This window comes from Pseudoalteromonas sp. A41-2 (genome assembly GCF_015767615.1).
Lineage (GTDB): Bacteria > Pseudomonadota > Gammaproteobacteria > Enterobacterales > Alteromonadaceae > Pseudoalteromonas > Pseudoalteromonas lipolytica.
The window spans coordinates 2,355,717-2,471,059 of sequence record NZ_CP065231.1 but is presented as its reverse complement, the minus strand read 5'-3'; the positions used below and the strand labels follow the sequence as shown (position 1 = coordinate 2,471,059).

At 42.0% G+C, this 115,343-nt stretch carries 86 protein-coding genes (2 of these 86 cut by a window edge); 31 read left to right on the top strand and 55 right to left on the bottom strand.

Features of this window, described 5'->3' with window-relative positions:
* Together IT970_RS11185 and IT970_RS11180 are read left to right on the top strand one after the other, a co-directional pair.
* Positions 1–2,711, top strand: partial view of an ImpA family metalloprotease gene (locus IT970_RS11185; RefSeq protein WP_162898043.1) — the 3' portion only. The gene continues 850 nt to the left of window position 1, outside the view; only the last 2,711 of its 3,561 coding nucleotides appear in the window; its start codon lies beyond the left edge, outside the window; it ends in the stop codon at positions 2,709–2,711.
* Positions 2,712–2,835: 124 nt separating this feature from the next.
* Entirely contained in the window at positions 2,836–3,309 is a 474-nt protein-coding gene (locus IT970_RS11180) for a VOC family protein (protein ID WP_036966768.1), read from the top strand.
* Here the strand turns inward: IT970_RS11180 and IT970_RS11175 are convergent.
* Positions 3,306–4,943 (bottom strand): hypothetical protein, encoded by a 1,638-nt coding sequence (locus IT970_RS11175; RefSeq protein WP_118844494.1) that lies wholly within the window; start codon positions 4,941–4,943, stop codon positions 3,306–3,308. The genes IT970_RS11180 and IT970_RS11175 overlap by 4 nt on opposite strands.
* Before the next feature lie 244 nt (positions 4,944–5,187).
* On the opposite strand from IT970_RS11175, the gene IT970_RS11170 reads away from it, so the two are divergent.
* Positions 5,188–6,504: a DASH family cryptochrome gene (locus tag IT970_RS11170; RefSeq protein WP_065978603.1), complete on the top strand. Its 1,317-nt coding sequence runs from the start codon at positions 5,188–5,190 to the stop codon at positions 6,502–6,504.
* Between the two features lie 112 nt (positions 6,505–6,616).
* Entirely contained in the window at positions 6,617–8,299 is a 1,683-nt protein-coding gene (locus IT970_RS11165; RefSeq protein WP_065978602.1) for a sensor domain-containing diguanylate cyclase, read from the top strand.
* Here the strand turns inward: IT970_RS11165 and IT970_RS11160 are convergent.
* From IT970_RS11160 to fucP, 5 genes are all read right to left on the bottom strand, one after another.
* Positions 8,285–8,854, bottom strand: a complete 570-nt coding sequence (locus IT970_RS11160; protein WP_083202730.1) for a DUF2799 domain-containing protein — start codon at positions 8,852–8,854, stop codon at positions 8,285–8,287. The two genes, IT970_RS11165 and IT970_RS11160, sit on opposite strands and share 15 nt — an antisense overlap.
* A gap of 182 nt (positions 8,855–9,036) precedes the next feature.
* Entirely contained in the window at positions 9,037–10,941 is a 1,905-nt protein-coding gene (locus IT970_RS11155; RefSeq protein ID WP_269216525.1) for a propionyl-CoA synthetase, read from the bottom strand.
* 257 nt (positions 10,942–11,198) lie between these two features.
* Entirely contained in the window at positions 11,199–11,579 is a 381-nt protein-coding gene (locus tag IT970_RS11150) for a hypothetical protein (protein WP_036966804.1), read from the bottom strand.
* On the bottom strand, positions 11,576–11,977 hold the full coding sequence (locus IT970_RS11145; RefSeq protein WP_051501736.1) for a hypothetical protein: 402 nt from the start codon (positions 11,975–11,977) through the stop codon (positions 11,576–11,578). Before IT970_RS11145 ends, IT970_RS11150 begins: the two co-directional genes overlap by 4 nt.
* A gap of 151 nt (positions 11,978–12,128) precedes the next feature.
* Positions 12,129–13,409, bottom strand: a complete 1,281-nt coding sequence (fucP, locus tag IT970_RS11140; RefSeq protein WP_036969114.1) for an L-fucose:H+ symporter permease — start codon at positions 13,407–13,409, stop codon at positions 12,129–12,131.
* A 153-nt stretch (positions 13,410–13,562) separates the two neighbouring features.
* Between fucP and IT970_RS11135 the strand changes: the two genes are divergently transcribed.
* On the top strand, positions 13,563–14,693 hold the full coding sequence (locus IT970_RS11135) for an ROK family transcriptional regulator (RefSeq protein ID WP_065978599.1): 1,131 nt from the start codon (positions 13,563–13,565) through the stop codon (positions 14,691–14,693).
* Positions 14,694–14,728: 35 nt separating this feature from the next.
* Here IT970_RS11135 and IT970_RS11130 read toward each other — a convergent pair whose 3' ends face one another.
* Entirely contained in the window at positions 14,729–16,768 is a 2,040-nt protein-coding gene (locus IT970_RS11130) for a S9 family peptidase (RefSeq protein ID WP_065978598.1), read from the bottom strand.
* Positions 16,769–16,848: 80 nt separating this feature from the next.
* On the bottom strand, positions 16,849–18,081 hold the full coding sequence (locus IT970_RS11125) for a TMEM143 family protein (protein ID WP_036966811.1): 1,233 nt from the start codon (positions 18,079–18,081) through the stop codon (positions 16,849–16,851).
* A gap of 236 nt (positions 18,082–18,317) precedes the next feature.
* Here IT970_RS11125 and IT970_RS11120 point away from each other — a divergent pair, with 236 nt between their 5' ends.
* The 3 genes from IT970_RS11120 (at position 18,318) to IT970_RS11105 (ending at position 21,531) form a co-directional block, all read left to right on the top strand.
* Positions 18,318–19,148, top strand: a complete 831-nt coding sequence (locus IT970_RS11120; protein WP_196857334.1) for a GGDEF domain-containing protein — start codon at positions 18,318–18,320, stop codon at positions 19,146–19,148.
* 196 nt (positions 19,149–19,344) lie between these two features.
* Positions 19,345–19,872 carry a YqaA family protein gene (locus tag IT970_RS11110; RefSeq protein ID WP_196857333.1) on the top strand — a complete coding sequence of 176 codons (528 nt, stop codon included), beginning with the start codon at positions 19,345–19,347 and terminating at the stop codon, positions 19,870–19,872.
* A gap of 78 nt (positions 19,873–19,950) precedes the next feature.
* Positions 19,951–21,531: an L-lactate permease gene (locus tag IT970_RS11105; RefSeq protein ID WP_230235390.1), complete on the top strand. Its 1,581-nt coding sequence runs from the start codon at positions 19,951–19,953 to the stop codon at positions 21,529–21,531.
* Between the two features lie 78 nt (positions 21,532–21,609).
* On the opposite strand, the gene IT970_RS11100 is transcribed toward IT970_RS11105, so the two are convergent.
* Together IT970_RS11100 and IT970_RS11095 are read right to left on the bottom strand one after the other, a co-directional pair.
* Entirely contained in the window at positions 21,610–23,535 is a 1,926-nt protein-coding gene (locus tag IT970_RS11100) for a phytase (RefSeq protein ID WP_074988991.1), read from the bottom strand.
* 58 nt (positions 23,536–23,593) lie between these two features.
* Entirely contained in the window at positions 23,594–25,894 is a 2,301-nt protein-coding gene (locus tag IT970_RS11095; RefSeq protein WP_196857332.1) for a TonB-dependent receptor plug domain-containing protein, read from the bottom strand.
* A 284-nt stretch (positions 25,895–26,178) separates the two neighbouring features.
* On the opposite strand from IT970_RS11095, the gene IT970_RS11090 reads away from it, so the two are divergent.
* The 4 genes from IT970_RS11090 to IT970_RS11075 all read left to right on the top strand — a co-directional run bounded on the left by IT970_RS11090 (position 26,179) and on the right by IT970_RS11075 (position 30,775).
* A complete protein-coding gene (locus IT970_RS11090) occupies positions 26,179–27,096 on the top strand; it encodes a GGDEF domain-containing protein (protein ID WP_036966826.1) in 918 nt (305 codons plus the stop codon).
* Positions 27,080–28,078 carry a helix-turn-helix transcriptional regulator gene (locus IT970_RS11085; protein ID WP_118844492.1) on the top strand — a complete coding sequence of 333 codons (999 nt, stop codon included), beginning with the start codon at positions 27,080–27,082 and terminating at the stop codon, positions 28,076–28,078. Before IT970_RS11090 ends, IT970_RS11085 begins: the two co-directional genes overlap by 17 nt.
* A 155-nt stretch (positions 28,079–28,233) precedes the next feature.
* Entirely contained in the window at positions 28,234–29,586 is a 1,353-nt protein-coding gene (locus IT970_RS11080) for a magnesium transporter (RefSeq protein WP_036966832.1), read from the top strand.
* 286 nt (positions 29,587–29,872) lie between these two features.
* The gene (locus IT970_RS11075) at positions 29,873–30,775 is read left to right on the top strand and encodes a tetratricopeptide repeat protein (protein ID WP_074988987.1); all 903 of its coding nucleotides are present in this window, start codon (positions 29,873–29,875) and stop codon (positions 30,773–30,775) included.
* Between the two features lie 3 nt (positions 30,776–30,778).
* Here the strand turns inward: IT970_RS11075 and IT970_RS11070 are convergent, their stop codons facing one another.
* The 6 genes from IT970_RS11070 to IT970_RS11045 form a co-directional block, all read right to left on the bottom strand.
* Complete coding sequence (locus IT970_RS11070; RefSeq protein ID WP_036966838.1) at positions 30,779–31,327, bottom strand: hypothetical protein; 549 nt, start codon at positions 31,325–31,327, stop codon at positions 30,779–30,781.
* 139 nt (positions 31,328–31,466) lie between these two features.
* Positions 31,467–33,986: a TonB-dependent receptor plug domain-containing protein gene (locus IT970_RS11065; RefSeq protein WP_196857331.1), complete on the bottom strand. Its 2,520-nt coding sequence runs from the start codon at positions 33,984–33,986 to the stop codon at positions 31,467–31,469.
* A 136-nt stretch (positions 33,987–34,122) separates the two neighbouring features.
* Positions 34,123–35,103 carry a GGDEF domain-containing protein gene (locus tag IT970_RS11060; RefSeq protein WP_075593759.1) on the bottom strand — a complete coding sequence of 327 codons (981 nt, stop codon included), beginning with the start codon at positions 35,101–35,103 and terminating at the stop codon, positions 34,123–34,125.
* Between the two features lie 149 nt (positions 35,104–35,252).
* Positions 35,253–35,630 (bottom strand): DP-EP family protein, encoded by a 378-nt coding sequence (locus IT970_RS11055; protein ID WP_036966844.1) that lies wholly within the window; start codon positions 35,628–35,630, stop codon positions 35,253–35,255.
* Positions 35,631–35,647: 17 nt separating this feature from the next.
* Positions 35,648–38,902 carry an nSTAND1 domain-containing NTPase gene (locus IT970_RS11050; protein WP_196857330.1) on the bottom strand — a complete coding sequence of 1,085 codons (3,255 nt, stop codon included), beginning with the start codon at positions 38,900–38,902 and terminating at the stop codon, positions 35,648–35,650.
* Between the two features lie 315 nt (positions 38,903–39,217).
* A complete protein-coding gene (locus IT970_RS11045; protein WP_196857329.1) occupies positions 39,218–40,408 on the bottom strand; it encodes an MFS transporter in 1,191 nt (396 codons plus the stop codon).
* Positions 40,409–40,658: 250 nt separating this feature from the next.
* On the opposite strand from IT970_RS11045, the gene IT970_RS11040 reads away from it, so the two are divergent.
* Entirely contained in the window at positions 40,659–41,510 is an 852-nt protein-coding gene (locus IT970_RS11040; RefSeq protein WP_196857328.1) for a universal stress protein, read from the top strand.
* Positions 41,511–41,637: 127 nt separating this feature from the next.
* Positions 41,638–43,770: a TonB-dependent receptor plug domain-containing protein gene (locus tag IT970_RS11035; protein WP_196857327.1), complete on the top strand. Its 2,133-nt coding sequence runs from the start codon at positions 41,638–41,640 to the stop codon at positions 43,768–43,770.
* Positions 43,771–43,836: 66 nt separating this feature from the next.
* Here IT970_RS11035 and IT970_RS11030 read toward each other — a convergent pair whose 3' ends face one another.
* Complete coding sequence (locus tag IT970_RS11030; RefSeq protein ID WP_065978586.1) at positions 43,837–44,694, bottom strand: AraC family transcriptional regulator; 858 nt, start codon at positions 44,692–44,694, stop codon at positions 43,837–43,839.
* Positions 44,695–44,925: 231 nt separating this feature from the next.
* Entirely contained in the window at positions 44,926–45,066 is a 141-nt protein-coding gene (locus IT970_RS11025) for a DUF2986 domain-containing protein (RefSeq protein WP_074988980.1), read from the bottom strand.
* A 214-nt stretch (positions 45,067–45,280) separates the two neighbouring features.
* On the opposite strand from IT970_RS11025, the gene IT970_RS11020 reads away from it, so the two are divergent.
* Positions 45,281–46,714 (top strand): dipeptidase, encoded by a 1,434-nt coding sequence (locus tag IT970_RS11020; RefSeq protein ID WP_230235588.1) that lies wholly within the window; start codon positions 45,281–45,283, stop codon positions 46,712–46,714.
* 51 nt (positions 46,715–46,765) lie between these two features.
* On the opposite strand, the gene IT970_RS11015 is transcribed toward IT970_RS11020, so the two are convergent.
* The 5 genes from IT970_RS11015 to IT970_RS10995 form a co-directional block, all read right to left on the bottom strand.
* A complete protein-coding gene (locus tag IT970_RS11015; RefSeq protein ID WP_074988979.1) occupies positions 46,766–47,194 on the bottom strand; it encodes an OsmC family protein in 429 nt (142 codons plus the stop codon).
* 241 nt (positions 47,195–47,435) lie between these two features.
* On the bottom strand, positions 47,436–48,578 hold the full coding sequence (locus tag IT970_RS11010; protein ID WP_196857326.1) for a N(5)-(carboxyethyl)ornithine synthase: 1,143 nt from the start codon (positions 48,576–48,578) through the stop codon (positions 47,436–47,438).
* A 253-nt stretch (positions 48,579–48,831) separates the two neighbouring features.
* Positions 48,832–48,978, bottom strand: coding sequence for a DUF2256 domain-containing protein (locus tag IT970_RS11005; RefSeq protein ID WP_074988977.1), 147 nt, complete (start codon positions 48,976–48,978; stop codon positions 48,832–48,834).
* Positions 48,968–50,464: a cryptochrome/deoxyribodipyrimidine photo-lyase family protein gene (locus IT970_RS11000; protein ID WP_118844486.1), complete on the bottom strand. Its 1,497-nt coding sequence runs from the start codon at positions 50,462–50,464 to the stop codon at positions 48,968–48,970. The genes IT970_RS11005 and IT970_RS11000 overlap by 11 nt, the downstream gene beginning before the upstream one ends.
* A 156-nt stretch (positions 50,465–50,620) precedes the next feature.
* On the bottom strand, positions 50,621–51,220 hold the full coding sequence (locus tag IT970_RS10995; RefSeq protein WP_036966872.1) for an FMN-dependent NADH-azoreductase: 600 nt from the start codon (positions 51,218–51,220) through the stop codon (positions 50,621–50,623).
* A gap of 185 nt (positions 51,221–51,405) precedes the next feature.
* On the opposite strand from IT970_RS10995, the gene IT970_RS10990 reads away from it, so the two are divergent.
* The gene (locus IT970_RS10990; protein ID WP_196857325.1) at positions 51,406–53,331 is read left to right on the top strand and encodes an alpha/beta hydrolase family protein; all 1,926 of its coding nucleotides are present in this window, start codon (positions 51,406–51,408) and stop codon (positions 53,329–53,331) included.
* Between the two features lie 26 nt (positions 53,332–53,357).
* On the opposite strand, the gene IT970_RS10985 is transcribed toward IT970_RS10990, so the two are convergent.
* The 3 genes from IT970_RS10985 to yghU are packed head-to-tail and all read right to left on the bottom strand — an operon-like array spanning position 53,358 to position 55,994.
* Positions 53,358–53,741, bottom strand: coding sequence for a hypothetical protein (locus tag IT970_RS10985; protein WP_036966879.1), 384 nt, complete (start codon positions 53,739–53,741; stop codon positions 53,358–53,360).
* 59 nt (positions 53,742–53,800) lie between these two features.
* Positions 53,801–55,099: an MFS transporter gene (locus IT970_RS10980; protein WP_182395202.1), complete on the bottom strand. Its 1,299-nt coding sequence runs from the start codon at positions 55,097–55,099 to the stop codon at positions 53,801–53,803.
* A gap of 55 nt (positions 55,100–55,154) precedes the next feature.
* Positions 55,155–55,994 (bottom strand): glutathione-dependent disulfide-bond oxidoreductase, encoded by an 840-nt coding sequence (gene yghU, locus IT970_RS10975; protein WP_182395201.1) that lies wholly within the window; start codon positions 55,992–55,994, stop codon positions 55,155–55,157.
* A gap of 178 nt (positions 55,995–56,172) precedes the next feature.
* Between yghU and IT970_RS10970 the strand changes: the two genes are divergently transcribed.
* Together IT970_RS10970 and IT970_RS10965 are read left to right on the top strand one after the other, a co-directional pair.
* A complete protein-coding gene (locus IT970_RS10970) occupies positions 56,173–56,568 on the top strand; it encodes an STAS/SEC14 domain-containing protein (RefSeq protein ID WP_036966888.1) in 396 nt (131 codons plus the stop codon).
* Positions 56,555–57,574: an endonuclease/exonuclease/phosphatase family protein gene (locus IT970_RS10965; protein WP_036966891.1), complete on the top strand. Its 1,020-nt coding sequence runs from the start codon at positions 56,555–56,557 to the stop codon at positions 57,572–57,574. Before IT970_RS10970 ends, IT970_RS10965 begins: the two co-directional genes overlap by 14 nt.
* 18 nt (positions 57,575–57,592) lie before the next feature.
* On the opposite strand, the gene IT970_RS10960 is transcribed toward IT970_RS10965, so the two are convergent.
* Both IT970_RS10960 and IT970_RS10955 read right to left on the bottom strand, forming a co-directional pair.
* On the bottom strand, positions 57,593–58,177 hold the full coding sequence (locus tag IT970_RS10960; protein ID WP_036966894.1) for a rhomboid family intramembrane serine protease: 585 nt from the start codon (positions 58,175–58,177) through the stop codon (positions 57,593–57,595).
* Positions 58,178–58,281: 104 nt separating this feature from the next.
* Positions 58,282–58,968, bottom strand: coding sequence for a type 1 glutamine amidotransferase domain-containing protein (locus tag IT970_RS10955; RefSeq protein WP_036966898.1), 687 nt, complete (start codon positions 58,966–58,968; stop codon positions 58,282–58,284).
* Positions 58,969–59,104: 136 nt separating this feature from the next.
* Between IT970_RS10955 and IT970_RS10950 the strand changes: the two genes are divergently transcribed.
* Complete coding sequence (locus IT970_RS10950; RefSeq protein ID WP_196857324.1) at positions 59,105–60,016, top strand: LysR family transcriptional regulator; 912 nt, start codon at positions 59,105–59,107, stop codon at positions 60,014–60,016.
* Positions 60,017–60,026: 10 nt separating this feature from the next.
* Here IT970_RS10950 and IT970_RS10945 read toward each other — a convergent pair whose 3' ends face one another.
* The 6 genes from IT970_RS10945 to IT970_RS10920 form a co-directional block, all read right to left on the bottom strand.
* Positions 60,027–60,764: a dienelactone hydrolase family protein gene (locus IT970_RS10945; protein WP_196857323.1), complete on the bottom strand. Its 738-nt coding sequence runs from the start codon at positions 60,762–60,764 to the stop codon at positions 60,027–60,029.
* A gap of 87 nt (positions 60,765–60,851) precedes the next feature.
* Positions 60,852–62,081 (bottom strand): glycerophosphodiester phosphodiesterase family protein, encoded by a 1,230-nt coding sequence (locus tag IT970_RS10940; protein WP_196857322.1) that lies wholly within the window; start codon positions 62,079–62,081, stop codon positions 60,852–60,854.
* Between the two features lie 41 nt (positions 62,082–62,122).
* Complete coding sequence (locus IT970_RS10935) at positions 62,123–62,974, bottom strand: carboxylate/amino acid/amine transporter (protein ID WP_196857321.1); 852 nt, start codon at positions 62,972–62,974, stop codon at positions 62,123–62,125.
* Between the two features lie 100 nt (positions 62,975–63,074).
* Positions 63,075–64,502 (bottom strand): amidohydrolase family protein, encoded by a 1,428-nt coding sequence (locus IT970_RS10930; protein ID WP_036966913.1) that lies wholly within the window; start codon positions 64,500–64,502, stop codon positions 63,075–63,077.
* Positions 64,503–64,649: 147 nt separating this feature from the next.
* Positions 64,650–66,782, bottom strand: a complete 2,133-nt coding sequence (locus tag IT970_RS10925) for a M3 family metallopeptidase (protein WP_196857320.1) — start codon at positions 66,780–66,782, stop codon at positions 64,650–64,652.
* Positions 66,783–66,995: 213 nt separating this feature from the next.
* Positions 66,996–67,205, bottom strand: coding sequence for a hypothetical protein (locus tag IT970_RS10920; protein WP_036966917.1), 210 nt, complete (start codon positions 67,203–67,205; stop codon positions 66,996–66,998).
* 183 nt (positions 67,206–67,388) lie between these two features.
* On the opposite strand from IT970_RS10920, the gene IT970_RS10915 reads away from it, so the two are divergent.
* Complete coding sequence (locus IT970_RS10915) at positions 67,389–68,258, top strand: mechanosensitive ion channel family protein (RefSeq protein WP_036966919.1); 870 nt, start codon at positions 67,389–67,391, stop codon at positions 68,256–68,258.
* A 30-nt stretch (positions 68,259–68,288) separates the two neighbouring features.
* Here the strand turns inward: IT970_RS10915 and IT970_RS10910 are convergent, their stop codons facing one another.
* Positions 68,289–68,837 (bottom strand): HdeD family acid-resistance protein, encoded by a 549-nt coding sequence (locus IT970_RS10910; RefSeq protein ID WP_036966921.1) that lies wholly within the window; start codon positions 68,835–68,837, stop codon positions 68,289–68,291.
* A 156-nt stretch (positions 68,838–68,993) separates the two neighbouring features.
* On the opposite strand from IT970_RS10910, the gene IT970_RS10905 reads away from it, so the two are divergent.
* The 6 genes from IT970_RS10905 to yegD all read left to right on the top strand — a co-directional run bounded on the left by IT970_RS10905 (position 68,994) and on the right by yegD (position 76,810).
* Positions 68,994–70,685, top strand: a complete 1,692-nt coding sequence (locus IT970_RS10905; protein WP_231387277.1) for a mechanosensitive ion channel family protein — start codon at positions 68,994–68,996, stop codon at positions 70,683–70,685.
* 368 nt (positions 70,686–71,053) lie between these two features.
* Positions 71,054–73,330 (top strand): TonB-dependent receptor, encoded by a 2,277-nt coding sequence (locus tag IT970_RS10900; RefSeq protein ID WP_196857319.1) that lies wholly within the window; start codon positions 71,054–71,056, stop codon positions 73,328–73,330.
* A gap of 109 nt (positions 73,331–73,439) precedes the next feature.
* Positions 73,440–73,739 carry a hypothetical protein gene (locus IT970_RS10895; protein WP_036966929.1) on the top strand — a complete coding sequence of 100 codons (300 nt, stop codon included), beginning with the start codon at positions 73,440–73,442 and terminating at the stop codon, positions 73,737–73,739.
* A gap of 65 nt (positions 73,740–73,804) precedes the next feature.
* Positions 73,805–74,461, top strand: coding sequence for an HAD family hydrolase (locus IT970_RS10890; protein ID WP_036966931.1), 657 nt, complete (start codon positions 73,805–73,807; stop codon positions 74,459–74,461).
* Positions 74,462–74,524: 63 nt separating this feature from the next.
* Positions 74,525–75,370, top strand: coding sequence for a DNA ligase (locus IT970_RS10885; RefSeq protein WP_036966933.1), 846 nt, complete (start codon positions 74,525–74,527; stop codon positions 75,368–75,370).
* 72 nt (positions 75,371–75,442) lie between these two features.
* Complete coding sequence (gene yegD, locus IT970_RS10880; RefSeq protein WP_065978847.1) at positions 75,443–76,810, top strand: molecular chaperone; 1,368 nt, start codon at positions 75,443–75,445, stop codon at positions 76,808–76,810.
* Positions 76,811–76,829: 19 nt separating this feature from the next.
* On the opposite strand, the gene IT970_RS10875 is transcribed toward yegD, so the two are convergent.
* The 4 genes from IT970_RS10875 to IT970_RS10860 all read right to left on the bottom strand — a co-directional run bounded on the left by IT970_RS10875 (position 76,830) and on the right by IT970_RS10860 (position 81,266).
* Positions 76,830–77,294: a methylglyoxal synthase gene (locus tag IT970_RS10875; protein ID WP_036966937.1), complete on the bottom strand. Its 465-nt coding sequence runs from the start codon at positions 77,292–77,294 to the stop codon at positions 76,830–76,832.
* 8 nt (positions 77,295–77,302) lie between these two features.
* On the bottom strand, positions 77,303–77,935 hold the full coding sequence (locus IT970_RS10870) for a LysE family translocator (RefSeq protein ID WP_036966939.1): 633 nt from the start codon (positions 77,933–77,935) through the stop codon (positions 77,303–77,305).
* A 97-nt stretch (positions 77,936–78,032) separates the two neighbouring features.
* Positions 78,033–79,871 carry a S8 family serine peptidase gene (locus IT970_RS10865; RefSeq protein WP_036966941.1) on the bottom strand — a complete coding sequence of 613 codons (1,839 nt, stop codon included), beginning with the start codon at positions 79,869–79,871 and terminating at the stop codon, positions 78,033–78,035.
* A gap of 222 nt (positions 79,872–80,093) precedes the next feature.
* Positions 80,094–81,266 (bottom strand): multidrug effflux MFS transporter, encoded by a 1,173-nt coding sequence (locus IT970_RS10860; RefSeq protein WP_036966943.1) that lies wholly within the window; start codon positions 81,264–81,266, stop codon positions 80,094–80,096.
* 182 nt (positions 81,267–81,448) lie between these two features.
* Between IT970_RS10860 and IT970_RS10855 the strand changes: the two genes are divergently transcribed.
* The gene (locus IT970_RS10855; RefSeq protein WP_036966946.1) at positions 81,449–81,925 is read left to right on the top strand and encodes a hotdog fold domain-containing protein; all 477 of its coding nucleotides are present in this window, start codon (positions 81,449–81,451) and stop codon (positions 81,923–81,925) included.
* Here IT970_RS10855 and IT970_RS10850 read toward each other — a convergent pair.
* From IT970_RS10850 to bcsR, 12 genes are all read right to left on the bottom strand, one after another.
* On the bottom strand, positions 81,922–82,407 hold the full coding sequence (locus IT970_RS10850) for a bactofilin family protein (RefSeq protein WP_074989562.1): 486 nt from the start codon (positions 82,405–82,407) through the stop codon (positions 81,922–81,924). The two genes, IT970_RS10855 and IT970_RS10850, sit on opposite strands and share 4 nt — an antisense overlap.
* Complete coding sequence (locus tag IT970_RS10845) at positions 82,397–83,548, bottom strand: M23 family metallopeptidase (protein WP_196857318.1); 1,152 nt, start codon at positions 83,546–83,548, stop codon at positions 82,397–82,399. The genes IT970_RS10850 and IT970_RS10845 overlap by 11 nt, the downstream gene beginning before the upstream one ends.
* A 140-nt stretch (positions 83,549–83,688) precedes the next feature.
* Complete coding sequence (gene fahA, locus IT970_RS10840) at positions 83,689–85,002, bottom strand: fumarylacetoacetase (RefSeq protein ID WP_065978848.1); 1,314 nt, start codon at positions 85,000–85,002, stop codon at positions 83,689–83,691.
* 143 nt (positions 85,003–85,145) lie between these two features.
* Positions 85,146–86,192 (bottom strand): 4-hydroxyphenylpyruvate dioxygenase, encoded by a 1,047-nt coding sequence (hppD, locus tag IT970_RS10835; protein WP_036969124.1) that lies wholly within the window; start codon positions 86,190–86,192, stop codon positions 85,146–85,148.
* Between the two features lie 313 nt (positions 86,193–86,505).
* Complete coding sequence (locus IT970_RS10830; RefSeq protein WP_074989561.1) at positions 86,506–89,226, bottom strand: metallophosphoesterase; 2,721 nt, start codon at positions 89,224–89,226, stop codon at positions 86,506–86,508.
* A 113-nt stretch (positions 89,227–89,339) separates the two neighbouring features.
* Entirely contained in the window at positions 89,340–90,770 is a 1,431-nt protein-coding gene (locus IT970_RS10825) for a peptide MFS transporter (RefSeq protein ID WP_036966954.1), read from the bottom strand.
* 225 nt (positions 90,771–90,995) lie between these two features.
* Complete coding sequence (locus IT970_RS10820) at positions 90,996–94,814, bottom strand: cellulose synthase subunit BcsC-related outer membrane protein (protein WP_182395168.1); 3,819 nt, start codon at positions 94,812–94,814, stop codon at positions 90,996–90,998.
* Positions 94,805–95,920, bottom strand: coding sequence for a cellulose synthase complex periplasmic endoglucanase BcsZ (gene bcsZ, locus IT970_RS10815; RefSeq protein ID WP_065978851.1), 1,116 nt, complete (start codon positions 95,918–95,920; stop codon positions 94,805–94,807). Before bcsZ ends, IT970_RS10820 begins: the two co-directional genes overlap by 10 nt.
* Positions 95,920–98,169, bottom strand: coding sequence for a cellulose biosynthesis cyclic di-GMP-binding regulatory protein BcsB (bcsB, locus tag IT970_RS10810; protein ID WP_182395166.1), 2,250 nt, complete (start codon positions 98,167–98,169; stop codon positions 95,920–95,922). Before bcsB ends, bcsZ begins: the two co-directional genes overlap by 1 nt.
* Positions 98,166–100,832 carry a UDP-forming cellulose synthase catalytic subunit gene (gene bcsA / locus IT970_RS10805; RefSeq protein ID WP_081759708.1) on the bottom strand — a complete coding sequence of 889 codons (2,667 nt, stop codon included), beginning with the start codon at positions 100,830–100,832 and terminating at the stop codon, positions 98,166–98,168. The genes bcsB and bcsA overlap by 4 nt, the downstream gene beginning before the upstream one ends.
* Positions 100,822–101,544 carry a cellulose biosynthesis protein BcsQ gene (bcsQ, locus tag IT970_RS10800; protein ID WP_036966968.1) on the bottom strand — a complete coding sequence of 241 codons (723 nt, stop codon included), beginning with the start codon at positions 101,542–101,544 and terminating at the stop codon, positions 100,822–100,824. The genes bcsA and bcsQ overlap by 11 nt, the downstream gene beginning before the upstream one ends.
* A gap of 3 nt (positions 101,545–101,547) precedes the next feature.
* Entirely contained in the window at positions 101,548–101,763 is a 216-nt protein-coding gene (bcsR, locus tag IT970_RS10795) for a BcsR/BcsP family cellulose biosynthesis protein (RefSeq protein ID WP_036966971.1), read from the bottom strand.
* A 122-nt stretch (positions 101,764–101,885) separates the two neighbouring features.
* Between bcsR and bcsE the strand changes: the two genes are divergently transcribed.
* From bcsE to tyrR, 3 genes are all read left to right on the top strand, one after another.
* A complete protein-coding gene (bcsE, locus tag IT970_RS10790; protein ID WP_036966973.1) occupies positions 101,886–103,511 on the top strand; it encodes a cellulose biosynthesis protein BcsE in 1,626 nt (541 codons plus the stop codon).
* Between the two features lie 169 nt (positions 103,512–103,680).
* On the top strand, positions 103,681–105,261 hold the full coding sequence (bcsG, locus tag IT970_RS10785) for a cellulose biosynthesis protein BcsG (RefSeq protein WP_065978854.1): 1,581 nt from the start codon (positions 103,681–103,683) through the stop codon (positions 105,259–105,261).
* Positions 105,262–105,365: 104 nt separating this feature from the next.
* Entirely contained in the window at positions 105,366–106,922 is a 1,557-nt protein-coding gene (gene tyrR, locus IT970_RS10780; protein ID WP_036966980.1) for a transcriptional regulator TyrR, read from the top strand.
* A 14-nt stretch (positions 106,923–106,936) separates the two neighbouring features.
* Here tyrR and IT970_RS10775 read toward each other — a convergent pair whose 3' ends face one another.
* Entirely contained in the window at positions 106,937–107,425 is a 489-nt protein-coding gene (locus tag IT970_RS10775) for a hypothetical protein (RefSeq protein WP_036966984.1), read from the bottom strand.
* A gap of 109 nt (positions 107,426–107,534) precedes the next feature.
* On the opposite strand from IT970_RS10775, the gene IT970_RS10770 reads away from it, so the two are divergent.
* The gene (locus IT970_RS10770) at positions 107,535–108,065 is read left to right on the top strand and encodes a thioesterase family protein (protein ID WP_036966987.1); all 531 of its coding nucleotides are present in this window, start codon (positions 107,535–107,537) and stop codon (positions 108,063–108,065) included.
* Positions 108,066–108,461: 396 nt separating this feature from the next.
* On the opposite strand, the gene IT970_RS16040 is transcribed toward IT970_RS10770, so the two are convergent.
* The 3 genes in view from IT970_RS16040 to IT970_RS10760 are tightly spaced (each overlapping or abutting the next) and all read right to left on the bottom strand, a layout consistent with a single transcriptional unit that may run on beyond the window.
* The gene (locus IT970_RS16040) at positions 108,462–111,014 is read right to left on the bottom strand and encodes a hypothetical protein (RefSeq protein ID WP_231387276.1); all 2,553 of its coding nucleotides are present in this window, start codon (positions 111,012–111,014) and stop codon (positions 108,462–108,464) included.
* On the bottom strand, positions 110,986–112,542 hold the full coding sequence (locus IT970_RS16035) for a hypothetical protein (protein WP_231387275.1): 1,557 nt from the start codon (positions 112,540–112,542) through the stop codon (positions 110,986–110,988). The genes IT970_RS16040 and IT970_RS16035 overlap by 29 nt, the downstream gene beginning before the upstream one ends.
* Positions 112,532–115,343, bottom strand: the 3' portion of a protein-coding gene (locus IT970_RS10760) for a hypothetical protein (RefSeq protein WP_196857317.1). Its footprint extends 1,463 nt past the window's final position; the window shows 2,812 of its 4,275 coding nt (coding positions 1,464–4,275); its start codon lies beyond the right edge, outside the window; the stop codon is at positions 112,532–112,534. The genes IT970_RS16035 and IT970_RS10760 overlap by 11 nt, the downstream gene beginning before the upstream one ends.

Sequence of the window (115,343 nt, the reverse complement as noted above, 5' to 3'; positions counted from 1 at the left end):
ATGAGGATGTAGGTGAACTTCGGTTCACTATCACAGCCAGTGACTCACGTGAACACGCGAACTATGAATTTGTGTTAAACATAGTGCAAAGTTATGTGGCACAAGCTCTTGCATCGGGAAACGCCCTTGATGTGCCAAACAGTGATTTATTACTTGATGCGGCACTGAATGAAATTGACACTCACAAAGCGCGCTTTCAAACGATTAAAAATCGTTTATTTGGTTTAGACACACAGTCACCCTTGGATGCACTAAGCTGGTATCCAACATGGGATGCAACGCTGTTAAGGGCCACTTATCCATTTAATGAGCCCGTACTGTTAACCAATAATAGTTGGCAAGAAGGTTATGAAGCAAAAGTAAGAAACCTCGCCGTGGTGGGTAGCAGTGATGCACAGCGCGGCCGCTACCTCGTATTCGGCAGTAACCCGTATCGCAACACGATTAATGAGCAAATGCTCAGCTTTTTGAAAAACAGCCATAGCTGGCTTGCAGGCAGAGAAGTAACTGAAGAGCAGCCTCTTAACCTTGTAATGGCACAGCTTGATCAGAGCTATTATTTTCAAGACCGCATTCTCACTAGAGAATGGTTCGATACGCATTACAAGGACCGAGTTCGGTATAACGAGAAAGCCAGCTGTGATAACGATGCCTTAGCGGGATGTTTAACTGATGACACCGATATATTAATTATCTCTCAGCATGAACGCGAAGGATTAAATATTGATAATGTGGTTGCAGCAGTAAAGCAGGCGCTAGCGAATGATATTGCCGTGATTTATGTTCAGCGCGATGGTAGTCAAACAGCGTTAGGTAACGCCTTGTTTGAGTTATTCCATGTCAGTGTTGCTGGTGATAACTATTGGCACCGATTAGAACTCGCAGAATGGAACCCAAGTGTAATCAGCAACAGCCTACCGAGTGATGTGCTCGCCATTAAAGCCCTATTGAACCGCTTTAAAACAGGTGAATTCACTGTAGATTTAAGCACCTGTGATAACCGTAGTTGTCCGAGTGATAGTCAGTACCAGCAACAATTCAGCGATGCAGCCACTAAAGTGAACTCATTATTTAGAGGCTTTGACCAAGCAAAAACCGATATTTTTGCAGAGCAAGGCTATCGCTTTTATCAATTATTAGCGCTGCTTGGCGATCATTATCGCCAAGATGTGCGTTTTCCGATGGATAAGCTTAGTACTGATAATAATGCCTTTTTTCGCTCGTTATTTGCTGATCATGCGGTATTAAATGTGCGTAAAGTGAACCCAACCCAAAGTGATATGGGAAATTTTAGCCGCAGTGACTTTAGCCATGTAACGCCAAAAAGCGTGACAGTAAACATGCAAAGTAAAGCGCATTTTCGCTCAACAGGTGTGTATGCGCTGCCCGGGCAAACATTCACGATAAAGCGCACCGACAACCAAGCCGTTAACACCAAGGTGTTTGTAAATACCTTACGTGATGGCGCAACGCACTATATGAGCAGTAATGGTTATAATCGTCCCGCTAAATTGCAGTCGGTGCATGTGCCAGTGACAAGCAATGAAACCGTGTACTTTACCTCACCCTATGGTGGGCCAATTCAAATTGCGTTCGATCAAAATGATTTAGACGTCAGCTTTGAATTTAACAATGTTGGTGAGCATCCGTATTGGCGAAGCAGCAGCGATGATACACGTTTTGCTGAGCTACTTGAAAAAGGCGACTACGATTGGGCCGAAGTAGCAACAGGCGGTTTTGAAGTACACTCAAAGCTTGAGAAAATGCGTATTTCGATCAACGAAGGTTACTGGCCAATTGCCTCTGACTTTGCCTATGCCGTGGAGCGTTATACTCATAACTACCCGCATGTATTAGCGGGTTTTAAAGGCCCTGGTATTGATGTAGTTACCGAAATTCATGACTTTGCCAGCGCACGCAACCTTGAAATACAGACCATTGATATTGTTAAGCACATGAATGCCGACCAACCCACATGCGGCTGGGGCTGCTCGGGTAACCCGTATGACGCGGGGTGGAATTTTAATCCGACTGGGCATGGCGATATTCATGAGTTAGGCCATGGTCTTGAAAAAGACCGATTCCGTATCGAAGGCTTTGGTGGTCACTCCAATACCAATTTTTACTCTTACTACAGTAAGTCTAAATTTGAAGATGAAACGGGATTCTCGGCGTCGTGTCAAAACTTGCCATTTGAAGGTTTATTTAATCACTTACAGGCCAGTCAGCAAACGGCTAATCCCTATGCTTATATGCAAGAGTTGGCGATGTCAGAGTGGTCACAAAGCCATGCAATTTACTTACAAATTATGATGGCGGCACAGGCATACAATACGCTTGAAAACGGCTGGCATCTGTATCCGCGTTTACACATTATTGAACGGGCTTTTAATCTAGCTGATAACAGTGATGCTAATTGGCAGGCACAAAAAGATGGGCTTGGTTTTTCGAACTACAGTCTGTCGGAGGCACAGAGCATAGGTAACAATGATTGGCTATTAATAGCGTTGTCAGAAGTAACAGAGCTCGATTTGAGCGACTACTTCAGTATGTGGGGCATGACAACCTCAGATAAAGCACGGCAGCAAGTGAAATCCAAAGGCTACACGGTGTTGGGTGATGTTTATTTTGCTTCTTCTGCGACAGGCTATTGCACAACGCTTAATCATCCTATACTTGCCGTTGACGGGGAGCAAAGCTGGCCTGAATAACCAATAAACCTTGCTAAAAAACGCCTGCGGTCATGAATGTTCGTGGGCGTTTTTGTACATAAGCTAGTGATTTTGTGAACAACTGCTACCTTTAGAGAAGACACGTTCCAACACGAGGTTCAATATGGCTATATCTGCAATACCTAAAGGTTACCATGCGGTAACGCCTTATTTGATTATTGAAGGTGCCACGAAGGCAATAGAGTTCTATAAGCAAGCGTTTGCTGCTGAACTGGTGATGCAAATGCCTTTACCAGACGGTGGCGTGGCACATGCCGAAATTAAAATTGCCGATTCCCACATCATGCTTTCAGATATGTGCCCCGATGTGCAGTTTAAGTCTCCACATCAGCTTGGTGGTACACCTGTGAGTATTATGCTGTATGTTGAAGACGTTGATGCCGTATTTGCCAACGCGTTGTCGCTGGGTGCAAAAGAGCTGCGCCCAGTTCACGATCAATTTTATGGCGACAGAGCTGGGACCTTAGAAGACCCTTTTGGTCATATTTGGACCATAGGCACACACAAAGAAGACCTCAGTGAGCAAGAGTTGATGCAGCGTATGAGCGAGTTGATGAGTAAAGAGCAGGATGCTTAAAAAGTTGTTTCAACCGACATTCCTATTTGCCATGAATCAACCTCTTGGTAACTGCCAAGTGGCGTACTAAAGTCAATATGTATAACGTTGTCGTTACTTGAGCGCGATGAATATAGGCGAATACCCACACCCGCACTGGTTAACATTGAATCTGATATATTCGCAGTTTCAGTGCTGCCAAATGCTTGGCCTACATCAACAAAGCCAACAAAGCCTACATCTACAAACTGATACAGATTGATATTTGGGTACATTCTTAGCTCAGCGGTTGCTTGTACGCTTGAAGTGCCATGTTGGTAACTTTCAGGGAAGCCACGCATGCCTTCTTCACCGCCTACAGCCAGCGGTTTATCTGCAAACTCATGGTTTTGCCAATGACCATTTAAATGCGCATAAAAGGCAAATGAATCTGACCAGCGATAGTTCATTTGCGCTTTTGAGTAAATAGCTAAGCGGTCATCAAGCTCTGTACCAATATTGCCTTTGACCCCTGTGGCAAACCGATACAAGGCATTATTGTTAAACCACGCTTTGGTGAGGTTAGTATCAAATAAAAAGCCTTGCCCCAAATTAACCGTATCGATGGCAAACTTTGAGTTTAACTCCCAGCCTAGGTTAACGTCTTCATTGTGGTTTATTAGGTCAATATCGTGCAACACAGCGTAATTGTCTTCTAACCAATGCAATCCTAGCCAAGGTGCAGCAATGCTGTAATCGTTGAGACCTGCAAGTAAAGGTTTTGTTTGAAAAGGGCGGTAGCTGACATCTTGGTAGTCAATCCCTGCAAGCCAGTGGAAGGTTTGCTGACTGTCTTGCGATAAAATACCACCATAGGCAAACTGGGCGATTAATTCATCAGTAAAAAACTCTGAACGAGTTATACCATTTTGATAGATATAACTTTTTTGCTTTTGAGATTGTGCAAAGTAGCGCATTAGTGCGTCACTGCTGCGTTGATAAAAAGGCTGATGATAATCCACTAAAAAGACTTGCCCGTCATCGTAATCATCAGCTTGTAAAGTGAGGGTCGCATGAGGCTGCCAAGGTACTGGCATTTGCAGTACTGAATGGAAGCCCGAACGTTCGTGATCAGATTTATACTTTAATGATGCGCGAATACCGTATCCTAAAAAGTTTTCTTCTTTAAAGCCCAAGCTGTATTTATTGTTGCCACTACTTCGCCCAAAATTAACGGTTGGTAATAAACTCCAGGTATCCCAGGTATCTATTTGTACAACTTTAGGCTCATCCACAAGGCAATCTTTTGTATAGCTAACTTTGGCATCTCTTAAGTATTTTTTATTGCGCAGAATACGCTCTGCTTCTTGTAACTGACGCTCACTTACTTGCTCACCTTCTTTAAAGGTAATTTGCTCACTGATAACTTTGTTTTTGGTATCTATGTGTAACCAGTTAATAAAGCGGTGTAGGGCGGTCGTTTCAGGATCGTTTGGATCAAAAATAGTATGTGTATCAATGTTGAGTTTATCAACAGTGATGTCTTTGTCTTCGCTTAACTCAGCAGTGGGTTTGCTTTTTACCTCACAGACGACATCTAAGCTTAAAGGCTCGTTTGCATAAGCTGTCCCTGTAGCAGTGCATGTGAATAATAAAACAGGTGTTATTTTATACATTTGGAACTATGCCTACTTAATACTTAGCGATGAGGTTGTCATGCTACATCAACCTAAGTCGTTAAAAACGCTTCATTTTGAAAGCATAAAAGAACTAACTTAAGAAAAACTTAACTAAAACTGAAACTTAGTTGAAGATTGTAAGAGCTTGATAACTTTTGATTTAGATAATGCGTTAGCGTGAAATTAATCGGTAAAAGGCTGGCTTGCGTATGATTTATTAAGATTTCTAATAGAGTAAACAATGAAAAAGCGTGTTTTATATTGGCTGCAAAATGACTTAAGAATTAGTGATAACGTCATACTATCTGAACTTGAACACTTTAATGGTGAACTTGACCTTGTTTATGTGATTGAGCCTAGGTGGTTTAAACAAAGCAATTATCAACAACGGCCTGTTGGTAAGCATCGATATCGTTTTTTAATACAGAGCCTACAGGCTTTTTCTAACGCTGTGGAGGCGCTTGGGCAAACCTTACATGTGGTCACAGGTGAGCCCGAAGTGGTTATTCACGAGCGTATAAAAAAGCACGGTATTTCAACGCTTGTCTGTACAGAGCAAGTGGGCTATTACGAGCAAAAACAGCTTAAAAAAATAACTGAGTTATGCCCAGAACTTGACATTAAAACCTACCAGCAAGACACTTTATTTACAGCACCTGATTTACCGTTCTCAGTTGCCGATTTACCAAAAAATTTCACGGCTTTTCGTAAAAAAGTTGAAGCAGAACCTGCGGCTATTGCTGCACCGCGTGATGCGGTTTCGCGTTTGCCACACCCAGTGCAGCTTTGCCCAGCTCAACCAATCCCAGATGCAGTGACAGAGCCTGAAAGTGTGTCTGGTGGCTTGTTTGCTGCTCAACAACATTGCCAGCACTATTTTTCATCGCCCGCACCGGCCTGCTACAAAGAAACACGTAATGAATTAGACGGCTTCAGTAACACGACTAAGTTTAGTTTGTGGCTTGCGGGTGGGTCTATTAGTGCAAAACAAGTGTATGCTGAGGTTGAACATTATGAGCATATAAATGGTGCGAATGAGTCAACGTATTGGATTAAATTTGAATTACTCTGGCGTGAGTATTTTAAGTGGCATGCAAAGCATGTTGGCAGACAGCTATTTCGCTTTAAAGGCCAGAAAAAAACGGCGCCGCTAACAACATTTAATAGTCAACGTTTTGCATCTTGGTGCCAAGGAACCACACCTTTTCCACTGGTAAATGCAATAATGCATGAGCTCAATGAGACGGGCTATATTTCGAATCGTTCGCGGCAAATTGCAGCCAGTTGTTTGGTCAATGAGTTTGCGGTTGACTGGCGTTTTGGAGCGGCTTACTTTGAGCAACAGCTCATTGACTATGATGTCGCTGCGAACTGGGGTAACTGGCAATATATTGCAGGAGTTGGCGTGGATCCGCGAGGTGGGCGTCATTTCCACATTAATAAGCAAACGGCATTATATGACCCAACAGGGTGTTATATTCGCAAATGGCAGGGTGATAAAACAGTGAGTCGTGTTGTTGATATATACGATGCTGCAGATTGGCCCTTAAATGAGTAATTTTAATTTAAATCAAAAATCTAAATGTCATTTTTAGTCTTTTTTTATTTTGTTATCTAAAATAGAAATAAAGGCTTACTTTTTCACCGTGATCCAACTCAAAAGGTTAACTATGGCATTTAGTAAAGGATACGAGGGGATCCAGTCGAAGCTCGGAATAGACATCGCCCAGCTTATACTTGATAGTAGCGATGCGGGGATATGGCTATGGAATATAAAAACAGGTGAAACCATTTTTAATGAAAAATGGGCGGCAATTATTGGTTATAGTTTAGCTGACTTACAGCCGGTATCTATTGATACGTGGCTTGCGCATGCACACCCTGATGATCTCGAAAAATCGCATCGACACCTTCAAGCCCATTTTAGTGGCGAAACTGAGCGCTATATATGCGAAGTCAGAATGAAGCACAAAAAAGGGCACTGGATTAAAGTACTCGACAAAGGCCAAGTGCAAACATGGGATGAAGAGGGGGATCCTGAATGGATGTTTGGCGTTCACATAGATATAACCAATCAGTGGCGAAAAGAGTGCGAAATAGAGTCTTTACATAACAAACTGCAAAAATTTACTGATAACTTACCGGGCCTTGTTTTTCAGTACGTAATAGATAAAAAAGGTCACGGTTCATTTCCTTTCACAACGTCAAAAGTAATAGAAATTTATGGCTGTACGTCAGACCAATTGAAAGAGTCTGATGCTTTTGCCATGCAGGTAATACACCCTGATGATCTGCCTCGTGTGCTGACAAGTATTGAGCGTTCGCGAGTTGAATTATGTGACTGGCATCAAATCTATCGGGTAAATCACCCAAAAAAAGGGCTCATATGGGTTGAAGGTAAATCGTCGCCTATTGCGCGCCATGATGGTTGTTTTGAGTGGAATGGTTACTTAGAAGATGTCAGTGAAGAAGTGACGAGTAATGAAAAAATAAAATTGTTAACCGCCGTCTTTTCAACCACCAGTCGAGGAATTTTAATTACAACCCCAGAGCCACGCATTGTCGATGTTAACCCCGCATTTGAACAAATAACCGGATACAGTAAATCTGAAGTGGTAGGCCAAAGTCCAGCAATACTTTCAGCTAAAAAACAAGGAAAAGAAGTGTACCAACAAATGTGGGCAACACTACTGAGTAAAGGTCGCTGGCAGGGGGAGGTGTGGAACAAGCGTAAATCGGGCGAAATTTTCCCAGAGCTGCTTTCTATCGATGCTTTATATGATGAAAAAGGATGTGTAAGTCATTACATAGGTGCCTTTGATGATATTTCGCTGGCAGTTGAAAAACGTCAATTATTAACTGAGCTGGTTAATCAAGACCCGCTTACTAAGTTACTTAATCGGCGAGGGTTAGATATTCAGTTACGTGCAATCACGCAAAGTACAACGGCAAATAACCCTAAGTTTGCGTTAATTTACCTTGATCTTGATAATTTTAAATTGGTTAACGACACCTTTGGGCATGAACAAGGCGATAGTTTATTGCTTACGATTAGCCAGCAGATAGCGTTACAGCTACGTGAGCAAGATATTCTTGCACGCATAGGAGGTGATGAATTTGTGATTGTACTACCTAGTTTAGCAAAGCCTGAAGTATGCGAAGAAATTGCATTGCGTTGTCAAAAAGCGGTGGAAGTAATTGCAAAAAACTATGCCACTGCCCAGCCTGTCAGCGCAAGTTTTGGTATTGCGCTGTATCCGCATCATGGCAAAAATGTGAAAGAGTTGCTTACCATGGCTGATAAGCAAATGTATAAGATGAAATCGATACCAAAATCGTTACCATTCGGTTGATATTTCAACACTGGGCAGTTTATTGAGTAGCGGCAATAGCGCCCGTTCTTTGCGCAAGTCATTACGTTCATCTTCTAAACTTTTACGCTCATGGTAGAGGTTTTTACGCTGTTGATTATCGAGCTGATTACTGTTTAGTTCAGCACGAATAGTATGTAGCCGACGATCAATTTCTTCTATACGATCATCGATATCAATAAGTCGTTGCTGTACTTGGTAACGGTCGTTACCTTCTTGCCATGCTTTACGAAACGCAGTGCTGTTACACACGCCGTTATAAGGCATGCCTTGCATGGCCAACGTAAAGCCGTTTTCGGGTTCACAATACACATTGAGGCCTTGATCATAACCCGATTTATATTCGCTTATGTCTGCACGCACGCCAAACTCACTGCATTGTGCTAACGCATTTACGCCATCTTGGTATTGGGTGCCATTAACACCATGTTGATAGCCAATGCCATACCAATTTGCTTGCAAACATTCATCTTTACTCAGTGATGTACAACCCGTTAAAACAACCAAAGGCAAAAGAGGGTAAAGCCATTTTTTCATGTGTTTAAGGCTCATAAAAATACGAAATAAGTTCAATAAGTTTAGCGTGTTATTCGTTTTTTGGGTACGTTTAGTTTTATTTTAAAGCAGCTTATTGCCGGTAGGGTAAATAATACATAGCGTGGCTTTTAATAGAGTATAAAGGCCTTATTAAAAGGCCTTTGGTAACATTACAAAAGCATTTAGCGATTGTTTAGTTGTTGGTTGATCTCGTCAAAAATAGAGGCGTCATCAATCGTAGATGGAATGTTTAATTCTTCCCCATCGACTAATTGACGAAGGTTTTTTCTAAGAATTTTCCCTGAACGTGTTTTAGGTAATCGTTCAACATGTAGAATATTTTTCAAACAGGCGATTGCGCCAATTTGATGCCTAACAGCGTGGATTAACTCTTTTTCAACCTCTTTGCTATCACCGAGGTAATCATCTTTTAGAACGATCATCGCCATTGGCAATTGCCCTTTTAGTGAATCACTTACACCAAAAACGGCACATTCAGCAACGGCAGGGTGAGCCGCGACAATTTCTTCCATTTCCCCCGTGGATAGGCGATGACCCGCAACATTAATGACATCATCGGTTCGGCCCATAATGAATAAATAGCCATCGTCATCAATATAACCCCCATCACCAGAGAGGTAATAACCAGGGTACTCACTCAAGTAACCCGCTTTAAAGCGCGCGTCATTTTGCCAGATAGTGGGTAAACAACCCGGAGGTAAAGGCAGTTTTATTACAACCGCGCCGTTTTCATTTGGTGCGCAACGCTCACCATTCATATCTAAAATTTGCACATCGAAGCCCGGTGTGGGCACCGTTGAACTGCCAGGTTTTGTGCCTAGCTGCTCAATGCCAATTGGATTACAAGCAATGGCCCAGCCTGTTTCTGTTTGCCACCAATGATCTAGCACCGGTAATCCCGTGTGCTCTTTAAGCCACTCATACGTCGGAGGGTCAAGGCGTTCACCGGCTAAAAATAAGCGTTCTAACGAGGAGGTATCGTATTTTTTAAAGCCTTCGGCTGTCGGATCTTCTTTTTTGATAGCCCTAAATGCGGTAGGTGCACTGAATAACGCGGTTACCTTGTGCTCTTCTACCACACGCCAAAATGCGCTGGCATCGGGCGTTCTAATGGGTTTGCCTTCATATAAAACGGTGGTACAGCGATAAATAAGAGGTGCATAGACGATGTATGAATGACCGACTACCCACCCGATATCGGAAGCCGCCCAAAAGACCTCGCCCGGCTTCATGCCATAAACCGTCTCCATGCTGTAATGCATTGCAACTGCATGCCCCCCGTTTTCTCTCACCACGCCTTTTGGCGTGCCTGTGGTACCTGAGGTATAAAGGATATAAAGCGGGTCATCCCCATTTACTGCGACAGGCTCTATAGGATCGGCTGCATCGCTGGCCGATTGCCAGTCAATATCGCGACCTGCTTGCATATCGGCTTTTGCTTGTTCACGCTGGTAAATAATGCAGTGTTCAACATGATGCTTTGCGGTTTCAAGGGCTTCATCAAGCAGTGGCTTATATTCAATGACATGATTGATTTCGACCCCACATGATGCGCTAAGCACAAGTTTAGGCTTTGCATCATCGATACGCACGGCAAGTTCGTGGGGTGCAAAACCACCAAAAACCACCGAGTGAATAGCCCCTAGTCGTGCACACGCTAACATGCCAATAACCGCTTCGGGGATCATCGGCATATAAATAACCACGCGATCACCCTTACCAACGCCCAATGAATGCATTAGGCCTGCAAATGTTGCAACGCGACTTTGCAATTCTGAGTAGCTGATTTTTTGTTTTGTGTTTGTAACGGGTGAGTCGTAAATTAATGCTGTTTGTTCGCCGAAACCGGCATCTACATGCTGATCAAGTGCTAAATAACAGGTATTAAGCGTGCCATCGGCAAACCAATGATAAAAATTGTTTTCATCGTTTTGATACGGTGCGCTGGGGGCTTTAAACCACGCAATACGTTTACTTTGCTCAAGCCAAAACTGACCGGGATCGCGCTGAAACTGTTGATATTGTTGTTGATATTCGCCCGACATAAAGAGGCTCCTATACTTTATTTGTGAGAGATTTATATCCGCTCCCCTTGAAGATGCAATGTTAAGTGCTATCACGTGGGAGCGTGGATATTTAAAATGTAGGCGCTTTTTTGGTTAAATAATATGCGACCTTGGTCTGCACTTAATCAAGGCCTGAGAGGCGATAATAGGGTTGTTAGCAGTGTTTTAATCTTAATAATTTTTTAATTAATAAGGTTAAAGTGTTGGTGTGAATGCGTGTAAGAATAAGCGTGCTTGTTGCAGCATAAAGTGAAAAACTAATGTGGTTTTTTACTGCGTGGAGCACCCAGCAATATACCAATATGGCACAGACACACGGCGAGAAATGCACTGATCCCCAAAGCCCCACCATAGCCATTTAAAAGTGGCACAAGATACTCAAAAAGAAGAGAAAAAAGTAAGGCTGCAATGGTAATGGTAAAAATACCAAAGCGTTTAGGGGCACTCATGCCAATAAAAGTGCCGCCAAAAAACGCCACACTGTATAAATCAGCGTGAGGGGTGATATAAACCATCACACAGTAAGCAATAATTGTTAACGAGGCCGAGGCGCGGATGCCGTCAAAGCGATTTTGTTGTGCAAGAAGATAGGTGCCAAATGCGGCAAATATTGACAGTAAAGTAATCGAGAGGTTCATAAAAACGCACTTTTCGTAAACATGTAAAGAGCCACACTGGCAAATGCGACACTGCCTAAGCGACCACCAAAACCAGCAAAAAGATTCATTGTCATGACATATAAGCTCGCACCAAAAAATGAAATTAAACCCAGTTCCCAGTAATTATTAATTAAACTTGATGAGCACATACCTGCAAAGCTGCCCGCATAAATAGCTGCATAGGGGTGAGATTTATACACGCGTGAAAAAGGAATAAAGGTGCCAATTAACCCAGTCCCAGCTGCGGCCACTACAATGGGAACAGTGAATTTATCGTGCAAAATGAAGCTTAAAAAGCAGCCACAAAAGAAACAAATATACTTAACTAAAAAAAAGCTGAAGTGATATGAAATGCGCTGAGTGCACAGTTTAGACATGTGGGGTTGTAAAGCGGACTTAAGCGATTTCATACTTACTTTTAGGTAGTTATAAAGGCGCTAATTTTCACATTTTATACTCATAAAGTACAATACGATAAGGCACTGATTTACGCTCAGCGCCTTATTTTTTATATCGTATTGTTACTACTTATTCGTGTTTATGTGTATTTTTGGTGCCCCGAGTATGGTGGCCATAAAGAGAGACAATTAAAAAGCACAGAAGAGGAATAATAAATGAGCTGGCCGTATCCAATGTATCAATTAATGTTGCTTGGAGTAACGGTAAAAATGCGCCCCCTAGAATCGCCATTACTAATCCTGCAGCGCCAATTTTTGCATCATCGCCGAGTCCCTCGAGTGCCGTGCCATAAATAGTCGGAAACATAAGCGATAAGCAGCCAGAAATACTCACAAGTGCCACCACTCCCAGTAAATTAACTTGAGTGATAACCAAAACACACAGTGCAGCTGCGACTAAAGCCATAATCCGCAGTAATTTAGCGCCACTCAAAAAACGCATGAGCCACGTCATAATAAACCTAGAAATTAAAAAGACGAGCATCGAATACTGTAGCACTTGACCCCCAGTGACTTCATTTGTTGTGAGTGCCTCCATGGTGTAACCAATAGTGTAGGTCCAGACACATGTTTGCGCTCCAACGTTAAAAAACTGCGCAACAACACCAAAACGATAATGCTTATTTTGATATAAGGTTTTAAAAGCGCTTGTTAAATTACGTGATGGAGTGTGGGTGTGCGTTATTGTTTTAGGAGATTTACTAAAAAAGATACACAGCCATAATAAGATTAAACAGCCCGCCATCCCCACGTAAGGCACCATCACTGCACTGAGCTCACTGCTCACAATCGCCTTTAATTGGCTTTCACTCATGAGTGCTCGGTGTGCGTTATCGGCCTGATTTAAACTGGGTAAAATTAACGTGGCGGCCAGAAATACACCGATATTGGTGCCCACTGGGTTGAATGCTTGCGCCAAATTTAGGCGGCGAGTGGCCGATTTTTCGCACCCTAGCTGCATTACATAAGGATTTGCAGAGGTTTCTAAAATAGATAATCCGCCAGCCAGAATAAATAAAGCAAGTAAAAAGTGGCTGTATAGCATTGTTTGGCTCGCCGGATAAAACAACAACGCGCCACATGCGGCCATGGCTAAACCAACCAGCAGACCTGTTTTGTAATTAAAACGACGATTAATTAGAGCCGCAGGCAACGCTAAGCAAAAATAAGCGCCATAGTAACTAAATTGCACCAATGCTGATTGCAGCGCACTCATCGAAAACGTTTTACTGAAAACCTTTACTAAAGGATCGGTCATGTTTGCTGCTGTACCCCATGCAGCGAAACAGGTGGCGAGCAAGATAAATGGCCATAGCATTTGGCGCGATACAATAGCTGATTGTGTTGGCATAGATCACCAGATTGTTGTGTTCATATTGTTGTGGCCGATAGTATTCACGACTCCAGATAATAAATCAACATAGTTGATTTATTATTTTAACTAGCGGATAGTATGGCAAAAAGGTCTAATAGGTGGGTCTTTAACCGTATTAAGAAGGATGCTATGAAGCGTAGTTTATTGCCGACAAGGCGAAGTAATAATGAACGAGCTATTTTGAGCTTGATTAGGCAATGTGAAACGCTGCCCAAAGCACAAATAGCGAAAGCGCTCTCGTTATCTGCACAAGCTGCTACGGTGAATATTAATAAGTTGGAAGAAGATAAATTATTGCTTCGTGATGCCCCTGTAAAAGGGCGAGTAGGGCAGCCAAGTGTACCTTTTCGGCTGAATCCCGATGGCGCTTTTAGCTTTGGTTTAAAGATTGGACGCCGACGTTTTGATTTGATTGTAATTGATTTACAAAGCACGCAAAGAGCCAGTGTATCCGTTGAGGTCAATGTGCCTAACATTGACGAACTCAAGGCTTTTTTGAAAACCAATATCCCACAGCTATTGCGAGAGTTAGGCTGTGACTTAAGCACGCGAGTATGTGGTTTAGGAGTGGCAATGCCTTTTGATATTTGGCATTGGCATGCTGAGAATCCTGAGCAACAAGCGCAATTACTTGAATGGCAACATTTCGATTTAAAAACGTATCTAGAAACTGAATTTGAGCTACCCGTTTACATCAGTAATGACAATAATGCGGCGTGCTGCGCAGAGCTTAGCCTAGGTAATCGTCAAAATTACAGTGATTTTTTATATGTTTATTTGGGTGCGTTTTTAGGTGGCGCGGTCGTGATTAACCGCCAGCTTCTTGAGGGTAAAAGTGGCAACGCGGGCGCAATCGGTTCAATGTTAAATGCTCAGCATGAACAGTTGCTTACGTTATGCTCGTTGCTAGAATTACAAAAACAGTTTGACGCTGCACAGTTAAATTTATCGGTGTATCAGCTTACAGATAGTCAATTTAAAGAACATTATGCCCTGATACTACCTTGGCTTAAAAAGGCGGCTGAGGCGATAAGTGTGGCAATGCATCACAGTTTAAGTTTATTAGATATGCAGGCTGTTGTTATCGACTCACCGTTACCAAAAGACGCATTGGATGTTGTAAGGCAATTAACACTTGAAGCATTTGCACGCTTAGACAGCAGAGGGCTGCGTCTGTGTGACGTTAGTGTTGGGGTCTGTGGTGAAAAAGCGCAGTCAATAGGCAGTGCTCAACTTGCGCTTAGTCATCATTATTTTTGAGCAGCAATGAGTCACCCCATTACTGCTCAAAATGATTATTTCTTATATTGATTAAACCACGCGAGCGTGTATTCAATTTTAGAAATCATGCGTGATGGACGACCCGCAATACCATGCGGTGAACCCGGAACACGTATTAGCACAGTATCGACCTTGCGTAGTTTTAAAGCTTGATAGAATTGCTCCGATTCAGAAATCGGTGTACGGCGGTCTTCTTCGCCAGTCATGATCAGTGAAGGTGTTGTCACATTTCCCACTAAAGACAGAGGCGAGCGTTGCCAATAGTGTTCAACATTATCCCACGGCATTCCTGGGAATTGGTTACGAATTTGACCAATGTAGCTGTCGGCTGTTAGCGTTTTACTTAACCAGTTGATAACCGGTTTTGTGATAGCAGCCGCATTAAAGCGATTTGTTAAACCCACCGCATACGCCGTTGCAATGCCGCCTGCTGAACCACCAGCAATGAACAAGTTGTCTTTATCAATAAAGCCTTTTTCAATCATGGCATCCACGGCGGTATTATGATCGGCAAAGTCTTCTTTTGAGCTGTATTTACCATCAAGAAGTAAGGCAAAGTCTTTACCGTAACTAGTTGAACCACGGTAATTTACATACACAACCACATAACCTTCAGCAGCATAGCGTTGCAGTTCGGCTGTAAAACTTGGGCCATAGGCTAAATGAGGACCACCGTGAATTTCAACCATCAGTGGGTACTGTTTGCTTTCGTCAAAGTCGGGCGGTGTGATGTACCAGCCTTGAATTGCTTGACCATCAAATTGTGATTTCACATTCAGTTCGTGCACTTTGCCCAGTTTTTTGTGGCCTAAAACGTCTTCGTTTAACGAGGTTAACGTTTTGTTTTTGCCTTTGTACAAGTAACCTAAATCAGCAGGGCGGTATTCACTGCCGGTCGTGTAGGCAATGGCACCATTGCGTGCCATGCTAAAGCTACCACTGACATATGGGCGACCTATTGAGGTGCCTGAGACCGTGTCGGTTAAATCGGTGACTTTACCGCGGCTTGATACTTTAGCAAGCTTGCGCTTACCGAAGTCATCATACTGAATAACAAAATCGCCATCACCAAACCATTTGAAGTCGGCCACTGAACGATCCAGCTTTTCTGTTAGGTGTTTTACTGACTTATCATCTAAGTCAAGCACCGACAGTGTCGAGTTTATGTAAGGCACGGGTGCGTTATCGCGGGCAATAAAGGCCAGCTCGTCTGCATCTTTAGCGTAATGAGGGTTACTTTCACGACCCGGAAGGTCTGTTAATTGCGTAAGTTCACCCGTTTTTACATTTATTTCGTATAAATCTGATTCAGTGGTGCGGTACTCCCACTCGTCATGGCGGTCTGAAGAAAAGACGACTTTGGTATTGGTTGGATCCCATGCTAATGGACCGCGGTGTTGGTAATTGCCCGACGTTAATTGGCGGGGTGTGCCACCCGAAACAGGAATCACAAATACATGGCGATAAGCGGGTTCTAAGAAACCGGCACCGTCGGCTTGGTAACGCGCTTTTTCAATTACTTTGACCGGTTTTGACCAATCGGCACCTTTCGGTTTTTTTGGTAACTTAACCGATTTCGCAAACGCCGATTTACCTTCAGGAATGCTCATTGTAAAAGCAATGTGCTCAGCGTCATGTGACCACGTTAAGTCGCCTACTGATTTTGGTAATTGCGTTAACAGTGCTTGTTTGTCTTGTGCTAACCAGTAAACGTGTAATTGGTTTGAGCCACTTTTATTACTGGTGAACGCAATTTTTTGGCTGTCTGGCGACCACGTTGGCTGACTGTAATTGTGCTCATCAGAAAAAAGTGGAGTGTGTTGCCCTGATTTTAAATCGTAAAGCCAAAAGCTGCGTTTGTTACCATCTTTCATGATGTCGTAGCCACTTCGCACATAAACGATTTTTTTACCGTCAGGGCTTATTTGCGGGTCGCCCGCGTATTCAAGTTGGAAAATATCCTCAGAAACAAATTTGTCGTTCGCGTAAACCTGCGCTGTTGTTGCAGCACACAGCAAACTGGCCCCAATAATGATGTGTTTTTTTAATTGCATGTTAGCGTCTTTTTTTAGCCGTAAAATTTCATCCTAAAAGCTGACCATAAATCACGCAAGGACAATGAGATAAAGCAGCACTAACTGAAGTTGAAAAACGCATCCCAGCGTTTATCTAAGCGTTGTTTTGCTGTTTTTAAATCAACGGCAAGGTATTGACCCTTGTTTTCACTGACCAATTCAAGATTGACTAGTTTATTAATTGCATCGTCTATTTCAAAATCAACAGTGCAGTGGTGATTGTTGCTAAACCAAGTTTCAATGGTGTCATCGAGTTGCTTGGCAGTCATGGCTGCGTTTGCGTGCAGTAAAAAGGTATAGGCTAGGAGTGCTTCTTTTACGTCTTCTTCTTCGGCCGCATCGACCAAGGTATGAAACACGCCTGCATTATTATCGAGGTTTTTAAAGTACAGGTTATCGGCTAAGGCTTTCATAAAGCGAATTTTACGGTTTTTAAATTTACTCCACTCTTTAAAGATAAAACTGCCGAACACCCCCATACCAATGGCAAAGGTGATAAAGTGCTGTTGGCTCATATGCACTTCTTCACTGCGCCAGCCACCCCAAAATGCAAGCATGGCAATTAACAGTAAAATTGATGCGCCAAGCTTAGTAACAAGCACCACGGCTCCCCCGATAAGGGCTGATGAGCCAATAATGAGTTTATCAATGGGGCGCATTTTTACTTCGCTGTTTGGAAACAGCATTTCTAAATCGGCTTTGGGGACGTTTTGAAACAATTTGACGATTGTTGAACTAGGCTCAAAACCCACTGGCATGCGGCCTTTATCGATAAAGTATTGTTGGTCTTTAAAGCGGATAAAAACCGCAACCCGATCGTAATTAGTAAACGATATGTGCTTTTTTTTCAGCCCCCACCAGGTGCGTAACGTTTCGGTTTTTTGTGATTCGCCTCTGCGATAAAACACCACTTCAGCGAAGTCATCAAACTCGACTTCTAAACGCACTTTAAACAAAGACTCTTCGGTTAATGCCTCTTGTAAGTCTTGAGTCGTGATGGTTTCAAAATTAGCGGCATTGAGCACTGTGGCAAAGTGCTTAGCAAATTCGTTTTGGTACTTTCTGCGCGCCTCTTCATTAATCGACGTGAGTGAGCGAGTGTCTGAGTTAGGATCAAATGGCGCATAGCTATTTTTTAATGACTCAAGCAAGCCGTGATACTGATAATGAATAACACTTTGCAATAAGCTGCAAAACTCTAGAAATGAGGCACGGTGTTGCGCATCTAAATAATCATTGCATAGGGTGATAATGTCGTGCTTTCGAAAGGGAATAAAACGTGCGTTAGTCATTACATTGGGTATGAGTCGTTAGTGATGGCACAGATAATAAGAAAATATCGGCTTGAATGCGACACCTTATATCCTATGGTACTAATTTGGGTAATTTTATTACCCCTTATGTCTTGTTTTTAGATTAATTACTCCAGCCCAAATGCTGGTTTTTAGGTGAACAGAGTGTAATTTTCTGTACATCTATTTACCCTTTGATACTGTTTGTTCACTTGCTGTAAATTGTAGTTATGCCTATGAATGAGACGATGATTCCTCTTGAGGGGAGTGCTAATTCTGCTCCTGCCCCGATACTTTTGAAGCAATTATTTATTAGCTTCTTTATTGTAACTCTGTTGTGTATTGTGGTGGGTTATTTATCAATTTTTAATCGTCTAGAAGTCAATATTTATATAAATGGCGTACTCTCTGATGTGATTAATTTATTGATCCTAATTTTTATCTTTTCATTTGTACAAACGTCGGCGGTTGCTAAGTTAAGTTACTTATTTTTGAGCAGTGGGATCTATTTATGGAGTATTGGCTTAACCTTCGACTTTCTTGATGAGCTGGTTTATCAACCGGTATGGATTGGTATTTATATCGAAGACATGTTTAGAACAATTGGCATGTTAGTCACCAGCTTTGGGTTGTTTTTGGCTTTGTCAGACTTAGCAAAAGCGCACAAAAACTTAGCTGAAGAGCTTAAAACAGATGTACTCACCAAAGCCTATAACCGCCGCTATTTTTACCATTTTGTACAGTTAAACCAAACCAAAACACACAGCTTAGTTATTATCGATATTGATCACTTTAAAGCAATTAATGATGAACACGGTCATGATGTGGGCGATCAAGTCTTGATCGACTTTGTTTATCAGTGCCGACAACAGCTTGATCCGAGTATTTTATTTGCCCGCATAGGGGGAGAAGAGTTTGCGCTTTATATTCCCACAGATGATCTCAATGTGGTGCAAACGATATGTGAGCAGTTATTAGGTTTAGCAAATAATGTGATGATTTCACCCGGTAAAACGCTCAGTGTCAGTGCGGGATCAGCGATAAAAAAGAGCAACCGAAACCTTTAGCAGCACCATGAAACGAGCCGATCAGGCGTTGTATCAAGCTAAAAATCAAGGACGTAGCCGCTATATCCACGCACCGTAAGCGACGGTTAATCATTTTTGCTGTAACCTTAAAAGCAACACGATTGTTAAGGATAAATGATGGGTATAGCAAAAAAAGCTTAAGCAAAAAACACGGCAGTTTGTTGATTCTAAACATATGCTGAGATCAATCACGATCGCCTCGTTTTTAGAATCGACTATTGTGCCCATACCTCTTGAAGCGGTGCTTGTGCCACTTATGCAAGCGCGCCGCGAAAAGTTGTGGTTAATTGCGCTGATGGCGACAGTCGGGTGTATTATCGGTGCTGTATTTGGCTATGCGTTAGGGTATTACTTATTTGATGTAGTTGGGGATTGGGTTATCAATACCTTTTCAAACCCTGAGCAATTCGAGCAAGTAAAACAAAAGATGCAAGGGCAAGGATTTTGGTTTGTGTTGAGTCTTGGCATTATCCCCATTCCGTTTCAAATTGCGATGTTAGCCGCGGGGGCAACAAAGTTTTCGTTGGTGCTGTTTTTACTTGCGACCGTGATAGCACGCTCTATTCGATATTTTGGTTTAGCGCTTGTGGTGTATTACGCAGGTAATCATGCTGAACGCATTATTCAAAAGCATAAAACCAAAGCATTGGTAGGGCTGTCGATTTTAGTGTTACTACTTTGGTGGTTAAGTACGCTGATTTAATTTATTTCGTGCCTATAAATTTAGTTATTCTGTCTATACTTAGCGGGTAATGGACGCTAATTATAGACAGGATATATCATGAATACCTTTGTGGCTGCGTTGCCCATTTTTTTACTCATATGGATGATGGTTAAGCGCAGTCCCGTGCCTTCTTATGTTGCACTCCCTGTGTCGGCATTGGCTGGTGTGCTGCTTCAGTTACTTTATTTTCAAGCCGATCCTCGTTTACTCCTCGCCAACTCCTTTATGGGCATGTTGTCGGTACTGACTCCTATTTCAATTATCGCCGGGGCAATTTTACTTAATCGAATGTTAGCGGTGTCGGGTGGTGAAACCACGATTAAGCATTGGTTAGAGTCGATTAGCGGTAATCACGTTGCGCAGTTAATGATTATAGGGTGGGCGTTTGCATTTATGCTCGAAGGCGCGTCGGGGTTTGGCACCCCCGCGGCAATTGCGGCACCTATTTTAGTCGGGCTTGGCTTTTCGCCTTTTAAAGTGATTGTGTTTACGCTTATTTTAAACTCGATTCCTGTGTCGTTTGGGGCTGTGGGAACGCCAACGTGGTTTGGTTTTTCGGCACTTTCGTTAAACGAGCAACAGGTGTTGGCTATCTCTCAGTGGACAGCGCTGTGTCATGTGGTTGCCGCTTTGGTGATACCCATGATTGCGCTGTGTTTAGTATTGCCTTTTCACACGGTGCGCAAAAACAGCGTTTTTGTTTATTTAAGTGTGCTGTCATGTGTTTTACCTTATTGGTTGTTTGCGCAGTGGAATTACGAGTTTCCATCACTCATTGGCGGAGCAGTGGGGTTATTGGTGACTATATTTTTGGCAAAAAAGGGCATTGGACTGGTTAAGTCACAACAGCCCCCCGTCTCTAATAAGCCAATAGATGGCAAGGCGTTATTCTTGGCTTTTTTTCCGCTTGTGTTATTGATTTTGGTGCTTGTGCTGACGCGTATTCATCAGTTAGGTATTAAAGCACTTTTAAATGATGAAACCGTTTGGTTGAGTATTCATTTAGGATTTGCCCAATTTGAGCTCAGTAAAGCACTGATAATATCGTTGCATGAGCTGTTCGGTACAGCCGTTAGTTGGTCATATAAAACCTTGTTTGTGCCAGCACTGATCCCGTTTGTGTTGGTGGTATTGGTGAGTGTTCCGCTGCTTAAGATGAATAAAAAGCAGGTGTCGCACATGGTTCATGACACCTTAAGCCGAATTGCATTGCCTTGTGTGGCATTAATTGGCGCGTTAGTGATGGTGAATGTGTTAATGCAAGGAGGGCATAAGGCGCCGATATTTTATATCGCCAATACGTTTGCTAATTTAACCGGTGAGCATTGGGTGTTATTTGCATCATACCTTGGTGCGCTAGGTACGTTTTTTTCGGGGTCTGCGACAGTGTCTAATCTTACTTTTGGGGGGATTCAATATGGTATTGCCCAACAGGTTGGGTTATCAGAAACCTTAGTGCTGGCTCTTCAATCGACAGGAGCGGCAATGGGCAACATGATTTGTATCAGCAACATTATTGCTGTGGCCAGTATTGTTGGGGTGAACAATCAAGAAGGCCCCGTGCTTAAAAAAACCTTTTTCCCAATGCTGATTTATGGGGCGCTGGTGGGCTGTTTTAGTTACCTGTTTTATCGCTAAGGTAATGCCACAGGTCGCCTTACTTAATAAAAAAGGTGTTGAGATAAGCCCAACACCTTAGCGGAGTCACTTTAGCGGTTATTTCAGCGCTTTTTTCACTTCACGCCAGTCAATAATCTTAAAGTTTTGCGGTGCTTGTGGCATGCGGTTATAGCCATCTTGCACAATTAACACTCCTTCAGGATAGCCCGGCAGAGGGGTTGCTGTGACCGTTAATCCGTCGGTTTCTGAAACGCCGTCAATGGCACGTTCAAGGTTATTACTAATTGCGAATTTACCAGCAAATTCAAGGCGTGGCACGTTGCCGTCGATGATTTTATACAGCACATAGCTGTTATCTCCTTGACTAGACACGACTAAATAACGCGTATCTGTGGCGTGATAAATTTCCATGCCTTCTATGTCATCAACCAACATGTCGTTGATTGTTTGTAACATCACGGGCTGTGTGCCTGCTGTTGGTTCAGCGCCAATAAACCAAATACCTTCGTCTTCTTCACCTAAAAAGAGTTCCCCGGTTTTATCATCCGCGCTGCAACCCTCTGGTTGGCTCGGTACATTAAATTCTCGCACCAGCTTGGCATTAACTGAGGTGGCGTTACCGGTTAATTTGTACTGTTGAAATAGCCCCGATTTATCATTCATGAACACGTAGTTACCCGTGGATGATGAATACATACACATACCGTAAATCTCAGTCAGTGTGGTTGGCAATTCGGCTAAGTGTTGCACCTTGTTTTGTGTATCAACGGTATACACACTGATACTGTTATGAGTGCGGTTACTGCCGGTGATCCACGTATGGGCTGGGTTATCAATGCTATTATTCTGGCGTACATCAACGTTATTTAAACGGCCCGTTTCTAATGCTTGAAGCTCGTTCCCTGCAAGGTTATACACCATTAAACCGCGGCGTTTATCAGTGCCAAGAATTAAGCTGTGCGCTTTATCATGTGTGTTGATCCATATTGCAGGATCGTCAGCGGCGTCTCCAAAAGCTCGCACAGCATCTGTTTGCGCTTGTGCGGTAATGTAAGTGACCGCCTGTTTGGTAGGTTTTACCTGTTCTTGATACGGCGTGTTGATGAAGCCTTTTACATAATGCCCCGATTCATCATCGTAAAAAACAATATCAGCTTTGGTGTTGTTAAAGTGGACCGCTGCTGATTCGAGTGCTAAGTCACCTGCAAATTGCCAGCTGCTGAAGCGTTTATCTTTGCTCTCATAGCGATGTAGCGTGTTATCTTCAGTGGTTGTAAACCACAGGCTGCCATCGCTTGTCGTGCTTAAGCCGCCAATCTCAGGAACCAAGTTGCCAAATGGGGCCATAAGTGCGACAGGCGTTTTATCTGCACGCGACTCGGCATCGGCATTAATTCGCCAAATACCCACCTCTCCCTCACTTAAGTAAAGGGTTTTATTGTGATCGTCGACCGCACAGCCAGATGTGTCACTTATTCCTGCAAATTCACGTAATTCAAGGTTTAAAGGGTGATTGTTTTTGACATCATAAACCAAGGTTTCGCGAATAAGGCCGCGCGCATCACTCACAAACGCCGACACCGCGTGTGTGGTTGAGTTTGAAAATAAACACACCGCTTCGGGTTTCGCTTTTGGTGGCGTAATTCTGCTTAACGTTTTTAATTGCCATTGGGCATCTTTTTGAAGTTTAAATATAACGGCTTGGTCTGTTTCATTGTCAATACTTGCGACAAGGTAGTGGCCGTTATCAAGCGCCTTCACCGACAAGGTTTCAAAGTTACCGCTTTGTAAAGTATGGCTGTTGCCCATTTCATCAATGAGTTGTAACCCTTGGCTTTCTGAGCTTATTAACCATGTGTTATTGGTGAGTGCTGCTGCTTGTGAACCTTGTACATTTTCAGTGGGTCCAAATGCGCGAACCTGATTAGCACTGTCGACAGGGGCGTTTGTTTGGCTACAAGCCGCCACTGTACTGAGCAAAATAGCACTGGCGATAAGGTTAAATGATTGTGTGATATTCATGTGATTTCCCAAGATAAAACAAGGCAGCAATGAGCTGCCTTAAAACGGTCTATTAAAATTAAAATGCGTAACGCAGCATTAATTGAATAACAGGCCCTGCTTCTTCAGACTCCAGCTCATACTCGTCAAAGTCACGGTTGACTTGATCATCAAGCGTATCGAATTTGTTGAACGTTTCGTCTTTGCTTGCATCGAGCAAATTTGAGCCGACTAATCGTAGGGTGATGTCTTGCCAGCGTTTTTCTACGAATACCTCAAGGTCGGCTCCGTAGTGTGTTGTTACTTCTTCACCCACTATGCGGCCATACGCATCGCCTTGTTTACGGTATGTGGCACCAAATGAAGCGCCCAGATCTGGTAAGTCTTGAATAAAGCCAACGTTAAATACGTAGTCAGATTGGTCATTAAACTTACGTGAACCAAAATTGTCATTAACGTCAGAGTCAAGCCATGAATAGTTAAAGAAAATCCCTGTATTTGGCATACTTAAGGCTGTTAAAGGTGTTGATAAATCAAGCTCAATCCCTTTTACATTACCATCACCGGTGTTGCGCGGTTGCAAAATATAGGTGCCTTCGCCTTCAGAACCTTGTTGGCTGGTATTGGCAACTTCAATTAAGTCACTTACATCACGGTAGAACACGTTAACACCCACTACACCGCTTTTACCTAACCGGTATTCGTAGCCAAGATCCATCCCCCACGATGATTCGGGTTGTAGGTCTGGATTACCTAAAAAGTCGTTATCACCCAGCTCTTTTTCAAGCAGAGCAGGGGTAATGTAGTCAAAATCTGGGCGACGTAAGCTACGAGCCACAGAGGCGCTAACACGGCCGTTTTCAGAAACGTTGTAGCGTAAGTGGGCCGATGGTAAGAAAAAATCGTAATCATTCTTCGCCGTCACATCATTGACATTATCCGTGATGGTTGAGTCGGTTGTTTCGTAGCGTACCCCCATTTCCCACGAGAAATCTTGGTCTTCGTGTTTGATGAGTGCGAATACATCTAGACGGTCTTCTTTAAGCTTATTTACACCCCCCGCGGCGGCTTCAAATTCATTGTTAAAGCCGGCAAGTGACAGTGGGTTTTGACTAAATTGATCCCAACTTGCAAAACTTTGCTCATTTTCATCTTCTGCTTGATAAACCGCTGTATCACGCTCTTTACCTTGCACAAATGCACCAAACTGAATGGTTTTATTTTCACCAGCAAATAGGCTATGTTGCCATTGCAGTGACCACTCTTTATCGTCGATATCAACGGTTTCTTCCTCTTCTTCGAACACCATTGGGAGTTCTGAGGTATCAATTTCGACCTCTTGCTCGTAGACCGACTCTTCGAAGCGGGCATAACCTACTTTAAATTTACTGGTGCCACCAAATAGCGGTAACTCGTACCCAGAGTTAATGTTGTAGTTAGTTTGATCAATGAAAGACACATTGGCGTTATCGGTTTCGAGGTTTCCGCCTTCTGCAATTGCGTTACTTGTTGCTGTTGGGTCATCGTATTCAAATGAGCGTTCATCTTCAGTCCGGTCGGTATCAACCCAAATGGCACTGATATCAAACTTGCTGCCATTATCAAAGGCAATTTCGTAACTGGCATTCAGTGACGTGTCGTCGCCATCGCGAATATCAGATTGATCTTCGCGGTTATCAAATTCTTCAGTTTTGTAATTTTCGTTGTTTTCAGGGCTGTCGCCATACCGCAAGCTAGATTTTTGTTTTGGGTTATAGCGTCCTTGTAAGTTTGCGCCAAGTAACAAACGCCCACCGGCAAATTCAGTACCGTACACACCTGCAAAGCTTTCTTTTAATTCGCCGTCGTCGTAACGCAGGCCGCCAGCACGAATATAACCACCGTCTAAGCTGTAGCCATCACGCAGAACAATATTAAGGGTTCCTGCAATTGCATCGGCAGAACGATTAGCACTTGAAGCGCGAATGATTTCTACACGCTCGATCAGTTCAGCAGGAATGCGGTCAACAAAGAATGAGCGATCAGCGCCTGCCCCTGGTACTTCTTCACCATTAATAAGTACTTTAGTGTAAGCCGGGCTCAAGCCACGCATACGGGCGCCATCTGACTCTAATACGTCAGATAAAAATGTCACACTAGGAACACGTTTTAAAGCATCACCAGCGGTAAGTGGCTCAAAACGTTGAAAGTACTCTTGTGAGTATTCAAGGGTTGGGGCCAGCTCTTGTGAACGGTTGCGATAACCTATTTCACCATACACAACGAGCTCTTCTGATACTTTTACTTTCTTTTCATTGTTGGTGTCTGACTCTTGTGCAAAGGCACCGAATTGACATAAGGCGAGGGCGCTTACAAGTGCCTTCGTTTTAAACTGTTTCATGGATTTGCTCCTACTTGTCCTTGGTTTGGTGAGCAAAGTACCCAGCTTAAATGACGCAAATGTGACAGAAAACCACTGGCAGCCTTTAAAAACAAGCTATTAGAGGCGTTTATAAAGCGTTTTGAGCTGTAATCACCCCGCTTAATCAAGGTAAATACAGCGATTAAAGTCATCAAAAAGGGGGGAGTGTCGTTTTGCTGTCACATCATTGAGCTAATATGACCCTGCTGCTAAAAATGCGAACGGGTTAGCATGGCAGCATGATTCATAGTTAGGTGTCTTTCATGCGATTTAATCCTTTTATTCATCACCGGTTTTTAACAAATGCGGTTATAGCGCTATTTGTGAGCGCTTTTATCCTCAGTGCATATGACGGAGAGCGAAAAGCGCTGGCCGACATATCATGGCTGGATATTGTCGGCGAGGGCGGCATTGTGATGATGACGCTAACATGGATATTTGCACTGCTCATTTCGAGACCCCCCGGAAAAGTCACCTGCTTTTTAGTGTTAGGGCTTGGTCTTTTTATGTTTTCGGCCTCGCTGGACTTATTTGATGAATGGTTACATCAGCCAACAAATACATGGCTAAGTCTGATTGAGTCTTTACCTGCCCCCATTGGTATGGTTTTCACAAGCCTAGGTTTGTATCAATGGCACCAAGAGCAGTTTGTGCTTAATCGTCAGTTAAAGCGCCGTGAAGCAATGCACCGTGAGCATGAATTAGTGTGCTCAATTACTGGGCTTTATAAAGCCGATTACTTACAAACGGTGTTAAAAGAGCAGTTGAATGAGTCGCAGCCGTTGCAACTTGCGGCCATTGATATTCGTGGATTTGCCGATTTTAATGCCGAGTTTGGTTTTATCGAAGGTGACAGGTTACTGCGAGAAGTCAGTGAGCTTATGATAATGAATTGTCGTCTTACTGATGTGGTATGTCGCTATGCGGGTGATTGTTTTATGGTGCTAATGCCAAACACCACCGCGTTACAAGGCAAAGAGCTGGTGGCACAAATATCTTCGGCACTGAGTCACTGCGCATTTAAGGTTGAGGGCGAAAAACACGCGAAGTTTCAGCATGCAACCGTTGCGTTAGTGGGCAGTGAGCAAGGAGATACAGCACACTGTTTGAGCGCGCGTTTACACGCCGCATTACAACAACAAAAACAACACAGAGTCAGCCATTGTGAAGCAGTATCTTAATCAAGATGATAAGTATCTAACCGCGCAAGGTCTGATTACGACTCTGGTAGAGCTTGCTCTAAGTCGCGGTATTGGTTTACATAAATTACTCAGAGGCACAGGGGTATTTGAGCAAGACTTAATGAGTGTACAGCATCAGTTTAGTCTCTCTCAGCAATTGCGTTTATTGATGCAGTTTAAGCTGTTAATGAAATCGGCCGACAGTGGCTTTTTGTTAGGTAGTCAACTTGCTAATGACACCTCGGTTGTGGCCCAAGGTGTTTTGCAAAGTTTGAGCATTGGTCAAGCTCTTAAGCAACTAAACGCCTTGCGTATGCAACTTGCACCGCTGTTATTTAGCCACAGTTATGTGCATAACGAGCAGTATTATATTGAGTTGCAAAATGCTGTGGGTCTTGATGATGAAATGAGCCAATATGTGCTCGAAATTTACAGTGCTGCATTTTATCAAACGCTTAAAAAAGTGGCTGGCGAGCGGGTGCCTTGTCAGTTTGATTTCGCTTATAAACGGGCAAGGCACAGCCAAGAGTATGAGCAACATTTAGGGCTAAACGTTGCGTTTGAACAGCCCATTACTCGCTGGGTATTAAGCAAACAAGCATTAAGGCTTACAAACCCTACCTTTAGTAGTTTTCGCTTTTCACAAGTTAACTCTCAATTGGCAACATTAAACACAGCAAACAGCACCTTTGTTGAAGCGGTGAGCAGAGTCATTTATCAAAACCCAGCGCTTAATTTAGAACAAGTCGCAAGCCAGTTTGCAATGAGCTCAGCGACGTTTAAGCGAAAGTTAAAAGCTCACGGTGTACGTTTTTCAGCGTTGTATGAAGAACAAAGTAAACGCAAAGCCATATACTTACTGGCTATGCGTGAACAATGTAATGAGCAGGTCGCAATGCGCTTATCGTTTTATGATATTGCTAATTTCAGGCGCGCGTTTAAGCGCTGGACTGGGCTTACCCCAAGTCAGTTGAAGGTATAAGCCGGTATTTCGTTATAAAGATTAATAAGGTATACAGCGAAAAGTTAATGCACATGACTGAGATGATACAAGGAAAAATAAATCAATGATGGGGCAGTTATTTTAATAAAGCTGCGTTAGACTGTTGTTATTGATGTATTTAACCGAGCTCTTAGATGATTGAGTATCCTGTTGATCAACTTCCACAACTCATTGATGAGTTGCTTCAGTGTGACACCACAACGCGAAAAAATAAGTTACTTGCCGACGCCAAAGAAAAACTGTCGACAGAACATCTCTCGCTGCTGTTTGAAGCATTACCCAAAGAACAACGATTAGAAATTTGGCAACTGCTTGACGAAGACACACAGCATGAAATCTTCATTAATTTGGGGGGAGACAGCTGTCGGTGGTTATTACAAAGTTTAGACGAAGCGCAAGGGTTTAAGTTACTTGATGAAGTGAGCGTAGAAGAGCTACTCGAACTTGAAGAAATTATTCCAGAGCGTTTTGTTGATTATGCGCGTCGCCAGCTTGATGAAGTACAAACAAAGCGTTACGAACTTGCTCAGCAGTATAACCCTGAGCAACTCGGTCACTGGTTAGACTTTGATGCGTTAAAAGTGTCAGAAAAGCAGACGGTGGCGGGCGCTCGTAAAATTTTACAAAAAGGCTTGCCGCAATACACCGAAGTAATTTATTTGGTAAGTCGTAAAGGCACGTTGATTGGTGAAGTGCCTGTAAATGCCTTATTTAAAGCCAATGATGCCGATACCTTATTAGAGCATGCAAACCTAGATACATCAGCATTACATGCTGATGATGACTTATATGAAGCGGCAGAGGTGGTGATCCACAGTGAAAAAATGGCGATGCCAGTGGTGAATGCCGACAATAAGTTATTAGGGCGTCTAGCGGTGTCATCGGCCTATGAATTACGCCAAGAAGTGACCGACGAAGCCGCTGCGAAAGCGGGTGGTCTACGTGAAGACGAAGACCTGTTCTCAAGTGTCACCAAATCAGCGAAAAACCGCGGTATTTGGTTAGGCATTAACTTAGCGACTGCATTTTTAGCATCTTGGTTTATTGGTTTGTTTGGTGCCACTATTGAGCAAGTCGTGGCACTTGCGGTATTGATGCCAGTGGTTGCGTCGATGGGAGGCATTGCAGGTAGCCAAACATTGACCGTGATTGTGCGCGGTTTAGCGCTTGGACAGGTTACCGACTCTAACCGCAGAGCTTTATTGCAAAAGGAGCTTAGGGTAGGGGCATTAAATGGCTGTGTATGGGCATTGGTGATTGGTGTACTCACTTATTTTTGGTTTAACGACGGGATGTTAAGTGTGACTATCACTATTGCTATTTTACTTAATTTAGTGGCTGCCTCGCTGTCTGGCGTTGTGATCCCGTCTATTCTAGATAAGCTTAAAATTGATCCTGCATTGTCTGGTTCTGTAATTTTAACCACGGTGACAGATATTGTTGGTTTTGTGACCTTTCTCGGGTTAGGAAGCCTGTTGCTACTATAAATCACAGTGAAGCCAATAGTTCTTCATACTTATTGGCTTCTATTTAACGGTATCAGTGGATACGTTGTTTACTTGTCTTGTGTAAAACTAAAAATCGAGACTAATAATTTTTGTATATAAAACGGATACTTAGGGTTAGAGCAGTCTACAATAATACGCAATTTAGCCAATTGGTATAATAAACACGCGATTGCAGGTTAAAATTATCAAACACGTCAAAAAGAACTGTCATAAAGTATTACTTTTTGTTATTTTTTTGGTTGTGTTCTCACTGAGATGTTAGTGAATGAAGAAAACGTTAACCTTATTGTTAGGCTTCGGCTGTTTTTATGCGGCCGCGTCTGAAAATTTTAGCGATCACGAGGTATATTGCGCTCAGCAGTCGCAGGTAAGCTGCTTAGACTTCATTGATCAGCAATTAGCCAGTGCGCAGCTTTATTCTGATAAATGGTATGAGATAAAGTCATACCAATTTGATTATTATTACGACAAACTGGCTTATCAAACGTTAAAAGACAGTACCGAACCTTTTATTGAAAAATCCGACTTACCCATCGTATTTCAAGTTCAAGTGTATTTTTACTATGCTAAATCAATGCACTATTTAGGTGACTATGAAACAGGTCGTAAATACGCAACGAAAGCCTTTGATAAACTGCAAGCCATTTATGACTCGTTTGGTAACCCTATGCGTATGGTCGAATTGGCTAACTTACAGCATGTGTTTGGCAACAAAGAAACTGCTTTGCATATTCTTGATAGAGCTGAGCGTCGTTTTGGTAAAAGTAAAGATCCTATTTTTCATTTTGAGCTGGCGTCAAACAAAGCAAATGTGTTCCATTCGTTAGGCGATATTGAGCGCGCTTTGGTTAGTCGGGTTTCTGCGGTTGAATGGATTTTGAAAACTGACCATAGCCGAAAAATATCAGTGGCAATGGGGAATCTAGCCCGCACTCATCAATTATTGTCACAATACGATAAAGCAAATCACTTTTATGTCGAGTCGCTAAACTACATGGACGCGAAGTCAGACCGACTTGTAATAGCAATCTATAAACTTCGTTTGGCACAAATTCACTGGCAAGCGGGTAACCGAGCTCAAGCTGCACATTGGTTTAAGCAAGTGCATAAAGAAGACATTCGCCCATCTCATGCCAAACTTTATACACAGCTCAAAACGCAGCTTTAGGCTTTATATAGTGTAAAAACACCCCGGTTTTTCAGTTTCATCCGGCGCTAAAATTTGCAAATGGGTCGTCTCACCTTGCTCCATCATTGGTTTCATAGCCTCATCAAATAACGTGGCAGCTTTTTCCATGTGCTTAGCTTGTTCATCTAACGCTTTGAAGTCGGCATCATGCGAGGCGATTAATTCATCAAGCTGTTTAGTTAGTTTATCTTGTTCTTTTAACAGACTTTTATTTATTCTAAGGTGGTTTTCATCTTCGACCACAGCTTTTTTTGTAATCGCTTCTATTTGCTGTGAATAGGCCGTGACTTGCTCTTCCATGTCGCTTAGTGGCAACTCCAGTGATTCAAGCTTTTCTTGTTCACGTTTTAATTGTTGATAGGCGGCAATTTGCTCGTTGTTTAACGTGCCTTCATGAACTTTTTTACAGTCTTTAAACGTGATAACACGGTAGTTGTTATCGTCAATAGTCGTGCTTGCGCTTGAAAGGCCAATACAGGCTGTGGTGGCTGCGGCTAATAGAGCTGATGTCGTAATGCGTACTAAATTCATGATGCTGTCCTAATGGGTTAAGTTATTAAGTTAGTCGCAGCAGGTCTGAAAAAAGTTGGTTACAAGCGAGATATTTTTACTCGCGGGCTTTACTTACAAAGTAGGACGCGGTGCCAGCCTAAGCCAGCACCGCTTATTTTTAGAAGCTATAGGTGATGTTTCCGTAGATAAAACGGCCATCTAAGCTATAAGGTGTGAATGCACTGTAGGTGAAAATTTGATTAAAGTCGCTGTAGCCTATATTGCTTACAGTATCTTGTGGATACTGATCAAATAAGTTGTTTGCGCCAACAGCAAATTTCCACTGTTCAGATGGGCGGTACGCGACTTCTAAGTCCGTGATCCATTTTGCATCAATGACTTCATCACCTTCTGGTGTGCTTGATGTATCCACAACTTCACCATAACGCGTAGCACGTAATGTTGTTTGAAAGTTTTCAAAGTCCCAGGTTGCCGACAAGTTCCACTTATCTGCTGGCGTGCCATCTTCAAAGCGGGTGATTTCACGGCGTGCAAAGTACTCGTAGCTGTCACCAAGCGCTTCCAGCTCAGCGGGGTTTTCTTTAACATGAGTCACTTCAGTATCATTAAAGTTAACAGCCGCACTTAAGCGTAAATCGCCGTAGCTTTCTAAGCCTAATGAATAGGTTGCAACAATATCAACACCTTGCGTACGTGAATCAATGGCATTGGTAAAGTAGCGAACACTTTGAGTATTAACTTCGCCTGCTTCGGCTAAAATAGCTTCTACTTCTGGGCCGCTTAAGTTTTCAGACAAGACGATACGGTCATCAATGTCAATGCGATACGCATCAAGTGTTAAACTAAAACCGCCTTGCGTAAAGATAAAGCCTGCAGTCATGTTGACTGATTCTTCTGCATCAAGGTCACGAGCACCCAATGCTTTTGCGGCAGGTTCATCAACAGGGAACAAACCAACTTCACTTGGAATACCATTTTCAAACACTGTGCTTACCGATTTATAAGACGTTTGTGCAAGTGATGGTGCTCTAAATCCTGTGCTGATTGCACCGCGTAGCGACAGTGATTCATTAATGCTGTAACGCGAAGCCAGTTTCGATGTAAAGGTACTGCCAAAGTCACTGTAATCTTCAAAGCGACCCGCAAGAACCACATTCCAGTCGGTTGTTAGGTACGTATCAAACTCAGCAAATACCGCGACATTATGGCGGCTCTTGTCGGTGGCACTTTCAGGTGAAAAGCCCGCTAAAACTTGTGCGCCACCCGCCGCAACAGGGTTGCCTTCTTCATCAAGTACAGTGATGTAAGAGGCTTTTTCACCTGCTTTAATTTGGTAGTTTTCGTGGCGATACTCTGCACCAATTGTCACAAATACATCGTCGGGTAAACCTAAATCAAGGGTATTGCTGGCATCCATGTTAACGAGGTATTGCTCGTAGACAAGCGCACCGTTATCAAACTCAGTTGGGCTATTTACACCCATTGAGGTGTTCAAGCTATTGCTTACCCCTAACGCAAAGTCATTACGACCATAATTGCTGCTTATATCCCATGCCCAGTCATTGGTTTCGCCGTTAAGGCCAATAGCAAATGAGTAGTCATCTACGTCGGTATCAATTTCTGGTAAGAAACCGTCTGGGTAAACCTCAGTTAAGTTACGAGAGTCTTTGGCACGACGGTAAAAACCCGCTGAGTTACCTTTACGGTTTGAGTAACTGGCAAATGAGTAAAGTGATAGCGAGTTATCAAACTCGTAACCTAGGTTATAAAACACAGCAATATCTTCGATATCAGCTTTACCAAAACGGTGGTTGTAGCGGTCAAAGTCGAATTCACGTGGGTCTAGGTTACCGTTTGCATCGCGGCTATATTGCTCACGCTGGTCAATACCTGAGCGGTTGGTTGGCTCGTTATTACGTGATTCAATTGAAATATTAATAAAGCCATTATCTGCAAATGAAAAACCCGCATTAGCGCTTGCGGTGCGTGAAATACCATCGTTTAATTTACGGTCAGCGCCTTTTGCAAAGCTTAAGTTGCCTTCGCTGTCTGTGCCTGTGCTTAATAACTCTGGCGAGCCTGCCATTTGCGTGTCGTACTCACCATAGGTGTAGCTTACACTACCGCCTTCATCGGCATCTTTTAGTACAATGTTAATTACACCAGCAATGGCATCGGAGCCATACTGTGCCGCTGCGCCATCACGCAGTACTTCTACGCGCTTAATCGCAGAGGTAGGAATATTATTTAAATCAACTGCCGTTGAACCACGACCCACTGTGCCACCTAAATTTAATAGTGCACCCGCATGACGGCGTTTACCGTTGACTAATACCAGTGTGTGATCAGGTGCAAGGCCACGTAATACAGCAGGTTTTGCGTGGTCTGTACCATCAGCAAGGGTCGCACTTGGGTAGTTGAAGCTTGGTAATTGAGAGGCCAGTACTTGGCTAATTTCAAGCTGACCTGTGCTTGCTAAGTCGCGGCTTGTTAATAAATCAACCGGTACTGTACTTTCAGACAGGCTACGTAAACTACGACGTGTGCCCGTCACTGAAATAACTTCAATGTCTTTTGCTGTATTTTCAGCAGGTTGCTCAGCAGCGATTGCAGTCACTGATGCAGCAAGCGTACTTGCAATTGCAAGTTGCAAAGGTAATTTGTTGAATAATGCCATTGTTGATTCCCATCTGACTTATCTATTTTAGCGCAGTGTAAAATGCAAAGTGGGAACAAACAAATAATATTAAAGTATAGTATATGCGTAACCAATACGACTTGTTAACTAGGTTTTTAGTTTGTTAATTAAGTGTTTATAGGCTCGTGCTAATTTTATTTCTGCCTTCTGTCTTTGCACGATATAACGCGGTGTCGGCTGCACAAATTAGCGCTTCTGATGTGCGATATTGATTATTATATTCACATGCAATACCTTGGCTTACACTTATTCTAAAGTCGCTCGGTAAACCAATGTCGGTAAATAGCGTATTATTTATTTTAATTTGAATATGTTTAGCGATGGCCTCTGCGGTGTCTTTTTGGCAGCGAGGTAATATAATGGCGAATTCTTCGCCACCATAACGCGCAGCTAAACAATCGCGAGAAGGCAATGATTCGGCAATTATACTCGCGACTTTTTGTAAGCATTTATCGCCTTTAACATGACCGAATCGGTCATTAAATAATTTAAAATAATCAATGTCGATTAATATAGTACTAATCGCTTGATTAGTTTGTACGCTTTCTTGCCAATGTTTTTTTAATGACTCTTCTAATGTAAGGCGGTTTGCAAGACCGGTTAAATGGTCAGTGGTGGCTTGTTTAACTAAGCGATTATATTGCTCTTTGTGTGATGATAAATCATGTAATACACAAATAAATAAGTTTTCTGCAATAGCTATATTTTTTGGCAAGCTTGAAATACATAAATCCGCTTCAAGGGTTTTACTATCGGCACGGTTAATTTTAACTTCGTTTGGCCCAAGGCTAATGGGCGAGTCTTTATGATCTAACCAACTGAGTAGGGTATACATGTATTTGTCACGGTCGGTGTCGTGTAGGTAATGTAACAGGTTTTGACCGATTAACGCTTCTTGGTTATCACCTAAAAGTTGTGCCGCCATCGGGTTTGCAAATTCAAATGTGCCTTGACCATTAATGATAAACACTCCCTCAGGAATGTTCTGAAACATTTGTACAATTAGTGCAAGTTGCTCTGAATTGATAGACTGCGACAGTGTATTTTTCGCTTCTGATTTAGCAGTGTTTGGTTGTTCATTTTTGTTAGTAGACACGTTCGTTTCCTTTTTGCCGATGCAAACGATTTTGGTGTCTATAAAGTTACTTAAAAAAGTGCAAATTAACCTTCCGGTAATCTTCTGGTTTTAAGTTATTGTTTATAAGTAGTAAAAGGCTCCTTGATGGAGCCTTATGTGGGTGTTGTTTAGTTTTCCTTTTCATTGTTTACTTGCGGATCGGCACTTTCATAACTTATGCCATTGCACTCTACAGTGAAAACCATACATGCTTTACCGCTATTCTCATCAGAATCTGAAATCTGAATCGTTTGGCCATTATCAGTAACAGAGTGGTTAAAGTCTTGCGCACATTCGCCCTCAATATTTGAAAAGTTAGCACCTGTAAATACAAATCCTGCTGCACTCGTTGTTTCATCTAATGTATAGATACCTAGGCTGTTTCTTTGGTTAACAGTACCGCCACCAGAAACTTGCTGACCGTCTTGGAAGTATGTAAATACAGCTTCATTTTCAGTGTTAAGTGAAACATTCACTGTAAAATTGTAAGTTTGATTTTCGCTCATGTTTTTCCCTTTAATTTTTATAGTTCAAAGTTAGTGATACCTAACTCAATCAGTTTGTTTTTTAGTGTATTGATTTCACTTTCTTTATTTAAGCAAGTATATGCTTGAATTAGGGGGTAGGTCATTTTAATGCTTTTACTACCATTATTGTTTTCTTCGATTGTATTAATAGTTTCTTGGCATGCTTGTTGTTTTGATATTTTGTCTTTAGCGAGCTTTGCTTTAATTAAATTAGCTTTTATTAGTGCAGAGTTGTTTTCTATTTTGCTAGTGTCAGATATTCTCTCAATAAAATCTGAGTTGCTTTCTAGTTTTAATAGTAGCTCTTCAGCTTCATTTAAAAGGTTTCGATTTATTAAATAATGAATCACACCTATTTGAACGTTTATTAAAGTCGTATCTGAAAATCCCTGTTCATCAATGTAACTTAAAACTTCTGGTACTCTGTCACTTGTTTTACTTTTATCTAATAGCATTAATTGATATGCAAGCGTTCTATAAAAAGTGCGTTGAAACTTTTGATTTTTTGGATCTTGGATCCTAGCTCTATTAATCGCATTAGTTGCTTTTTCTGCTTTTAAAAATGCCGCTCTCTTATTTGGGAAGTAGCTCAATAAAAAGCTTTGTTGCATATAAGTGTTTGCTAAATAATTATGTAAGCTTGCATCATTCGGTGACGTTTCAAGCATGTTGACTAGTTCTTGAGTGGCTTGTTCAAGCAGTTCGAGAGCTGCGTTTAAATTACCTAGCCTTTCTTCTGTGGTTGCAATCCAACTAATGGTGTCTGTTTTATCGCGTAATAAATTTTTGTTATTAGGTTTTAGCTCAAGGGCTTGGTTTTTAAGTTTTAAAGACTCAGTAAAGCTCTGCTTTGCGAGTGCGTAATTAAACTGCTTTAAATACAGTGAACCCAGTGAATTGTGTGAGTAAGATAGCTCCATAATCGAATTAAAGTCATTAGGGGCAAGCTGATACATTTTTTCGCTGTAAGCCAAGTAACGTTTAAACATTGGTTCAGTAGCTAGGTAATTACTTTGCTCATAAGTTAAGTTACCAAGCCAAAAAGCATTAGCCCCTGCAAGCATTAAAACATCAAGGTTGTTGGGTTGAATTTTTAGTAAAGATTCTAGGCGCGTTCGCGCATTTTCAAAGGCGGTGAAGGCTTCGTCGGTTTTGCCGCGCGAATAGGCGACTTCGCCCATGGCCTCTAAGGTTTGAGCGTATTGAAAGCGGTTATTAAACTGAGCTTGTTTATCGCTAAAGTCAAACAACGAGGCAGCTTCTTCGTCTTGATTGGAAAAATACTCAAGAGCCTTATTGCTAATACCATCCAGTAAATCCATACGATTAACGCTTCTGAGTTTGTCGGCAAATTCACCGACCATAAAACCCAATAAACTCTCAGCTTCTTGGCGTTTTTGTTTTGCTACTTGCTCTGCATGGTAGCTGCGCACGCTCATAAATGTGGCAATAAAGGTTAAGCAAACAAGTGCAGCCACCGTTATTTGTAACACGCGTTTTTTACGTTTCGCTTTATTGCTAGAAGCTTTAATTAACGCTTGTTCGTCGCTTGATAAGCTAAACATAGGGTTTTTAACTAGGCTGTGTGCTTCTTGCAGCGGTTTGCCTTGGGCTAATAAAAAGTCGCTGTGTTTTTGTTCAAGCAGCCAACGCTCGGTAGCTAGTTGCACGCGGCTCTTTATTGCTAAGCTTTGTTGGTGTTCTTGCACCCAATCGATAGCGCGTTGCCAATGGCGCAGCAACGCTTCGTGGGCAAGGCTAAAACAGGCTTGCTCATTTTTAAGGTGCGATACAAACAAACGGCTGTCGACCATGGCCTTAACAAGCTTGGTTGCAGCAGGGCTGGTTAATTCGCTCCAACGTGCTGCGCGGCTGGTGAGTGTTTCGCCATCTGGGTTTAGCGTGATCAGCTTTGAAAGGACTGCGGCAAGTTCAGTTTGTTGTTCTTTGGGTAATTGGCAAAATACCTGTTCGGCTTTTTGACCGATGGCTCCTTCGATGGTGCCTAGGGCTTGGTATTCAGTAAACAGCAGTTCGTTGTCTGGGCTGCGCTGCAAGTAAAGCTGCTGCAAGGTGTATTGCAGCATTGGCAATGCATCTGGGTTATTGGCAGTATCGTTACAAAGTTGTTCATCAAGCGGTGTGTGATGCTCTGGGTGATGTTGCCAACTTAAGCCTGCTGCCAGTGCTGGCAAACGGATCATTTGCTTAAGCTCAGAGCGCGTTGGCGCTAATAAGTCAAAGTGTGCGCCATTGGCTTTACCTGCCATTAAACTTGGTTGACTCACCACTTGTGGGTAAAAATCATTACGACAAGCGCTAAAAATGGTTATACAGTCACTGGTTGCTAAGCGCTCAATAAGTGCTAAAAGCTGGTTGCGCTCGTCGTCGCTAAACACCGGTGATGACAATAGCACTTCGAGCCTGTCGATAAATAAAAATAAATAGGGCGTAGTGTGCTCTGTATTTAGCGTTGCAAGGGCTGCTTTACAACGGGTAATAACCTGTTCTGGATCTGTTAATAACAATTCAGCCAGTGTATCGGCGCTTATATCGCGAAGTACAGGTGCGTCGTTTATTTCTAAATCGAGCAAGGTTGAGGCTAAATCAAGGAGTAAACGCTCTTTACTCACATCGGCAAAGTCGAGTTGGCAGTAACTGTGTACTCTAATGCCATCGTAGCCATTACTCGACATTAAAGCGGGCAATACACCTGCGTTAACTAACGACGATTTACCTGAACCACTGGCCCCCAATATTAAGCAAAACGCGCGACCAAACTCTATTTGAGCTGACACTCGCTGTAACAAGGTGGCAATTTGTTTGTTACGGCCAAAAAACACATCGGCTTGCTCAGGTGCAAACGCACTTAAGCCAACAAAAGGTGAGTCACCTTGCCAACTGGTTTGGCTGGCTTTTTGTTCTTCGTTGAGCACAAAGTTGATTTCGGCAATAACGCGGTAACCGCGTTTACGAATGGTCTCGATGTACTGCGGATCACTGGCTTTATCGTCAAATGCTTTGCGTAGCTGCGTGATCACTTTATGTAGCGGGTTATCGCCAAGCGCTACATTTGGCCAACAGTGATTGATAATTTCATCGCTGGTTAACAGTTCACCTTGTTTTTCGCATAGCAGCAATAATACATCCATTGCTTTTGGTTCGATGTGTTTTACTTGCTCGCCACGTCGTATTGAATTTGTGCTGGGGGTAACTTGCCACTCACCAACGAAAAACAGCGCCGTACTCATAGTATTATCTTCTTTTTATTAAAATTAATCGACTGGACCGATTTTGTTCATGCCACGCACACTCTTGATTAATACTATATTATGAGATTCACGGCAAGTGCGTTGCCTTTTTTGAAACAAAAAAATCAACATATCGAGTGTATATACGTTTTTATAAAGTGTATTTAACGTAAGGACGAAGAGATATTTCGGGATGAATAAAAAGAGAGTAGCAAGTTGAAGGAGGCGTTTTAACACCGAATGGTAAGCCATTCTTGATTAAACGCCATTCCTTCTACGCGATATGAAATCGCGGCTACAAATTTGACTAACTGGTTAACTTTCAACGCGTAATTTTTTCATTTGTATTGCGCTTAATGACCACATCATAAAGCCGCCTAAAAAGAGGGCTGCCGAGACATAACCCGTTTGACTGGGCAATGCACCTTGGGCAATGGCCATACCACCAAGCCAAGGGCCAATGGCATTGGCTGTATTAAATGCGCATTGTACGAGTGCACCTATCATGGCATGGCCTTGTGGTGATACATCCATTAATAGTGATTGAATAACAGTACCCAAACCAACACTAAAACCAATAAAGAAAATCACCGTATAAAGTAGCCAAATATTGTGGCTGGCACTGACATAACTTGCTGCAAATACGACGGCACCTATAAGTGCTGCCCCTGTGGTTTTTAGTGGTGAATGGTCGGCTGCCTTTCCTAACACATAGTTGCCTAAGGTGCAGCCAATACCAAACATGATCATAGCGATTGATATCGTGTAAGCGGGCGTATGAGTCACAATTAAAATAGTGTCGGCAATGTAAGTGTAAACACAAAATACGCCGCCAAAACCAATAATAATGATGCCTAAAATAGTCCATACTAGCTTGTTTTTCAGCACACTTAATTCATCTAGAATTGAAGTGGGTGATGAGTTCTTAACGTTTGGTACGTATTTTACAATTAGCACTAAAGCAACAAGAGCAAGCACTGCGGTGCCAGCTAAACAATAGCGCCAACTAAAGTTCTGTCCCACTAACGTCACCATTGGTACACCCACGATGGTCGCCACGGTTAAGCCCATAAATACTTTTGACATAAAGCTGGCACGTTTGTCGGCAGGGGCAATGTCGGCGGCCAGTAAAATAGCGGCGGCAAAATAGGCTCCATGGGGCAAGCCACTTAAAAAGCGAAATAAAATCAATTGATCAAGAGAATGTGAAAAAGCACTTAAGCCATTGAATAAAAACATCATAGTAACAAACATAAGTAGGGCATTACGTTTTCGCATATTGGCTGTGGTGATCATAAAAAGTGGCGCACCCACCACCACACCAATAGCATAGGCGCTAATGGCATACCCACTTTGTGCCGGAGTTGATGAAAATGTTTCGCTAATAAGTGGCAGCATTGGCATCATTGAAAACTCAGAGAGGCCAAGAATAAATGTTCCTAAGGCTAATACGATTAAGATTGTAAAGGTGCTTTCGCGGCCTTGAGTTTTGGTGACGTTAGTCATGTAACTCCTTTAAAACATGTTTTAAGAGAAATAGAAAATGCCAGAACCATGTTGCGTTCTGATGATAAGAGGTGCTATGCGCTATTGTAATACAAATAAAATAGAGTAAACCAGCACTTTTTGGAACGTTCTATATTAGTTTGCTATAACGAATAAAGTTGAACTTCTTAAGGCTGAGCATTTCAAAATAAATACAAATATAAATCCCAACTATACTGTGTATATAGACTTGGCTTTGGAGGGAGTGGCAATGGAAAAGATATTCGCCTGTATTGATGGTTCAACTATCACCAGTGCAGTGACAGAGGCTGCTATTTGGATAGCCAAACGTACTTCGCACCCCATACGTTTTTTACATGCGCTAGAGCCTCCTTTGCAACAGGGTAGTGATGACCTAACGGCGATTATTGGCTTAGGTTCGCAAACATCATTACTTGAACAGCTTGCCAAACTTGAACAAGAGCGCAATAAAGTCGCTGCTCAACATGGCCACTTACTGTTAGAGGAAGCTGTAAAGAAAGCTGAGCATGCAGGGCTGACCGCTGTTGAAAAACAACAGCTTTCAATGAGTTTAGTCGATGCGTTACTGACACACGAAGACAGTGCCAGAGTAATGATTATTGGCCGCGCAGGAAAAGGACACGGTGATAATTTTAAGATGCTAGGGTCGCATATCGAAACCTTAATTCGTCAAGTTCATACTCCTGTGGCAATTGTGCCGCCGCAGTTTCATGCCCCCACTAATTTTATGCTGGCTTACGATGGCAGTGACAGTACTGACCAAGCAATAAGCCAAATTATTAAAGGGGGGATTTTAAAAGGCTTAGGTTGTCATTTAGTCATGGTCGATAAGCATGATGGTCATTGCCAAGATAAGCTGGACATCGCATCGGCACGCTTAGCAGAGCATGGGTTTAATGTGAGAGCACGCATGCTCGATGGCGATGTATATGAGGCGTTATGGCGTTATAAAAGCGACCATGCCGTTGATCTTATGGTGATGGGGGCATTTGGTCACTCTAAATGGCGACAATTCTTTTTGGGCAGCACCACATTAAAAATGCTTGAAGATAGCCGTATTCCGTTGGTGGTATTACGCTAGTATTTTACGTATTTTTTGTATTCTGTAAGTTTTGACTGCGCAGCGGGTGCGACAATATGTCACGTGTTCAGCCAAATTAATGCGTTTTATAATCGGTTTATAAATTAACTTTTTGTTTTATAGACTTATGAACACGCATTTAACTCCCCCTCGTTTTTTAGTTACTAAAGTTGCTGCATTGATTTGCGCTATTTTAAGTGTCTCTGCTGTTGCTGATGATTCGATTGAAGTGATCGAAGTGCAAGGTCATGCCCAAAATAGTCATCAATTGCTTGGCTCTGCCGATTCACTGTTATCTGATTTAGGCGTTGATTTTTCAGCGGCGGGTGGTGTATCAAGCTTACCTGTATTAAATGGCATGATGGGAGACAGGGTTAAAGTATTAGTGGATGGTGCGGATGTCACTGCGGCGTGCGCTAATCAAATGAACCCACCCTTGTCCTATGTCTCTGCTAATCAAGTAACATCGTACAGTGTTGTTGCGGGGGTATCACCGGTTAGCAGCGGGGGCGATAATATTGCCGGGGTTATTCGTGTGAATACTATTGCGCCCGAGTTTAGCGATTCGGAACAGCTCACTTGGCGCTCAGGTTATACCACCGCACAATATAAAAGCGTTAGCGACAGCCAAGCCTATGGGCTAGGTATGGGTATTGCGAGCAACAATGTAAGCGTGTCTTATCAAGGCAGCTTTGAAGAGGCTAACAGTTATAACGATGGTCATGGGGAGCGTGTACTCGACACGTTATATCGTGTGCAAAATCATGCATTAACAGGTGCTATTCGTGATGATAAACAGCAGGTTATAGTAAAATTTAGTCATCAAAAAATTCCCTATCAGGGTTTTCCAAATCAATACATGGATATGACCGATAACACCAGCTATGGCTTAGTTGCTCAGTATAAACGAGAGCTTGAAAATGGTGATTTGCAGGTGCAAGTGAATGCGCATGATGTAAAACACAAAATGGGTTTTTTTAGTACAGAGAAACCCGGCATGATGCCTATGAATACCGACGCACAAGACTACAGTTATCAGTTGCACTGGCGTTTAGACTTATCTGCAGAATCGTCACTTTTGTTTGGGCACGAATATTACAGTTATCGTATCGATGATTGGTGGCCTGCTGTTGAAGGGTCAATGATGATGGGGCCGAACGAATACGTAAATATTAATGATGGTAAACGTAATCGTCTGGGTGCATTCGCAGAGTATGAAAGTCAAGTTAATCAAGCATGGTGGCTGTCGGCAGGCATGCGTATTGAACAGGTAACAACAAATACAGGCGACGTACAAGCCTATAACAAAGGGGCTATGGGCGGTGTGGGTCATATGAACTCAATGATGGACATGTCAAAAACCGATGCACAGGCTGCGATGGAATTTAATCAGCGGGATCGCAAACGTGACGATACTTTAGTTGATATTAGTCTGCTTGCACGCTACCAAATAAGTCGCAATGATGAGCTGCAATTTGGTTTTGCCCGTAAAAACCGAGCCCCTAATTTATATGAGCGTTACAGCTGGGGTGTTGGCACTATGGCAAGTACCATGATTGGCTGGTTTGGTGATGGTAATGGCTACATTGGTAATCCTGATTTAAAAGCCGAAACCGCTCATACGCTAAGCGCTAGCTACACTAAGCTGGCAAAAGATGATAGCTGGCAAATAACGGCGAATGCCTGGTACACGCAGGTAAATGACTATATTGATGCTGAAGTGACGCAAAGCTTTAACCGCACTGATAGTGCTCATACCAAGCGACATATTCTTACTTTTACTAATTTAGATGCGACGTTGTATGGGCTAAAATTAGCAGGCCTTATTGAGCTGTATAATTCGAAGCAAGCAGGTAAATGGCAGTTAAAAGGAGCGTTTACCAGCAATTATGGCGAGCGCGATGACAGCCACGAAGATTTATATCAAATTATGCCATGGCACACAGAACTAAGCATTGAACACGCGTATAAAGGCTGGGAAAGCACCTTGAGTTGGCAATGGGTTGACAGTAAAGACAAGGTGGATGAGCGCCGATTAGAAAATCAAACCGATAGCTATAATTTATTAGCTATCTCAAGTAAAAAAACATGGCAAAATTTAACCTTTAAGTTAGCAATTACCAACTTACTTGATGCGTATTATCAGCAGCCTCTTGGCGGAGTGAACATTGCTAACTACAAGCACGATATGCACACTGGCTTTGAGCAGTTAGCAGGACAAGGTCGCTCCTATAATGCCAGTATCAGTTATCGGTTTTAGGGAAGGGGTTTTGTATTTGTAGGCGCGATGTCAAATCGCGCCTACAACCTGCTTACACGCTTCGTGTCACTTAATCGGCAAATAAATATCAGTTTGCAAATCACATTCATCCACCTCATGAATTAAATTGAGGTAATGAAAGAAACACGGAAAATCACGCACTTCTTCACCACTTTGTGGTAGCCACTCGCGGTATAAATAATACACTGTATCGCTAATCGTATCGTGTGAACCATTATGGCGCACTACGGCACAGCGTCCCGCTGGGATCTCGCCATTTCTGACTCCTTGTGGGTTATCAGGAATTGGCTTTGTAATGCTGCCGGCAAAGTCAAAACGAAAGGCATGATCTTCAGTTGTTGCAGGGTCACTGTATGGAATACCATAGGTGTTGCTGGTTTTAACCGGTGATAATCCTGAGCTTTTTCGCCAATCAATAAAATGTGCGGCGGTATTCATAAGGGTATTTGCAGCACCTTGATGGGTTAATAAAGCGACGGGCTGGGCTTTTAAGTCGACAATGTTTACATTCATAAAACAGTCCTTTTTATCAGGTAAAGAAAATTCAAACTGAGAGTGCCAGTTAGGCCAGTTTGGTTTGCTTCTGAATTCACTAGGAGACTGTGTAAAAGTGCGTTTAAAGGCGCGGCTAAATGCCTCTGGGCTATCAAACTGTGCTTCGAGTGCAATATCAATCACTTTGACTTGATGCTCAAATGCTAGTCGAAATGATGCACGTTTTAAGCGAGCAAGTTGCGTGTACTTAGTCACACTGACTCCCACTGAAGCGGCAAATAAACGGTGAAAATGATATTTTGAACAACAGGCTACATCACTCAAGGTGTCGAGTGATAAAGAGTCATTGAGATGCTGACTAATATAATCACAAACATGCTCAATACGTTGTTGTTGCTTCGTTTTCATGATGACTCGTTAATGCTTATTCAGAAGTGTGTTAAGTGTGTCATGACCCTTAAATGGTTACCTGATTGAAATTGCGCATTTTGAGTTTAATTGATATTGAGTAAATAGGTAGCGTGCTAGCAGGTGTTGCTTTAGGGCAAAATAAAGACGCGCTAAAGCACGACCTAAAAATAGCGGGGATGAGATGTGCCCCAGGTTTATGCTAAAAAATTATGTGATGTAAAATCGCGGCTACATCTCATTTTCTTGTTGCGCTAGTTTTTCACGCTCAGCTTTTGAAACATACGCAGGCTTACTGCTTTTGTGTAATTTAGCATTGGCGCGTTTGTCTTTTTGTTTCAGTTTAGTGAAGATCTTTTTTCTACGGTTCATGGTACTTTGTAAGTTATGGGATAGGCCAGTCAGTATTGTACAGAGCAATTGCTCAGAAGCCGAGCAGTTTTCGTCGCACAAGAGATATCATGTCGCGATTATAACCGTTACAATCAAGGTCTACTTGCGAAAACCTTCTAAAACTCTGGAACTTATCTTGAAACATTCATTACTTGCTGCATTCTTATTTAGTGCCTTTTCTGGTCAGGCTGCCATCGCTGAACAAAGTGAACAACTGGCTAACTATGCGGTCGAGCGCTATCAACAAGCACAAATTCATACCCTCGAAAATCTAGTTTCGTATCCAACGGTCAATAAAGAGGGCCTAGCTACGCCCGATAATCCAGACTTTATTGGCTTTAAATCATTTTTAAAAATGAAAGCGGCGCAGTTTGGTTTTGATTATCAAGATTTAGGCTACACGGTATTAATAGGCATGGGCAACCAAGCTGAGAAAGTAACGATTGTTACGCACGGGGATGTTCAACCTGCTGATGCCAGTAAATGGCAACAAAGCCCGTTTAAAATGGATAAAACCTCTGAACCTGGAAAGCTGATTGCCCGTGGTACTGAGGATGATAAGGGCGCAATTGCCACAGCACTCCATGCAATGAAAGCCATTAAAGATAAAGGGGTTACTCTAAATAACCGTATTGAACTGATGGTATACCTTGCTGAAGAGTCGGATTGGGCGCCACTTAAAGAGTTTATGAAAACCTACCAGCAACCTAAGTATGCGGTGACGATTGATGCGTCGTATCCGGTCGTAGTGGCAGAAAAAGGCTGGAGTTTAATTGCGCCAACATTTTCAGCCACTTCAGCGCAAACAGGCTTATATGTCACTGATTTAAAAGGCGGTGCTTTTGTAAGTCAAATACCAGAAGATGCCAGTGTGTTAGTGCATAATGCGGATGCCGCGACTGTGGCAAAATTACACGATAACGTTGGTAAACTTAAAAACGTGAAAGTGGCGATAAAAGAACAAGAAGAAGGTTTATTGGTGCAAGTAAAAGGGACCTCAGCTCACTCGTCTGAGCCGGAGTCGGGCGAAAATGCCATAGCGCATCTTGCTGAAATATTTAAAGGACTAGACCTTGAAAACAACAGCGACGGTCAAGCAATCGAGTTTATTAACCAGTTAATTGGCCTTGACTTATATGGCGCTCAGTTTGGTGAAATTGCTTATCAACATGATTTTATGGGGCCTATGACTGTGTCGCCAACATTGTTATCACGTGATGGGAATGAAATTAAGCTGTCGGTTAATATGCGTCGCCCTGTCGGAAAGCAAGAAGACGTATTAAAGCAGCAAATTAATAATGCGCTGACTGCGTGGCAAACACGTAATAACGTGACATTAAAAGACACTGATATTGTTATTGGCACGCCTATGCTGTTAGACAGCGCACCGCATGCACAAGCTTTATTGGATATTTTTAAGCACTTTACGGGTGATGAAGACGCGGGGTTTGTGTCGATTGGCGGGGGCACAAATGCAAAGCTGTTTGATAATGCTGTATCGTTTGGGCCATCAATGCCAGGTAAAAAATACACGGGTCACTCAGAACATGAGTTTATTACTGAACAGCAATTAGCGCTGAATTTAAAAATGTACACCGCGATGATGATAAAGCTCGGAAATATGTAATCATTTGCAAACGTAAAAACGCCACTTCAATGAAGTGGCGTTTTTGTTTAGTTAATTTAATTTTTGGCTAAGGGAAATTTCTGCATTCATGAGTTTTGATATAGGGCAACCTTGTTTAGTTTGCTGGCACAGCTCGTTAAACGTCTCTTCAGAGATATCAGCTATTTTTGCTGTTACCTCAAGAGCGATGTGGCTGACCTCAAAACCATCATCGACTTCATCAAGACTGACGGTGGCTTTGGTTGTAATGTCATCGGCAGTATACCCTGCTTCTGTTAATGCCAGCGACAGTGCCATACTGAAGCAACCACTGTGTGCTGCTGCAACTAATTCTTCGGGGTTCGTACCAGCCTTGCCCTCAAAGCGGGTATTAAACCCATACGGTTGTTTATCTAAAGCACCGCTTTGGGTACTAATACTTCCTTTACCTGATTTAATGTCGCCAGACCAGCTTGAATGTGCGGTTTTTTTAATCGTCATAGTCATCTCCTTTGTAATTATTTCGGCGAGTGTGAAATGCTTTCATGGTTTTCGCCAAAAAAAGTGTCACTTACACGATACGTTGCAACTTAAAGGCCAAGGTGACTGTGCACAAGCCGTTTGCTATGAACAAGTTAGTATGGCGTTAGCTGATTGGTAAGACGTTATTTTGCTGTTTGCGTTCAACTTAAGTTGGGGCAATTAACACCACATAAAAATAACGTCGATTTATTTTGTAAATTTAGAGGACCTGATAGGGCGATGTTAACTGGCGGTTTTGGAATGACAAAATAGCCTTATTTTTTACTATTCCGTTTTCAATATTGATGGCACGTCGAATTGTTTCATCTTTTTGCCATTGCGCTCTTCCCGCTAACACGCTGGGTAGATAAACAATTAACGCAGCAGAGATTGAACGTGTTGCACTTTCCCATAAATAGCTAGGCGTGTGGTCAACAGCGTAATAATCAATGGTTTTATAACGAAACATTGGTTCGGCAAATGACGTGGGTTTAGCAAAAAAGAACCCCATATCTTCATCGCAACTTACATCTATAATTAAGCTATTCGGTTTAAGGCAGTCAGCCTCTGACTCAATCACAAAATGCACTGGGTTCGCTGTTTCTTGAAAAGTGCCATTAACAATAATATCGGCTTCACTAATGAGGTCGATTAAGGGTCTGTGTGTTCCGTCGTGTTCTACGACCATCATCCGGGCTTCTCCCTCAGAGCCTTGACGTACTTTAACGTAATGACAGTTTAAAACCTCTTCACGAACTTCATGATCAGGGCGTTGAATACAAATTGTAATGTCTCTAAAACCATGAGCTTGTAACGCATAAATTGCCCCACGACTAACAGCACCAAAACTAAAAATAACGGTTTTGCGTTGATTTCCGTAATGACCGTCAACCCCTTTTAATTGCAATGCATGGATAACGGCGCAGTAACCAGCCATTTCGTTGTTTTTATAAAAAGTGTGACGACCCGCATGCCCATTTGGTGACCAAACAAACATATCTTCAAAGGCTATTAAGGTTAATTTTCTATCTAAAGCTGCTTGGGTAATATCGCGTTGTTGAACACAGTGAGCATACCCCCACAGAGTCCCGCCTTCTTTTAATTCGTTTAAATCGGCAATAACGGGTTTAGCGATAATCACTGTACCAAGGTCTTTTAAAAGTGCGCTGCGAGAGGCGATACCGCCTGTAAGCGCTGCGATTTCATCATCTGTTATATTAAAGTCTTTTCCGTAGCCTTGTTCAAAAATAAGCTGCTTTCTGTGTTCTTCAGGAATCCGTTTTAAGTGCTCTGGGTGAATAGGGTAACGTCGTTCATCTGTTTTGCGTGAAGTGCCAATGACGCCGATCTTTAATTTATTCATGCTACAACCTTGATTATATGTTCATTAACGCATGTGTTAATAAACTCGAAAAGGACTCACAGGCAAGCGAAAGCCTACGCTGTAAAGTGATGCATAGTAAAAGGTGTTAATAAGTGCTGAATGTTAAGCAGTGATAAATCAGGATTTTAACGTGCTATGAGTAACACGTTGGTTGTGCTGTAGTGTGCGCACACCGTGAGTATAACAGGATAACTGTTTGCTTTGTGAGCTTTAAGCCTCCTTTTAAATTGTTTTATTCCGCTTTGTTTTTAGTGTATTTACAACGTTCTGAGCAGTATTTAACGTGTTGCCAGTCTCGTTGCCATTTTTTACGCCATGCAAAAGGGCGCTGGCATACAGGGCATATTTTTGTCGGTAAGTTCACTTTTTTATGTGCCATTGTGTTGCCTTTGTAAACTGAGGATGTGCTTTTTGAGTACCGCTCTGGCACCATGTTTTACATCATCACGCTCTCTAAACGCCCACAACCTTTCGCGGGCTTCCTTTGCTGCTTGCGTTAAATCAACCATGGGCTCAGGGTAATCTTCACCCAATTTAAAATTATTAAATAACGCTTCCATTGGTGGCTGTTGCCATGGCTGGTGGATATATTCGATGGGTAAATTACTAAGCTCTGGGCACCATGTTTTAATAAATATGCCGTCTGCGTCTTTATCTTCAGATTGTTTTATGGGGTTGTACAGTCGAATCGTATTAGTGCCAGTGACAGAGGCTTGCATTTGTATTTGAGGATAGTGAATCCCGGGCTCAAAATCTAAAAAGTAGCGCGACAATATAAGACTGACACAATGCCAGTGAATATTTAAATGATGGGTCATAAAGCTGACTAACATCGCCCGCATTCTAAAGTTAATATAGCCTGTAGCTGCAAGACATCGCATACAGGCGTCAATAAGCGGGATGCCTGTGTTGCCGTGTTCAAACCGTGATAGGTGCTCGCTAACCTTGTCGTCATTTCGATAGGGGTAGTGTTGATACGCAGGATTTTGCGGTGCGAACTCCATGCTGCATTGAGTTTCAAACTTTTGCATAAAATGACAGTGCCAATGCAATCGTGATTCGAATGCATGCAGCGAACGGCGCCAACTCGAAGGGCGTTTGGGTAAGTAGTATCTGAGAGTTTGATACACTTGACGAAGGCTTAAGTTTCCCCATGCTAAATAGGGTGAAAGACGTGAGCACGACTCTTTGCTTTTTGATGGGCTCGAAATACCTTGTTGATAGCTCTGAGCTCTTGTCTCTATAAAGCTTTTTAATACGGCTCTGGCTGCGTGGGGTCCTCCGTGCTGAAACTGCTCATCATTTGTTTGATACTGTTTTACATGCTCGCAAGCACTGTAGCCCGAAGGTAAAATAGCATTAAAAGAATGCCAGTTAGGCGTGATTAAAGGTTGCTGCATCACGGTTTGCCAATGCTGCTGCCAATCAAATTGTGCTGGTCGTGCCCTTACGACTGCGCCTAAGGGCGTTTCATGCCAAACAATAGCTTTTTCTTTGAGCCATTTATGCACTGCTTTATCACGTTCAAAGGTATTGAGTAAGCCAATTTCTTGATGACTGTATATGGCCTTAATATCAAATTCATTAGATAAAGATTCAAGCAAGGAGATCATGTCTTGATTGTAAATTGCAATTTCGGCTTGTTGTTTTTTTAGCTGTGCATTGAGATCACATAATGACTGATAAACAAATCGCCAGTGACGGTGGCTATAATGAGGATCATCTAACAAAATTGGCTCAAAATTATAGATAAGCAAACAGGGTAAAGGTGAATCGGCGGCCTGTGCGAGTGGTGCATGATCAGAAAGCCGTAAATCACGTTTAAACCATACTATATTGATTTTTTGTTTCCCTGCAGTGGGCATAGCTTGATAGTTAATTGCTTGAACACGTGATTGATACGTATGAGAACGCAGATATGATTATTCAAGGAGAGAAATAGTTGATTATGGCGATGTGTACGATTGAATGGCTTTTACTAAAAGTAAAAGCGGCCACTGTCATCGTGGCTGCTCCATTTTTTACAGGTTATCTGTAAATGAACTAATTTGTTGCTCTGCAGCTTGCAAGCTTTGCTCTGCTCCCGGCATTGCTAAGCCTTCGGCATAGATAAAGTTAATATCTGAGATACCCACAAAACCAAGTACATCTTTTAAGTATTTAGTTTGTGTATCCATGTCGGTGCCTTGATATATACCGCCACGAGCAGCGAGTACAACGACTTTTTTGTTTTCAAGCAAACCGACAGCGCCTTGCTCTGTGTATTTAAACGTAATACCAGCGCGTGCGATACGGTCAATCCATGCTTTGAATGTTGATGGAATACCAAAGTTATACATAGGCATACCAATAACAATTAATTCGTTATCAGTAAGTTCTGCAATTAACTCGTCAGAGATAGCCGCCAGTGCTTTTTGCTCGTCGCTACGTTCGTTAGCGTCAGTCATCCATGCTGCCATTTCTGTTTGCGTTAAGTGAGCAATAGCATCGTTGCTTAAATCGCGAGTGGTGACAGCAATTTGTTGTTTGCTTGATAGTTGCTCAACAAATAGCTGGCTAAGTTTAGTCGAATTACCTTGTTCACCATTTAAAGATGAATTTAACACAAGTACTTTTTTCATCATGTCACCTAAGAAACTGAATTGATGTAACGATTATAATGAGGGTATGAATGAAATAATAATGGTAAAAATTGAGTGATACGTTCGCTTTAATAGAACGGTTGCAACGCTGCTATAATTTCTGTTCGCATTTTTTAAATGCTTAATGTTATGCTCATTTAACAATTTTAAAAAAGGACTTTTATATGAAATACTTAATGCTAAGTATTTTTGTAGTACTGTGCTTGACTGCTCGCGCAGAAGAAAAGCCGTCACTGTCTGTTGAATCATTTGCTTCATTAAGAGCTACCAGCCAGGTTAAATTGTCACCAAGTGGCACGCACTTATCCTTTATTCGTAATATAAAAGGTGAGCTGGTGTTAATGGTGTATAACCGCAAAACACAAGAAGCTGTTCCCATTATTCGCGCTGATAATCATACGATTTTCTTTGATTGGTATACGTGGGCAAACGATGAGGTATTACTTCTCGGTGCACGCTATATACAACGTCAAATTGGCGGCCCTAAATATTCATCTACTCGCCTTTATGCGTACAATATTAATGATAAAGGCAAAGCAAAGCTTGCCATTAAGCCTAACTATGGACGTGATGAACGCCAACCCCAGTTTGCTGATCAAGTTATAAGTTTTTTACCTGACAAAAAAGATAAAATCTTGATTCAAGGCGACTTTGAAATAGCAAATACACCAGGAGTCTATGAGCTCGATCTTAACACGCTGAGAAAGAAAAGAGTTCAACGCGAGCGCAGCAAAGTGACCGATTGGATAGCTGACCGTCAAGGTAATGTGCGTATTGCTCGAAAAATGGATGAAGATGAATTTGAATATTTCCTGTATGACGAAGGTTCATTAGACCGCCGCTCATTATTCAAATTTAAAGCATTTAGCCAAGAGAGTGTGACAATATTAGGCTTTGATAAAGACCCCAATATTATCTATTTTAAAGCGCTTCAAAATGGCTATGACGCATTATTTAAAATGGATTTAACCACGAAAAAGCAAGAGCTCGTTTTTAGTGATGATAATTACGACTTTGATGGAGGGATTTTTTACTCTCCTCTGACGGGCGAAGTTGCAGGGTTTACTCATTCAAATATTGAAGAAGGGATCCGTTATTGGGATGACGATTTAAATAAGCTGTATACATCACTGCGTGCGGTATTACCGGCTGATAAGTTTGATATTGATATAATCGATACCAGTGAAAACCAGCGCCAATATGTACTTTACCTGACAGGTGATGGAAGCACGGGAACATATATGCTTGGTAACCGTGACACCAATGAACTCACCGTGTTCGCCAGCGCGTACCCAGACATTGATGACCGTGTTTATTCAGGGAAAGAAAAAATTAGTTATAAGGCACGTGATGGTTTAACGATTGAAGGGTACTTAACCTTGCCCGTGGGCTATAAAGAAGGGGATACGTTACCAACAATTATATTCCCTCATGGGGGACCTATGGCGCATGACTACTCAGGTTTTGATTATTGGACTGCTTTACTTGCATACAATGGGTATGCCGTTTTACAACCGAATTTTAGAGGCTCAAGTGGGTATGGCCATGAATTTGAAATGGCAGCAGTGCAAGGGTTTGGTAAAAAAATGCAAGATGATTTGCAAGATGCCGCTCTTTGGTTAGTTTCACAAGGTATCGCTAATAAAGATAAAATTTGCATCGGCGGTGCAAGTTATGGTGGTTACGCCGCGTTGATGGCTGTTGTTAAGCATCCTGAAACATTTACATGTGCCGCGAGTTTTGCGGGTGTCACCGATTTAGAACGCATTGTGAGTAAAGCGCGTTACTTTACAAATAAAGAAATTGTGCGTAAGCAATTTGGTACCGACGACGATGAGTTGGCAAAATACTCACCGGTTAATTTTGCAAAGCAAATTAACCGTCCAGTTTTGCTCGTGCATGGTTCAGACGATAACGTTGTGCCTGTTTATCATAGCCGTGAAATGGAAGATGAGCTGAGCGATGAAGGAAAAAATGTCACGTATATTGAACTCGAAGAGGGAGATCATTATCTGTCACATCAGCCTTATCGTATTACAACATTAAAAGCGTTTTTAGATTTCTTTGATGAACATTTAAAAAGCGACTAAAAAAGGCGACTTAGGTCGCCTTTTTATTAATAAGCTAATTCTGCATCAATATTTCTGACTAAGTTTGAAACCCAGTTAATGTATTGGCGGTGAATTTTATCGCCATCATAATCTAAGTTGATCGAGTCTTTGTAATCAATTGAGTACTCAGTGGCGTTGTAGTTAATATCAACACGCAGCTGGTGCTTTCTAATATCAAGCTTTCCTAATATTTTACCGTCTTCGCTCGCGCGACATGTCCAGCCAAGTTTCATACATGCTTTGAGAATATTTGTTTTAACGCTGTCAGCAGTGTGTGTTTTATTGGCGGTTTGTGGGACAGGGTTACTGTCGAAGTTACGAATAGGTACACTTGTACTGCACGCTGATAAAACAAGTGTAGCCGCAAGTACTAAGCAGAGCTTTTTCATGATAAATCCTTTTTATGTAATAAAAACGGCATGATTATGCGTTTTTTTTGAGGCGGGGTCTAGGCATCAGGTAAAAACCAAGCACTGATAGCACCAGCAATACCCAGCACACTGTAAAATAGAATCAGCTCTGCGGTGCTTAAATATGCATTTAATAAGCCAACACTCCCAAGTACCAATAATATAAGACCGATCACCGTATTGCTCACCGATACATAATCGGTTCGTTTGTTGCCTTCAGCCATATCTACCAAGTACGTTTTACGACCAAGACGAACTCCCTGATGAGCAACAGTGAGCAAAAAATAACATAACGGGAGAAGCCAAAACTCACGGAGGGTTGCAGGGCTAAAGTGTGCGATTAAATAAACGGCTAAGCCATTGAGAGTGACTAACATGGCTGCAAAAATTAAAACGCGTCGACTTGATAGGTCACTCAACCTACCCCAAATGGGTGCTGACACGAGACTCGCAAGCCCAGAAAGGGCCATAAAAGTAGCAAGCAAAGAAAAATCAAAAGCCTGTTCGCTGGCTAAAACAATATAAAAAGGAGCGCTAAGTGCAGAGCAAAGCAATAAAGCACGCGTAACAATGAAGTGGGCAAATTGTTTATCTTCGTACAGTAGCTTTAGTTTCTTAAACGCATGCAATAAACCATTTTTAGCTCCTTCAGTCGCTCCTTCATATTCTTTGATGCGACTGTAGCTCAGGGCAGCAAATATCCACATGAGGGCTGCCAGCATCAACGCAACATAAACACCATTTTCGTAGCCTAACGTTTGTAAATACCATAAGCCTAAACCAAACGTAAGTGTCGCAAAGCCTGCAAAACTGGCGGCAAGACCACTAATGTTGCCACGTTGCTGTTTGGGAATCACTTTTCCAAGTACATCTTTAGCGGCGATAGAGTTAAAGCCCCGAGCAAGGCTAAACACAACTAAAAGAGTGAGAATGGCATACCCGGCACTGCTTCCTGTTAGGGTTAATGCGGTAATGAGCATTGCTACAATGCATAATGCTTGCACAATGGCGCCGACAACCCACACCCACTTGCGTACTTTAAGTTGGCGGATAACGTTGGCAATAGCAAGTTGCGGCAACATTGAGCCAGACTCTCTAATAGGAACCAGCCACGCAATGAAGCTGCTGGGCACATTAATGCTGTGTAATAACCAAGGCAAGGTTACTTTTGGGTTGAGCAGAGCATCGGCAAATTTACTAAATAGTTGACTCACTAAAAGGGTAATAAAGTTGCCTGGCACAACCTTACACGCGGCCTCATCAATGGCCTTGCAGGCGCGCGCGTCTTCGGTATTGCTGAGTCTTTGATAGATGTCTTCTTTACTGAGCTTTTTCATCTTTGAATCGGATAGAGGAATTTATGTAGCAAAGGGCTGCATAGCAGCCCCACTGTTAAAAATCGTTCTTACTGTGGCGTTCTAAAAGTTGCTCAGCTTCATCACCCCACGTACGATTTACACGGCGACCTCGTTTAACTGCAGGGCGACGTTCAATTTGTTTTGCCCAGCGTAATACATGGCTGTATGACTCAACATCTAAAAACTCAGCAGCATCGTATAAATAACCCAGTACCAAACTGCCGTACCATGGCCAAATAGCAATATCGGCAATGGAGTATTCGCTACCAGCCATGTAATCATGATCACTTAAGTGACGATTTAATACATCTAACTGGCGCTTTACTTCCATGGTGAAACGGTCAATAGGGTATTGCATTTTAAACGGTGCATAACTGTAAAAATGGCCAAAACCACCGCCTAAGTAGGGTGCTGAACCCATTTGCCAAAATAACCAATTACGGCACTCTGTTTTACTGGTATGGTCGCTGGGAATAAGCGCATCAAACTTTTCTGCTAAATACTGTAAAATAGCGCCCGATTCAAATACGCGGGTAACTGGCGTGGTGCTATGATCCATTAAGGCTGGAATTTTTGAATTCGGGTTGACACTAACAAAGCCAGAAGAGAATTGATCGCCATCCGCTATTTTAATTAAGAACGCATCATAATCAGCGTCGTCGATACCAAGCTCTAATAGCTCTTCGAGCATAATTGTCACTTTTTGACCGTTTGGTGTCGCAAGTGAGTACAGCTGCAAAGCATGCTTACCAACAGGTAAGTCTTGTTCATGGGTTGCACCCGCTACAGGACGGTTTGTTTTAGCCCATTCTCCCCCATTTTCAGCGTCCCATTGCCACACTTTAGGTGGCGTATAACTGTCGGTATTACTCATTGAAACTCCCTAAATTGTGCTTTAATGAATGTTGTTACGAGATTACCATCCTAGTTGATCAACCTAGTCAAGGGAAGTAGAGTTAGAAAATAGCATTATTACTGAGTGTAATAAGTACCTAAGTAATTAAATTGAAAGTAATTTAATACCGAAGTCGACGACTGTTAAGGAGCATGAGATGAAAAAACACGGTTTGGCCATTGGTTTAGAGCGCATAGGTAGTACCTTTTACCTAACTTTTAAAGTCGTTGGTAAGCTTACCCACGCTGATTACGAAACGCTCACCCCTTTAGTGGATAATGCACTTAAAGCAGTGCCTCGCGCAAAAATTAGAGCATATGTAGATATTACAGAACTGGAAGGGTGGGAATTACAAGCGGCTTGGGATGACTTTAAATTAGGGCTGAAACACAACAAGGAATTTTGTCGTGTTGCGGTACTGGGTAATAAAAAGTGGCAAAAAGTAGCCAGCAAAGTGGGTAATTGGTTCACAACGGGTGAAGTGAAGTATTTTGAAGATGCAATAATTGCAACCGAATGGTTGCACGAAAAGGTAATCAGTGACAGCAACTAATCAATTAAAGGTAGCGACATTTAATTTATACAATTATTTAGCGCCCCCCGATGCGTTTTATGATTTTCAGCGTATTTATAGTGCTGAACAATGGGCTAAGAAGCAGCGTTGGTTGGCTGATTATCTTCACAATCAGCAACCGGATATTATTGGCTTTCAAGAAGTGTTTAGTATTGATGCATTAAAACAGCAAGTGAACGATGCAGGCTATGCGCACTTTGCGGTGGTTGATGAGCCGAGCGTTATCGATGAGTTTATATATCGAGACCCGGTTGTTGCAATTGCTTCTCGCTATAAAATTATGGCTTTAACTGAGGTTGAACCCGACCCTCACTATGCACAGCAAATGGGGCTTGTCGGGGAGTTTTGTTACAGTCGTCGGATTATTCGCGCCACGATAGATGTGCCACATATTGGTTATGTAGATTGTTATGTTGTGCATTTTAAATCAAAGCGTAGCCTGCTTAATAGCGTTGAAGATAACAGCAAAACCGAGGAGCAAAATCTGCTTTTGCAGCTAAAAGACCAAGTAGCAGGGCGCTGGGCGTCAAGCATACAAAGGGGCAGTGAAGCGGCGTTATTATTAATTGAAATTATCAATCGCAGATCACAGACAGACAATCCTGTTATTGTGATGGGAGATTTTAATAATGAACTGCATGATGGCGTGCTGAACCATTTAATTACTGACTCATTGCGATTCACCGCTAGTCGACATAGCAAGGCGTTTACCGCCAAGTATGCGCTGCAAGATAGTTGGCAACTTTATCAACGCCATGTTGTAACGGACAATGAGAGAGAGGCAACCCATTACTTTGGTAGCAGTAGTTCGGTGTTTGATTACATTTTGCTTTCTAGAGAATTTGATGCAGGCTTTCAAGGTAGCTTCTACGAAGTCATTGACTATCACACCTATGATCAGCACTTAATCAATCCACAATTTGCCTATGACGACCAAAGCACCGACCATGGTGTGGTAATGGTTACATTAGCATTAAGGAGTTAAATTCATAACTCCTCAAAATTATCGAAGATGCTGTTTGTCTCGCTTTGCAAAGAGATAACCGATAAATGCACCGCTAATAGCGCCGAACAAGTGGCTTTCGAACGAGATATGAATACGCTGCGGGAATACACCCCAAATTAAGCCACTATAAAGTATGACGACAGCAATACTGATGAGAATCGCTTTGAATGAGCGATGCATAATACCATAGCAAATTAAGTAGCCCCACAAGCCATAAATTACGCCACTTAAGCCCACATGTATATTGCTGCGGCCAAATATCCACACTAACAATCCTCCAAGCAATGCAGTACTGACAAATACCAGCCAAAAGCGTTTTACACTGTATTGACATACTAACCATGCGAGAATCGCAAAGGGCACTAAATTACTAAAAAGGTGTGCCCAGCCACCGTGTAAAAAGGGGGCAAAAAATATGCCTGAAAGGCCCGATAGTTGGCGAGGCAAGATACCTAAGTCATTAAGGTTTATACCGGGCAGTGTATTGATAATTTGTAGTACAAGACACAGTAGCATTATGCCCAGAATAGCGAACCGTTTACTGCTGATAGGGGGAAGTTTAGTAGCTGATTTTTCAGTCATGGTTGAAGGCTCTTAAATCAATTCGACTGAATCAGTATAACGTATTAAGAGTGAAGGTAAACACCTTGTTTTGCAAGGTGTTTACTGGTTGTTATCTCGCGTTTTTAGCCAAGTTTAGTAAGTAGTTTTTTAGCTGCAAGTTCTGAGCTTGCTGGGTTTTGACCGGTGATCAATAACCCATCTTCGATAGCCAGCACGCCCCAGTCATCGGTTTTTTGGTACTGACCACCTTGTTTAATGAGTTCATCTTCAACAAGAAGTGGTACAACATTCGTTAGTTGTACAGCCTCTTCTTCAGAGTTACTGAACCCCGTCACTTTTTTGTCAAACACTACCGACTTACCCTCGGCATTTTTGGCATTTAATAAGACGGCACTGGCATGGCATACCGCACCAACAGGCTTATTAGAGTTTAAAAACTGTTCAATTAAACGAATAGAGTCTTGGTTATCAACTAAATCCCACAGCGGACCATGGCCGCCTGGGTAAAATACAGCGTCGAATTCATCGGCATTCATTTCGCTCAACGGTTTGCTGTTTGCCATTAAGGTTTTTGCGGCGCTGTCTTCTTCAAAACGTTTAGTTGCCTCTGTTGCAGCATCAGGAGCGGCACTATTTGGGTCTACAGGCGGTTGCCCCCCTTTCACTGATGCTAATGTAACGTCAACGCCTGCATCAATAAAGGCATAATAAGGGGCTGCAAATTCTTCTACCCAAAACCCTGTTTTATGACCCGTGTTACCTAATTCATCGTGTGAAGTAAGTACCATTAAGATTTTCTTCGCTGACATAATTAATCCTCGTTAATTGTTTAATGAATAGCGTTGATATCACTATAGGGGTTAAAGCTAAGTTTAACAACGCAGATAAAATTGACTTCATTGGTTTAATTATTGATACAATCGAGCGAGGTTTTAGGAGAATGCCATGAATGTATCGTTTGAACAGTTAAAAAGTATGGTGGTATTTGCACATATTGTGCAGCAGGGGAGTTTAACGAAGGCAGCCGAGCAACTGGGTCTTTCGCGCGCTGTGGTGAGTTATCATTTAAAGAAACTAGAGCAGCAATTACAGCTTACCTTATTAAACCGCTCAACGCGTACTATGACCTTAACAGAAGCGGGTAAAGTCTATTATGAGCGTTGTCACGCAATTGCTGAACATGCCCAAGCGGCTAATTTGCATCTAGAAAACTTAAAAAATGAACCTGTCGGGGTGATAAAACTCAGTTGCCCAGTGAATGCTGGTTTGCAGCTTATTGTGCCTGCGCTTGCACAATTTAAACGCTTGTATCCAAAAATCGATATAGATCTGCAACTAAGCGATGACGTTGTCGACATTATTAAAGAGGGGATAGATTTAGCGATCCGAGGTATTGCGCTTGCTGATTCAAGTTTACAAGCAACTAAACTGGCAACAATGAAAACGTGTATATGTGGCTCTGTTGATTATTTTGCCAAGCACCCAGTGCCCGAAAGCGTAGATGATTTAGCGAACCATACTTGGGTTGTTTATCAGCGAAGTAGCGCCACGCTGAGCCTAGAAAAAGATAAGCGTCGCTTTGATGTTCCCCTTAAAGGCGGGATTAGCACTAATAATGCCGCAGCGCGCACGGCATTTGTTGAAGCGGGGCATGGTCTTGCAAAAATCCCTGTTTATGACGCGTGGCCAAAAGTAAAAGCCGGGCTTTTACGTACCGTGCTTAATGAGTATAAATCGGCTGATATTGAATTGTATGGTGTCTTCCCGCCGGGGGCTGCGGGAAGCAAAAAATTGCGAGTATTGCTTGATTACTTAAAGGATTATTTTGCTAATCAAGTTGCCACGATGGGTATTTAAGCAAACAGGGTTAACGCAAAGTACGATTAAACAATGCAACAGCTTGTTGGTACATAGTTAAAGCGAGAGCTGGGTCGTAACGATCTCCCTTATCGCGCATAAATGCATGTTGTGCGTTAACTTCTTGCCACTGGTAATTAATTCCGGTAGCAACGGCTTGTTGGTAAATTTTAAGGCGGCCTTCTTTTGGTACATGTGGGTCTTGTTTGCCCCAAATAAAGTGAATTTCTCCTTGTATATCTGCCATGCGCTCAAACGAGTTATTGCCTGATTGTGCGGGCAATGTGTCACTGTGTATGTCTGTTGCATATAAACAAAATGCGGCTTTGATACTTGGGTTTAATGCGGCACGATAAGCAAGGTGACCACCAATACATACACCCATCGCTCCCACACAGCCTGTGCAATACGCTTGCGCGCGGGCAAATGCGATAAGGGCTGTGGTATCAGAGTCGTGGCTTTCAAGTGGTTTAGCCCATTTGTCGGCATTGCCTTTATCTTTGCCTTCATCATCGTAGGCAAGCACCGTGCCGTGTGGGTTTAACTCATGAAAAACCTCAGGCACTAACACGATAAAACCATGGCCTGCGAGCATAGCGGCAGAGCGTGCAATGGGGGCTGTTTCTTGAAAAATTTCAGAGTAGAAAATAATACATGGGAATTGGCCTTCGACAGCTGGGCGGTAAATGCTGGTTCGCATCAGACCTGTTGGGGTATCTATGTCGTGGCTATGGTGTTGAATAATCATGTTAATCCTCTAAAAACGGTTTAAGCAATAATACCTCAGCCCCACCTTTTGGACGAGTAAAAGCCCTTGAAATTTATTGATGCTCAGTTAATTCTCTGAGGCAGGGTACTGCATACAGCTTGCGTAATAGGTAAGAGTAGCAGGCCAATCAGAGAAAATAGCCATCACTCCCACTTGCTTAGCAAGGACGTCTATCACAGTCATCATTTGCCCATCTTGTTTAATCACAGGGGCAATCGACTGGTAATAATATCCACCGCCATTATTTAATGGGCCTGAGCGCTCTAAACTCCAAGTAATGATGTTCAGTCCGGCTTGTTTAGCTTTAATAGCATACAGCGAGGGCACGATTTTACCTGACTGTTCAAGACTTAATAGCATCCACATTGGCGGTGCAATAATGCGTACTCCATCGTCATACAGAGCCTGCATTGATGGCTGCCAAGTTGTTTCATCCATAGCATTAAAGTGTGCTTGCTCATCTCGGCCATCAAGGTAAATACTGTTGTTTGCAAATTCAGGGTGATTGTTTAGCCAATACTTCACATCGTTAAGATTAAATGATTGCGGATAAACATCTTGGCTATTCACGCCTAAGGCCTGATATTCATCAAGCATTTTTTGCGCGTAATCTTGCTGGCTAAAACCATCAAAGGGCATGCTAACTGCTGGGCTTTTTAGCTCAGGGGTCATTTTCACACCCAGTTCTTTAAACAGCGCAATACTTTGCTGGTGGGTCATTACAGTACCACTGTTTGCATATAAATCAGTGCGCCAGTTTGGCGTCCCTTGCAAATACTCTGCAACCGTTTTGGCATTTGGATTGGCGCCATCCATTTTTGCTTTTAACGTTAAAAACTCAGCTTGGGTGATATCGCTAGTGCAGCATTTAGCCTGAGCCGGTTGGCCGTCTTTGGCCGGGGTAAAAGGTTGGCTGCATTTTGCAGCGAGTTCTGGAATAGCTAAAATGTTGGTAGTGGTGTGTAAATCACATTGTGAATGACGACACACGAGTTGCTTATCTTTGGTAAAGGCAACGTCACATTCAAGTACGCCAGCCCCCATTCTTGCTGCGGCTAAATATGACTCTTTACTATGCTCAGGAAACTGCATGGGGGCACCGCGATGACCAATGACAAAATCAGTTTTGTAAAAAGGGCCATTACCGCATGCCGCAAGTTGCTGCTTTAACGGCCCATCAGGCATATTGTCGATTAAATAGTAAGGCCTAGCGCCAACTTGCACTGCCTGCTCCTCTGGCAGACTCTTACAACCTTGAATAATGAACACTAAACAACATAAAACCAGTGCGCGCATAACAGCATCCCTCTAATCGAATAGAGTTTAGCTTATCAATACTACGTGGCAGTTTTATTAAGTTTCTGATTTATAATAAGTGCTAATAAGATAATCGCCGCGCCAATGGCAAGCTTGGTGATATCGGCATCACGATTCCAAATAACAATGTTAACTATTATCCCTGCTGGGATCAGTAAGTTATTCATCACCGCAAGCGCGCCAACATTCACAATAGTTGCGCCTTTATTCCATGCAAAGTAGCCAAGCCCAGAGGCAATCGTGCCTAGGTAAATGAGTACGCTCCATTGTGTCGTTGTGGTGGGCAGCTTGCTGGTATCGCCAAACAAACCGTAACAAATCAGTGCAACAATTAGGGCACCAATAAAGAACCAAGCAAATACCCGAGAGTGCGGTAGCTGCTCATCTTGCATCAAACGTTTGTAGGTTACTTGCCCGGTAGCAAAGCAAATATTGGCAGCCTGAACCATTAACATACCAATGAGGTAGTTCTCATCAACGCCTTCGTAACGTATGGCGACGGCTCCCAAAATAGCCAGCATTGCGGCGAATAAAAATTTGGCATTAAAACGTTTTTCAAGCAAATCGTTTAATAAGGTGATGTAAAGTGGCGTCATTACCGTGAATAGTAGTACCTCTGGCACACTGAGGTACAAAAACGAATGGTAATAAAAACTGTACATGACACCAAGCTGTACCGCGCCTATTGCCATGAGCTTTAGTGCTAAGGCTTTAGGGGTTTTTCGCCATTGTAAAAAGGGTAAAAACACGCACGTTGCTAAGCCTATTCGCATTAACACACTAAACCACGCATCTACTTGCCCTGCTAAATACACGCCAATAAGACTAAATGAAAAGGCCCACAGAAGGGTAACAGCGAATAAGTAAGTCATGTTGTTTTAGTTTTGTTATAAAAGAGGCAGTGTATATGAGATAACAAAGAATTAAAATTGCCCATGATAATAATACGCAGCCATGGGCAATGGGGGGGGGTTAGGGTTGATTTGCTACGAACGCTTTTGCTTGCTGTTTTAATCTATCTAAAGCATTACGGTCGTAAAATGTATTATGACTGATCACACCGCTAAGCGTTTTGGTGTTTCGAATATCTGTTAGGGGATTTTGTGAAAGCAAAATGATGTCGGCCACTTTACCTTTTGTAAGTGCCCCATACTGTTTCTGTTTATTTAAAAATTTAGGTCCCGCAAGAGTTGCAGCTTGCAGTGTTTGCAGTGGTGTTAGGCCATATTCAGTAAAAATACTCAGTTCTTGGTGTAAAGAAAGCCCCGGATAAATATACGAATTTAAAAAGCCTGCATCGGTGCCTGCAATAATGCTTACACCCGCTTGTTGTGCCAGTGGTAACAATTGTGCCGTTTTTGTGAAGCGAGCTTTTCGCTGAATGATTTGTTCAGGGGTATCTTTATTAGCTCTGTCTACACGCCATTGGTAGGTCGCTTTTAAGCCCTTGCCAATGTAATTTAAAAAAGCGTCTTGCTGATGATTATCTTCATCGAGATAGGCGGTGATCTTGCCACCAATTAAAGTAGGCACAACCGCTGTGTCGTTGCTAGCGAGTACCGTAAACTTTTCTCTGGCTGTAGATTCATCAAATTGAGCGGTAATAATAGGCAGCGCGGTGCGATAGGTGAGTTCTTTAGAGGCTACTTTGGCTGAAATATCCGCTTCGTTTTTAGCCGCTGCTTTGAGCATGTAAGTCATATGCTCGATGGCATCAAGACCTGCCTTGGAGACATCAGTCACAGACAACGAAAACGGGATATGACCAGAAATTTGATAACCCCGTTTTTTAACCTCTTTTACTGCCTTTAGATAAAGCTCAGGCGTTAATGCACTGTCGGTAATTTTGATAAAGTCGACATTCATGGTGTCTAGCAAATCCATTGCTGCGTGCATTTCTTCAGTCGTCTCAACTTCTAAGTCGCCGGGCCAAATAGAGCCTTTTCCTTCAAGTTTGGGGCCTGATGTAAAAATAGTTGGGCCGACTAACTGACCTTGTTTGACTTGTTCACGCCAACTGAGAACTGACTCACTCAGATCAGCCGCAGCATCACGCACCGTTGTCACGCCGTGGGCTAAATAAAGGGGGAGTAATTGTTTGTTTTCTTCTATGAGCTTTTCACCACCGCCAAAATGGACATGCATATCCCAAAGACCCGGCATGACATACTGACCTTTTGCATCTATAAACGTTGAACTTTGATATTGGGCACTCAGTGGCTGGTTACTGCGTTGTATGATAATGCCATCACGAATAGCCAGTGATTGGTTTGCTGCGATTTCTCCAGTGTGCATATCAATGATCTGAGCGTTATCGATAACAATGTCGGCGTGCTCATCTGGGATTGATGAACATGCAGCTAAAGCTGAGCAAAGTCCTAAAAGTAAAGCGTTTTTCATGTGTGAACTTATGTTTTTCTTTGAGATTAGCAAAAACGAGTTAACTGACAATTGCTTTGAGGTGAATAGGAGTAAAGGCGGGGTGAAAAATCAATTAATACTTAAAAAGTATGAGGGGCGCCCCTCATACTCTAAACAACATTGTGGTTATTCAACTAAGCCACGACGCTTTAATAACGCGTCGGTTGTTGGCTTTTGACCACGAAATTCAATGTAGCTTTGCATTAAGTCGCGGCTATTACCTTTAGATAAAATCTCTTTACGGAAGTGATCACCGTTTTCGCGAGTTAAGCCGCCTTTTTCAGTCATATGAGTGAATGCATCTGCAGCGAATACTTCAGTCCAAAGATAAGCGTAGTAACCTGCTGAGTAACCACCGGCAAAAGTGTGGCTGAAGTAGCAAGATTTATAGCGCGGCGGCACGGGGTAGTACGCAATACCATGTTTGTCTAACGCATCATGTTCAAACTTTTGTACGTCTGTGATATCGGCATCAACACCGAATGAGTGCCATTCCATATCAAGGAGTGCCGCAGCTAAATACTCAGTTGTATCGAAGCCTTGGTTGAACTTTTGTGACTCAAGTACTTTTGCAAGTAACTCTTTTGGAATTGGCTCACCTGTTTTGTAGTGCTTGGCATAGTTCGCAAGTACTGTCGGCTCAACATTCCAGTCTTCGTTTGCTTGTGATGGGAATTCGACAAAGTCACGAGACGTTTTTGTCCCCGCCAAACTTGGGTATTTTACGTCAGAGAATAAACCATGAGCAGCGTGACCAAACTCATGAAATAAAGTTGTCACCTCAGAGAAGGTCATCAGTGTTGGTTGGCCTTCTGCAGGTTTGGGGATATTTTGCGCGTTGTAGATGACAGGCTTGGTGCCTTTTAAACCACTTTGGCCTACATAGGCACTCATCCATGCACCTCCTCGTTTGCCTTCACGTGCATATGGATCCATGTAAAATAGGCCAATGGCACTGCCATCTTCATTGAATACTTCGAACACCATGACGTCTTCGTGATATACAGGCAAATCTTTACGCTCTTTAAAGGTGATACCATAGAGTTTATTCATGGCAAAGAACAAGCCATCGTGGATCACTGATTGCATTTCAAAGTAAGGCTTAACTAAAGCTGGGTCTAAGTCGTACTTTTCTTGACGTACTTTTTCTGCATAAAATGCCCAATCCCAAGGTTGTAGAGCAAACGTTTCACCTGATTTATTGATTACCTGTTGAATTTGCTCCGCTTCCGCTTCGGCTTTAGCAACTGCCTTTGGTGCTAAGTCATCTAAAATACCGTATACATTTTCTGGCGTTTTCGCCATTCGCATCGTCAATACATAAGAAGCCCAATCTTTGAAACCAAGTAATGCCGCTTTTTCAGCGCGCAATTTGGTTTCCTTGAGAATAATAGGGCCGTTTGTTGCTTGCGCACGATTTGCAGATGTAGTCCAAATTTTCTCACGCAGTTTACGATTTTCAAGGCTTTGTAAAATAGGTTGGCGAGTGGTGTTCACCAGTGTGATCATATAACCTTCTTTACCCGCTTTGTCAGCCGCGGCTGCAAGGCTTGCAATTTCACCGTCAGATAAACCAGCAAGTTCGCTTTTATCTGTGACTAAAATTACATCTTCTTTGAACGATTTTAAGAGATTTTGTGAAAACTCGGTTGAAAGTTTTGCAAGTTCAGCGTTGATTTCACGCATTCTTACTTTGTCTGCTTCGTTTAGTTTAGCGCCCGCGTTGATAAATTTTTTAAAATAAAAATCGACTAAATGTTTGTCTTCAGCACTGAGGTTTTCTGCATTGTCATAGATAGCTTGCACACGATTGAAGAGCGCTTGGTTTAGATAAATATCGTCAGTATGAGCAGATAAAATTGGCGCCATTTTAGCGTCAATGCGTTGGTACTCGCTGTCAGAAATTAATCCAGATAAGTTAAAAAAGGCATCGGATGCGCGATCTAATAGCTCACCTGATAACTCCATTGCAACGAGTGTATTTTCAAATGTTGCAGGCTCTGGGTTATTGGCAATCTTTAAGATTTCAGCTTTTTGCTCGGCAATACCTGCTTCAAATGCAGGTTCGTAGTCGTTTGTTGATATTTTATCAAACTCAGGAGCCATATATTGCAAAGGGCTCGGCTTGAAAAATATAGACTCAGTATTCTTTTTTTGTGTTTCAACAATAGGTTGACTTTGTGTGTTAGCTTGCTCTGGACTACAAGCTGATAATAAAAATACACTAGCAACGGTGGTGGCTATTAGGGTCTTACGCATGATGGCTCCAATAAAGTGGATAAATTTTCTATAATCTATCAAATTTTTGATGCCAAATAATAATATTTATCTTTTATTTTTCGTATTTTAGAAATAATTAGTCGATTTGGTGTGGGTGGCGCTAAAAAAGCCATCAATTAGTGTGATGGCTCGCTAGATAAAAAGTGGTATACGCTGTCCCATATTGATGGATGCTTTAAAGCGTGCCATAAGTTAGTTGTAACCCAAGACAAACTTTTTCTCTGAACCAAAATTTTCTGGCATGGCGTTGCCGAACTCTTTGTTAATTAATGCTAATGAGTGTTCTTGTTCGGCAAGTAAGTTCAAAATGCGGTTACGATACTCTAGACTTGATTCAAAAAGGTTTAAGTCAACGAGTGGCTGTAATGTTGCAAGTTTTTGTGTAAGTGTCATTTGTGACATTGTGCTCTCCTCATGCTATTAAAAGCTTTCACTATGTATATAGCACTTATGGTCTAAAAGAGTTAATAAATAGCGCTTTTTGCGCATAAAGATCTTAGAATTTACTAAGATTTCATCTATTATGCCGTGTTAAACTTAGTGACAACTGAATCAAACACGACTTTTTACTAGGAATGTTCATTTATGACCCTTGCTGATTTGCAATCTGCATTATCGTTTGTTTTGTTTACATATAACGATGTACAAATCACTGTGCTAAAAGTTATTCAAGTACCTTTGGTGCTGTTTTTAATGTGGTTTGTGGTCACATGGATAGGTCGATTAATTAAAAAAGCACTGTTGGCAAAAAACCTAGGGCCAGACACAGTTCATTTATTCACGCGTATTTACCTTGTTGTTACCATCGCAGTGCTTGTGTTTACTTCACTTGAGGTACTGAATATTCCGTTAACGGCATTTGCATTTGTCTCTGGTGCGATAGCCATTGGCGTCGGTTTTGGTGCACAAAATATCATTAACAACTTTATTAGTGGCTGGATACTCATGTGGGAACGCCCGATTAGAATCGGTGACTTCTTAGAAGTGGGTGATGCAAAAGGCGTGGTTGAGACAATTAATACACGTTCAACTCGTATTCGTCGCAATGATGGCGTGCATATGTTGGTACCAAATAGTCAATTGCTCGAAAACACAGTCACTAACTGGACGTTGATTGACCGTAATGCGCGTTCATCGGTAAACGTGGGTGTTGCATATGGCTCTGATGTGGTGTTAGTTGAAAGGCTGATTAAGCAAGTGCTAGATGAGCATCCTGCTATTTTAAAAAAACCAGCCTCGTCAGTATTGTTCGATGATTTTGCTGACAGTTCACTCACGTTTAGTGCAATATTTTGGGTGTGTGCTGAGTCTGAAGCACCGCTTCGTCAGGTACGCAGTGAATTACGCTTTAGCATTTATAAAATTTTTGCTGAGCATAATGTAACGATAGCTTTCCCACAGCGCGATATTCATATTGATGGGCAGATAGCCTTGAAAAGAACACATTCAAAATAACAATAAGAAAAGCGGCATTTGCCGCTTTTTTTACGTTGCCTCATGCAGTTTTTTAAGTTTAAACGACAGAAGCACCATGATGAGTCCAAACACAATTGCATAGCTTGCAACGAGCCATAGTAATGTAATGATGCCGGCACCCGGATTAAACATAAGGTAGCCACCAAAAACAATTGAGATAACCCCACTGCCAATCAAAAGCCATTCATTGCTTATTTCTTTACGTAGCTTACTTGCAATGACAATTTCAATGACACCAATAGCGATAGCCCAAGCTGCAATAAAATAAAGCATTAGAATCGCAGTGACATTAGGGGCAAATAAGGTCACTAAAGCTGCTGCAATAGAAATTAGACCGCCTATGAGGAGCATCCACCATAGCGGGTTATCTTTTTTAGAAGCAAACGCTAACCAGGCTCTAATCGAGCCATCAACAAAAAAGTATGCAGCAAAAATAAACATCAATACGGCGAGGGATGCTTCAGGCGCAAGCCAGCCGCATAAACCAAAAATAATAGCGATAACACCGTGAATGAATAAGGAGGACCAATGTGGAACCAGCGAATTTGAAATGTGCATGATAATTTTCCTTTGCTTAAGTCTCTCTATAACTAACATTTCAGATACAGCTTGCAAAGAAATTTAATTATTTTTTGTACAGTTAATGAAAGCATGCTCTAATTTAAAAAGATAAATTTTTCTATGGTTTAAAGTTTTTCGGACAAGGAAAGAAGTGTGAAGAGTATAGCTAAGAAGTTTACGCTAGAGCTAGTTGGGTTATTACTGTGTTGCATGGTACTGTTTTCGCAGCCTGTGACTGCAACGACAACTCCCGAAGTGACCGTTAAGTCGCTTATCGATAAAGACAATAAAGAAGAGCACACCGAAACAAAACCCGAGAACCAAACCCAACAAGCCGTTACCTCACAACCTGATTCTAAGTTAGTTGAACCGACTGATGAATTACCGTTCGATGCCTTTTCTCGGATGACCCCGCGAAGTTCAATGCAAGGTTATTTAAAAGCAACCCGTGCTCGTGACTTTGAACGTGCCAGTTTTTATCTCGATTATCGTAACCTGCCGAAAGATGTTGAAGCTATTGGTAAGGCACAACTTGCCGAAAACTTATCTGTGGTCCTCGACCGAACCTTATGGGTTGATGTTGATAGCTTAAGTAATAAGCCAAAAGGAAAGCAAAAAGAAAGTGTGCCGAGTTATCGTGACTTAGTGGGTGAGATCACTACATCACAGGGCAAGGTGCAAATTTTATTGCAAATCGTGCCAGATGAAAAAACAGGCAACCGTATTTGGAAAATTTCAAATGCAACGGTAAGTCAAATTCCCTTACTGACGAAAGAGTATGGATATAATCGAGTGGGTGAATGGTTATATAAGCGCTTGCCTGATGTCGAATTTTTAGGGGTAATGCTCTGGCAGTGGATTTATTTTGCATTCACATTTTTGTTATTTTTAGTGGTTGCAGTCATTTTAACGCGCATAGTGACCTTTGTGCTTGCGCATTTAAAGGTCCCAGTCGAAAAAGATGTAGTACGGTTTATTAACGGGCCTGTTTGTTTATTACTGGCCGTATTAATGTCGCGATCGTTAAGTGATCAATCTAATGTGACCATTGCCGTACTGGCTCTATTTCATGGCGCAACGGTGTTATTAATAGCTTGGGCATGGGTATGCTTAAGAGCGGTTGATATCGCCAAGCATAGGCTAAGTAATCGCTTCATTATGCAAGATAAACCACAGGGAGTGTTCTTATTACGTCCTGTAAGCAATGTACTTAAAACCAGCATCGTCATTATTGTGCTGTTTATGTGGTTTGAGAATTTGGGGTTTAATGCGACGACGTTATTGGCTGGTTTAGGGATAGGTGGCTTAGCAATTGCGCTTGCAGCACAAAAAACGGTCGAAAATATTATAGGCGCAATCACCTTATATATCTCTGCACCGGTCAAAATTGGTAGCTTATGTAAATTTGGCAGCCACCTTGGAACAATTGAAGAGATAGGGCTTAGAGCCACGCGTATTCGTACATTAGACCGCTCTGTTATCTATGTGGCCAATGCTAAATTTGTTGATATGCAACTGGAAAATATTTCTGAGCGAGAGCGTATTTCGTATCGGCCAAAGCTGATGCTTAGTGCAAACACACCCAAGCAGAACTTAGAAAGCTTCATGCAGGCAGTGAGAGAGTTATTAGAGAAACATCAACACATAGCGTTTGAGCCATGTCGGGTACGCTTTAAAGGCTTTACACCTTGGGCTTTGCAAGTTGATGTACTAAGCTACGTAGAGACTGTTGATTTTGCATTTTATATGGAAGTAATTGAGGAGTTGAACTTGGCTATTTTGGGGTTGTTGAACGAGCATCATTGTGAGCTTGCTAACCCAGAATTTGCGCGAGTAACCGATTAGTGGACAATGAACGCTTAAATGACAGTCATTATCATTTGCGCATAATGTATACACATTCTTGCATTTAATTGAACAGGACATATGTCCGCTAAAATAAAAAATATTTGCATAAAATCCTCTAAATGTGTCGATGTTGTCGCTAACTGTTGTAAAAAACTTGTTTATTTATCATTTTTAATGCAGTAAAAGCGTTATGAAGTGTTATAATCGTCAGCGTTCGTTCAGCCTCTTTACCTCGTTTTGCACTCTCGATTAAGAGGTCCGCGCAGCTTATTACAAGGCGCGAAAAATTGGCCGAACCCGTCAAATGAATTGACGCAACATCATCACCGTTGAATAAGAGTGCATTAAAAAGGTTAAAACCCGACATGAAAGCAATGAAAAGATCTACGTTAGCAACCCTAATTAATGCAACGTTGTTCTCTGCAGTAGCAGGTACTTCATTTTCTTCTATTGCAGAAGAAGCCACTGCTGAAAAAACCAACCAATTAGAAGTCATTCAAATCACCGCGCGTAAGCGTGTAGAGAACGCACAGGAAGTACCTGTTGCAGCATCAGCTTTACAAGGCGATGGGCTTGAGGCTGCAAGTTCTGCAGGTATGGATATTCGCTTTTTAAATGCAAAAATTCCTAGTTTAACCGTTGAGTCTTCTTTTGGTCGTTCTTTCCCGCGCTTTTATGTTCGTGGTTTGGGTAATTCTGATTTTGATTTAAACTCATCTCAGCCAGTTTCTTTAGTGGTTGATGAGATTGTTCAGGAAAGTCCTATTCTTAAAGGTTTCCCTGTATTTGATACTGGTCGCGTTGAGGTACTACGTGGCCCGCAAGGTACTTTATTCGGTCGTAATACACCAGCAGGTCTAGTTAAAATTGATTCCGCTCGCCCGACACAAGACTTTGAAGGTTACTCAGCATTATCATATGGCTCATTCAACTCACTTGATTTTGAAGGTGCTGTAAGTGGTGGTTTAACAGATAACTTGTCAGCACGTGTATCAGTATTGCGTCAAGAGCGTGATGATTACATTGATAACCGTTTAGAAGGTAATGAGATCAATGATGCTACGGGTGGTTATCAAGAAACAGCCGCTCGCATTCAATTTTTATACGAAAAAGATGACTTGTCAGCGTTATTTAATTACCACACGCGTAACTTAAATGGTAAACCAATTGTCTTTCATGCAAATGCAATTGAAACTGGCACTAACGATCCTCGCCCGGGATTTGACCCAGAAGCTATTTACCAAGACTCTGTTCAATTTGCTACTCAAAATGTTGACACGCAAGGTGCAAGCTTAAAAGTTGAGTATGACTTTAATGAGCATACATTAACTTCAATCACTGGGTGGGAAAGTGCTGAAATTTTCTCTCGCGCTGATGTAGATGGTGGTTTTGGTTGTGGTAATAACTTTATTCCAGGTTGTCCTACAGACACTATGGGGCCTGGCTTTATCTTCTTAGCGTCTGAAACGGCTGACGCATTACCAGATCATAACCAATATACTCAAGAATTACGCCTATCAAGTAACTTTGATGGTGATTTTAACTATCAAGTGGGTGCTTTTTATTATAATGAAGAGCAAGTTATTGAAACTTTTGGTTACGACGGCTTAGGTGCAAATTTCTTAACAGGGTATGTTCGTCAGGATCAAGAAACAACCGCTTGGGCAGTATTTGCATCAAGTGAATACCAATTAACTGATAAATTAGAGATCACGGCTGGCTTGCGTTATTCAGATGATGAACGTGATTTTACAGCTTCACGTTTTGCTAGTCCTGAATCGACCACCGCTAATTTAACAAAGTCTGTATCTCCTTCAGATAGTCACGTTTCTTGGGATCTCGCTGCAGCCTATAAGTATTCAGATGATATTAACTTTTTTGTACGTGCTGCAAATGGTTTCCGTGCTCCTAGTGTTCAGGGTCGTATTCTGTTTAGCGATGATGTAACCGTTGCTGACTCTGAAACTATTAACTCAATTGAGGCTGGAATTAAATCAGACGTGCTTGATGGTAGTGGTCGCATCAATGCAACGGTATTCTATTACCAAATGGATGATCAACAATTGACTGCGGTTGGTGGTGATTCTGGCAATACAGCACGCTTATTAAACGCTGATAAAACGGTTGGTTACGGTTTTGAAGTAGATACTCAATGGGTATTATCTGACAACTTTGACGCAACGTTTAACATCAGTTACAACAATACTGAATTGCAAGATGACAATCTATATTTAGCTGGTTGTTTCGCATGTACAATTACGGATCCTTTAACAGCTCAAGGTTATAGTCTTGATGGAAATAGTTTACCGCATGCACCAGAGTGGATCGCTAATTTTATCTTGAGATATACCCAAGAGCTAGGTGATGGTGAGTTTTATGCTTATACAGACTGGTCTTATCGTAGTGAAATAGATTTCTTCTTGTATGACTCTGTTGAGTTCACTGGTGAAGCACTCCTAGAAGGTGGTGTACGTACTGGTTACAAGTGGTTCTCAGGTGACTACGAGTATGAGGTAGCAGCATTTGCACGTAATATTACTGATGAGCAAGTATTTATTGGCGGTGTTGATTTTAGTAACAACTCTGGCATCGTAAATGAACCACGCTTTATTGGTGCAGAGTTTAAGGTTAACTTCTTCTAAGCTTAAACGTTACGTTTTTAAAACCCGCTTTATAGCGGGTTTTTTCGTTTATAAACCTTCTTGTTACTGATAAAGTACGGGTTATAACTTAATTTATAAGAGAACTATCATGGCTGGATTTTGGAATTACCGTGTCATTTTTTGTGAAGCGACTAAAGATGAGGCTGCACAATATCAAATTCACGAAGTTGAATATAATCTCAATGGCAAAGTGACCAATTGGTCTGAAACCGGTGCCGCACCGTTTGGTCATACTGTTGAAGAACTAGAAGCCGATGCAGACCGTTTAAAAACCGCTTTTTCAAAACCTATATTGAAAGTGGTAAGAAAGCAGCGTGGCTATGAGTTGGTTGATGTTGAAACGGGTGAAGAGGCTTTTGCAGAGCCACCTGCGGGTTTAACTGAGTAACATATTATATTTATCGAAGGTGCCAAATGGCACCTTTTATCTTTTAGACTGTAAAAGGAATGAGGATGACTTTAAAAGCAGTATTGTTTGATATGGATGGCACACTTGTCGACTCTGAAAGTGTGCATTTTAATATCTGGAATGACATTTTAGCGCCGTTTGGCGTTCACTATGATGAAGCCACTTTTTGCCAGCGGTTTTCGGGCAGGCCAACCCTTGAGGCAGCGAAAGAAGTGGTTGAAAACTATCAATTAACTATTTCGCCTCAAGCGCTTACAGACGCGAAATACACTGCATTTGGTCATTTTGTGAGTGCAAACTTACCGGCTTTAATGCCACACGCAAAAGACGTGCTTGAGCAAGTTAAAAAAAGTGGTTTAAAAATGGCCTTAGTAACAGGAAGTGCTAAAGATGAAGCGTATCCGATTTTAAAGGGATATGGCATATTTGATTGGTTTGATTGTATTGTCACGAAAGACGATGTCAAAAACCCTAAACCTGCAGGTGAACCCTATCAACTCGCCCTTAAAAGCCTGAATATTAATGCCGATGAGGCTATCGCTGTTGAAGATACATTTACCGGTGTTACAGCAGCAAATAACGCTAATGTTAGTGTGTTTGCAGTGCCTAATCACTTTACCGTTGAACACGATTTTTCAAAAGCAGCAGCGGTCATGGCAAATCTTCAAGAAGTTTTCAAATGGGTACAAACTAAACTATAGTAAAGGAAAACGTGACTACTCGATTATGGTCACGTTGTTATTAATTACTGCAAGGAAGCAATTATGATTACCTTTATTAAAAAACACCTGTCCGTGTTTTTACTCGTTATCAGTTTTTCATCCACCGCAGCAGTCACCCCAGATGTTCTCCTTGCTAATGTTTATGATGCAGACAAGGTAAATATTAATGATTACTTAGTGAGCGAAAAGTATGACGGTATAAGAGCCATTTGGACAGGAAATAAACTTGTCACTCGTAATGGTCACCTCATCCATGCACCCGTTTGGTTTACAGCCCCATTGCCTGATGTTTGGCTCGATGGTGAGTTGTGGACGAAACGCCAAGATTTTGCCAACCTTAGCGGGATTGTTCGCACACATCAACCGAACGATAGCGAGTGGCACACAGTAAGTTATCAGGTATTTGATATGCCTGATGCTACGTTGCCATTTAGTCAGCGGTATCAGAATTACGCAGGCTTAGTAACGCAAATTAACGCAGAGCATATCAGAGCAGTCAAACAAAGACGGTTTACCGATAACCATCAGCTAAGCTTATTTATGGATGAGCTTGTTGCGAAGGGCGCTGAAGGCGTAATGTTGCACCTTGCTTTAGCTACACATAAAGCGGGTCGCAGTGATGCTTTGTTAAAGCTTAAGCCTTATCTTGATGCAGAAGCGGTCGTGATTGCTCACTTTCCTGGCAAAGGTAAGTATAAAAATATGTTAGGTGCACTTAAGGTGCGCAATGCCGAGGGTGTTGAATTTAAAATAGGTTCGGGGTTTTCTGATAAGCAACGGCAATTTCCTCCTGCGATAGGTAGCACCATTACTTATAAATATCATGGATTTACTAAAAATGGTTTGCCACGTTTCGCGAGCTTTTTACATGAGCGAGTACCGCTGTAACGTTTAAGCATTCAAAAATGGCCGCGACTATGGTAAATTTCGCGGCCTTTTTGTTGATGTATAGGTGATAGAATGTTTGCAGGCTTTGATTACGGAAGCTCTAATTGTGCAATAGGTGTGATGAATAATGAGCAGCAAGTATCATTGGTGCCGCTTGAGCAGGGCAAACACTATTTACCATCAACGTTATATACCCACCATAGTGCACTTGTTGTTGATTTTGTTGCGAAACATTTGACAGGGAGCGATCAAGAAGCTGAATTTAGGGCACAGCGCCAAGCGCTACTCAATACCATACCCCGTGTGAAGTCTGATTTAGATATTCAAACAGGCGATGAAACCTTATTTATTGGTCGTGAAGCGATTAGCGAGTATGTTCAATTTCCAGAAGAAGGTTATTTCGTTAAATCACCCAAGTCATTTTTTGGCGCAGTCGGCTTAAAGCAAGGTCAAATTAACTTTTTTGAAGACATAGCCACAGCGATGATCTTAAAAATTAAGCAACGTGCAGAGCAGTCTTTACAGCAAAACTTAACTGAAACAGTGATTGGTCGGCCTGTAAACTTTCAGTCAGTGGGCGGAGAAGAGTCAAACCAACAGGCACTGGGAATTTTAGAACGAGCAGCAAAACGTGCGGGTTTTAAAGAGGTATCATTTTTATATGAGCCACTGGCTGCGGGGATTGATTATGAAACGTCGCTACAGGCTGATAAAAAAGTACTGGTAGTTGATATTGGTGGGGGCACCAGTGATTGCTCATTTGTGCAGATGGGTCCAGGCTTTCGTCAAAATCAATGTCGCGACAATGACTTTTTAGCACACAGTGGTAAACGAGTAGGGGGCAATGACTTAGACATCGCCCTGAGCTTTCATGGCTTAATGCCATTATTAGGCTTAGGCACTGAGTTTAAGTCGGGCTTACCTTTACCAAATCAGCCATTTTGGCAAGCGTGCAAAATTAATGATGTGAACCTGCAAAGCCAATTTTATAGTGACGCTCATCATCGAGAACTTGTTACGCAATTGCGCGAAGTGCAGCAACCTGATTTATTTAAGCGCTTAATTCATTTACAGCAAAATAAGCAAGGTCACCAGTTGGTCCAGCAAGGTGAGGCTGCAAAAATAGCACTTTCATCAACAGACACATTCAATACTGATTTAAGCTTTTTAGATTCAGAGTTGAGTCAATGTTTAACGCTCAATGATTTAGCTTTAGCGGTAGAAGATTCAATAAACCAAATTGTGGCACTGGCTAAACAGGCAATACAAGAGGCCGGCACTTCACCCGACGTAATTTATTTAACGGGAGGCAGTGCCCAGTCGCCATTAATTAAAGCAGCGTTAAAAACACATCTGGGAAATATTGATATGCTCAATGGTGACCATTTTGGCAGCGTAACAGCCGGATTAACTAAATGGGCACATACGCTTTATCGCTAAATGTGCTCATTTATAAAAATTACAATGCTACTTGGCGCGTAGCTAAGTACTTCTCGTAATCAGGTAGCGTACGATTAAGCTCACTTTCCATCATTGGTGAGCTTAAGAGCATATCTGCACTGACTTCATTACACGCTACAGGTATGTTCCACACTGCAGCTAAACGCAGTAACGCCTTTACATCGGGGTCGTGAGGTTGAGAAGCCAGTGGATCCCAGAAAAATACCAGCATATGCACTTCGTGTTCAGCGATTTTAGCCCCTAGTTGCTGATCTCCACCCATTGGGCCACTTAACAGCTTAATAACCTCAAGACCTGTTGTACGCTCTATTAAATGGCCTGTTGTGCCTGTGCCATATAAAGTGTGTTTACTTAATATCGCTTTGTGTTTTTCACACCATGCTTTCAGTGCTGCTTTTTTACCATCATGGGCAACAAGGGCAATATTTTTTTTGGCGGGTAAGGCTTGTTGTTTTTGTTCCATAAGTGCTCTTATATTAGAAGGTTAATTGCCAGTGCAATAAAGACCAGTCCTGTGATTCTATCAATCCAAAGTTGGGTTTGCGGGTGATCACGAAAGTAACTGGCTATCTTATCGCCGAAATAAATATACGTGCAGTCGATAGGAAAAGCAAAAAGAGGATAGAGTAATCCAAAAAATGCTAACTGAAATGTGGTTGACGATAAGCTCGGGTCGACAAACTGCGGTATAAAAGCAATAAAAAACAACGCAACTTTTGGGTTAAGCACTTCGGTCATCATGGCTTGAAACATGACATTCTGCTTTTTACTGGTGCTTACATGGGGCTTATCTTCGCATTGTGGATTAGGCTGGCTAACCGTTGCTTTTAACGTCGTTAATCCTAAATAACACAGGTAGGCAGCACCTAAATATTGAACCGTGGTATAAGCAACTGTAGAGGCTTTTAAAATAGCGGTTAAACCTATAACAGCAAAAAAGGTATGCACAACCCCGCCTAACGCAAAACCAAATGCGCTTTGCAAGCCTGCCGCTCTTCCATTTGCAAAGGTTTGTGCCATTAAAAAAGCGTTAGAAGGACCGGGGGCAATAGCGATTAAAAAACTGGCGCCTAAAAACGACAGTAAAAACTCAGGATTGATCATTGGCACAGGTGAATAAAGCTAGGTGCTTGATGTTAACAAGTTTTCAAGAAAAGAAAAAGCGGGCAATGTTGCCCGCTCATCGAGGTTGGGGAAAGTATTAGAACGCGACTGTGCTATTGTTTGAGCAAACAGTTGTGCTTTGTGCTTCACATACTTGATAAGTGTAAGAACCGCCGCCTTTCGCTGTAATTGTGTCTGTGTAACTGTTGTTATTTGCTACAGACGTTACTTTGCTGCCGTTACGGTAAATATCTACATTACTGGTTGCTGCGCCATTCCAGCTAAGATCAACATACGCAACACCTTTTGATTTATAACCTGATGTTGATAAGCTAATTTCATCACCACCCGGTGTCGTACCGCCACCGTTATTACCACCCGCACAGCCATTAGCTGTTAGGTAGGCATCAGCCGCAGCCGCTTTAACAATACCGTGGCCGAAGTAAACGTCGTGACCCGCAGCGCCTTGGTCTTCGGCTGTTGCTTTAAGTGCAGCACGGATTTCAGTACCAGTACATTGTGGATGATTTGACCAAACCAGCGCTGCCACACCTGAAACTGCAGGGGTTGCCATTGAAGTGCCGCTCATGTAGCCGTAATCGCTAGTACCAATGTTAATGCTAATGTTCGTGCTTGCAAGTAAAGCTGCACGGTCTTCAAGTGCTGCGCCTACGGCTGGAATGCTTGTGTTGTTTGTATCGCCTAACGTACCGTATAACATACCCGCTTCGTTATTGATGATAACTGCACCAATACCGCCAGAGTTTTCACAGTTTGCCACTTTGTCGTAGAACGAAATGACACCACGGTCAATCATACATACTTTGCCTGATGCCGCTGTATCAACGCTTTCTGCTGTACCCATATAATAAGCTGTACCCGCAGCATTTCCTGAGTTTTCCATTGCAGACGTAGCATAGCCGGTATTATCCGCGGTTAAGCTTGCAGCCGTTGCCATGCCAGCAGGGTATGTAGATAAGGTATCAACACCACCCGCAGTGACTTCTACACAGATTGTTTCGTCAGTCGTTACATTTTTACCACGGCCCGACGTACAGCTTGGGAATTGTGAGAAATCAGCAATTTGATTGTTTGCATCGTTTGCACCTACCATCATTACTGATGGGTAACCAGCAGGGTATGAACGAACACTGTTTCCATCATTACCCGCTGCTGCTACAACAAGGCCGCCAGCGTTTGTGAAGTTTGCGAATGCATTTGATTCTGTGCTGTTTGAGCCACCACCGCCAAGGCTCATACTGATAATATTAGCGCCTGCTTGAGAACATAAATCAGCTGCATGAGCTAGATCAGACGAGTAACCCCATCCCTCAGCGTTAAATACTTTGATGATGTGCATAGCAACACCCGGAGCCATACCAACAACACCTAGGTTGTTGTCAGCAGCACCAATAGTGCCTGCTACGTGAGTACCGTGAGGACCGCCGTTGTCAAACCAGTTGCCTGTGCCACTATCGTTATCACCTGTGATATTACCCCACACAAAATCAGGGTTTGATGCATCAAGGCCTGAGTCAATGACACACACTTTCATACCGGCATTGGCATCAAATGTTACTTGATCAGCTTGTGACTGATAAACTGCATAGGGAGTTAACTGTTGCTGCATTGCATTGCCAGCATCATCATTGTATACCGCCATGGGTACACGTTTATGATCTTCTTCAATGAGTTTAATATGTGGGTTATTAAGTAAGCCTTTAACGCTTGCTAAATCGTGACCAGTAAATTGTGCTGCAATAAAGCCATTACCATCAACTTTGATATCACCACCCAGTTTTTTAGCAAGGGCTTTCACCACGCCTTTTTTATTGTTGTCTACTTGGATGATATAACGGTCGTTTGCTGCGTGTGCAGTTCCTGCTGCGCACAGACCACTGATGATTAACGCTAAAGCTAATTTATTCTTTTTCATATTTCGTATCCCAAACGTGTTATTGAGTTAACTAAATGTTAACTTTATTAAACAATAATTTAATAAAACCGTGGGTACAAGTAAAATTATCCATAAAAACGGAACAAAAAATTCTAGAAACAGGTCTTTTATAATCTAATGTTATATTGAGAAGTCTAAACGGGTAAATAGAATATAACTATTCTCATTTACCCGTATTTGGTAACGAATGTGAACTAAACTCTATGACAAGTGTTTGTGTTTTAAGAGTAAATAAGCAAAAGGTATAAGCATTAAGAAGTGCACACCAATTAAAACGGGCGTAACTAAGTTTAAATACTGTGTTATAAACACCAGTAAACTTGCGCCACTCATTTGCATTAAACCAATAAGTGCAGATGCAGTCCCCGCTTGTTTTGGGTATAAGCTTAACGCTCTACCGGCTGATGACCCTAAAGTTAATGCAAAGCCAAATGCAGCTATAAACATGGGGAACATGAGGGCAATAGCGCTACGCTGCTGGCTTAAAATGAGCATTAAACCGCCAGAGAGCACTAATAACATAAGGCCAATTTTTAATGCGCGTTTAGGTTGTCGCTTTATATACAGAGGCATTATGAAACTAGCTAGAATGCTAAGCACGGCGTTACAGGTAAACCAAAAAGTAAAATCGCTGACGCTACCGCCTAATTCAGTAATAAGCCAGCCGGGTGCTAAGGTCACAAACACCAAAATTGCTGACATAGTCACTAAACAAATTAAGCTATGAAATAAAAACAGAGGGGTGCTGATTATGGGAATAAAGCGCCGTAAATCAAGAATGTGACCGCTGTATACACTGTCGGCAGGGCGTGTTTCTTTATAAAGTATTAGCGTAATAAGTAAGCCTGCGAGGGCAAAGGCAGCCATAAATAAAAAGTTCATACGCCAGCCAAATTGCACCGTTAACCACGCACCTAAAATAGGGGCGAGGGCAGGGATAAAACACACGATACCATTGAGGTAAGTAATTATCTGACCGCTGCGCTCACTGCCAAATCTGTCTCTAACTATGGCAAATGCTACGACAAAGGTTGCACAGGCGCCCAAGCCTTGCAGTGCTCTTGCAAACATAAGGCTGGTAAAGTCAGGAGATAGGTAAGCGCCATACGCAGCCAAACCATATAAAGTTACTCCTGCAATGGCGACAGGTTTACGGCCAAACTTATCTGCTAAAGGACCTGCAATTAACTGCCCAAGTCCTACGGTCAGCATAAAAATTGCGACGGTTTGTTGTACTTGTTTCTCCGATGCATGAAACTGGTCTGCAATAGTTGGAAAAGCCGGTAAATAAATATCAATAGCTAACGGGCTAAAGATAACCAGAAGGCCTAAGATGAATAGTAAACTGGGGTTTTTGTGCTGGCGTGACTGCATTCGCTCTCCTTAAAACGGTATTTTATGTGCCCCTTAAAGAAAAGAAAAGCGTTGATGCGGGTTATTGTGTGATACATACGTTGTCATTCGTTTGCGCGAGTAATGGTTACTTTAAATTTTCATTTCGCTATCTGGTCTGATGTGTTAGTTTTTATTTCTAATAAAAAAATTGGATAGATGTCGTGAGCTCACAATCGAATCTGTTAAAAATTTGGTCGAAGTGCCAGTCTTTGCCAAAAGGAAAATGGCTTTTTAGTAAAGCCGTGTGTTTTAAAGCGCCTTACTTTGCTTCAATAAAGCCTGTCGTCAATGAATTGAAATTGGGCTATTGCAGTGCAACGGTTAAAAATCGCCGTGCGATACATAATCATATTGGTACGATACATGCCATTGCTCAGTGTAATATTGCTGAATTATGTGCAGGGCTAATGGTTGATGCCACCGTACCTGCTAAAACGCACCGTTGGATCCCAAAAAGTATGACGGTTAATTATTTAGCAAAAGTGGATAGTGATATGCGCGCAGTGGCTGAGATAGATTTCCCTAGGCAATGGCTAGATAAAGAAGATTTAGTTGTACCCGTTAAGGTGTATAACAGCCGCGATGAATTGGTATTCACCGCAGACATTACAATGTATATAACGGCTAAAAAGCGTTAAGACTTGTCAGCGGCTTGTTTATTAACAAATGACAAGTCGTTGTCATCATCGACTAGCAGCGAGGATGTACTTTCTTCGCCTGCTTCAGGTTTAATAGGGGCAACGTTGTCTTCTTCGTGTCGATGTTTTAGGCTGCCTTCTATCATTGCGCCTGCTTCAATGCTTAAAGTGTCGTGAAAGACATCACCATGCACTTCGGCACTACTTTCAATCATCACTTTGTTTGCAATCAACGAACCAATAATTTTACCTTTAACGACCACGCTATCAGCTTCGATCATGCCTTCAATCATACCGGTTAGGCCAATCACTAAATGCTTTACACGCAAATCACCTTCAATGCGACCATCAAGTTGAACTTCACCTTGGCTCGTGAGTGAGCCCGTCAAACGCATATCTTCTGCAATGATAGAGGGAGTGTGGTTGGTTCTTTTTAAAGATGAGCTACTGCTGGTTGCTGCTTTTTTTTTCTTACCGAACACGAGAAAGCGCCTTTGTTATTTTAACTGGATTGACATGTTTACCATTCACTAAAACTTCGTAATGTAGGTGCATGCTGGTGCTTCGACCAGTGCTACCCATTAAACCAATTACATCGTCTTTAGTGACTGTTTGGCCTTTTTTCACCTTAATTTTATTTAAGTGACCAAAGCGTGTTACGAAGCCATTTTTATGTTGTAGCTCGATAAAATTACCATAGCCGCCATTGCGACCTGCGCGAAGTACGGTGCCATCAGCAGGCGCAAAAATTTCTGTTTTGTGCCAACCTGCCAGGTCTACTCCTTTGTGAAAAGCGCGACGGCCATTCATTGGATCTTTACGTAAACCGTAACTGCTTGAAATATAGTAATCGGCTGCAGGCAGTGTTTGCGGTAGTTCACTTAATAAATTTTCTAAATTGTTTAATGCCAAGAGTTTGTCTGCAATGGCCAAAAATTGACTGGGTATTTTAGACTCATCAAATAAGTCTAACGGACCCCCTTGTGCAGTGTCGGTATCTTCAGCTACAGAACTGCGAGCAAGTGCGCTGTCTAATCCTGCCCCTTCAAGCATTGCGATAATCTCTTCGTGGCGTTGCTTAATTTGCTGATCTAAAAAATTGAAGGTGTAGTCATAGCTCTTATTAAGGCGTGTAATGCGCATTGAGGCGCTTTCGTATTGTTTTGCCTGTGCAGGTAGTTGCTCGTCTTCTAATGGGGCATGAAACTCGTCTGCGTTCTCTTGAATCGGCAGTAGGATAGGTTCAGCCTCATTATTTAATGCTGGTTTGTTCATTGACTCAGGTAAAGACTCAATCATGCTTTGCAGTAAAGCTTGTTTTTGCTCTAACACCGCCAATTGTTCAAGTTGTTTTGTGTAAATGGCTTGCTGTTGTTGGTATTGCTTTTGCCATTCTTGTTGTTTGCTAAGCTGGGTTTGCTCTATTTGAGACATTTTGTCAGCTTGCGAAATGATTTGTAATGTTGACACGCTCAACCAAACAAGAGCGGTTAAAACGACGAGTAAAGTCGTTAATTGTACCCAAGGTGCTAATATAAGGTGTTTTACTTCGCCGTTTTGACGGATCAGCAGCTGTCGAGCTGGAAAAAACGTGCGATAAAAAGACTTAAGTTTAACTAACATGGCGTACATAAATCGGCTAATAACCGAGCTAAGATAGCAATCTGAACTAAAAAAGCTAGCAAAAAATTGTAACTCAGTTAAAAAAAGTACAAAAAAAAGGGCAAAAAATGCCCTTAGTTTATGAAAATAGATAAGTATTTCTATTTAGCGGGTAATACGGTGCCTTCAACTCTGCCGAAGCCAATACGTGCAAAACCTTCTTTTTCACACCAGCCACGCATAATAACGTTGTCACCATCTTCTAAGAAAGTACGTTGTTCACCGTTCTCAAGTGTGATTTTTTCTTTACCACCACGTGAAAGCTCTAATAAAGAACCCGCTTCTTCGTGCTCTGGGCCAGATTGCGTACCCGAACCTAGCATGTCACCAGGTTGGAAGTTACAGCCGTTTACCGTGTGGTGTGTGACCATTTGTGCCACTGTCCAGTATGAGTGCTTGAAGCTTGATTTAGAAACTAGCGTTGGAGCGTGACCTTCTTTACGCATTTTTTCAGTTTCAATTTGCACATCCATCTTAATATCGAACGCGCCAAATTCACGGTTGTGCGTCGATTCTAAGTAGTCCATTGGTTGCGGATCATTTTCATCGCGCGTCCACTGTGTTCTATACGGTGCAAGTGCTTCTGTTGTTACAATCCATGGTGAGACAGTTGATGCAAAGTTTTTCGCAAGGAATGGACCTAAAGGTTGGTATTCCCATGCTTGCAAGTCACGTGCTGACCAGTCATTGAATACACAGAAACCAAATACATGGTTTTCAGCGTTTTCGATGGCAATTGCATCGCCCAGCTCGTTACCTTTACCTAAGTAAATACCGAGCTCTAATTCGTAATCTAGGCGTTTACACGGGCCAAATGAAGGTACTTCAGCGTCAGGTGCTTTTGTTTGACCATTTGGACGGTGGAATGTTTGACCTGATACATCAATCGATGAAGAACGACCATGATAGCCAATGGGTACCCATTTATAGTTAGGCAGTAAAGGATTATCAGGACGGAATAAGCTGCCGACAGCCGTTGCATGGTAGATAGAGGTATAAAAGTCTGTGTAATCACCAATGCGACATGGCAGTGCAAATTCTATATCAGCCTGTGCAATGAGGGCGTCAGTAAGCTGAGCTTGCTCTTTGGCGCCTTCGCGAAGTGCGTTTGATAATGCAAGACGCAGTGCAGACCAGTATTGCTGACCTAAACCCATAAACTCATTAAGCGTTGCTTTGCTAGCCGCTGCAACAGCAACCTGTGCATCACCTGAGAAGATACCAAGTTCATTCACTTTCGCTAAATCAATTACTTGATCGCCAATAGCAACGGCACCACGAAACGCTTCGTCTGAGTTTTTACGACGAACTTCTGCGAATGGTAAGTTTTGAATCGGGAAGTCACAGTTCGCTTCGTTTGCTGAACTCACCCAGCTTTTTAAATTAATATCATGGGTTTCGTTAATTAGGCTCATACTCTTTCCTTATTAGTTCGCGCTGATGTGTTAGATAGTGATATGGAGGCAATCTGCGCAATTTAAACAGTTACGTTGAAAACAGAAATCAAAACGACAAAAAGCAGCGTGTTAAACACGCTGCTTTTTTGGTTACGTGTGGTTTAGATTACACCACGACGCTCTTGATCACGTTCAATAGACTCAAACAATGCTTGGAAATTACCTTCACCAAAACCACCGTCGTCTACACGTTGGATCATCTCAATAAAGATAGGACCAAAAAGGTTCTTCGAGAAGATTTGTAACAAGTAGCAGTTTTCGCTCTGGCTATCGACAAGAATTTGGTGCTCACGGATTTTTTCTTTGTCTTCTTTAACCCAAGGTACACGGTCAAAAATGGTGTCGTAGTACTCAGGGATGATATCTAGCGTTGCAATTGTTGATTGGTCTAGCTTATCAAGTGAACCTACTAGGTCATTCGTTAGGAATGCTAAGTGTTGTACACCCGGACCATTGTACTCATTTAGGTACTCATCGATTTGGTTGTTGTTGTTATCTTTACCTTCGTTGATTGGAATAGAGAAGGTTCCGCACGGTGATTTAAGTGCATAAGATAATAACGCTGTTTTTTGACCTTTAATGTCGAAATAGCGAACTTCAGTAAAACCAAATACATTTTTATAGAAGTTAGCCCATGTTTCCATGGTGCCTTTGTAGACGTTATTTGTTAAATGGTCGATACGAAGGAAGCCCTTGTCTTCAACAACGTTTTGCTCTTCTAAGTCTTCGAAATCAGACTCATAGATTGAACCTTTGTCACCAAATTGTTCGATGAAGTAGATTAAGCTGTCACCAATACCGTAAATTGCAGGGTAAGGTAAGTCTTTGTGTGCTGAATCAGTGGCAGGTTTTGCGCCACGTTCAACCGCTACTTCAAATGCTTTTTGAGCATTCTCTACACGCCAACCCATTGAACAGATTGCTGGGCCGTGGCTTTTAGCAAATTCGGCCGAGAAACCTTCACGCTCATTGTTTAGTAAGAAATGAATGTCGTGCTGGTTATAGTAAACAATGTCTTTACCTTTGAATTTTTTGAGTTTCGAGAAACCAAAATCAGTAAATACTTTGTCCATGTAATCTGCATCAGGTGTTGCGTATTCAGTGAATTCAATGCCCACTAAACCTAACGGATTATTTACTTCGCTCATTGTCATTACTCCCGCAATTATAAGCACTGCGCTAAAAAAGTTATTGTTGTGTAATGAGCGGATGATTAACCAGAAAACCGATAAGGGGAAGATCTGAGGCTTATTTAGCGACGGTGTGTTTTGTAAATTAAATGGGACAATGATTTTAATTTCAACAATCACCCTAGGCTTAAGCAAATAGAAGGCTTAATAGGACGCATGATGCACACTGTTTTTTTGTTATTAAGCTTTTGAATTTAAATGCTTTAAATGCTTTTTTAAAAGGAGTTAAAAAGGCCAATATTGGCCTTTTTATTTAGCTTGTGTGTATTAATTAGTTTACACTTTGGCGTTGTTTGTTAAAAAACTTACTGCGTTGTTGTAACCACGGATTATTCATTATGTGTGGTGCCGTTTGGTAATGACGTTCAACAACGTTATTTAAGATGCGTGTTGAGCGGACATAATTCAATTGTTGTTTTGCTGCGCCTAAGGTGGCTATTTCATTGTCTGTCATGGCTCGGCCTGCAAACAGCAGCGCATTTAAATACCCAGGCTCCGTTTCATAGTCATTATCGGTCAGCAGTAAGGTTGCTTTATCAATCGCCCAGCGCTGGTTTATTTCGCCTTCGTCTTTCACACCGATAAGCTTACCATCTAGGTAAATTTTTAGTGCTCCGTTAGTCGGCGCTGCATAGAATACAAAAGCAAGGCGATGCCACTCACCAGCGTTTAGGTTACCAAAGTAACCACTCTTAGTTGTAGCAATACCTATCGCGTTAGCTTTATTCGTATATAAGTCGGCATCGCTTATATTGGTGATATCGGTTTGTAACAGAGCGCGCCATTGTTGACTGCTTTGTTCAGGCCACAGTAAATCCATGACGAGTGTGTAATCGGCAATCAATCCGTCATTGGTAAAGTCGCCATTGGCAGCACTATTTGCTGTTAGTAGTAAGCCTTGACTTGGACTGTGCCGAGAAAACGCTAATACCCCTGATATACCGTCTTTTAAATCAGCAATTTGTAATGCGCTGGTCGTCGAAAATTGGCTGTTTTCTTCTCCCCAATTACGTTGTTCTGGGTCGAAGAAGTTAAGAGTTGCGGGACCTAAGTCACTTTTAAACCCTTGGCTTGGATCATTAAAATTCCAGACAGTGACTACATCCTCATTTTCGCAGGCACTCAGTGTATTCTCTGTGTCTAAATATAAACACTGGCTGGTACGAAAACGGGCATAGTTATCCAGTATCCACCAACTTTCGGCCAATAAATTTGCCTCTAATGCTGGCACAGTCGGGAAGAATAAGGTGCTATTGAGGGCAGGGCCTTTAAAAAGTGCCACTTGATACTGTGCAGCATCGTCAATACTCGCGGGGGCTAAGTAAACCCACTCAGGTTGGCTTTGTACCATGGCTTTAAGCTCAGCGCCTGTGACATTGACTTGGTAAATTGCATTGAAGCCTGATGTATTTGAGGGTTGGCGCTCAACTTTAAACGCAGCATGAAAATCTTCTTGTGTGAGTGTGCCGGGCAACCAGCGATCTTGTACTTGGCTTGCATCAAAAAGGGCTGCATCAATAGCTGCAAATTGTTGTTTTGTTGCTTTCGCTGTGAGCAGGGCTACTTCCTCAGCGCTTGGGTAGTTTTCAGACACGGCAATTTCGGTATTGGCGTCGGGGGCATAGCGGCCCATAATTTCGTCTATTGCTGTTTTTGTGTTTGTGCTAACTGTCATTATGTCGCTGGTCGACACCGTATTGTAATCAACATCGGTGATACTTTTATCTTTAAGGTCGAAGGTTAAGGTTAAATCGGTTAGACCTTGGGCAAAAAAGTTTGGCTGAATTACAAGACTGCCGTTTTCGAGAGTTTGATAATTTTCGCCGCCATGGGTGTGCCCACCGAGCACTAAGTCAATGCCAGATACAGTGGTAGCAATACGCGTATCAGTGCCTTCCCCAAGGTGGCTTACCATCACCATGTAGTCTACGTCTTGTCGATATTGATTAACGATTTGCTCTGCCACTTCTTGCCATTGCCAGTTCATTTTGAAGTTAGCAATAAAATCTGGAATTGGATCATCTTCAATCGGATTATCAAGCTCATTCCATGGCACTGAAGTCATGCCAAAAAAACCAATACGCAGACAGCCTACCTTTACCACTGAAAAATCAACCGCTGCAAATTCAATGTCGGCATTACCGTCGTATTCCGTGTTGCTGGCAAGCACAATGGCATTGTCGTCATCGGCAAAATCAAGTAATTGCTCAGGACCCCAGGCGTAATCGTGATTACCAATAACCCTCACATCAAATGCCATTGCTTTAATGGCTTCAACCGTAGCTAAGCCTTGCGATGTTTGTTCAGCAACCGTGCCTTTTTCATAGTCATCCCCACCATTCGTAAAGAGGGTGTTTGGGTTCGCTTGCTTTGCATTGTCGTAATAACTGCGGATACGACTAAAAAGCTGCTCTTTAAACCCAAAGCGAGCATGTAAGTCAGCTACATGGATAAAGCGGACGGTTTGTGATGTTGCATTCTCATCACATTGTTCACCAATCGTTTTACTGACCGCAGGCACACTGCGCGACTTTAAAGCAAATGTGCCAAACTCAGTGATTTGACTGACTGCAAAGTCATCGTCATTTTTTATTGTCGTAAGGGGCTGCCATTGCTCATTTTTTAAAATTACGATGCTAAAAACAACATCAGTTTGTTGCTCTGGTAGCTTAATCGCTAAGGTTAGTGGGTCTGAAAAAACCACATTATTCGGTCTGAATGTATAGCGCGCAGAGACAATGCCTTGGTCAGTATCGGTAGGTGTCGCAGCTGTTGATGTATACGTGAAGGTTGTGTCTGTTGTGACGGTATTCTTTGGGGCTGTGAGAATGACTTTGCCATTATCAAACTGCTCAGTTAAGCCATTATCGGCAGAAATAATTAACCCGGTTTGAGTCGGGGGGACTGCTGTTTCTTTTGTTGTTTTGTCACCCCCGCAGGCTGCGAGTAATGAAATAGTTAAAAAAACTGACAGTTGAATTAAAAAGCGCAATGTAACGTCCTTGCCGATATACCGATTAACGTTGGATTATTGTATCAGTATTGAGGACGGGGAAGTAGCCTTTAGAAAGAAAATCCCCACAGCAGGCGCTGTGGGGAAACGTATTATTGCTTTTCAGCAGTCACTTCTAGCTCTTCTGCAAGAATGTGTTCTTGTGTGTGAGGCGCATGCTGACCTTCAGCACCGTGCATCCACTTAACAAGTTTATCGCTTAATAAGTACATGATGACAGCAGAGATGATTGCTGTCGCACCTAAACCAATAAAGATACCCATTGCATTTTCAACAGCCGCTTCGCCTTCACCTAGGAAAGAACCTACGAAACCAGCAATCTTGTTTGCAACAGCTGTACACAGGAACCAAATACCCATAAGCATTGACGCTAAACGCAGTGGTGCTAGTTTACTTACCATTGATAAACCAATTGGTGATAAACATAGCTCACCTAATGTATGGAATAAGTAAAATAACACGAGCCACATCATGCTGATTTGCAGGTTATCGCCTTGACCTTGCGTCATTAGTGCCAAAATCATGGTGATAAAGCCAAGTGCTAAGAAGATAAGTGCAATAGCAAACTTAACAGGTGAGTTAGGCTCACGCTTATCAAGTTTTAACCAAATAATGGCAACGAGCGGTGCAAATACAATGATGAAAATAGAGTTTAACGATTGGAACCAAGATGCAGGTACTTCAAAGTCAAATAGCATACGGTTAGTGTAGTCGTTGGCAAATAGGTTCATAAGACCACCTGCTTGCTCAAACCCCATCCAGAAGATGATACTGAATACACTCATTGTGAAGATAACTTTAATACGGTCAGTTTCCACTTTAGTCAGTGGCTCTTTCGTGTTTGATTCTGATTGTGCTTGTGAAAGCTTAGCAGAAGGAACCACACCGATATCGCCTAGGTATTTGTTGCTCAGTGCAAGTTGCATTAGTACAGAGATCACCATACCGATACCTGCCACTACAAAGCCCCATTGCCAGCCCATTGATGCAGCAGCATAGCCAGCGATAAGTGGGCCAAGCGCACCCCCTAAGTTGATACCCATATAGAAAATAGTGAACGCGCCATCACGACGTTGATCACCTTCTTTATATAGATCACCTACCATTGTTGAGATGTTTGGCTTAAATAAACCATTACCTAAACACAGTAGTGTTAAACCAAGATAGAAAACGTTTTCTTCTTGGCCTGCTAAATAGCTGTGAGGAATACCCATGGTAAAATGGCCAGCAGCCATTAATAAACCACCGAGGATAATTGCTTTACGCTGACCTAGCACGTTATCAGCTAACCAACCACCAAGTAATGGCGTAATATAAACAGCCATAGTGAAGGTACCATAAAGGCTCAATGCATCAGCATTTGACCAACCAAAACCACCTTCTTGAACAAGTGCAACTAAGTACAGCACTAAAATGGCACGCATGCCGTAATAACCAAATCGTTCCCACATTTCTGTGCCGAACAACAGGAATAACCCCTTAGGATGCCCTAAAAAGTCACCTGCTTTAGGTAATGAACTCATATTTACTTCCTAACTTTAAGTTTTTGTTGAGGCCTTATTATTTTTGCATTGGTCGTTCTGTGTATTTTATTGTTGAACGGGCGGCCATGTGTGTGATGCAGCTAAGATAATGGTTTGTTGTTCAAGTTATGAACTTGAGGGTAAGAGACACACCCTTATCCTAGCTACATGCGCGCTACAGTATACATAGACCTTCAGTTCAGGGGAAGGGTTATAGGCCAGTGTTTAGTAGCTTTGGTAAGGTACAACAGGCTTTCCAGGGAAGGTCAGTTCACTATAAACCGGCTTAAAGTAGTACCTAAAATAGAACTGTGCATAGTTTGGTTCGTAAAAATCTGCACGATCTAAATTTAAATATCCGCCAAAAAACCAATGGGGTGTAAAACGGTATTCAAAACTGGCTCCTAAGTTATAAGAAAGCCCATTACTTTTATCATCTTCAAAAATAGGCGTCACTCCGGTTACGTCTGTTTGCGCGTGTGCTTGAGCCTGCAAAAGAGCATCGTTCGGGAAAAATTCAATTTCGTCAGTCGTTGTTGTTGACCACGATACACCCGCACGAAGACGATAAATAAAATTGTGACCAATTCGGTGATCATAAACCACGGGAAAAGAAGCCCCTAAGTAGTTTTGCGGGCTGTAATAGCCACCATGACCCCACGTTTCTTCACTTAAATTATATTTATAAGACCAGTGTAATAGGTTAATGCCCAAGCTTAACTCTTGATCCCGCTGTCGGATGGCTCGGTAGTAACTGCCCCCCATAAGACTGTAACTTTGATTGTCTTTAACGTTTTTACCTTTGAGCAATTGATAGTTTGTGCTGCCCCAAAATCCCCAGTCGAGTCCTAGATCGTGAGAAAGGCTGAGCTGAAGTTGTGTAGCGCGTACGCCACCCCACACTTGGTTAGTGAATACATCTTCTAGACCCGCATACGATAAAACTGAGCTGGTGACAGGGCGTTTATTCACTGTAACACCATAGCCAAAATCACCAATATCGCCGTTGTAATCAATGCCCCAAACAATGTCCTCAACTAAAAAGCCCAGTGGGGTCGTGCCAATATCAAAGCGCCACTGTTCGTTTTGCCACGCAAGGCCAATATCGATACCTTGTTGCTTCGGCTTAATGCTGGTCAATGGGCAATCGAAAATACACAACGCACCTTGTCCGTAGCGGCTACCCGCGAAGGTTTCATCAAAACGTGTTTCTTGACTTGAAATCGTCATCGGATCGAGCTTTACAATACCGGTGCCACCAAAAAGCGGGAAACCAGCCTCTATGGGAGTGGCGCCTGCCCCTAATGATGACTCATTTTGAGTACTGGTTTGGCTGCTAAGGTTGATGGCCGCAGTAATATACGCCTGCTCATTGCGCTCAATACGCTGCAACTGGCGTTTCGCATTATTGACGTACCAAGGTGCATCGTCGTTCAGCGCGTAAAGCGCATAATTTTGTTCATCACTGAGAGTGGTCTGGTTGTGTGTTTGCGGGGCGATTGCAGTACGATACCAATTCTCTGCACGGGTAGTTTGTTCAAGCGAATCGGCAACGGATGCCGCTTGATAATAAAGCTCGGCATTATTGTTTGACTTGGCGAGTAATTGTTGAGCGAGCTTGAGGGCTTTTGACTGGTTTTCAACATTACCGAGGGCAGCCATTAGCTGTTGTTGGCGGTATGCCTCTTGTGCATTAACAGCATGGACCTGTTCTGCAATGATGTGATCCGCTAAAAGGTGCTCACCTTGCTCTCGACTTAATTTAGCAACTGCCAATGCGGTATCAATCGAAACACTGAATCCGGCCGCAGTGTGTTGTTGGTATCGGTTGATTGCAGCGTTGCCTTCACTTTGTTCAATATACGCAGTGATAAGGGCTTCAGCTAATTGGGGATTATTATTGTGTTGCTGATCGAGTGAGCTCAGTTTTGCAATACGACGTTGTCCTTGCTCAAAGGTGTTAATGTAGTTAATTTGCAAAGCTAACCACTGCGCTTGCTCGGCCTCAGTTGCCTTAGTGGGTAATTGGTAATGCGCAAGCCATGTGTCGGTGTCTGCTTGATTAGCGCTTTCGATAAGCCAGCCACCATAGAGCATATGCCAGTAAGGGTTGAGACTTGGATCGCGCGTAAGCGCCTTCTTTAACTGTCGAATAGCATAGTTATTTTCATTAATTTGTCGCCACTGAGTTGCCAGCTCTGCCTGCATAAGCGGGGTGAGTGGTTGCGCTTCTAATTCCGTGAGTTTATAAATAATTGTAGCTTTATTCGTTGCCGTATTATTTGTCGCGAGTTTTTCAAGTTTGGCATTAATACTCAGTTGCTCAGTTAATACATTAATTTGCTCAGTGCGTGCGTTATTTGGAATATAATCAAGGGTTGCTAATGCCCCCTCGTAGTCATTCAATGAGCGTAAAAACAAAGCATGGCTGTAGCGAAGCTCAGCATCAAGAGGGAATTGCCATAAGGTTTTTTTGTAAAGAGCTTTGGCATGATCAACCAACCCCTGTTGTTGGTATAAGTTTGCTAGATCATAGTACAACCAACTTTGGCGCGGGCTTTGTTTTATGGCGACTAATAAGCGTTGTACTGCTCCATCGAGGTCTCCTTTGGCGGTTAATTCATCGGCTTGTTCACGTAATTGCTGAGTTTGTAAAAGTGTATAATCTTGGGCTATAAGCGCTTGCTGCTGAGTGCTTAAGCCATTATAAAACTGATGGCTTCTCGTATAATTACCATCTGACGCACTGAGGCGAAGCATTGCGCTTAGGGTCGACTCTGCCAGAGGATCGTTTTTTAATACTTGCTTATACAAATTCATAGCCGTTTGATATTGACCACTTTGTTCAGCAAGTTGTGCGCGGTAAAACAGCACGGTGTCTGGGTCTTCATCGAGAGTGTCGGCTAAATTTAGCTTAAGTTCAGCACGTTTAAAGTGTGATGCACTGAGTGCCGATTTTGCCTCATCGATGTACTGCCAAAATCGTGCTGTGTTTGCTAAGCCTTTTAATACGGTAATACGATTTACATCTGTGCTGAATTGTTGTGCTTTTTTAAAAAAGTTGTAAGCCTGCTCATTATTGCCTTGCCGAAGATTAAGCAAACCCAAACTATTATAGATTTCTGGGTCTGTTGGACGCCCTGATAACGCAGAATTAAAATACCTCTGTGCTTTTGAAAAATCTTTCTTTTCAAGTGCTTGGTTGCCTCTAACCCACGCTTTGTAGGCAGGATCTGCAAGCTTTCTTTGCTCTGCTTGGTATTTTTTTTCAAAATCACTAAATTGTAACTGCCCCTTACTGCTTTTTGGGTACGCTTCAAAATAACGTGCATAGGCACGCATGGTTTGTTGGGTAAGCGGCATGTCTTCGAGTGCTGAAAGCCAAGCAAATTCGGCTTCTACACCATATTGATTACTGTGTGCGTAGTGACTTAGCAGGTCAATCGCGTGTGCATTTTCAGGATTTTTCTTAATAAGATGACGGGCATAAGCCAACTCAAAACGGCCGCTATTTGGGTAGCGTTTCATTAAAGAACGATACCCCCTTAGGGCGTGTTGATATTGGCTGCTGTCTTGGGCTAGCCAATTAATATGCTCAAGCTCGAACTCGATATTCGGATAAGTCGATTTAAATAACGTATTGTAAATTTTAACTGCTGCAGCATATTGACCCGCACGCGCACGCAGGCGAGCCTGTTGAATCGTGGCTTTATCTTCGTTATTTACTCTGGCCAAAAGCGCAAGGCTGTCAACACAGGGGTGGGGCTGTTGAGCAATACCTGCAAGCAAGTTGTTGGCTTGCTCTGTTTCTTTCAGCGCATACAGCACGCGTATCTCTGCACACTGCACTTGCGTGTCTTTAGGCGCGATACTCAACAGCTTATCTAAACTATTGGTCATAAGTTCAGTGTCTAGCTCTATCTCACCGAGTTGCACTTGGCTTATTAACCAATCAATAGATTGGGTATCAAGGCTGTTTTGTGTCGAAGAGGCGATTGCACTCGGACTTGCTATAATTGCAGCAAGTAACCATTTTATTGGCATTTAGCACTCCAGTTCGTAATGAGTTCGCCATTTTTATTAATGCTGAAGCGTTTGCTTAATGCGCTCGTGCCAAATAAATACAACACACTGTCATAGTAGCGGCTACTAATAAAACCGGTGTCCATCATCATTTGCTGTTGTAATGCGGTGATTGATTGCGATGCATTCTCTGCCGCTAAAAATGGCAACAGTGCAGCCCCAAAGCCAATAGGTCCCGTACCTGATACTTTCCCCGTGACAGCCTGTGTTTCTAGGGGCACTTTGCCTGAAGAAACAATGTGCTCAACCATGGGGGTTAATTGTTTCATTAATGCTGATTTGTAAGGCGCATCTTCAGCCATCAAACTGGCCCATAAATAAACCCGTATTGCATTATAACTTCCCAGAGCAGGTGCGTGTTTATCATGAAAAAAGCCTTGCTCTGCATTGTAATTAACCCAGTCAGGGCTAAACCCTTTAGCGGCTGTGCTAATAAGCATATTGGCAGAGTTGTCATGCAATTGCTGCCAAGGAGAGTGCGGATAAAGTTCAGCAAATTGCTTAAGGATAAACAGTGGGGCATAGCTTGGATTAAGCTTCCAAGTGTTTCCGTCCTTAAAGCCATTAGGTCCAGGCAGTAATGTAATCCCCAGTTTAGGAAGCTGTGCGGTTTCTTCACGAATAATACGTTCTGCAAGCACACTGCTTAGCACTGCATAGCGCCTGTCTTGCCATAGTTTGGCTGCTTGAGAGAGAGTGTATGCTATCCATAAATCAGAGTCAGAGGCTGGGTTTGAATCTAAAATTTTACCTTCACCTTCCTTTATACCCCATTTCCATGCAGGCAGGCGCGTACTTAAATCGCCTTCAGAAAGATTAACTTCCGTCCACTCTAATAATGTATCAAAGCTGGCTTGATCGTTGGCAACTAAGGCGAAGAAAAGTGAATATGATTGACCCTCCGATGTCGTTATATCATATTCGCTGCCTAAATCGATAACACGTCCTTTAGGCGAAATAAAATGCGTTTTAAACGTATTCCACTGTGGCCACGCTGCACAGGTTAATTGTGCAAAAGCGGGTGTTGAAAATGCTAAAACGAATAGCAAAGAAGCAAGAGTTTTCATTATGCTTTATCTCCTTCAGATAAACGTTTCTTTGTTAACAACATTAATAGTCGCCATAACATAAATGAAATGAGCAGTAGGGTAAGAATTGATAAAATAGCCAACAACAAAGGTTGGTCTGAAAAATGGAACCAAATTAGCGTGTGGATTGGCACGTGGCCAACAAAATACTGGTCATCGGTTTTTATGGTTTTAATGCCTTGGTTATTAATAATTGCAGAGCTACCCATTATTTGTGATGTTTTCGCGTTATCTAATAGTGCATCTGTAAGCAATGAGTAAGCATTGTCGTTAGTGGCAATTAAAGACACTACTGAGCGGTCAGAATCAAAAGGCGATTGGAAACCAGATATAATGGCTAAACGGCCCAAACTCCGTATATTGACTTTAATTTTTTCGGCATCGGTACTGTCATAAGCACCATTATAAATAGCTTGATCGACAATACGTTGATTATTATCAATCAATACACTGAGAGAGCTGTTTTCGGCGACCGAGCTTAAAAATGAATCTGGTTTACCAATAATGACAATATCTTTGTCAGCAAAATCTAGCTGACTACTTGGAAATTGAATACTCAAACGATGAGCAGGATAACCGGTAATCGCCCCTAAATGGCCTGTAAAATTCAGCAGTAAGCTAATCGCATTTGTAGAGCTATTAGCCTCCATCACTAAAGTGCTTTGATGTAAATCGGCATATTTCGTAAAGGGGAAACCGCCACTCGCAAATGCTCGTAAATTGGGTAAAGCAATATAGTGATGGAAGTTACTCACATCAATTGTAGAGCTGCCATCGATAGCACCAAATTCGCCACCGGCAGGAATCGCACTGCATTCGCCTGTTTTTACAACGGCAAAGTTAAAGTCATAAGTGAGTTGATTGTTAGTGGTTAAATCAAGCCCTGTTAGCTCAAAATCTTGGCGTGATTGGCTCGGGTTTATGTCTGATAATAGCGGCAGTAAGGTTTGCGTAGTAATGGTTTTACCATGGTCGTTCTCAAGAATAAAACCATCTACAAATTTGCCATTTATAAGCATATTTAAGCGCGACAACATGCCATGCTCAACAGGGGTATTGCGGTAGTTTAGCGTAATGGGAATGCCATTTTCGCGCCATGTAAATAAGTCGGGCGCAAAGCGTAAGTCTAAACGGACAGGTTGTCCACGAAAGCCTTGTGATTGTAATTGGGTCGGGTATTCGATAAATTCATCAAAACTCACAGCACGGTCTGAACGAACCCACAGCGGCGCATCGTAAGCTTTTCTTAAAGGCAGGCTGGCAATTGCGTCAACGGTGGCGCTTCGACCTGTCATGACTTTATAGCCAAACACTAATCCAACAACTGCCTCTTTTAATTGCTCTGTGTTTTTGCCTAACACTAATAAAACTTTTGCATAGCGATGTGTCGGGCTGCTGATGATTTCGATTGTTGGCTTATCGACATCGGGATAATTTAGTAAAAAGTCAGGCTTATTATCATTGGTTGCAAACACCACACTATGCTCAGTGGGCGTACTATTGATATGGACAGGAAACTGCGCTTTACGCCATTTCGCTTGCGCACCAAAAAAACTTGATAGTGCAGCGGCAGCTTCCAGTGTTGGCTCATCGGGTTGCGAAGAAAAAATAAATGGCAATGTCAGCTTGGTGTAATCACGCGAGTCAAAAAACGGCGCCGGGAAATACTCAAGTAAACTTTCAAGTGCAAGTGATTGTCTCTCAATGCTGATATGACTACTTTTGCCAATTTCTGCCCAAATTGTTTTACTGTAATCGTCTTGGCACACTAAATCGTAGTAACCGATGAGTTCAAAACGCACTTGGTTAAAATCTTTAATTAGCTTGGGATTAAGCGCAACACTGTGCTCGGCTACACTGCCGAGTACCGTATTTTTATCGTCAATAGGTAATACAGTGACTAAGTTTTCATTGAAAAATATTTTTAGATGCGAGACTCGGCCTATTAAAGAAGGTGAGTAAGTATATGAAAAGTTGAGCGTTAACTTTTTCCCGAGCCTGTCTAAACGGTTGGTAAACTCAACACGTGTATTACTACTCACGCCATCGAGTTTAAACTTACTAAGCCCTAATTGTTCAAAACTGAGCGTTAAACTCTCGACAGGGGCACTTTCAGGGTAACCATCATCAAAAATAGATTTATCAGGGAGTGGCTCTGCGCTCATAGCCCAGCCAGATAAACTGAGAGTGCCAACTGCTAATAACAAGGTTAATAGTGATTTCATCATGATGGTTTAAACGCTTTTGTTGGTTTTTTAGGTAATAACGAGGCCACAAAATATAAGACCTGCGATACAAATACAATGACGGGTCTTAATTCATTTGGAGCGTGGAAAATCAAGTTCTTAAAGCCTCGAAGGCTGGTGTAAAATACATTTGAAAAACTGTATGACGGTTTATCGTGTTTAAAGTTTTCTTGCCAATCAAGCCAGGCATCTGCACGAGAGAAGGTGCATTGAATAAACGCTTTTTGTTTTTCTAAATCTAGATCACGAAGCGTTAAGCCCAATTGTTTGTCGCGTGTGTTGCAAATGTAGGTGGCAAATGAATACTGCTTAAAGCCTCGGCTCATTAGTAGTTCAACTTTATCGTTTACACGGCACAGGTGGCTATGTTCTGTTTCAAGCCCGACGCCGTTATCAGAGTAATCGGTGATTTTGACCTTTATCGTGTGTCCGTTGGCTAATCTAATTGCAGCAGGGAAGTTAGCTTTAATTCGGTGTGAGCTACGTACTTGTTTTGCTTCAGCTGCAACGGCAACCGCAGCACCCAGAATTATAACGTTGTAGCTTGCCCATAACATACTGATAATTAACACACCTATCTGTGATGTATCACCAAAAAAGAGTCTGAATACGCCATAAGTCATGCCGATAACATTGATAAGTAAAAGGATGATGTAAGGCCTTGAAATAGTCCAGTCGTAATGATCGGTGTCGTTTAATCCCCCTTTTTCAGTCACATTAAACTTTCCTTTATTAGGGTTAATTAACGCAACTGTGGTGGGTTTTAAAATATACCACGCAAGAACAGACTCATAGACCTCCCCCCAAAAAGAGTAACGATACTTACCTTGAATACGAGAGTTAGTAATTTTTACCTGCAATAATGTTGGCACTATATATAAGAAAATAGCCACAAAAGGCGCATAGATAATTTGTGCATTGAAGTAAATTAGTGCAAGCGGGGCCGTTAAAAAGACAATGCGAGGGATACCAGATAAAAAGTGTAACATTGCATTGAGATAACAGAGTCGTTGAGCAATATTCAGGCCTTTACCAAACAACGGGTTATCTAAGCGGAAAATTTGCGCCATCCCTCGTGCCCAGCGAATTCTTTGACCCACATGTGCCGATAAACTGTCAGTAGCCAACCCTGCAGCTTGTGGAATATTGATATAGGTGGTTTTGTAGCCTGCACGCTGCATTCTTAATGCAGTGTGAGCATCTTCGGTGACGGTTTCAACGGCAAAACCGCCTATTTCTTCAAGCGCACTTCGCCTGAGTACAGCACACGAACCACAGAAAAATGTAGCGTCCCACATGTCATTTCCGTCTTGAATTAAGCCATAAAACAGCATGTTTTCATTCGGGATTTTTCGATGGTTTTTTAAATTTCGTTCAAATGGATCCGCAGAGAAAAAGTGATGTGGAGTCTGCACTAGACACACTTTGCTGTCGTTAAGAAATTGCCCCATAGTCATTTGTAAGAAAGAGCGGGCAGGGATGTGATCGCAGTCAAAAATAGCGATATATTCGCCCTGTGTCACTTTCATAGCCTGATTCATATTACCCGCTTTAGCGTGATTATTGTCTGAGCGAGTTAGGTAGCCAACCCCAATTTGTCTTGCAAATTCAGCGAATTCAGGACGCTTACCATCATCTAAAATGTAGATGTTTAACTTATCAGCAGGCCAGTCGATGCTTTGGGCAGCAATAGTGGTAGGTTTAACGACACTTAATGGCTCATTGTAAGTCGGAATATAAATGTCGACGGTTGGCCACGTTGACGTGTCTTCATTAAGTGGTAAAGGCTTACGTTTTAGTGGGTTAATGGTTTGAAAAAAGCCTAAAATAAGCACCAGCCACGCATAGCTTTCAGCTAATAATAAGCCAATACCTAACGCTAATGCGACGGGGTCATCCCAGTTAAGCGTGTCGGTGTAGCGCCACCATAAATAACGTGTTGATGTTGTGACTGCCAGCGTGATCATGGTGATGGTGGCCATCTGTCCTTCAACGCGCCTTAGCGAGTAGGCAACGATAAGCAGTAAACTAATGAACACCGCTTGTGCTTCGATACTGAAAGGCACCGTGACAAAAACTGCCACAGCAAAAATGAGTATGGTGAAAAACGCGATTTTCAGTATGCGATTGTTCCAAATTTCAGCTTTACTAATACGCTGGTAAGATTCTGCTGATGGGTTTGTTTTAGCAAACAGCCAAAGTCGCTTAAATGCACGCACTAATTTTTTGTCGACAAGGCGCAGTATTCTGAGTGAATGCTTTATTTTTCGCCATGTTTTACGCTGCTCATAGCTTATCTGTGCCTGTGATGTTGTTGTGGTGTTGAACAAGGCTAAATAAATACTTTGCAATAAAATGCGTACACAGTTACTGGGTGTGACAACGGGGCGCGTTACATGCGGATAAAAGTACTTTAACTTTTGTTTTATTTGGTTTTTTCTGTTTTTGTCCAGTTTTATAAACAAGGATAAAAATAACACCAAAAAAGGCAGAATAAATGCCCCAAGTAGGCTTATTTTATGCTGATTAAAGTAGCCATGAAATTTAAAAAACACAAAACGAGTTATCTTCTTTGTAAATAAGAAGCCTAAGCAGGTTTTGATGATACGTTCAGGTAATTTCATTGCTGTTGGCTTATGATTCATTATTGTTTGCACGACTAACGAGCCAACCGGCTAAGGTTTCAAAGTCATCGTTGGCAACACTGTATGGAGCACAATTAATCGCCACATTACGAAATGCGGTTGCTTCCATGATAGCTTCGTCTTTGTTGATGTATAAAGGCGCAAAAAGAGGTAATTCAGATTGCCATAGCTGTAATAAGTCAGACTCTAATTCAGACGCTGAATTAAAACGATTAGTCAAGAAGTAGTGCTGCCACGATGAACCAGACTGCTTTAAAAAATTCAGTTGCTTATACATCAAACTATGGCATATGGCGTCACAATTGATGACTTCAAGAAAAATATCTTCAGAGTCAAGCGGGTATTCAAGTGCATTAATATGTGCAGGGCAATCAAATAAGAACCACGCGTCATCGCTGTCATGAAGTTGCTGGCAATGATTTATTATATCTTTAAAGCTGCTTTTTGTGTTTGAGCCACTTCCGTACGGTAAGAACGTGACGCCGTCATTATCTTGATGGAACTGCTCACTGGCAGATGCAAAATCGGCGTAATCACTCCATCCTAGTAAATGGTCCCATGCAAGCCCTAGGTGTAAGCCTATGTCGCTTTTAGGATCGAGATCTATTACATAGACTGTTTCATGTGATTTTCTTAAAGCACACGCAAGGTTTGCCACTACCGATGTGGTTCCAGTACCTCCTTTTATCCCTTTCACGAAAATCTTTTTCATTCTTTAGTATGTGCTTTTGTTAAATAATTTATCTTGTTGTGTATCTTTAATAGATAAAGCGATATCTTTAATTAAAGGATATTTATCGATCGTTTGACGGTTTTTTTCAACGTCGACTATTTCAATATAACCTTGATTTTTTCCGCCAAATTGGCGTAATAAATTGTCAATGTCATTTTTTGTTAAAACAGTTGATTTTTTAAATGCAAAGTCATTCATCTAATAGACCTATAACGGCAAAAACTGAATTTAATTTGTCTACGATACATGGACATAAGCCGCATTATATATAGAATAGCGCTTAAAACTAGCGCTAAAGTATCTTTTAAAAGGATTTTCTGGTGCCCCATTTACAAATTACAGGATTACAAAACGCTTACTCAGCGCTCAAGCGCTGTGCAAATTATGCACTGTTGGCATCTTTAGACAATCAGTTATTAGAGTTAGTAAGACACCTATTAGCTAGTAATAAAGACCCTGTTTTCCTGCTCTCTGAGCACGTTGAGGTGTTTTTTGAGAGTGAAAATAACACGCTATTATTTAGCCTTTTTGAGCAAGGTTTGCTGCATCCTTTTCATTTACATCACGATGCAAATTTAGCAAAAAACTTACATTTCTCTCGCGGCGTGATTCAGGAATTAAAACAATATAAAGAGCTTCGAAATAGTACACTGATTTTACACTTGGATTCAGAGCTGCTAGTACCTCTTACTGAAGCGCAATTAACTAAAAAGCTCGGGTTTTACCGTGATTTATCTATTGCTAAAAACGTAACAGTTATATTCTTGATTTCGGGCTCGCGTATTAGTGATGTAAGGCGCCAGTTTCTGGCTTTAAATACGCTTTTTGATGGCCAAATTTTTATTACTCAAGAAGCCTCAATTCGTACCTTAGAATATGACTATTGGAGCCATAAAGATGGCGTAATTGCGGGTCATTCTATAAATTGTGAGCTTTTGCAGGGGCAATTGAGCGTTTTTGATGCTCATTTAGAAGAGTCGAATGAGCAAACATCATCGCAACAAGGATTAGATGAAGATGAGGTATGGCTTGTTAAACATGCGTTGCCGCAAGGGACGAAGTTACCGCTGTCTTATAAAATAGTCGAAGATAATAATGCACTGTATAAACTAGGCCTTACAAAAAAAGCTGCTACATTAGTGTTTTCGGTAACGCGCTACACTGATTTGTCTGCATTGGCTGGTGAGTGCTTTTCGCTTCGCAAACAATGTGGTCGAAAGTTAAAGCTAGTCATTCAAAATGTAGATGGCATTATTCGCCATCAAGATGAGTGCCTCTTTTTAACGTTAGGCGTGAACCTTATTTTATACAGTTTCTCTGAGCCTTCGCGGTTACAATCACAAATTCAATCAATCCAAGGATTCCAGTTTTCAAGACCACTTCCTAACTCAATTGATGAGGTATTGAAATACAGTGAAAACGTACTGACTAAAGGGTATCTGCCGATAAATAAATTTGTTGAACAAGTTGCTAAGCATAGTGACTCAGCTGCAAATTTAGGTGTTAGCGGGGTGCTTGTTATGTTACAACTTTTACCCCGTATAGATGCAATACACCCGCTGCATTTGTTTCATGTAAAACGTGAAGGGGATATTTTTAGCTTTGCTGACGATTATATTTACCTGTATTTACATGCGTGTCGTGAGCATGACGTAGAAAGTGCGATTAAGCATTTATTTAAGCTTGAAATTAGCGACTTTTTTATGTCGAAAAATGTGATTGCAGATCATTTCTACATTCAGCAAGAATGCCGTCATCTGCAGCGCAGGTATACCAATGTTGACGTGCCTGATTACACCGAGCAATTAAAAGAAAATGTCAGTTATGTTTTTGATGCTAAAACAGCTGATATTTCTTCATTGAATAAGGAGACTCCTGAATTTAAAAAGGTGATTAGGCCTATCTCTAAACCCGTAAAAGTAACTTTAAAAGGTGAGCAAATATGAGTTTAAATCAGTTCTTTATTACTTTTATTATCGCTTTATTATTGGGGGTTTTGATTAGTAATACAGGTAAAATCTTGTTTAAAAAAATAGTAAGCATTTACCGTACATTGACTTTTAGGCATGTGTTATTAACGCCCTATACTCCCAAAAAACAGAAAAAGGATTCTCAGTGAGGCTTTCAGGATTAGGTGTTTGGAACTTATACTTTTTAGTAAAGTTTTTTCTTTATAGTCGTGGTGATATTTCATTTGATCTCGTCGCAAATTTAGCGTTTTTTGCTTTTTTAGCCGTGTCATTTCAAATCAAATGGTTAACGTATTTAAAACAGAGTATCAGTGTCGTAGTTGGGGCTGCACTTTTGTATCACGATTCGTGGCTCCCCCCCATTTCACGTTTAACTAAACAAGCTGAAAATGTACAAGACTTCAGCTTTGCTTACTTTGCGGAGATTGCGACGCGAGTGATCAGTGTTGATATATTACTGGGGCTGTTTGTTTTAGTCGTGGTGTATTGGTATTCAGTAAAATGGATACGCTACACCAGTATTTCAGTGGTCGGGTTTATTTACGTTTATTGGCTGAGTGCGACGACAGTAACAGATACACTCTCAACCCCTGTGGTTGTGAATAATCAATCAACGAAAAAACAGGTACCTGTCGCAGTGTCGAGTTCGTCACCACAAAAAACGTTTGATCAACAACTCGATGATTTTTATCAGCAACAAACTCAACTAAAAAGCCAATTTCCGACTAATTTCAATGGACAACCCTTTGACGTGGTTGTGCTTAATATTTGCTCTTTGGCCACTGCGGACCTGGACGCCATTGGTGTGAGACCGCGTGATTTATTTGATAACTTTGATATTTTGTTTAGTAATTTTAATTCAGCAACCTCATACAGTGGTCCTGCAGCAATAAGGTTACTGCGTGCGAGTTGTGGGCAAACTCCTCAAGACCAATTGTTTAAACCTGTAGCTAAAGAGTGTCAATTATTTAGTAACTTATCGCAGCTAGGTTACAACACGAGCGTGGCATTAAATCATGATGGTCATTTTGATGACTTTATTGGCTTGATCAAACAATACGGTGGCGTGTCAGTGCCTAATTTGGATTTTAGTCAATTTCAAGCTGCGCAATATGGTTTCGATGGAAAGCCTATTTATTCAGATGCCGCTATCTTAAGTAATTGGTTGGAGAGCCATAAAAATACCAAGCAGCCACGTGCGCTTTATTACAACACGATTAGCTTGCATGATGGTAATCAGCTAGCGGGCCGCTCTCGCATGAATAGCCTAAAGAGTTATCCAATTCGCCAGCAGCATTTATTTAGTGATATTGATGACTTTATTAGTCAGCTTGAAAGAGAAGGGCGCAATGTACTGTTAATGGTTGTGCCTGAACATGGCGCAGCATTAGAGGGTGATAAACTACAATTTGCAGGTCTTCGTGAAATCCCAAGCCCGTCAATTGTGTCTGTACCCACTGCCGTGAAGTTTATTGGTCCTGATGTTAAACACAGCGGTTTGAATGATGTACAACAGACGATGAGCTATTTTTCGTTGTCTGAACTTATCAATAACACCATGAAACTGGATGTATTTGCGGGTACGGTGCCTGTTAAGCGTGTGCTTGATAATTTACCAAGTGCTCCGGTAGTCGCTGAAAACCAAGATACCGTTATGATGTACATTAAAGGACAGCCTTATATCCAATTAGATGGCCAAGAGTGGACCAAGTACCCAAGCAATTGAGTTTTTTGCACACGTTTGTCCAAAAATCTTTACAATAGACTACCCAGAAATGGGGAGTTAGCGTATTATTCTCATACTATAGGTTCCCGTTCTTTGAGGATGTAATGCGTTTAGATATTCACTGTGCCGACCGAATTGGTATCGCACAAGAAATTCTCAATATTTTGGTAAGTTACCAGGTCGATTTAAAAGGTATCGAAGTTGATTCGGTTAATTGCCGAATGTATGTGAGTTTTCCACCGATAGAGTTTGAGCAGTTTCAAAAAATTATGCCATCAATTCGTTTAATTGATGGCGTAAAAGATGTGCGAACAACTGCATTCTTACCTTCTGAGCGAGAACATAATGAGCTAAATACACTGCTGAGAGCCTTGCCCGACGGCGTTATTTCTATAGACGCAAAAGGATGGGTGCGTTTATGTAATGATGCAGCATGCCGTGATTTACAGTTATCAGAAAAAGAAGTCATTGGCGCTAATATAAATAATTTATTGAAAGGCTTTAACTTCACCCGCTGGCTTGAGGGTAAAGAAGTATTAGGACAAACCACGCGTGTTGAAGTGGCAGGTGAAGACTTTATTGCCGATATTCTGCCTATTTCAGTTCCCCAAGGCGTTGAAGGGGATGTGCTTGCAGGTGCTGTTATTAATATTAAATCGCAAAGCCGTCTTGGTCAGCAGGTCAGTGCTTTTCGTCGTTATGGGCAAGAAAGTTTTGCCACTATTCATAACTTTAGTACTGCTATGCGTCGTGTTGTCAGAGAAGCACGGAAAATGGCGCAACTCGAAGCACCTATTTTAATAACCGGTGAAACAGGTACGGGTAAAGAGCTTTTAGCGCGTGCTTGCCACTATGCGTCTAATCGTTCTGTAAAACCTTTTATTGCTTTATCGTGCGCCTCGTTACCAGATGATGTTGCTGAATCTGAACTGTTTGGCTATGCAGGTTACGAGGAAAATGCAGCCCCAAAACGAGGCGTGTTAGAGCAGGCTGATGGCGGCACCGTATTCTTAGATGAAGTGGGTGAAATGTCGACTCAGTTGCAGACTAAGTTATTACGCTTTTTGCAGGATGGAACTTTTAGAAAAGTAGGCGATGAAAACGAAGTTAAAGTGAATGTTCGTATTATTGCGGCGACTCAAAAAGATTTGCCAGCCATGGTTCAAGAAGGCACCTTCAGAGAAGATCTTTACTATCGTATCAACGTTTTGACTCTTGAAATAGCGCCACTTCGTGATAGAAAAGCGGATGTGGGTCCACTTGCTGAGCATTTTATTCAAAAATACGCTCAGCAAAACGGTCATTCGGTGCCTGTTTTATCGGAAGAATGTTTACGGTTTTTACAGGATTATCCGTGGCCGGGTAATGTGCGACAATTAGAAAACGCGATTTATCGCGCTGTTTCATTGTTAGATGATAATGAGCTTAGAATTGAGCATTTACAATTACCAACATTTACACATGATTTAGGCTATTTGGAGTCAGACTTTGAGGGCACACTTGACCAAGCCGTAAAACGCTTTGAAGCCACGTTACTTCGTAAGTTGTATCCGGCGTATCCAAGTTCTCGTCAGCTAGCGAAGCGTTTAGGGTTAAGCCATACCGCGGTGGCTAATAAGCTTAGAGATTACGGCATTAATCGTAAAACGGTGAAAGTGTAATTACCCTATGGGCACTATTGTTTAGTGCCCATGTCTTTTGTGACGCCATCAATGGCGATGTTTTTTATACCCTCGTTATCAAATTTAATAACAATACTGATATTGTTGCGCGCAAAAAAGTAGTCTCGGTTATCTAGGCTTATCACATAATCGCCCTTGACTGCTTCAGAAAACTGACGTTTTTCTAATGCCAGAGTGTGCTCGCCAATTTGCCAACGAAACCCTTCGAAGAACCCATTATTAAATTCCTGTACCCATATTTGTTGCTCATCTTTACTTAATGTAATGGCGACAGAGTAAGACTCAGGCAACGACATATCATAGGTTTTATTACCAATGGTGAATTTCTCTGTGTCTTGTTGCCAGCCAAAACCAAACTTAAAGGGTTTCTCAACCCCGGTAGGGTAACTTAAAGTCCCTTCGCCCGGGTAATTAAAATCAGCAAAGGCAGATTGAGTATATAAGCTTGCAGTCAACAAGGCCGCTAAATTAATAAATTTCATTAGATTATTCTTTTTTTATACTAATATATGCACAGATTAGAGCAGAATATTCGCCATAGCAATATGCTGTGATACACTTTGCTCATTAACAACTGGTTAGACCTTTATCGTGAACCTCTATTTCCGACTCATTTTATTGTTTTTTAAAATTAAACGTAATCGTGATTACCAAGACTTACTTGATACGATTGATATTGAATTTAAAGCATTACCCACTGATTGTGATATAAATTTTCATCTGACTAACTCTCGGTATTTAGGCATCATGGATTTAGCGCGTACTTGGATGACTGAGCGGGTTGGATTGTTGCAGCATATTATGAAGCGTCGTTGGTTTCCAATCGTTAACGCAACGGCAATCACCTACATTCGAGACATTAAACCGATGCAAAAATACACAGTAAGCACGCGTTTAGTCGGATGGGATCATAAGTATTTTTATATTGAGCAAAAGTTTCATTCAGAGCGTGGCTTACATGCCATTGCTTATGTACGCGGTGTATTCAAGCGTAAGAAAGGAGTGGTTAGTGTTGAAGAAATGCTTGAAGTTGCTGGGTTTAAAGGTGTTGCGCCTATTTTACCGGCAGAGATAATGCATTGGAAAGAAATGCTTGAGCAAAAAAAGATCACTAATCAATGATGTTAATACGCTGCCAAAACACTCACTATTAGCACGTATAAGTATAATGCTCAAAGTAAAAAAAATGCCAGCGATTTGCTGGCATTTTTGAGGCTTTGAACACAATTTATTTCGCTGTACACACCGTGTGGCTAACAAACGTTAAGTCGTTTTATAACGAATACTGTCTCTGCAATGATCTATTCTGAACAGGTATCATCTTACTGCTTTAGAGTAAGTGTATTCAAACGAGGAACGGTCCTGTTTATATGCGAAATACCCTAATAATTAGGTAACTTATTGACGATAAAACAGTTGTTTTATCTTTGGGAAAATTCTGATTTTTCAATTACTTTGGAGGTTTAAAATGCTAAACCTCCTTTAGTATGATTTTTATTTTACTTTGTCATTATTTAGTTAATCTTGTTCTGACTTGTTCGCAAACCACCCCGCTTTTTGATTTCGATTTAACTTACCCAATACTTTTATGGCTTTTTCTAATGTGATGCGTTGATCAGCAATGTCTTGGTAAATTTGATTTGCGCGCTTTTTACGTTTAACAGCAGCCCCAGCATCTAAAAAAGATTCAACGACTTGGTTAAAGTAACGTGTAAAAGCATGTTGATGTTGTTGTGTGTGTTGTTGCTTGTTATCTGTTTTATCTAGTTTGTTGAATAGACTTGTGATCTCAGCTTGGCAAAACTCATTTTGCGCCAATGCACTTTTCTTTAAAAGCGCTAGTTTTTCTTGAAGATAATCAATATCTAAACGATTGAAAGACACAATCATATTTAAATTAGACAGTGTACTTCTAAACTCTTTGGCCGTGCATTGCTCATCAAAAAGGTGTTCTACCGAGTGTGAAATCTTTTGCCACTGTTGCCATGCATAAACATAATTGAGGCCGACACCTTTAATATTTTGCATCCCAACAATGACTTGATGAGTATTTGCTAATGCTAAGTCAGAGATTGTGTCGGTGAGTGCATCCGCAGATAAACTACTATCATCAAGCAAGGTCACTTTTGATTTTGCAATACTGAGTAGTTGCTGCTTGATTTCTTCACTGTGCTTAGATATGTCTTGTTTTAAAGAGTCTAAGGTTGTTCGGGCTTGATAATGTTTTAGGTTTAATAGGATTGTCGAAATTTCCTTTTTACTCGCATCCGTGAGTACTTCGCTGATATCGGTTTTATTTACAGAAGTGCGGTGCGCTAACAAGAGTAATTTCTCAGCAATATCTTCATCATAGGCGATAACTAAACGTGCCTTTAGTTGACAAGATGACATTAAATTAAGCTGAGTGAGTAAAATCTCAAGGGCCTTGGTGTCATTATTGCTGATAATTTTATCGATGCGCTCTGTGAGTGCTTGCAGGTAATAACTATAAAAGCCATCGACGTTAGTACCAATGACAACGATGCGGTCAAATCGCAAATCATGGCTTAAAATGCCGGCAAACACCTTGGAGCGTGCCACACGATCATTACGGTTATTGATTAAGGCGATCACTTGCGTATCTGCTTTATTATTTAAATCATAAAGGCTCAATCGCTGCCAATTTTCTAGTGTTGCTAGGCGCTCATTGGCTGACATGCTATTAACAAACGACTGAGATATTGCGCCTATGCGTGCCTGTGGATAGTGTTGCAATACGCCGATATCAGGAATAATGCGTGCAGAGGTTTCTTTAAACACATAGTCTTTACTAAGGCCGATGTGTTGCGCCATTTTACACACAAGGGCAATATTAGCGGGGTGTTCTTGATATGGGTATAAAGCACGAATATCGTCAGTAACTTGCATACCATCTGCCCAATGCACTTGAATTAAACTGGCATTTTTTCGTTTGGCATTGAGTTCTAAAATCGGCGCCATATTTTGTTCACTGGTAAAAACAAGGCTATTCTCACCAATGAAATGACTTGTTTCGTTTGCAACATCAATGCCTGTGGGGCCTAATATATCTTCATGATCTGGGTATGCATTGGTTATTGTTGAAAAGTTATCTTGCATCCAGTTTCTCAGAATACGGACATAACGAGGTGTTAACCCCATGCATTCCCACAAAAACACATCGGCCTTAACATTTTTTGCAAAATGAAGCACATCACCTTGCTCCCAAATACTGGCTTTATCGAATGGTCTGAACAAGGGGATTTCGAATTGCTCACCACTGGCTCTTGCATAAATTAATGTGGCTTCACAGCCTGTTGTTTTACTGATTAGCTTTAAACTCAAGCTACTAAACAGTGCTGCTTTTAATCGCTCTGTACCTGATTTTCCGCGAGTACCCCAACCACCAATAGATACAGGAATTTGCGCTCTGTCGGCGCGAATTTGGCGGCTCACTTTTATGTGGCGTGTCCAAAAGTAACCTATGAAAGCCAGCACGAAAAATACCAGCTGACCAATACTGTTTTGATAAATTGAATAGGCATATTCTTTAAAGCTCACCCAAATATTAAACATAAAAGGGGTAACGGCGAGTTTTTTATACAGAGTCGCAATACTTGATTCTACCGGGAAGTCGCTATCGAGTACCGCACCATATTGTTGGAAATCAAATGTAAATCCTTTCGCTCTTAAAGCATTTAAAAAATTATTTTGCTCTATGTCTGAGCCGTTTCGTAAATTATTAAGTTCTTCAAAGTTAAATGAAATCCAGCAGTATGCTTGAAGGCGTTTAAATACTGTTTTGGGTGGTGTTACGACTAATATGCCGTCAGGGGTATAGGTTTTCGCTGGGGATTTTAAGTTATCTTGCGATAAAGTACTTAAAAGAAAGTCGAGCAATGGCAAATGAGGACGCGAACTAAATTGTAGGTCATCAAATCGCGGTTCGCCGGGGACATCTGTTTGGCTAATTTCTGCGACAGTGCAGCTAGGAACATGCATGTATGCACTGGGTTTTCTTGCTAAATGGTTATAGCTTTGGCGCTTACCTGTACTGGGGGTTTTTAAATTCATGCCAAAAGCGCCAAAAGCGGAAGCCGCGTTGATAACCTTGATTTATGTGCCAACCTTGTTTCTTTTGACTCACATTGTAGGCTTCATATTTTTGCGCCTGTTGACTTAAAAGCCGGCCTAGTAGTGCCTCGTCAATGTTTTGGTTATTGATTGACGAATGGGTGTTTAAGTTTGCCTCGAGTTGAGCAACGTGTTGTTGGTGCATAAAACTGACAAGTTGTTCACGGACACGGCTAATAATCCGCTTTATGGCAAGGTTTTGTTGTGCTTCAAGGTGTTTATTTAAGGTGTCGATGAAGCGCTTGAAAATCGTATTGGCTTGTTGCTCCTCACACTCAACCTGTAAATTAAACATAATACGTGGTGCAAGTTCGAGCAATAAACGTTGCTCTGCAAAATGTTGAGCTTGCATCAGTTGCTGTTGCCAAATAATCAAGCTGTGTTGCCCATCGCTAAATCGGGTTGCGGTTAATTGTTTAATTAATGTGAGCCTGATTGCGAGGTGGGTTTCTTTTTCTAAACGCTCGGTTATTAGTGCAAGTGCGAATGAGCACGGCAAAATAAAACATTGTTCTATCACACTTTGACGCACGCGCGGGTAGGGGTGAGCTGCCAGCAACTGTAACAGGTTTTGATTTGCCTCATTGAGCGTTTGTTGTTTACTGATGATGGCTGAAAAAGCGCTTAATAAAAATAATTGCTGGCGGTCAGCTTTACCCGTCTTTGGGACCTCTAAGTCAATGTGCGAACGCATGAAATAACGGGTAAAGGTGGGGCGAAGGTTGATCAATATTTCTAATATATCCACTTTGGCTGCATGTGGTGTGGTTGATTTCTCAAGTGAGAGTAACAGCATTTCAACCAGATCCGCGCTAAATTCCGGATCGTCCACATGCTCGCTTAATAAAGTAACTTGGTTTGCCAAGGCTCTAAAAAGAGAGTTTTTTATTGCATCATTATCAGTGTGTTCGAGTAAATCTAAAAAAAAGCTTTCTAAATTTACGGTTTGCCATGACTGCTCTATTTCATGTAAATGAAGGCATAAATAACGGTGCGTTAAGTCGCCCAGTTTACCAATTAAAAACTTTAATGATTGCTCAAGTTCAGACACTTTATCTTGATAACGGTTGATCATGGCCCCTTCATCAAACCAACGTGTGAAGGCTTCTTGATCTTGTTGTAACTGTTGTTTATCAGCCCCTAACGTGGCCGCATAATCCAGTATATGGAACTGTCTTTCTGCTTTGAGTTCGGCATGACTTAGCTTTTCTATAAAACGGCTGTGATCTGCATCTAACTTTGTAAGTTGATGTTGTAGGGTATCTATTTTATGAGTTAAAAAGGCAATTGCTTGCAGTAATAGCCAGTCATCTTCGTCGTGTCCGTCTGGTTGGTTCTTGATCAATTCCCATTGACTTAGCTCGTTGACTAATTGACGGTATTTTTGCCTGTAGAGATCTAACCAAAAGCTTGCGATATCTGCAAAAAGTAAGGTTTCTAAGCGTTTTTTAAGTTCTTTACTGCTCATAATCTCTTCGCTCTAGCAAATGGTTAAGTTGAAGTGTCGGAAAAATAATTTCATCATGGGCATAGGGAGCAAAGCCAGTATGCTGATTATTGCCCGATGAAAATTCCAGACTGATATTATGGTTATTCCATCCCCAGTCTTGCTGCCAACTGATTTTTAGCCAACCCTGTGAGAAGGAGCCTATATCAATTTGCTTTTGCCAAGCTACCCGACTGATGTACTGCCACGTGGCTGTTGCACGATGATCATCGGCAAAACGGTAGTAGCTATCAAGACCAACTTGCAAAATGTGACCATGGTAATATTGGTTCCAACTGCTGTTAAACCGCAAATAATCAAGACTTAGCCAATCATCATTTGAGCCAGATGCAACACCAAAGTTGAGGTAGTTATCTACCCAAGGTTGGTAGCGATATTGGTAAGAACCTTGCCAGCCAGAAGCATGATTTTCACGATAAAAATTAAAAATATTAGAGTTTAGTTTCTCGTCATTGAGGTAGTCGTTTAAGTCTGCGCTACTGATGTGAATAAAGGGGGCAACAGACCATTGATGCCGATGCACTGTATCTTGGCGCCATACTTGTCCAATACTAATAGCGCCATTTAACGCGTATTGGCTATCTGAGTTATCACGACTAAGCTGCCATCGACTTGTGATCTGTGAATCGATAAACCAATGGCTCGTGTCATCAAGCCAAGAGTGGTAACCATTTAAGGCAATGAAGTCATGCTGCTTTTCGTCAAACGCATAATAGCCTTCTAATTGATACCAATGTTGTTGATCATTAAAGCGAAGCCTCACACCTATGTCGGTTTCTTGTTGTGCAGGAATGTCTTCTGCACTTTGAAATATATGTTGTCGATCAAAGCGAATAAAGCCTTGTAGGTTGGTCTCATCGCTATGCAAAGTGGCTTGCTTATTCACTATTTTAGGTGCTGATGGTGCCTGATAAGTGATTAGTTCTGGCAGCGGCGTATTGATGTCAGAAAAACTCGTAATCTTGTTGTTTCTTTCACTTAAATGCCAACGATAGAGGCGTACATACTTTAATTGATCCGTGCGCACTTCAATTTTACCTGCTGGATGGAAAAAACGACGCTCGCTACGTTTGTTTTCATTCATCTCTTCTAGTTTTACTAATGTATCGGCAGGTAAGTTAGCAATAAGTGGCGTATCAGCTGATACAGTATAAAACGCTAAATTTGTTGGTAGCGGCAACGCTCTCCATTGCCCCGCAATATATTGCTCTGCTTCAATAGCAAGCTGTTGCGACAAGTATGGGTTGAGCCAACGTACGGCAATTGTATTGTTGTTTAACTCTCGCTTATTAAAAGTGAATGGAATGCTTTGCTGCTCAGAAACAGACCACACCTTTTGTTGATTTGCTAACTGAAAAGAGATATTTGCTCTATTTGCACGCGCTAATTCTGCGCTAGAAAAGTTAAATTTAAAGCGAATTTGTGTGCCTTCAGTCTTCGTTAAATCAACGTATAAAGTATGAAAAGGACGTAATAAGATCCCTTGCTCTGGTGCGGATTGAGTCGTGTGTTGAGCAAACCTGTCGGCAAAACTACGTTGTTCAGTCTCTTGCATATTAAACAGACGTGTACCAGCGAAATCGAGCATGCTTTCAATGGGCTGCCACTGACCAAAGCGTTCAATTCTATTTTGTAAGAAAACCGAATGGGCAGAGGGGGGAAGCGTGTCGATTCGTTGCAGCAGTTGTGTGTACTGATTATTGCTGAGACGTTTTTCAGATAGTAGATACAACCCATTGATAAGGAGTTTGTTTGGCGTTGTATCGTACGCATGAATAAGCGAGCTAATATCATCGCTAGTTGCTTGAGTGGTGGCATCAGAATAATAATCAAAAAGTGCAAATAACTGCTTTGGAATAACACTTATATCAAGGTAAGCAGCTTGATTGGTGGTCACAGTGAGCGTTTCACCGGCTTGCAAGCTAATAACCAAATTAGCGGCAATAGAGACTGCTTGCTGATTACTGACGAATTGGGATGTGGCCGCTATATCACTAAAAATGGGCATTAACTTATGCTGATACTGACTATCAGCTTTTAACCACGCGGTATGATATTCACCACTTTGATCGGCTTTAGTCCGCGCCTTTATGCTTAAATGCATTGCGTGGTTAGCGGTAAATACCCAAGGTATATCGTTATTAACGAGGGTGCTTTGTTGCTTTCCTTCTGGGTTAATAAACGCGTATTGCGAGCCAATAAAGCGCTGGTAAAGTGCCTCTTCAGGTTTTTCAAGTTCCGTTAAACTCTGATAATTGAGCGCACTAAAACTGTGTTCAACCTGTGTTTGCGCCTGGGTGTGATGTGCAAGCCATACTGCTAAACGGTTCTTTTGCTGTTTTACTGCGAGGTTTATAAGTTGAGCTTCACATTGCTCTATTGTCCTCACGTTCCCCGCACATAATGCAAAAAGTTTATGCTCGATTTGTTCTGCTTGATAGGCACGAACAAGGGCTTGTGCGGCATAGTGTTTTAACTGAGCGTGCTGCGCGCTTTTATACAAGCCTTCAAGGTAACTGTTGGCAAGGTGAAACTGATGTTGTTCACGCAGTATGGCTACTCTTAGCTGCCATGCTTGAATTGCAATATCAGGGTCTGGGCTTGTGCTCAACGGTTTTAACAAAGCCAGTGCTTCTAGAGGCGCTGATGTAGCAATATGTTGTGCTTTTGTGAGTGACGCTTGCCAGTCTATATCGGGGTTATTTTGCAAAGCCGGTGTATAGGGTTCGATTGAAGCCACATAGTCGTCATGTTGTTTGTTT

Excerpts from the sequence above, each read along its gene's own strand:
- IT970_RS11180 (WP_036966768.1), top strand. The coding sequence starts at position 2,836 with ATGGCTATATCTGCAATACCTAAAGGTTACCATGCGGTAACGCCTTAT.
- IT970_RS11175 (WP_118844494.1), bottom strand. The coding sequence starts at position 4,943 with ATGTATAAAATAACACCTGTTTTATTATTCACATGCACTGCTACAGGG.
- IT970_RS11170 (WP_065978603.1), top strand. The coding sequence starts at position 5,188 with ATGAAAAAGCGTGTTTTATATTGGCTGCAAAATGACTTAAGAATTAGT.
- IT970_RS11165 (WP_065978602.1), top strand. The coding sequence starts at position 6,617 with ATGGCATTTAGTAAAGGATACGAGGGGATCCAGTCGAAGCTCGGAATA.
- IT970_RS11160 (WP_083202730.1), bottom strand. The coding sequence starts at position 8,854 with ATGAAAAAATGGCTTTACCCTCTTTTGCCTTTGGTTGTTTTAACGGGT.
- IT970_RS11150 (WP_036966804.1), bottom strand. The coding sequence starts at position 11,579 with ATGAACCTCTCGATTACTTTACTGTCAATATTTGCCGCATTTGGCACC.
- IT970_RS11145 (WP_051501736.1), bottom strand. The coding sequence starts at position 11,977 with ATGTCTAAACTGTGCACTCAGCGCATTTCATATCACTTCAGCTTTTTT.
- fucP (WP_036969114.1), bottom strand. The coding sequence starts at position 13,409 with ATGCCAACACAATCAGCTATTGTATCGCGCCAAATGCTATGGCCATTT.
- IT970_RS11135 (WP_065978599.1), top strand. The coding sequence starts at position 13,563 with ATGAAGCGTAGTTTATTGCCGACAAGGCGAAGTAATAATGAACGAGCT.
- IT970_RS11130 (WP_065978598.1), bottom strand. The coding sequence starts at position 16,768 with ATGCAATTAAAAAAACACATCATTATTGGGGCCAGTTTGCTGTGTGCT.
- IT970_RS11125 (WP_036966811.1), bottom strand. The coding sequence starts at position 18,081 with ATGACTAACGCACGTTTTATTCCCTTTCGAAAGCACGACATTATCACC.
- IT970_RS11120 (WP_196857334.1), top strand. The coding sequence starts at position 18,318 with ATGAATGAGACGATGATTCCTCTTGAGGGGAGTGCTAATTCTGCTCCT.
- IT970_RS11110 (WP_196857333.1), top strand. The coding sequence starts at position 19,345 with ATGCTGAGATCAATCACGATCGCCTCGTTTTTAGAATCGACTATTGTG.
- IT970_RS11105 (WP_230235390.1), top strand. The coding sequence starts at position 19,951 with ATGAATACCTTTGTGGCTGCGTTGCCCATTTTTTTACTCATATGGATG.
- IT970_RS11100 (WP_074988991.1), bottom strand. The coding sequence starts at position 23,535 with ATGAATATCACACAATCATTTAACCTTATCGCCAGTGCTATTTTGCTC.
- IT970_RS11095 (WP_196857332.1), bottom strand. The coding sequence starts at position 25,894 with ATGAAACAGTTTAAAACGAAGGCACTTGTAAGCGCCCTCGCCTTATGT.
- IT970_RS11090 (WP_036966826.1), top strand. The coding sequence starts at position 26,179 with ATGCGATTTAATCCTTTTATTCATCACCGGTTTTTAACAAATGCGGTT.
- IT970_RS11080 (WP_036966832.1), top strand. The coding sequence starts at position 28,234 with ATGATTGAGTATCCTGTTGATCAACTTCCACAACTCATTGATGAGTTG.
- IT970_RS11075 (WP_074988987.1), top strand. The coding sequence starts at position 29,873 with ATGAAGAAAACGTTAACCTTATTGTTAGGCTTCGGCTGTTTTTATGCG.
- IT970_RS11070 (WP_036966838.1), bottom strand. The coding sequence starts at position 31,327 with ATGAATTTAGTACGCATTACGACATCAGCTCTATTAGCCGCAGCCACC.
- IT970_RS11065 (WP_196857331.1), bottom strand. The coding sequence starts at position 33,986 with ATGGCATTATTCAACAAATTACCTTTGCAACTTGCAATTGCAAGTACG.
- IT970_RS11055 (WP_036966844.1), bottom strand. The coding sequence starts at position 35,630 with ATGAGCGAAAATCAAACTTACAATTTTACAGTGAATGTTTCACTTAAC.
- IT970_RS11050 (WP_196857330.1), bottom strand. The coding sequence starts at position 38,902 with ATGAGTACGGCGCTGTTTTTCGTTGGTGAGTGGCAAGTTACCCCCAGC.
- IT970_RS11045 (WP_196857329.1), bottom strand. The coding sequence starts at position 40,408 with ATGACTAACGTCACCAAAACTCAAGGCCGCGAAAGCACCTTTACAATC.
- IT970_RS11040 (WP_196857328.1), top strand. The coding sequence starts at position 40,659 with ATGGAAAAGATATTCGCCTGTATTGATGGTTCAACTATCACCAGTGCA.
- IT970_RS11035 (WP_196857327.1), top strand. The coding sequence starts at position 41,638 with ATGAACACGCATTTAACTCCCCCTCGTTTTTTAGTTACTAAAGTTGCT.
- IT970_RS11030 (WP_065978586.1), bottom strand. The coding sequence starts at position 44,694 with ATGAAAACGAAGCAACAACAACGTATTGAGCATGTTTGTGATTATATT.
- IT970_RS11025 (WP_074988980.1), bottom strand. The coding sequence starts at position 45,066 with ATGAACCGTAGAAAAAAGATCTTCACTAAACTGAAACAAAAAGACAAA.
- IT970_RS11015 (WP_074988979.1), bottom strand. The coding sequence starts at position 47,194 with ATGACGATTAAAAAAACCGCACATTCAAGCTGGTCTGGCGACATTAAA.
- IT970_RS11010 (WP_196857326.1), bottom strand. The coding sequence starts at position 48,578 with ATGAATAAATTAAAGATCGGCGTCATTGGCACTTCACGCAAAACAGAT.
- IT970_RS11005 (WP_074988977.1), bottom strand. The coding sequence starts at position 48,978 with ATGGCACATAAAAAAGTGAACTTACCGACAAAAATATGCCCTGTATGC.
- IT970_RS11000 (WP_118844486.1), bottom strand. The coding sequence starts at position 50,464 with ATGCCCACTGCAGGGAAACAAAAAATCAATATAGTATGGTTTAAACGT.
- IT970_RS10995 (WP_036966872.1), bottom strand. The coding sequence starts at position 51,220 with ATGAAAAAAGTACTTGTGTTAAATTCATCTTTAAATGGTGAACAAGGT.
- IT970_RS10990 (WP_196857325.1), top strand. The coding sequence starts at position 51,406 with ATGAAATACTTAATGCTAAGTATTTTTGTAGTACTGTGCTTGACTGCT.
- IT970_RS10985 (WP_036966879.1), bottom strand. The coding sequence starts at position 53,741 with ATGAAAAAGCTCTGCTTAGTACTTGCGGCTACACTTGTTTTATCAGCG.
- IT970_RS10980 (WP_182395202.1), bottom strand. The coding sequence starts at position 55,099 with ATGAAAAAGCTCAGTAAAGAAGACATCTATCAAAGACTCAGCAATACC.
- yghU (WP_182395201.1), bottom strand. The coding sequence starts at position 55,994 with ATGAGTAATACCGACAGTTATACGCCACCTAAAGTGTGGCAATGGGAC.
- IT970_RS10970 (WP_036966888.1), top strand. The coding sequence starts at position 56,173 with ATGAAAAAACACGGTTTGGCCATTGGTTTAGAGCGCATAGGTAGTACC.
- IT970_RS10960 (WP_036966894.1), bottom strand. The coding sequence starts at position 58,177 with ATGACTGAAAAATCAGCTACTAAACTTCCCCCTATCAGCAGTAAACGG.
- IT970_RS10955 (WP_036966898.1), bottom strand. The coding sequence starts at position 58,968 with ATGTCAGCGAAGAAAATCTTAATGGTACTTACTTCACACGATGAATTA.
- IT970_RS10950 (WP_196857324.1), top strand. The coding sequence starts at position 59,105 with ATGAATGTATCGTTTGAACAGTTAAAAAGTATGGTGGTATTTGCACAT.
- IT970_RS10945 (WP_196857323.1), bottom strand. The coding sequence starts at position 60,764 with ATGATTATTCAACACCATAGCCACGACATAGATACCCCAACAGGTCTG.
- IT970_RS10940 (WP_196857322.1), bottom strand. The coding sequence starts at position 62,081 with ATGCGCGCACTGGTTTTATGTTGTTTAGTGTTCATTATTCAAGGTTGT.
- IT970_RS10935 (WP_196857321.1), bottom strand. The coding sequence starts at position 62,974 with ATGACTTACTTATTCGCTGTTACCCTTCTGTGGGCCTTTTCATTTAGT.
- IT970_RS10930 (WP_036966913.1), bottom strand. The coding sequence starts at position 64,502 with ATGAAAAACGCTTTACTTTTAGGACTTTGCTCAGCTTTAGCTGCATGT.
- IT970_RS10925 (WP_196857320.1), bottom strand. The coding sequence starts at position 66,782 with ATGCGTAAGACCCTAATAGCCACCACCGTTGCTAGTGTATTTTTATTA.
- IT970_RS10920 (WP_036966917.1), bottom strand. The coding sequence starts at position 67,205 with ATGTCACAAATGACACTTACACAAAAACTTGCAACATTACAGCCACTC.
- IT970_RS10915 (WP_036966919.1), top strand. The coding sequence starts at position 67,389 with ATGACCCTTGCTGATTTGCAATCTGCATTATCGTTTGTTTTGTTTACA.
- IT970_RS10910 (WP_036966921.1), bottom strand. The coding sequence starts at position 68,837 with ATGCACATTTCAAATTCGCTGGTTCCACATTGGTCCTCCTTATTCATT.
- IT970_RS10900 (WP_196857319.1), top strand. The coding sequence starts at position 71,054 with ATGAAAGCAATGAAAAGATCTACGTTAGCAACCCTAATTAATGCAACG.
- IT970_RS10895 (WP_036966929.1), top strand. The coding sequence starts at position 73,440 with ATGGCTGGATTTTGGAATTACCGTGTCATTTTTTGTGAAGCGACTAAA.
- IT970_RS10890 (WP_036966931.1), top strand. The coding sequence starts at position 73,805 with ATGACTTTAAAAGCAGTATTGTTTGATATGGATGGCACACTTGTCGAC.
- IT970_RS10885 (WP_036966933.1), top strand. The coding sequence starts at position 74,525 with ATGATTACCTTTATTAAAAAACACCTGTCCGTGTTTTTACTCGTTATC.
- yegD (WP_065978847.1), top strand. The coding sequence starts at position 75,443 with ATGTTTGCAGGCTTTGATTACGGAAGCTCTAATTGTGCAATAGGTGTG.
- IT970_RS10875 (WP_036966937.1), bottom strand. The coding sequence starts at position 77,294 with ATGGAACAAAAACAACAAGCCTTACCCGCCAAAAAAAATATTGCCCTT.
- IT970_RS10870 (WP_036966939.1), bottom strand. The coding sequence starts at position 77,935 with ATGATCAATCCTGAGTTTTTACTGTCGTTTTTAGGCGCCAGTTTTTTA.
- IT970_RS10865 (WP_036966941.1), bottom strand. The coding sequence starts at position 79,871 with ATGAAAAAGAATAAATTAGCTTTAGCGTTAATCATCAGTGGTCTGTGC.
- IT970_RS10860 (WP_036966943.1), bottom strand. The coding sequence starts at position 81,266 with ATGCAGTCACGCCAGCACAAAAACCCCAGTTTACTATTCATCTTAGGC.
- IT970_RS10845 (WP_196857318.1), bottom strand. The coding sequence starts at position 83,548 with ATGTTAGTTAAACTTAAGTCTTTTTATCGCACGTTTTTTCCAGCTCGA.
- fahA (WP_065978848.1), bottom strand. The coding sequence starts at position 85,002 with ATGAGCCTAATTAACGAAACCCATGATATTAATTTAAAAAGCTGGGTG.
- hppD (WP_036969124.1), bottom strand. The coding sequence starts at position 86,192 with ATGAGCGAAGTAAATAATCCGTTAGGTTTAGTGGGCATTGAATTCACT.
- IT970_RS10825 (WP_036966954.1), bottom strand. The coding sequence starts at position 90,770 with ATGAGTTCATTACCTAAAGCAGGTGACTTTTTAGGGCATCCTAAGGGG.
- IT970_RS10820 (WP_182395168.1), bottom strand. The coding sequence starts at position 94,814 with ATGCCAATAAAATGGTTACTTGCTGCAATTATAGCAAGTCCGAGTGCA.
- bcsZ (WP_065978851.1), bottom strand. The coding sequence starts at position 95,920 with ATGAAAACTCTTGCTTCTTTGCTATTCGTTTTAGCATTTTCAACACCC.
- bcsB (WP_182395166.1), bottom strand. The coding sequence starts at position 98,169 with ATGATGAAATCACTATTAACCTTGTTATTAGCAGTTGGCACTCTCAGT.
- bcsA (WP_081759708.1), bottom strand. The coding sequence starts at position 100,832 with ATGAATCATAAGCCAACAGCAATGAAATTACCTGAACGTATCATCAAA.
- bcsQ (WP_036966968.1), bottom strand. The coding sequence starts at position 101,544 with ATGAAAAAGATTTTCGTGAAAGGGATAAAAGGAGGTACTGGAACCACA.
- bcsR (WP_036966971.1), bottom strand. The coding sequence starts at position 101,763 with ATGAATGACTTTGCATTTAAAAAATCAACTGTTTTAACAAAAAATGAC.
- tyrR (WP_036966980.1), top strand. The coding sequence starts at position 105,366 with ATGCGTTTAGATATTCACTGTGCCGACCGAATTGGTATCGCACAAGAA.
- IT970_RS10775 (WP_036966984.1), bottom strand. The coding sequence starts at position 107,425 with ATGAAATTTATTAATTTAGCGGCCTTGTTGACTGCAAGCTTATATACT.
- IT970_RS16040 (WP_231387276.1), bottom strand. The coding sequence starts at position 111,014 with ATGAATTTAAAAACCCCCAGTACAGGTAAGCGCCAAAGCTATAACCAT.
- IT970_RS16035 (WP_231387275.1), bottom strand. The coding sequence starts at position 112,542 with ATGAGCAGTAAAGAACTTAAAAAACGCTTAGAAACCTTACTTTTTGCA.